108 protein-coding genes and 7 pseudogenes (1 of these 115 only partly in view) are annotated in these 110,413 nt (G+C 69.9%); 61 read left to right on the top strand and 54 right to left on the bottom strand.

Annotated features, from left to right (window positions below; all coding sequences use genetic code 11):
• Positions 1 to 189: the start of a Zn-dependent alcohol dehydrogenase gene (locus OG892_RS10625; RefSeq protein WP_328867266.1), read on the bottom strand. It extends 888 nt beyond the left edge of the window; 189 of the gene's 1,077 nt are visible here — the first part of the coding sequence; the start codon lies at positions 187 to 189; the stop codon falls past the left edge of the window.
• A 116-nt stretch (positions 190 to 305) separates the two neighbouring features.
• Complete coding sequence (locus OG892_RS10630) at positions 306 to 1,178, bottom strand: MaoC/PaaZ C-terminal domain-containing protein (protein ID WP_371628982.1); 873 nt, start codon at positions 1,176 to 1,178, stop codon at positions 306 to 308.
• A 352-nt stretch (positions 1,179 to 1,530) separates the two neighbouring features.
• On the opposite strand from OG892_RS10630, the gene OG892_RS10635 reads away from it, so the two are divergent.
• From OG892_RS10635 to OG892_RS10645, 3 genes are read left to right on the top strand one after another with little or no spacing between them, the layout of a single operon-like run.
• Positions 1,531 to 2,496, top strand: coding sequence for an ABC transporter ATP-binding protein (locus OG892_RS10635; protein ID WP_371631613.1), 966 nt, complete (start codon positions 1,531 to 1,533; stop codon positions 2,494 to 2,496).
• Positions 2,496 to 3,218, top strand: a complete 723-nt coding sequence (locus tag OG892_RS10640; protein ID WP_363222146.1) for an ABC transporter permease — start codon at positions 2,496 to 2,498, stop codon at positions 3,216 to 3,218. Before OG892_RS10635 ends, OG892_RS10640 begins: the two co-directional genes overlap by 1 nt.
• Positions 3,219 to 3,229: 11 nt before the next feature.
• Positions 3,230 to 4,465: a sensor histidine kinase gene (locus OG892_RS10645; RefSeq protein WP_371628983.1), complete on the top strand. Its 1,236-nt coding sequence runs from the start codon at positions 3,230 to 3,232 to the stop codon at positions 4,463 to 4,465.
• Positions 4,466 to 4,532: 67 nt separating this feature from the next.
• On the opposite strand, the gene OG892_RS10650 is transcribed toward OG892_RS10645, so the two are convergent.
• Together OG892_RS10650 and OG892_RS10655 are read right to left on the bottom strand one after the other, a co-directional pair.
• Positions 4,533 to 5,189, bottom strand: a complete 657-nt coding sequence (locus OG892_RS10650) for a hypothetical protein (protein WP_371628984.1) — start codon at positions 5,187 to 5,189, stop codon at positions 4,533 to 4,535.
• Between the two features lie 161 nt (positions 5,190 to 5,350).
• A complete protein-coding gene (locus OG892_RS10655; protein WP_328867262.1) occupies positions 5,351 to 5,704 on the bottom strand; it encodes a helix-turn-helix transcriptional regulator in 354 nt (117 codons plus the stop codon).
• A 427-nt stretch (positions 5,705 to 6,131) separates the two neighbouring features.
• Between OG892_RS10655 and OG892_RS10660 the strand changes: the two genes are divergently transcribed.
• Positions 6,132 to 7,712, top strand: a complete 1,581-nt coding sequence (locus OG892_RS10660) for a glycosyltransferase family 39 protein (RefSeq protein ID WP_079193416.1) — start codon at positions 6,132 to 6,134, stop codon at positions 7,710 to 7,712.
• On the opposite strand, the gene OG892_RS10665 is transcribed toward OG892_RS10660, so the two are convergent.
• The 3 genes from OG892_RS10665 to OG892_RS10675 form a co-directional block, all read right to left on the bottom strand.
• Positions 7,641 to 7,850: a DUF397 domain-containing protein gene (locus tag OG892_RS10665; protein WP_073735777.1), complete on the bottom strand. Its 210-nt coding sequence runs from the start codon at positions 7,848 to 7,850 to the stop codon at positions 7,641 to 7,643. The genes OG892_RS10660 and OG892_RS10665 overlap by 72 nt on opposite strands.
• Positions 7,851 to 7,911: 61 nt before the next feature.
• On the bottom strand, positions 7,912 to 8,127 hold the full coding sequence (locus OG892_RS10670; protein WP_073735778.1) for a DUF397 domain-containing protein: 216 nt from the start codon (positions 8,125 to 8,127) through the stop codon (positions 7,912 to 7,914).
• The gene (locus OG892_RS10675) at positions 8,124 to 8,963 is read right to left on the bottom strand and encodes a helix-turn-helix transcriptional regulator (protein WP_073735779.1); all 840 of its coding nucleotides are present in this window, start codon (positions 8,961 to 8,963) and stop codon (positions 8,124 to 8,126) included. Before OG892_RS10675 ends, OG892_RS10670 begins: the two co-directional genes overlap by 4 nt.
• 155 nt (positions 8,964 to 9,118) lie before the next feature.
• Between OG892_RS10675 and OG892_RS10680 the strand changes: the two genes are divergently transcribed.
• From OG892_RS10680 to OG892_RS10690, 3 genes are all read left to right on the top strand, one after another.
• Positions 9,119 to 9,313 carry a hypothetical protein gene (locus OG892_RS10680; protein WP_242436692.1) on the top strand — a complete coding sequence of 65 codons (195 nt, stop codon included), beginning with the start codon at positions 9,119 to 9,121 and terminating at the stop codon, positions 9,311 to 9,313.
• Positions 9,310 to 9,513: a hypothetical protein gene (locus OG892_RS10685; protein WP_073735781.1), complete on the top strand. Its 204-nt coding sequence runs from the start codon at positions 9,310 to 9,312 to the stop codon at positions 9,511 to 9,513. Before OG892_RS10680 ends, OG892_RS10685 begins: the two co-directional genes overlap by 4 nt.
• A gap of 444 nt (positions 9,514 to 9,957) precedes the next feature.
• Positions 9,958 to 10,287, top strand: coding sequence for a hypothetical protein (locus OG892_RS10690; RefSeq protein ID WP_199884408.1), 330 nt, complete (start codon positions 9,958 to 9,960; stop codon positions 10,285 to 10,287).
• A 377-nt stretch (positions 10,288 to 10,664) separates the two neighbouring features.
• Here the strand turns inward: OG892_RS10690 and OG892_RS10695 are convergent, their stop codons facing one another.
• The 3 genes and pseudogenes from OG892_RS10695 to OG892_RS10705 all read right to left on the bottom strand — a co-directional run bounded on the left by OG892_RS10695 (position 10,665) and on the right by OG892_RS10705 (position 14,123).
• Positions 10,665 to 11,996 carry a hydrogenase expression protein HypA gene (locus tag OG892_RS10695; RefSeq protein ID WP_371628985.1) on the bottom strand — a complete coding sequence of 444 codons (1,332 nt, stop codon included), beginning with the start codon at positions 11,994 to 11,996 and terminating at the stop codon, positions 10,665 to 10,667.
• 492 nt (positions 11,997 to 12,488) lie between these two features.
• A pseudogene (locus OG892_RS10700) lies at positions 12,489 to 12,613 on the bottom strand (IS5/IS1182 family transposase); the annotation flags it as partial.
• Positions 12,614 to 12,872: 259 nt separating this feature from the next.
• Entirely contained in the window at positions 12,873 to 14,123 is a 1,251-nt protein-coding gene (locus OG892_RS10705; RefSeq protein WP_328867252.1) for a condensation protein, read from the bottom strand.
• Positions 14,124 to 14,222: 99 nt separating this feature from the next.
• Here OG892_RS10705 and OG892_RS10710 point away from each other — a divergent pair, with 99 nt between their 5' ends.
• Positions 14,223 to 14,417: a hypothetical protein gene (locus OG892_RS10710; RefSeq protein WP_371628986.1), complete on the top strand. Its 195-nt coding sequence runs from the start codon at positions 14,223 to 14,225 to the stop codon at positions 14,415 to 14,417.
• A 1-nt stretch (position 14,418) separates the two neighbouring features.
• Here OG892_RS10710 and OG892_RS10715 read toward each other — a convergent pair whose 3' ends face one another.
• Positions 14,419 to 14,712 carry a DUF1330 domain-containing protein gene (locus OG892_RS10715; RefSeq protein WP_073735785.1) on the bottom strand — a complete coding sequence of 98 codons (294 nt, stop codon included), beginning with the start codon at positions 14,710 to 14,712 and terminating at the stop codon, positions 14,419 to 14,421.
• Positions 14,713 to 14,779: 67 nt separating this feature from the next.
• Entirely contained in the window at positions 14,780 to 15,340 is a 561-nt protein-coding gene (locus OG892_RS10720; protein WP_371628987.1) for a carboxymuconolactone decarboxylase family protein, read from the bottom strand.
• 68 nt (positions 15,341 to 15,408) lie between these two features.
• Between OG892_RS10720 and OG892_RS10725 the strand changes: the two genes are divergently transcribed.
• From OG892_RS10725 to OG892_RS10740, 4 genes and pseudogenes are all read left to right on the top strand, one after another.
• Positions 15,409 to 15,765, top strand: a complete 357-nt coding sequence (locus tag OG892_RS10725; protein ID WP_073735787.1) for a helix-turn-helix domain-containing protein — start codon at positions 15,409 to 15,411, stop codon at positions 15,763 to 15,765.
• A 30-nt stretch (positions 15,766 to 15,795) separates the two neighbouring features.
• Positions 15,796 to 15,927 (top strand): annotated as a pseudogene (locus OG892_RS10730) (IS5/IS1182 family transposase); the annotation flags it as partial.
• Positions 15,928 to 15,976: 49 nt separating this feature from the next.
• Positions 15,977 to 16,837, top strand: coding sequence for a hypothetical protein (locus OG892_RS10735; protein WP_371628988.1), 861 nt, complete (start codon positions 15,977 to 15,979; stop codon positions 16,835 to 16,837).
• 72 nt (positions 16,838 to 16,909) lie between these two features.
• Positions 16,910 to 17,311, top strand: coding sequence for a hypothetical protein (locus tag OG892_RS10740; RefSeq protein WP_371628989.1), 402 nt, complete (start codon positions 16,910 to 16,912; stop codon positions 17,309 to 17,311).
• A 147-nt stretch (positions 17,312 to 17,458) separates the two neighbouring features.
• Here the strand turns inward: OG892_RS10740 and OG892_RS10745 are convergent, their stop codons facing one another.
• The 3 genes from OG892_RS10745 to OG892_RS10755 form a co-directional block, all read right to left on the bottom strand.
• Entirely contained in the window at positions 17,459 to 17,788 is a 330-nt protein-coding gene (locus OG892_RS10745; protein ID WP_371628990.1) for a hypothetical protein, read from the bottom strand.
• Between the two features lie 115 nt (positions 17,789 to 17,903).
• The gene (locus tag OG892_RS10750; RefSeq protein WP_371628991.1) at positions 17,904 to 18,662 is read right to left on the bottom strand and encodes a sporulation protein; all 759 of its coding nucleotides are present in this window, start codon (positions 18,660 to 18,662) and stop codon (positions 17,904 to 17,906) included.
• A 127-nt stretch (positions 18,663 to 18,789) separates the two neighbouring features.
• Positions 18,790 to 19,578 carry a calcium-binding protein gene (locus OG892_RS10755; RefSeq protein WP_371628992.1) on the bottom strand — a complete coding sequence of 263 codons (789 nt, stop codon included), beginning with the start codon at positions 19,576 to 19,578 and terminating at the stop codon, positions 18,790 to 18,792.
• 229 nt (positions 19,579 to 19,807) lie between these two features.
• Between OG892_RS10755 and OG892_RS10760 the strand changes: the two genes are divergently transcribed.
• Together OG892_RS10760 and OG892_RS10765 are read left to right on the top strand one after the other, a co-directional pair.
• Positions 19,808 to 20,962, top strand: a complete 1,155-nt coding sequence (locus OG892_RS10760) for a N(5)-(carboxyethyl)ornithine synthase (RefSeq protein WP_371628993.1) — start codon at positions 19,808 to 19,810, stop codon at positions 20,960 to 20,962.
• A 124-nt stretch (positions 20,963 to 21,086) separates the two neighbouring features.
• Positions 21,087 to 21,719, top strand: coding sequence for a response regulator transcription factor (locus OG892_RS10765; RefSeq protein WP_073735792.1), 633 nt, complete (start codon positions 21,087 to 21,089; stop codon positions 21,717 to 21,719).
• A 309-nt stretch (positions 21,720 to 22,028) separates the two neighbouring features.
• Here the strand turns inward: OG892_RS10765 and OG892_RS10770 are convergent, their stop codons facing one another.
• The 4 genes from OG892_RS10770 to OG892_RS10785 all read right to left on the bottom strand — a co-directional run bounded on the left by OG892_RS10770 (position 22,029) and on the right by OG892_RS10785 (position 27,636).
• Entirely contained in the window at positions 22,029 to 22,292 is a 264-nt protein-coding gene (locus OG892_RS10770; protein ID WP_328867247.1) for a DUF5133 domain-containing protein, read from the bottom strand.
• 405 nt (positions 22,293 to 22,697) lie between these two features.
• Positions 22,698 to 24,122, bottom strand: a complete 1,425-nt coding sequence (locus tag OG892_RS10775) for an MFS transporter (protein WP_073736000.1) — start codon at positions 24,120 to 24,122, stop codon at positions 22,698 to 22,700.
• A gap of 115 nt (positions 24,123 to 24,237) precedes the next feature.
• Positions 24,238 to 25,434: a lipid-transfer protein gene (locus OG892_RS10780; protein WP_371628994.1), complete on the bottom strand. Its 1,197-nt coding sequence runs from the start codon at positions 25,432 to 25,434 to the stop codon at positions 24,238 to 24,240.
• A 12-nt stretch (positions 25,435 to 25,446) separates the two neighbouring features.
• The gene (locus tag OG892_RS10785; protein WP_371628995.1) at positions 25,447 to 27,636 is read right to left on the bottom strand and encodes an acyl-CoA dehydrogenase; all 2,190 of its coding nucleotides are present in this window, start codon (positions 27,634 to 27,636) and stop codon (positions 25,447 to 25,449) included.
• Positions 27,637 to 27,907: 271 nt separating this feature from the next.
• On the opposite strand from OG892_RS10785, the gene OG892_RS10790 reads away from it, so the two are divergent.
• Entirely contained in the window at positions 27,908 to 29,701 is a 1,794-nt protein-coding gene (locus OG892_RS10790; RefSeq protein WP_073735795.1) for an MFS transporter, read from the top strand.
• Here OG892_RS10790 and pepE read toward each other — a convergent pair.
• Entirely contained in the window at positions 29,664 to 30,392 is a 729-nt protein-coding gene (pepE, locus tag OG892_RS10795) for a dipeptidase PepE (RefSeq protein ID WP_328867244.1), read from the bottom strand. The genes OG892_RS10790 and pepE overlap by 38 nt on opposite strands.
• Before the next feature lie 94 nt (positions 30,393 to 30,486).
• Positions 30,487 to 31,308: an IclR family transcriptional regulator gene (locus OG892_RS10800; protein WP_073735797.1), complete on the bottom strand. Its 822-nt coding sequence runs from the start codon at positions 31,306 to 31,308 to the stop codon at positions 30,487 to 30,489.
• 152 nt (positions 31,309 to 31,460) lie between these two features.
• Between OG892_RS10800 and OG892_RS10805 the strand changes: the two genes are divergently transcribed.
• The 8 genes from OG892_RS10805 to OG892_RS10840 all read left to right on the top strand — a co-directional run bounded on the left by OG892_RS10805 (position 31,461) and on the right by OG892_RS10840 (position 40,986).
• A complete protein-coding gene (locus OG892_RS10805; protein WP_073735798.1) occupies positions 31,461 to 32,414 on the top strand; it encodes a DUF1177 domain-containing protein in 954 nt (317 codons plus the stop codon).
• Positions 32,414 to 33,811 carry a cytosine permease gene (locus tag OG892_RS10810; RefSeq protein WP_073735799.1) on the top strand — a complete coding sequence of 466 codons (1,398 nt, stop codon included), beginning with the start codon at positions 32,414 to 32,416 and terminating at the stop codon, positions 33,809 to 33,811. Before OG892_RS10805 ends, OG892_RS10810 begins: the two co-directional genes overlap by 1 nt.
• A complete protein-coding gene (locus OG892_RS10815; protein ID WP_327336643.1) occupies positions 33,808 to 35,136 on the top strand; it encodes a M20/M25/M40 family metallo-hydrolase in 1,329 nt (442 codons plus the stop codon). The genes OG892_RS10810 and OG892_RS10815 overlap by 4 nt, the downstream gene beginning before the upstream one ends.
• A gap of 241 nt (positions 35,137 to 35,377) precedes the next feature.
• Positions 35,378 to 36,994 (top strand): chitobiase/beta-hexosaminidase C-terminal domain-containing protein, encoded by a 1,617-nt coding sequence (locus OG892_RS10820; protein WP_371628996.1) that lies wholly within the window; start codon positions 35,378 to 35,380, stop codon positions 36,992 to 36,994.
• A 136-nt stretch (positions 36,995 to 37,130) separates the two neighbouring features.
• Positions 37,131 to 37,775 (top strand): class I SAM-dependent methyltransferase, encoded by a 645-nt coding sequence (locus tag OG892_RS10825; RefSeq protein WP_328867241.1) that lies wholly within the window; start codon positions 37,131 to 37,133, stop codon positions 37,773 to 37,775.
• Positions 37,776 to 37,877: 102 nt separating this feature from the next.
• Entirely contained in the window at positions 37,878 to 38,816 is a 939-nt protein-coding gene (locus OG892_RS10830) for an N-acetylmuramoyl-L-alanine amidase (protein ID WP_328867240.1), read from the top strand.
• Positions 38,817 to 39,037: 221 nt separating this feature from the next.
• Complete coding sequence (locus OG892_RS10835) at positions 39,038 to 39,853, top strand: hypothetical protein (RefSeq protein WP_371628997.1); 816 nt, start codon at positions 39,038 to 39,040, stop codon at positions 39,851 to 39,853.
• A gap of 122 nt (positions 39,854 to 39,975) precedes the next feature.
• Complete coding sequence (locus OG892_RS10840) at positions 39,976 to 40,986, top strand: LLM class F420-dependent oxidoreductase (RefSeq protein WP_073735805.1); 1,011 nt, start codon at positions 39,976 to 39,978, stop codon at positions 40,984 to 40,986.
• Positions 40,987 to 40,992: 6 nt separating this feature from the next.
• On the opposite strand, the gene OG892_RS10845 is transcribed toward OG892_RS10840, so the two are convergent.
• From OG892_RS10845 to OG892_RS10860, 4 genes are all read right to left on the bottom strand, one after another.
• Positions 40,993 to 41,793: an SAM-dependent methyltransferase gene (locus tag OG892_RS10845; protein WP_073735806.1), complete on the bottom strand. Its 801-nt coding sequence runs from the start codon at positions 41,791 to 41,793 to the stop codon at positions 40,993 to 40,995.
• A 175-nt stretch (positions 41,794 to 41,968) separates the two neighbouring features.
• Entirely contained in the window at positions 41,969 to 43,015 is a 1,047-nt protein-coding gene (locus OG892_RS10850; RefSeq protein WP_371628998.1) for a PHP domain-containing protein, read from the bottom strand.
• Between the two features lie 94 nt (positions 43,016 to 43,109).
• Positions 43,110 to 43,889, bottom strand: a complete 780-nt coding sequence (locus tag OG892_RS10855) for a maleylpyruvate isomerase family mycothiol-dependent enzyme (RefSeq protein WP_371628999.1) — start codon at positions 43,887 to 43,889, stop codon at positions 43,110 to 43,112.
• A gap of 40 nt (positions 43,890 to 43,929) precedes the next feature.
• Positions 43,930 to 44,484 (bottom strand): hypothetical protein, encoded by a 555-nt coding sequence (locus tag OG892_RS10860; protein WP_371629000.1) that lies wholly within the window; start codon positions 44,482 to 44,484, stop codon positions 43,930 to 43,932.
• Between the two features lie 142 nt (positions 44,485 to 44,626).
• Between OG892_RS10860 and OG892_RS10865 the strand changes: the two genes are divergently transcribed.
• Positions 44,627 to 44,917: a hypothetical protein gene (locus OG892_RS10865; protein ID WP_073735810.1), complete on the top strand. Its 291-nt coding sequence runs from the start codon at positions 44,627 to 44,629 to the stop codon at positions 44,915 to 44,917.
• Positions 44,918 to 44,954: 37 nt separating this feature from the next.
• Here the strand turns inward: OG892_RS10865 and OG892_RS10870 are convergent, their stop codons facing one another.
• The 3 genes from OG892_RS10870 to OG892_RS10880 all read right to left on the bottom strand — a co-directional run bounded on the left by OG892_RS10870 (position 44,955) and on the right by OG892_RS10880 (position 48,188).
• Positions 44,955 to 46,028 (bottom strand): prenyltransferase, encoded by a 1,074-nt coding sequence (locus OG892_RS10870; protein WP_371629001.1) that lies wholly within the window; start codon positions 46,026 to 46,028, stop codon positions 44,955 to 44,957.
• On the bottom strand, positions 46,025 to 46,780 hold the full coding sequence (locus tag OG892_RS10875) for a class I SAM-dependent methyltransferase (RefSeq protein ID WP_073735812.1): 756 nt from the start codon (positions 46,778 to 46,780) through the stop codon (positions 46,025 to 46,027). Before OG892_RS10875 ends, OG892_RS10870 begins: the two co-directional genes overlap by 4 nt.
• A gap of 67 nt (positions 46,781 to 46,847) precedes the next feature.
• A complete protein-coding gene (locus OG892_RS10880; RefSeq protein WP_073735813.1) occupies positions 46,848 to 48,188 on the bottom strand; it encodes a glycosyltransferase family 4 protein in 1,341 nt (446 codons plus the stop codon).
• 230 nt (positions 48,189 to 48,418) lie between these two features.
• On the opposite strand from OG892_RS10880, the gene OG892_RS10885 reads away from it, so the two are divergent.
• The 3 genes from OG892_RS10885 to OG892_RS10895 all read left to right on the top strand — a co-directional run bounded on the left by OG892_RS10885 (position 48,419) and on the right by OG892_RS10895 (position 51,136).
• Positions 48,419 to 49,030 (top strand): TetR family transcriptional regulator, encoded by a 612-nt coding sequence (locus OG892_RS10885; protein ID WP_073735814.1) that lies wholly within the window; start codon positions 48,419 to 48,421, stop codon positions 49,028 to 49,030.
• 70 nt (positions 49,031 to 49,100) lie between these two features.
• Positions 49,101 to 50,438: a sensor domain-containing protein gene (locus tag OG892_RS10890; protein ID WP_328867233.1), complete on the top strand. Its 1,338-nt coding sequence runs from the start codon at positions 49,101 to 49,103 to the stop codon at positions 50,436 to 50,438.
• A gap of 53 nt (positions 50,439 to 50,491) precedes the next feature.
• Entirely contained in the window at positions 50,492 to 51,136 is a 645-nt protein-coding gene (locus OG892_RS10895) for a response regulator transcription factor (protein WP_328868486.1), read from the top strand.
• 52 nt (positions 51,137 to 51,188) lie between these two features.
• On the opposite strand, the gene OG892_RS10900 is transcribed toward OG892_RS10895, so the two are convergent.
• From OG892_RS10900 to OG892_RS10910, 3 genes are all read right to left on the bottom strand, one after another.
• Positions 51,189 to 52,067, bottom strand: coding sequence for a hypothetical protein (locus OG892_RS10900; protein ID WP_371629002.1), 879 nt, complete (start codon positions 52,065 to 52,067; stop codon positions 51,189 to 51,191).
• Between the two features lie 95 nt (positions 52,068 to 52,162).
• Complete coding sequence (locus tag OG892_RS10905) at positions 52,163 to 52,396, bottom strand: ferredoxin (RefSeq protein WP_371629003.1); 234 nt, start codon at positions 52,394 to 52,396, stop codon at positions 52,163 to 52,165.
• Entirely contained in the window at positions 52,396 to 53,859 is a 1,464-nt protein-coding gene (locus OG892_RS10910; protein ID WP_073735818.1) for an aldehyde dehydrogenase, read from the bottom strand. Before OG892_RS10910 ends, OG892_RS10905 begins: the two co-directional genes overlap by 1 nt.
• Before the next feature lie 159 nt (positions 53,860 to 54,018).
• On the opposite strand from OG892_RS10910, the gene OG892_RS10915 reads away from it, so the two are divergent.
• From OG892_RS10915 to OG892_RS10950, 8 genes are all read left to right on the top strand, one after another.
• Positions 54,019 to 54,390 (top strand): VOC family protein, encoded by a 372-nt coding sequence (locus OG892_RS10915; protein WP_371629004.1) that lies wholly within the window; start codon positions 54,019 to 54,021, stop codon positions 54,388 to 54,390.
• Positions 54,391 to 54,508: 118 nt separating this feature from the next.
• Positions 54,509 to 55,549, top strand: coding sequence for an MBL fold metallo-hydrolase (locus OG892_RS10920; protein WP_073735820.1), 1,041 nt, complete (start codon positions 54,509 to 54,511; stop codon positions 55,547 to 55,549).
• Positions 55,550 to 55,939: 390 nt separating this feature from the next.
• Entirely contained in the window at positions 55,940 to 57,205 is a 1,266-nt protein-coding gene (locus OG892_RS10925; protein WP_073735821.1) for a prenyltransferase/squalene oxidase repeat-containing protein, read from the top strand.
• Positions 57,202 to 57,891 carry an SCO2322 family protein gene (locus OG892_RS10930; protein ID WP_371629005.1) on the top strand — a complete coding sequence of 230 codons (690 nt, stop codon included), beginning with the start codon at positions 57,202 to 57,204 and terminating at the stop codon, positions 57,889 to 57,891. Before OG892_RS10925 ends, OG892_RS10930 begins: the two co-directional genes overlap by 4 nt.
• Positions 57,888 to 59,054: an energy-coupling factor transporter transmembrane component T gene (locus OG892_RS10935; protein WP_371629006.1), complete on the top strand. Its 1,167-nt coding sequence runs from the start codon at positions 57,888 to 57,890 to the stop codon at positions 59,052 to 59,054. Before OG892_RS10930 ends, OG892_RS10935 begins: the two co-directional genes overlap by 4 nt.
• Positions 59,051 to 60,778, top strand: coding sequence for an ABC transporter ATP-binding protein (locus OG892_RS10940; protein ID WP_371629007.1), 1,728 nt, complete (start codon positions 59,051 to 59,053; stop codon positions 60,776 to 60,778). Before OG892_RS10935 ends, OG892_RS10940 begins: the two co-directional genes overlap by 4 nt.
• Positions 60,775 to 61,602: an ECF transporter S component gene (locus OG892_RS10945; RefSeq protein ID WP_073735825.1), complete on the top strand. Its 828-nt coding sequence runs from the start codon at positions 60,775 to 60,777 to the stop codon at positions 61,600 to 61,602. Before OG892_RS10940 ends, OG892_RS10945 begins: the two co-directional genes overlap by 4 nt.
• 303 nt (positions 61,603 to 61,905) lie before the next feature.
• The gene (locus OG892_RS10950; protein ID WP_073735826.1) at positions 61,906 to 62,346 is read left to right on the top strand and encodes a transglycosylase SLT domain-containing protein; all 441 of its coding nucleotides are present in this window, start codon (positions 61,906 to 61,908) and stop codon (positions 62,344 to 62,346) included.
• A gap of 79 nt (positions 62,347 to 62,425) precedes the next feature.
• Here the strand turns inward: OG892_RS10950 and OG892_RS10955 are convergent, their stop codons facing one another.
• A complete protein-coding gene (locus OG892_RS10955; protein ID WP_371629008.1) occupies positions 62,426 to 63,709 on the bottom strand; it encodes an alpha/beta hydrolase in 1,284 nt (427 codons plus the stop codon).
• A 101-nt stretch (positions 63,710 to 63,810) separates the two neighbouring features.
• A complete protein-coding gene (locus OG892_RS10960) occupies positions 63,811 to 64,989 on the bottom strand; it encodes a steroid 3-ketoacyl-CoA thiolase (protein ID WP_073735828.1) in 1,179 nt (392 codons plus the stop codon).
• 315 nt (positions 64,990 to 65,304) lie between these two features.
• Between OG892_RS10960 and OG892_RS10965 the strand changes: the two genes are divergently transcribed.
• Positions 65,305 to 66,555, top strand: coding sequence for a cytochrome P450 (locus OG892_RS10965; protein ID WP_073735829.1), 1,251 nt, complete (start codon positions 65,305 to 65,307; stop codon positions 66,553 to 66,555).
• 96 nt (positions 66,556 to 66,651) lie between these two features.
• Positions 66,652 to 67,683, top strand: coding sequence for an AEC family transporter (locus tag OG892_RS10970; protein WP_371629009.1), 1,032 nt, complete (start codon positions 66,652 to 66,654; stop codon positions 67,681 to 67,683).
• Positions 67,684 to 67,742: 59 nt separating this feature from the next.
• On the opposite strand, the gene OG892_RS10975 is transcribed toward OG892_RS10970, so the two are convergent.
• Positions 67,743 to 69,857, bottom strand: a complete 2,115-nt coding sequence (locus OG892_RS10975) for a bifunctional glycosyltransferase 87/phosphatase PAP2 family protein (protein WP_371629010.1) — start codon at positions 69,855 to 69,857, stop codon at positions 67,743 to 67,745.
• A 275-nt stretch (positions 69,858 to 70,132) separates the two neighbouring features.
• On the opposite strand from OG892_RS10975, the gene OG892_RS10980 reads away from it, so the two are divergent.
• On the top strand, positions 70,133 to 71,224 hold the full coding sequence (locus tag OG892_RS10980) for a DUF2330 domain-containing protein (protein WP_371631614.1): 1,092 nt from the start codon (positions 70,133 to 70,135) through the stop codon (positions 71,222 to 71,224).
• Between the two features lie 9 nt (positions 71,225 to 71,233).
• On the opposite strand, the gene OG892_RS10985 is transcribed toward OG892_RS10980, so the two are convergent.
• Positions 71,234 to 72,331, bottom strand: coding sequence for a serpin family protein (locus OG892_RS10985; RefSeq protein WP_073735830.1), 1,098 nt, complete (start codon positions 72,329 to 72,331; stop codon positions 71,234 to 71,236).
• Positions 72,332 to 72,393: 62 nt separating this feature from the next.
• Between OG892_RS10985 and OG892_RS10990 the strand changes: the two genes are divergently transcribed.
• The gene (locus OG892_RS10990) at positions 72,394 to 72,906 is read left to right on the top strand and encodes a GNAT family N-acetyltransferase (RefSeq protein WP_371629011.1); all 513 of its coding nucleotides are present in this window, start codon (positions 72,394 to 72,396) and stop codon (positions 72,904 to 72,906) included.
• 13 nt (positions 72,907 to 72,919) lie between these two features.
• Here the strand turns inward: OG892_RS10990 and OG892_RS10995 are convergent, their stop codons facing one another.
• Positions 72,920 to 74,962, bottom strand: a complete 2,043-nt coding sequence (locus OG892_RS10995; protein ID WP_371629012.1) for a DHA2 family efflux MFS transporter permease subunit — start codon at positions 74,960 to 74,962, stop codon at positions 72,920 to 72,922.
• A 135-nt stretch (positions 74,963 to 75,097) separates the two neighbouring features.
• Here OG892_RS10995 and OG892_RS11000 point away from each other — a divergent pair, with 135 nt between their 5' ends.
• Positions 75,098 to 76,228 carry a peptidoglycan-binding protein gene (locus tag OG892_RS11000; RefSeq protein ID WP_371629013.1) on the top strand — a complete coding sequence of 377 codons (1,131 nt, stop codon included), beginning with the start codon at positions 75,098 to 75,100 and terminating at the stop codon, positions 76,226 to 76,228.
• 185 nt (positions 76,229 to 76,413) lie between these two features.
• Entirely contained in the window at positions 76,414 to 77,079 is a 666-nt protein-coding gene (locus OG892_RS11005) for an HAD-IA family hydrolase (protein ID WP_371629014.1), read from the top strand.
• 148 nt (positions 77,080 to 77,227) lie between these two features.
• On the opposite strand, the pseudogene OG892_RS11010 reads toward OG892_RS11005, so the two are convergent.
• Positions 77,228 to 77,542, bottom strand: a pseudogene (locus OG892_RS11010) (ABC transporter permease); the annotation flags it as partial.
• Positions 77,543 to 77,851: 309 nt separating this feature from the next.
• Between OG892_RS11010 and OG892_RS11015 the strand changes: the two are divergent.
• From OG892_RS11015 to OG892_RS11030, 4 genes are all read left to right on the top strand, one after another.
• Complete coding sequence (locus OG892_RS11015) at positions 77,852 to 78,496, top strand: HNH endonuclease family protein (RefSeq protein ID WP_328867222.1); 645 nt, start codon at positions 77,852 to 77,854, stop codon at positions 78,494 to 78,496.
• A 140-nt stretch (positions 78,497 to 78,636) separates the two neighbouring features.
• Positions 78,637 to 80,418, top strand: a complete 1,782-nt coding sequence (locus tag OG892_RS11020) for an alkaline phosphatase D family protein (RefSeq protein ID WP_371629015.1) — start codon at positions 78,637 to 78,639, stop codon at positions 80,416 to 80,418.
• Positions 80,419 to 80,501: 83 nt separating this feature from the next.
• Positions 80,502 to 80,960 (top strand): DoxX family protein, encoded by a 459-nt coding sequence (locus OG892_RS11025; RefSeq protein ID WP_073735837.1) that lies wholly within the window; start codon positions 80,502 to 80,504, stop codon positions 80,958 to 80,960.
• Between the two features lie 322 nt (positions 80,961 to 81,282).
• A complete protein-coding gene (locus OG892_RS11030; protein WP_371629016.1) occupies positions 81,283 to 81,963 on the top strand; it encodes a DedA family protein in 681 nt (226 codons plus the stop codon).
• Here OG892_RS11030 and OG892_RS11035 read toward each other — a convergent pair.
• From OG892_RS11035 to OG892_RS11045, 3 genes are all read right to left on the bottom strand, one after another.
• Positions 81,950 to 82,174: a DUF2277 domain-containing protein gene (locus OG892_RS11035; RefSeq protein WP_073735839.1), complete on the bottom strand. Its 225-nt coding sequence runs from the start codon at positions 82,172 to 82,174 to the stop codon at positions 81,950 to 81,952. The genes OG892_RS11030 and OG892_RS11035 overlap by 14 nt on opposite strands.
• Before the next feature lie 124 nt (positions 82,175 to 82,298).
• A complete protein-coding gene (locus OG892_RS11040; protein WP_371629017.1) occupies positions 82,299 to 82,745 on the bottom strand; it encodes a TIGR03618 family F420-dependent PPOX class oxidoreductase in 447 nt (148 codons plus the stop codon).
• A 32-nt stretch (positions 82,746 to 82,777) separates the two neighbouring features.
• Positions 82,778 to 83,218, bottom strand: a complete 441-nt coding sequence (locus OG892_RS11045) for a hypothetical protein (RefSeq protein WP_073735841.1) — start codon at positions 83,216 to 83,218, stop codon at positions 82,778 to 82,780.
• A gap of 180 nt (positions 83,219 to 83,398) precedes the next feature.
• Here OG892_RS11045 and OG892_RS11050 point away from each other — a divergent pair, with 180 nt between their 5' ends.
• Positions 83,399 to 83,899 carry a GNAT family N-acetyltransferase gene (locus OG892_RS11050; protein WP_371629018.1) on the top strand — a complete coding sequence of 167 codons (501 nt, stop codon included), beginning with the start codon at positions 83,399 to 83,401 and terminating at the stop codon, positions 83,897 to 83,899.
• A gap of 24 nt (positions 83,900 to 83,923) precedes the next feature.
• Here the strand turns inward: OG892_RS11050 and OG892_RS11055 are convergent, their stop codons facing one another.
• The gene (locus OG892_RS11055) at positions 83,924 to 84,499 is read right to left on the bottom strand and encodes a helix-turn-helix domain-containing protein (RefSeq protein ID WP_073735843.1); all 576 of its coding nucleotides are present in this window, start codon (positions 84,497 to 84,499) and stop codon (positions 83,924 to 83,926) included.
• A 159-nt stretch (positions 84,500 to 84,658) separates the two neighbouring features.
• Here OG892_RS11055 and OG892_RS11060 point away from each other — a divergent pair, with 159 nt between their 5' ends.
• Positions 84,659 to 85,306 (top strand): dihydrofolate reductase family protein, encoded by a 648-nt coding sequence (locus OG892_RS11060; protein WP_371629019.1) that lies wholly within the window; start codon positions 84,659 to 84,661, stop codon positions 85,304 to 85,306.
• 16 nt (positions 85,307 to 85,322) lie between these two features.
• Here the strand turns inward: OG892_RS11060 and OG892_RS11065 are convergent, their stop codons facing one another.
• The 3 genes from OG892_RS11065 to OG892_RS11075 form a co-directional block, all read right to left on the bottom strand.
• The gene (locus tag OG892_RS11065) at positions 85,323 to 86,504 is read right to left on the bottom strand and encodes an MFS transporter (protein WP_371631615.1); all 1,182 of its coding nucleotides are present in this window, start codon (positions 86,502 to 86,504) and stop codon (positions 85,323 to 85,325) included.
• A 92-nt stretch (positions 86,505 to 86,596) separates the two neighbouring features.
• Positions 86,597 to 86,842, bottom strand: coding sequence for a hypothetical protein (locus tag OG892_RS11070; protein ID WP_371629020.1), 246 nt, complete (start codon positions 86,840 to 86,842; stop codon positions 86,597 to 86,599).
• Positions 86,843 to 86,945: 103 nt separating this feature from the next.
• Positions 86,946 to 87,314, bottom strand: coding sequence for a signal peptidase I (locus tag OG892_RS11075; RefSeq protein ID WP_371629021.1), 369 nt, complete (start codon positions 87,312 to 87,314; stop codon positions 86,946 to 86,948).
• Between the two features lie 196 nt (positions 87,315 to 87,510).
• On the opposite strand from OG892_RS11075, the gene wecB reads away from it, so the two are divergent.
• The 5 genes from wecB to OG892_RS11100 all read left to right on the top strand — a co-directional run bounded on the left by wecB (position 87,511) and on the right by OG892_RS11100 (position 93,966).
• The gene (gene wecB, locus OG892_RS11080) at positions 87,511 to 88,731 is read left to right on the top strand and encodes a non-hydrolyzing UDP-N-acetylglucosamine 2-epimerase (protein WP_371629022.1); all 1,221 of its coding nucleotides are present in this window, start codon (positions 87,511 to 87,513) and stop codon (positions 88,729 to 88,731) included.
• Between the two features lie 41 nt (positions 88,732 to 88,772).
• Positions 88,773 to 90,110 carry a glycosyltransferase family 2 protein gene (locus tag OG892_RS11085; protein WP_371631616.1) on the top strand — a complete coding sequence of 446 codons (1,338 nt, stop codon included), beginning with the start codon at positions 88,773 to 88,775 and terminating at the stop codon, positions 90,108 to 90,110.
• A gap of 66 nt (positions 90,111 to 90,176) precedes the next feature.
• Positions 90,177 to 91,379 carry a PP2C family protein-serine/threonine phosphatase gene (locus OG892_RS11090; protein WP_371629023.1) on the top strand — a complete coding sequence of 401 codons (1,203 nt, stop codon included), beginning with the start codon at positions 90,177 to 90,179 and terminating at the stop codon, positions 91,377 to 91,379.
• Between the two features lie 501 nt (positions 91,380 to 91,880).
• Positions 91,881 to 92,900: a cytochrome P450 gene (locus tag OG892_RS11095; protein WP_371629024.1), complete on the top strand. Its 1,020-nt coding sequence runs from the start codon at positions 91,881 to 91,883 to the stop codon at positions 92,898 to 92,900.
• A 55-nt stretch (positions 92,901 to 92,955) separates the two neighbouring features.
• Positions 92,956 to 93,966 carry a JmjC domain-containing protein gene (locus tag OG892_RS11100; protein ID WP_073735850.1) on the top strand — a complete coding sequence of 337 codons (1,011 nt, stop codon included), beginning with the start codon at positions 92,956 to 92,958 and terminating at the stop codon, positions 93,964 to 93,966.
• Between the two features lie 63 nt (positions 93,967 to 94,029).
• On the opposite strand, the pseudogene OG892_RS11105 reads toward OG892_RS11100, so the two are convergent.
• A pseudogene (locus tag OG892_RS11105) lies at positions 94,030 to 94,167 on the bottom strand (4a-hydroxytetrahydrobiopterin dehydratase); the annotation flags it as partial.
• Between the two features lie 14 nt (positions 94,168 to 94,181).
• Between OG892_RS11105 and OG892_RS11110 the strand changes: the two are divergent.
• Positions 94,182 to 94,358, top strand: a pseudogene (locus OG892_RS11110) (transposase); the annotation flags it as partial.
• Here the strand turns inward: OG892_RS11110 and OG892_RS11115 are convergent.
• Positions 94,330 to 95,031, bottom strand: a complete 702-nt coding sequence (locus OG892_RS11115) for an alpha/beta hydrolase family protein (protein WP_371629025.1) — start codon at positions 95,029 to 95,031, stop codon at positions 94,330 to 94,332. The pseudogene OG892_RS11110 and the gene OG892_RS11115 sit on opposite strands and share 29 nt — an antisense overlap.
• Before the next feature lie 16 nt (positions 95,032 to 95,047).
• Positions 95,048 to 95,287, bottom strand: coding sequence for a hypothetical protein (locus OG892_RS11120; RefSeq protein WP_371629026.1), 240 nt, complete (start codon positions 95,285 to 95,287; stop codon positions 95,048 to 95,050).
• Positions 95,288 to 95,560: 273 nt separating this feature from the next.
• On the opposite strand from OG892_RS11120, the pseudogene OG892_RS11125 reads away from it, so the two are divergent.
• Positions 95,561 to 95,794: pseudogene (locus OG892_RS11125) on the top strand (transposase); the annotation flags it as partial.
• A gap of 178 nt (positions 95,795 to 95,972) precedes the next feature.
• Here OG892_RS11125 and OG892_RS11130 read toward each other — a convergent pair.
• Positions 95,973 to 96,191 carry a hypothetical protein gene (locus OG892_RS11130; protein ID WP_328698308.1) on the bottom strand — a complete coding sequence of 73 codons (219 nt, stop codon included), beginning with the start codon at positions 96,189 to 96,191 and terminating at the stop codon, positions 95,973 to 95,975.
• Between the two features lie 1,030 nt (positions 96,192 to 97,221).
• On the opposite strand from OG892_RS11130, the gene OG892_RS11135 reads away from it, so the two are divergent.
• Positions 97,222 to 97,389: a hypothetical protein gene (locus OG892_RS11135; protein WP_371631764.1), complete on the top strand. Its 168-nt coding sequence runs from the start codon at positions 97,222 to 97,224 to the stop codon at positions 97,387 to 97,389.
• A 252-nt stretch (positions 97,390 to 97,641) separates the two neighbouring features.
• Here the strand turns inward: OG892_RS11135 and OG892_RS11140 are convergent, their stop codons facing one another.
• Positions 97,642 to 97,986, bottom strand: a complete 345-nt coding sequence (locus tag OG892_RS11140) for a hypothetical protein (protein ID WP_371629027.1) — start codon at positions 97,984 to 97,986, stop codon at positions 97,642 to 97,644.
• A gap of 195 nt (positions 97,987 to 98,181) precedes the next feature.
• Between OG892_RS11140 and OG892_RS11145 the strand changes: the two genes are divergently transcribed.
• Complete coding sequence (locus OG892_RS11145) at positions 98,182 to 98,772, top strand: hypothetical protein (protein ID WP_371629028.1); 591 nt, start codon at positions 98,182 to 98,184, stop codon at positions 98,770 to 98,772.
• Positions 98,773 to 98,980: 208 nt separating this feature from the next.
• On the opposite strand, the gene OG892_RS11150 is transcribed toward OG892_RS11145, so the two are convergent.
• Together OG892_RS11150 and OG892_RS11155 are read right to left on the bottom strand one after the other, a co-directional pair.
• Positions 98,981 to 99,505, bottom strand: coding sequence for a hypothetical protein (locus tag OG892_RS11150; protein WP_371629029.1), 525 nt, complete (start codon positions 99,503 to 99,505; stop codon positions 98,981 to 98,983).
• 117 nt (positions 99,506 to 99,622) lie between these two features.
• Entirely contained in the window at positions 99,623 to 100,381 is a 759-nt protein-coding gene (locus OG892_RS11155) for a GntR family transcriptional regulator (protein WP_371629030.1), read from the bottom strand.
• Positions 100,382 to 100,458: 77 nt separating this feature from the next.
• Between OG892_RS11155 and OG892_RS11160 the strand changes: the two genes are divergently transcribed.
• From OG892_RS11160 to OG892_RS11175, 4 genes are all read left to right on the top strand, one after another.
• Positions 100,459 to 100,737 (top strand): hypothetical protein, encoded by a 279-nt coding sequence (locus tag OG892_RS11160; protein ID WP_371629031.1) that lies wholly within the window; start codon positions 100,459 to 100,461, stop codon positions 100,735 to 100,737.
• A 484-nt stretch (positions 100,738 to 101,221) separates the two neighbouring features.
• Positions 101,222 to 101,446, top strand: coding sequence for a hypothetical protein (locus OG892_RS11165; protein WP_123526251.1), 225 nt, complete (start codon positions 101,222 to 101,224; stop codon positions 101,444 to 101,446).
• Positions 101,446 to 102,126: a GntR family transcriptional regulator gene (locus OG892_RS11170; RefSeq protein WP_371629032.1), complete on the top strand. Its 681-nt coding sequence runs from the start codon at positions 101,446 to 101,448 to the stop codon at positions 102,124 to 102,126. Before OG892_RS11165 ends, OG892_RS11170 begins: the two co-directional genes overlap by 1 nt.
• Complete coding sequence (locus OG892_RS11175) at positions 102,123 to 102,464, top strand: hypothetical protein (protein WP_371629033.1); 342 nt, start codon at positions 102,123 to 102,125, stop codon at positions 102,462 to 102,464. Before OG892_RS11170 ends, OG892_RS11175 begins: the two co-directional genes overlap by 4 nt.
• Positions 102,465 to 102,564: 100 nt before the next feature.
• Here OG892_RS11175 and OG892_RS11180 read toward each other — a convergent pair.
• Positions 102,565 to 102,836, bottom strand: a pseudogene (locus OG892_RS11180) (transposase family protein); the annotation flags it as partial.
• A 332-nt stretch (positions 102,837 to 103,168) separates the two neighbouring features.
• Here OG892_RS11180 and OG892_RS11185 point away from each other — a divergent pair.
• Positions 103,169 to 105,784: an NB-ARC domain-containing protein gene (locus OG892_RS11185; RefSeq protein WP_371629034.1), complete on the top strand. Its 2,616-nt coding sequence runs from the start codon at positions 103,169 to 103,171 to the stop codon at positions 105,782 to 105,784.
• A 437-nt stretch (positions 105,785 to 106,221) separates the two neighbouring features.
• Here the strand turns inward: OG892_RS11185 and OG892_RS11190 are convergent, their stop codons facing one another.
• The gene (locus tag OG892_RS11190; RefSeq protein WP_371629035.1) at positions 106,222 to 108,039 is read right to left on the bottom strand and encodes a UvrD-helicase domain-containing protein; all 1,818 of its coding nucleotides are present in this window, start codon (positions 108,037 to 108,039) and stop codon (positions 106,222 to 106,224) included.
• Positions 108,036 to 110,156, bottom strand: a complete 2,121-nt coding sequence (locus tag OG892_RS11195; RefSeq protein WP_371629036.1) for an ATP-dependent endonuclease — start codon at positions 110,154 to 110,156, stop codon at positions 108,036 to 108,038. The genes OG892_RS11190 and OG892_RS11195 overlap by 4 nt, the downstream gene beginning before the upstream one ends.
• Positions 110,157 to 110,413: the final 257 nt, after the last annotated feature.

Below are 110,413 nucleotides of genomic sequence, written 5' to 3' on the forward strand. Positions count from 1 at the left end.
GCCCTCGTGGCCGGGTACGAAGGGGGCGGGCTGCGGCAGCACGCCGTTCATCGCGGACAGGTCGGAGTGACACAGCCCGGTGGCCCGGATGCGGAGCCTGACCTTGCCGGGGCCGAAGCCCACCGCCTCGACGTCGTCGAGGACTTCGAGTTTGTCCTGGCCGGTCTCGTGCAGTACGGCTGCGCGCATGGTGCGGCTCCCCTCGGGGTCGGTACGTGCGGTTGGTGCGGTGCCTGCGGGTCGGTGCGGTGCCTGCCGTTGGTGCGGTACGTGCGGGTACGTGCGGGTACGTGCGGGTACGTGCTTCAGGAGTGTTCGACGAGCGTGTCCACGAGGACGGGTGCGTCGTCGCGTTCGGCGGCGGTCACCTGTACCTGGACCCGGCCGTCATCGGCCCACATCCGGATGCGGAGGGTCTCGCCCGGGAAGACGATCCCGGCGAACCGGGTGCTGTACGAGCGGATGCGGGACACCTCGCCGTCCAGCAGGGTGTCGGCCACCGCCTTGAGCGTCATCCCGTAGGTGCAGAGCCCGTGCAGGATCGGCCGCTCGAAGCCGGCCAGCTTGGCGAACTCCGGGTCGGCGTGCAGCGGGTTCCAGTCCCCGGAGAGCCGGTAGAGCAGCGCCTGGTCGGCCCGGACCGGCCGCTCCACCACCCGGTCCGGCTCGCGCTCCGGGGCGGCGAGCCGCTGCGAGGGGCCGCGCTCGCCGCCGAATCCGCCCTCGCCGCGCACGAAGATCTGCGCCTCGTTGGTCCACAGCGGGCCGTCGTCGTCGGTGGCCTCGGTACGCAGGACGAGGACGGCCGCCTTGCCCTTGTCGTACACGGCGGCGACCTTCGAGGTCTGAACGGCGTTGCCCCGCACCGGAATCGGCCGGTGCACGCGTACGGACTGGCCGCCGTGCAGCACGGCGGCGAGGTCGACGTCGATCCCGGGCGCCGCGAGGCCGCCGGCCATCGCGAGACCGGCGCCCGCGACGGTGGCGAAGCTCGGCAGGACGTGCAGCCGGGACTCCAGCGTGTAGCGCAGCTCGTCCGGATCGGTGGCGTCGTCCGGCCTGCCGGGGGCCGTGCCCGCCCCGAGGCCCAGGTGGTAGAGCTGGACGTCCTTGTGGTCCCAGCTGATCGTGGTCGAGCGGGGTTCGGCGGCAACCGCCTCTGCGGCATCAATGGGCATGGGAGAGCTGCTCCTTGATGGTGGGAAGACCTCGGCGCGGCCTTCCGCACCGTCGGCCGCACCGAGGTCGTGCGGGACCGGAGGCCGCGTCCGTTCTAGAACGCGTTCTAGCCGGTGGCCCTATGTATAACGCAGCACCCAGCAGTTGTGAAGACTCCTGACGCTACGTCAGATCCCTTTGTCCCGGGGCGATCCGGCCGGCCGGATGCCCACCGTCCCGTTCCCGTCCGTCCGGCGCCGACCGGTCGATGACATTTGTCATCACTGAGTCCGTACATGCGCCTCTGCCGGGGCCGTACCCAGGCTCCGTAACGTCATGTCCATGAAATCAACAACGGGGAACGGGACCGCGGTGGTCTTCACCGGGGCAGTCAAGACCTTCGGCCGGGGCGACGAGCGCGTACGGGCCGTGGACGGCATCGGGCTGACCGTCGAGCGGGGCGAGACGGTCGCACTGCTCGGCCGCAACGGCGCAGGGAAGTCCACCGCCATCAGCCTGCTGCTCGGCCTGGACGAGCCGGACTCCGGCAGCGTGCAGGTGCTGGGCCGCACCCCGGACCAGGCGGTCCGGGCCGGTCTGATCGGCGCGATGCTCCAGGAGGGGCAGCCCATCCCCCGGGTGACCGTCCGCGAGCTGATCACCTTCGTCGCCTCCACCTACCCGCGCCCGATGCCGATCGCTGAGGCGCTGGACCTGGCGGGCGTCGCGGAGTACGCGAACCGGCGCATCGACAAGCTCTCCGGCGGCCAGCTCCAGCGCGTCCGGTTCGCCGTCGCACTGGCCGGCAACCCGGAACTCATCGTCCTGGACGAACCGACGGCGGCCCTGGACGTGGAGGCCCGGCGCGGCTTCTGGGACTCCATGAGGGCCTACGCCAGGCGCGGCAACACGGTGATCTTCTCCACCCACTACCTGGAGGAGGCCGACGAGAACGCCGACCGGATCGTCGTCATCGACCGGGGCCGGATCGTCGCGGACGGCAGCGCCGATTCCATCAAGGAGGCGGCCGGCCTGCACCTGGTCTCGTTCGACCTGGCGGGCGGGCCCACCGAGGGCCTCGATCTGCTGCCCGGTGTGGCCACCGTCGAGGTGACCGGGGACCGGGCGCTGCTGCGCACGGCCGATTCGGACGCCACCGTCGTGGAGCTGGCCCGGCTGGGCCTGATCCGGAGCCTCCAGGTCTCCCCCGCCACGCTGGAGACCGCCTTCCTCTCCCTCACCGCACCGGCGGCCGCGGCCGTTCCGCAGGACAACAACCAGAACCGCAACCGGAACCAGAGCCAGCACCAAGGCCAGCACCAGAAGGAGACCGTCTGATGTTCCAGTACATTCTGCTCGAAATCCGCCGGACCCTGCGCGACGGCTTCTTCCTGCTCTTCGGTTCCGGAATGCCGGTGATGATGTACCTGCTCTTCACCAACATCGGTGGAGGAGGGGATGCAGGCGACTGGAAGACCGGCTCGATGGTCGGCATGGCCGCGTACGGGGCGCTCGGCTCCGCGATGGCGATCGGTACGGGGGTCGCGTCCGACAAGTCGCTCGGCTGGCTCCAGCAGTTGCGGGTCACTCCGCTCTCCCCGTCGCAGGCGGTCGTGGGCCGCGCGATCAGCGGATCGGTGACGGTACTCCCGACGATCCTGACGGTGCTGCTGGCGGGCGGGCTGGTCAACGGGGTCGAGCTGGCGGCCTGGCAGTGGGCCGCACTGGTCCTGCTGCTGTGGATCGGCGCGCTGCCCTTCACCCTGCTCGGCATCGGCAACGGCTACCGGCTGACCCCGCAGGGCACCGGCGTGGTCAACGTCGCCTGTTTGATGGGCTTCGCGATCGTCGGCGGGCTGTGGTTCCCGCTGGAGCTGCTCCCCGGCTGGCTGAGCTCCATCGGCGGATTCACCCCCGCCAACCGGTTCGCCGAACTGGGCTGGGCCGCCACAGAGGGCCACGCGCCCGGCGCGACGACCATCGGCGTACTCGCCGGTTGGCTGCTGCTGTTCGGTGGGTACGCCGTGGTCTCGTACCGTCGGTCCGCGAGGACCGTGTGACAGGAGTGAACATGTTCGGGAACGGATCGGAAGCGCGCGAGGCACGGCGCAAGCGGCGTGCGGAGCGACGGGAGTGGCGCAGGGAGCACCGGCGTCCGGGGCCTCCCGGACCGTACGTCCTGCTGCCCTGGCTGCTGCTCGGCCTCGGCGCCTTCTCCAATCTGTTCCAGGGCGAGAGCCCCAACCCCTGGATCGGCGGCATCGGCCTCTTCGCCTTCAACTCCCTCTACATCTCGGTGGTGTTCCGGGGCTTCGACAAGAAGGCACGCGAGAGCCGCGTGACGTACGCGATGCTGGCCGCGCTGACGGCCATCACGCTGGGGCTCGCGATCGGGTACGGCGGAAGCTGGCTGCTGTTCTTCCCGCTGCTCTCCCTGGCCTGCGGAACCATCCTGCGCAAGCAGTGGCTGGCGGTCGGTCTGCTCGTGCTCGCCGTGACGGCGTGCGTGGTCTCGATCTGGGGCAAGGACAGCACCGGGACCCCGTGGACACTGGCGTACGGCACCTTCATCTCCGGTGCGGTGACGGCCGCCCTCCTCACTCTGTCGGAGACGGTGATGGAGCTGCGCTCCACCCGGCAGGAACTGGCCCGCAGCGCTGTGGAGAGGGAGCGGCTGCGCTTCTCCCGCGATCTGCACGATCTGCTGGGCCACACGATCTCGGTGATCGTCGTCAAGTCGGAGGCCGCGCGCAGGCTCGCACCGCGCGACATGGACCAGGCGCTCCAGCAGGTCGCCGACATCGAGTCGGTGGGCAGGCAGGCGCTCACCGAGATCCGTGAAGCGGTCACCGGCTACCGCGAGGGCAGCCTGGCCACCGAGCTGGACCGGGCCAGGTCCGCGCTGATCGCCGCCGGCATCGAACCCACCGTCCGCCGCTCCGGCCCCCCGCTCCCGCCCCAGGCCGAGGCGCTGCTGGGCTGGGTGACACGGGAGGCCGTCACCAACGTCCTGCGCCACTCCACCGCCACCACCTGCGCCTTCGTGATCGACGGCACCCCGGACCGGGTCCGCCTGACGGTCACCGACGACGGCCGCACCACGGCCGCGGCACCCACCCCGGGCATCGGCGGCACCGGCCTGAAGGGCCTCACCGAACGCCTGGCGGCAGCGGGCGGCTCCCTGGAGGCGGGACGGGGGCCGGGCGGCGGCTTCGTGGTGACGGCGGAGCTTCCGACGGACGAGCCGGGCGGGGAGGACGGGAACGGCGGCACGGCCACCGCCCCGGCCCCGGCCCCGGGCGCGTAGACGGGGTCAGTGGCGGGGCCTGTCTTCATCCGGTCGGCCCGATGATGCGCGGGACACCCTTCCGCTTCTAGGTGGTGACTTGGAGTCGCCTACGGGACAGCCGGCCGACTCCCCAGGCGATGGCGAGGGCTGTGATGACAATGGCGGCACCGATCGGTGAGCCTGCAGCTGTCGTGGCCCAGGGTGCGCAGGCCACCAGGATCGCGAGGATGTGCCGGGGACGGACTCCCGGGACCGCGGTGCGGATGGCGATCAGCAGCATGACGGGACCGAGTTGCTGAATCATCCCGAGGAAGAAGTCGCCCTCGCCCGAGAGGGCCGCGTAAAGGGAAGGCAGCCAGGTGATGACGGCGTACGCCGAGGCCAGTCGGCGGTCGACTCTTCCTGGTACGACCGCTGCGGGCATCACCACCACCAGAGCCAGTAGCGGAATCAGCCAGGCGGAACCCTCGGCCCCTGCGAGCAGCGCCGCGAGGGACAGCGCCCCCAGCACCCGGGACATCGACCAGCGTCCCAGACAGGCCATGGCCCCGGCCGCCAGCACGGCCACGTACACCGCCGCGCCGAGGAGATCCACACCGGCCGTGCTCCCGCCACGCACGGCGTCCGCCACGGCGGTGGTCAGCCCGGCGGCGGCGATCGACCCGGCAGCCGCCAGGGCGTACGGGGCCGCGGCCACCAGGAAGCGGCCTGCCCGATGACTGGAGCCGGTGTGTGTCCTCACGCGCAACGCATGGGCCGCTATGTCCAGTTGCTCCAGACGGCCGGCAGCCGCCGAGGCTCCCTCGCCGGCATCCCGGTACATCTGCAGGATCTCGGCACCGTGGCTTGCCCGATATCGGCGCGGGTAGAGAGACAGGACACGGGAGGAGTGCCGGGCGTCGGTCATGCGGGGGCTCCGGTCGGCTCGATGGTGGCTTGCTTGAGGCGTCGGGTGGCCTCGCGAGCGGTGGTGGTGATGCGCCGGACTTCCGCGGCGAGGGTGTCCCGTCCGGTGCGGGTGAGGGTGTACGTGCGCCGGAGCCGCCCCTCGACCCGCTCCTCCGAGAAGACCTCGATCAGGCCTTCCTGCTGAAGGCGTTCGAGAGACCCGTAGAGCGTCCCGGTACGTAGCCGCACGCGGCCCTGAGAAATCGTCAGCACCTCCTGAGCCAGTCCGTAGCCGTGTCGGGGCCTGTCGGCCAGAGCCGTGAGGATGAGCAGGGTCGGTTCCTGCATGGATCTACTGCGATCAGCCATGCGAGCGACCATAGTACGTTCACCGGACTATTGAACAGCGGTTGACGAGCACAGATTCATCAGGAAGCGGGTGGCGGACGGTCCCGTGAGGCCGAGAAGACCACGGCCGCCGCCGCCTGGCCGCAGCTACATCACAGGTACCCCCGAGAGCCCGCACGGCGATCCGAACGAAACCGCCTGGGCATGAACCGGAACCGGGCGTTCGGCGCCGGGGAGTAGGTCGCACGGCCGATGCCGGTCCCGGTGTAGCACCTGCGACGGACCCGGCCCGCACCTCATGTAGCCCCTGCGACGGCCGCCTGGCTCGTCAGCGCAGGTGACGACCCGGATCACCGCCGCCGCTTAGCGTGCTGAGGGTATTCGGAGCCCCCCGGCGGCTTTCAGGGGCTCCGCTCGCCTCCCCTACGCGCCGAGCCGGAGCTTCGCCATGCCTAGAACGACACTCGCGGCCGGTCCGGCGGCCTTCAGCCTCTTACTCGGGCTGTGGGGGATCACCCGCGAGGACAGCATGTGGCGTGACGAGGCGGCGACGTGGCAGGTGGCTCACCGGAGCATCCCGGAGATGTGGCACCTGCTGGACACGGCCGAGGTCGTCCACGGCCTCTACTACCTGTTCGCGCACGGCATCTTCGCCGTCTTCGGGGACAGCCTCCTCGCCCTCCGGCTGCCCTCCGTCCTGGCCATGGCGGGGGCCGCCGCCGTGATCACCCTCCTGGGCTCCCGGCTGGCCGACCCCTGCACGGGACTGGCCGCGGGCCTGGCCTTCTCCTTGATCCCCGGAGTGCAGCAGTACGCGCAGGAGGGACGTTCGTACGCCCTGGTCACAGCCTGTGCGGCGCTGGCCTGCCTGCTGCTGGTCGAGGCGACCGACGCGACCGGCAGGCGTGGTACGGCCCTCTGGGCGGCGTACGGCACGACCGTGCTGCTGGCCGCGCTGCTCAACTGGTTCTCGCTCCTGCTGCTGCCCGCACACGCCGTGACGCTGGCCCTGACCCGCCCGCCCCGCGCGACCGCCCTGCGCTGGGGAGCCGCCTCCTCCGCCGCCGCGCTCGGCACGCTCCCCCTCATCCTGGCGAGCAAGTCCCAGACGGGTCAGGTCGCCTGGATACCCCCGGTGCGCCGGGGCACCCTGCTCGGCCTCCTGCTGACCCTCCTCGCGGGCGCCCTCTGCGCCTGGCTCGCCCGGCCGGGGAAGGCCCTCGGCGCACCCCGCCGCGACCGCGCCGCGCTCACGGCGGTGGCCGCACCCCTGCTCGCCGTACCCCAACTCCTGCTGCTGGCCGCCTCGCTGGCTCAACCGGTCTACCTCACCCGCTACGTCCTCTTCAGCTACGTCGGGCTCGCCCTGCTCATCGGCGCGGCATGCCGGGGCCTCGCACTCCGTCTGCGCACACCCCCGCGTCGGCTGATCGTCGCGGCCATGACCCTCGCCTTCCTCGGACTGCTCCCCGTCCAGCTGTCACTGCGCGCCCCGGCCGGCCGGATCGACGACGTACTCGTCACGGCCGAGACCGTCGCCTCGGTTCGCGAGGCGGGTGACGGGGTGTTGTACATCCCCGCAGCACGCCGTGACACCGCCCTCGTCTCGCCCACGGCGTTCACCGGGCTCAGGGATCTGGCACTGGTCCGGGACCCGCTGGAATCCGGCACCATGAACGGTGTGGAGGGCACCCCGGCGCAGATAGCGGCGGCGATGTCGGCGGCACGCCGCATCCTGGTCGTCAGCGACGACAGTGCGCCGTCCGTCCACACGGATCGCGACCGCACCAAATGGCGCGTCCTCAAGGAACGCTTCGTCCGCTGCTCCGAGGTCAGCGAACACGGCCGCCGGGTCACGGTGTACCGGCCCCGGGCGAAGCGGGGCCGCTGGCAGCCCGGCTGGTCACAGCGCCGCCCCGCCGTGCGGGACACGATGGGGCGGCGCCGGATGGCTTGCTCAGATGCTGCCGAAGTCTCCGGCCTTGACGCCCACCACGAAGGCGGTGAACGCGTAGGCGGGGATGCCTAGGACCGGGCCGCGCAGGTCCTTGGAGTCACGGACGGGGACGATGCCGCGCGAGACGGCAAGGTTGGCTGCGATCTCGACGCACTGGCCGCCATTGCTGCTGTAGGAGGACTTGAACCAGCGGAGGGATTCGGTCGTCACGGGGTGCCCTTTCACCGTTGCAACGTGGACGCCAAAGAGGCGGTGTGCGCCTGCCGAGTGGTCAGATAGCTTCGAAATCTCCGGCCTTGACGCCCGCCACGAACGAGGCGAACGAGGCGACCGGGAAGGACAGCGTGGGGCCGCTCAGATCCTTCGAGTCGCGGACCGGGACTGCGCCGGTAGCGGCTGCATGATTCGGAGCCCACTCGACACAGGAACCCCCGTTGTTGCTGTAGGAGGACTTGAGCCAGAGAGCGGGGGGAGAGTCAGTCGTCACGGGGTGCCCTTTCGTACCTCGTTGATCATGGCCACGGACGCCGTCTGGGAGAGCGATTCGGCCTGTAGCTGATGGTAGGCCCTCACCAGCGGCAACACTGAGTTGAGTTCGCGGTCCAGGTGCCCCTGGGTCTGCGACTCAACGTAGGAGATTACGGACCGGTCTTGGAGGGTCAGCAGATTCACCAAGCGATCGAAGGTCCGACGCTCCCCAAGGTCGAAGGGGGCGAGTTGAAGCATGGTGTTCGGCTGCTCGGCAAAGTCGATCAGACGCTGCAACTGCGCGTCCATAACCGCTGGACCACCGACCGGCCGAAGGATGCAACTCTCGTCCAGCACCGCGATCACCAACGGCGGCACCGGGCGAACTAACGCCGCCTGCCGCTCCATGAGGAACGAGACTCGCTCCTCTGCCTGTTCACGCGTGATGACTCCCCGCCTGACAGAGCTTCCAGCAAGGGCCTGCGCGTACTCTCGCGTCTGCAGTGGACCGGGAATCACGCCGCACTCAAACAGCCTGATCTCTGCTGCTCGTCCCTCGTACCCCACATACTCCGGGAACCCCTCCAGGAGACTTCCGTTCCGTAGCCCTCCCCACGCGCGTTCGAACGATTCGGCGGTCCCGGCGAGTCCGAGGGCAACATCGACGCTGCGTGAAAACTTGCGGCTCGGCGGTTTGTTGTCAGTTTCGACGCCTGAGATGTGCCGTCCCGAGTAGCCCATCAGTGCGCCAAGCTCATCCTGCTTCAGGCCACGTGCCTCCCGTGCCTTGCGCAGGCGTGCACCGAACGCTGCCCGGGGGCTTCGGCTCGGGTTCAACTCCTTGATGTTTACCAACGTTCCCTCCGTTTTCAGAACATTGAATACGGCCTGACCGTAGGCCACGCTGGGCCGCCTTGGTAGTGGGATGACTACGGAGAGGCACGATCGTGTGCGCAGAAGCCGACCCCCTGAGCGGACACGCTCACCCCGCACCCACCCCCGGCACGCTCATGGTGGACATAGGCCGAGGCAACCAAGTAGGCGAGTTCCGGGGCCTCGCCGGCCCGTACTGGTCGCTGCGACCGGTCTGCGGCGGACAGGAATGGGAGGCCGAGCCCGAGCACGTACGCCTCGCGGACCCCATAGAGCGGCTGCGCGCCCAGAACGCGCGGTGCAACGCACGGAGCCGGGGTGAGGTGCTGTGACAGCTCCGACGGACGACCTGCGCTCCGAGTTGGACCGCATCGCATCGGACCCCGAAACCCGCGCGCTGTTCCGCACCGAGCTGGACCGTGCGATTGCCGAACACGTGGCGAAAGCAGCCGAGTTGACAGCCTTCACAGAAGCAGCGGCCGAAGCGCTGCACGCGTTGGTCCGGCTCCCGGCCGGGGAGCAGGCCGCGTGAGCGGCGTCCCCTACGCGGCGGAGATCACCGCGACGACCGGCGGGAGGCCCGTCTCTCTCGGCCGGGCCATCCTGCCGAACCGTCGGCTCGCACTCCGGTGGCTGCGACGGCAGGCGCACCGTCTCGCGGACGGGCTCGGCGCCCCCGAGCCCGAACCGTCGATCAGCTTTCGCAGCCCCGCCGTTCCGGACGGGCTACGGGCGTGGGCAGAGGCCCCTGACCAGCAGGAGCACGCGATGGCGCGGCTGGCGGCCGGGGGCCCCGATGTGCTCACCGTGCTCGACCCGGCGGCGGGGCTGCTGGTGACGCTCGCCGGTTGGCCCGTCCGACAACGCCGCGCCGCAGCCGGGTACGGCGCTCCCGAGCCCCCTCCCCACCCGTACCCGCGCGCTGCCGCGCATCGCGCGGGCCGGGCCCCACGTTCCCTCGACCGGAGGCCGTACGGTGATCCACTGCAATTCCCGCGTCTGTCCGCCCTGGTTCGAGACCGCGCAGGCTCATCAGCAGGCGGGTAGTCCAGTACTCCCCCACTCCCTGGTCTGCGAACTGGCCCAGGGGCATTCCGACGAGCACGCCGGTCATCTGGAGGACATGGGGCGCGGCACCTTCGACGTTTGGGTGCGCTGGAACGGCGACGAATTCACCTACGTCTGTGCCGCGCCGTGCGAGATGGTCGACCCAACTCTCTCTCCCCACCGGCAACAGGCCTGCATGCTGTTCGTCGACCACGCGCCGGGCCACTCCTGGGAGTTCGAGGATCTCCTGCACGACTGAAGCCCGCCACCCCGGGTGCCCTGACATTCATGGACGCCCGGGCAACCGACTCGGTGCAGGAGTACCCATTGCCTCTGACAGTTCCCGGGGTCTGACCCAATACTCCCGACGACGGGTCCCCCATGGCTCGGAAGTCGGATCGGTGCGTGGCCACTCGACCGACGTTCCGGTTCACGCAAGCGTGATTTGCTCCCGGCCAACGTGCTCCAGTTCATCCCCCGCCCGAACGGTGAGGCCAACGGTGGCAACAGCGGCACGTGAAGCACTCGCGAAGAGTCGATCACCGATCCCTACAGAGATGCTCCCGGATTGAAGCCGCAGGGCCCCCGGTGCGGTTCAGGGGTTTCGTTCGTGGGTCGGAGTGTCAGCCCGGTGGGTTAGACCGTGAGCCTCACGGCCTCGAACCAGTGGTCGTTTGCGGTGGTGCCGACGAACATGTACTCGGGGCGCTTGTTCTTGCAGATCTGTGGGCCCCAGCCACCACCGCCCATCTTGGCCGTGTGGCAGACGGAGCCGTCACCGATGTTCATGGCGAAGCCCGTCAGGAATGGGGCGCCCTTCTTCGAGCTGCCGATGTAGTTGTTCTTGCCGTCCGCGACGACGGCCGTCCAGTTCGGGGCCCATTTGGAATTGCCGCCCGTCGAACCCGGGTCGTGCAGCAAGGCGTTGGCGGAGGAGCCTTCGACGTTCCACACCGCGATGTTGAGGGCCGTGATCTTCTTGCCCTGGTCCGTCGTGCCGGTGATGGTCCCGTCGCACACCGGCTGCTGCCAGCCGTGTCCTGCCACGAAGGCCCGGTAGCAGATGTGTCGCCCGTGGGGGTCGTTCTTCGCGAGGCTGTTCATAACGCTGGCGGCCGTCCCCGGCGGTGCTTTCGCCGTCACAGTGGCCGTGGGCCGGGTCGCGGGCGCCTTCGGCGGCGGTGGCGGGGCGATCGCCGCCTTGAGGGTCGGTGTGGTGGACGGCCTCACCGTCTCTTTCTTCTTCTCCTTCTCCTTCTTCTTCTCACTCGGTGTCACGGAGGGCTTCGGTGACTCGCTGGTGTAGGTCTCCGGGGGCACAGGGCGTTCGCTGTTCAGAACCGTGCCCGCCGCGTTCTGTGTCTGCTCCTTCTCGGGCTTGCGGTCGTTCTGGCCCGCCACGAGGAACGGCACCGAGATCAGTACCGCACCGGCGATCGCCGCCGCGGCCAGCATCGGCTTCTTCAGACGGCCGTTGGGCGGTACGTCGTCCGCGTGCGTACCCGCGCCGCCGCCGCCGTCTCCCGCCGCTGCCGCAGCGGCGGCGGCGGGCGGGGTCCCCCCGACGGTGCGGGTGGTGGCGGGCGCTACGGCCGGGTCAGGGTCCGGGTCCGGGTCCGGGGACGCGGACGATGCCGACGTCGCCGAAGTGGCCCCGGCCTCCGCGGAGGTGGTCGACGTGGCTTCGGAGGGCTCCTCCGCCGCCGGCTCCGGAGTGCCGCCGGCCCGCGCGGCACCGACGGCCGAAGAGGCACCGGCGGCGCCCTCGCCACCCGCCTGTTCCTCGGTCTCCTTCTGGCTGCCCGCGGCCTCGGGAGCCTCGTGGCCGGAGCCCTCGCTCTCCTCGCTCTCGCTCGAAGGGCTGCGCGCGCCCGCGTCCGGGCCGGCCGCAGGGAAGGAGGTGTCCTTGCCGTTGCGTGATCCGCCCGGCATCAGGGCGTCGCCGGGGTCTCCGGCCGTTCCTCGCATCGGAACCGCCCGGCGGACAGACACCGGTGAACTCGCGGACGGGTCGACTGCCCCGGAGGCGCCTGCGGATGCGTCCGGCCGCGACGGTATGTGGCTGGAAGGATCATGCTCGCGTGCCATGCGGTTCCTTACTCAAGTCTCGGTTGGGGCTCATGTCACGACCCGGTGCCCACGGCGCCCGCCCATGACTGGAATTCATCCGATCCAGCCGTTCCGGGGGAGCGAAGGGCCGGGCGGGGCAGACGACTTCGCAGGAGGCAAAACCCATCGACAGGCGATCGGCAGGCCAGTGCACCGGGCACGCGCCGGCGTGCGGTGGCGCGAGGCAAGCCCGAACGGCCCGGTTCCGGAACGACCGTACAGGAACTGCGTAGACCATGGTCGGCCGATCGGGCTCAAGGGCGTCAACGTCGTCGGTGTCGCCACAGCTTCACGCCTGCAGCGGAAGACAGTTCCGATCCCGGACCAATCCGGTATTCCCAACTCGCTTCTGGATTCGTCGGTTGCTCGTTTCGAGAGGTTCGAGAGGTTCGAGATCATCGCGATGCGGATCATGCTTTCGGAGTGTGCGGGTTGGTCTCGTAGTCGCGGGCGAGGCGGCGGTGCATCATGATCCAGGCGGTTGGGTCGGCCGCGCGGTGAGGTGCTCGCCGTGGACGAGTCCGGTTCCGCGCGGCCTCCCGCCGAACCGGACATGACGGTTTCCCTGTCATCCGGCTCTCCAGTGACTACGGCGTGAGTGTTCTGACCGGCTGTTCCGAGTGGATGCGGTCGTGGCAGACGTCGCAGGCCACGACCGTTTTGCGGCGTCGTTGGAGCATGACGCGTGCCGAGTACTGCGGCACCGTCGCACCGTGGTGGGCACAGGTCCACGGTTCAGTAACGGAGGAGTGCACCGTCCGCAGTGGTGAGGTGGTCGAAGGCGGCGGACGCGTGGTCGCTCAGTTGCCTGATCTGAGCGTCGGTGTACCAGGCCCTGCTGTAGGTGAGATCGACGGCCAGCCGTGCCTGGTAGCGGCTGACGACGGCGAAGATCATCGGTACGTGGCCGAGCGGAGCCAGGCGCACATCGCTGACCCGCAGGCCCTCGGGGAGGGCGGGTTCGGTGATGGTGCCCACGTTGGTGATGACGAGGCTGGGCGGGTGCTGGTCGAGCATGTAGGGGAAGGCCGCCAGTTCCATCGCCGCGGCCCCGCTGTCCAGGTCTGCCTTCAGCCGGGCGGCCAGGTCCTGCCCGACCGCGACGGGGTCGGCCTCCCCGCTGACCTCCAGGCGGATGGACGTGGTGGTCGCGGCGGACTGCAGTACCTCGGCCGGCAGGGGCGGGGTGAGCCTGCGGCGCATGTCGACCGCGGTGGTGCACAGCAGCCGGGCCGGGCCGTCCTGATTCGGCAGCAGGGAGCGCAGGCTGGTCAACAGGACTCCCGAGACCAGGGAGTTGACCGACAGCGAGGCCTCCCTCGCGCGCCGCACCAGCCCCTCGCACCGGTCGCCGTCGAGATCGATCCCGATGACGCGGAGGCTCATGTCCTCCCCGGGGCCACCGTCGTGGGAGGCGAGGGCGGGCACGAGTGCGGGCGGCCTCTCGGCATCCAGCCGCGCGCGTTCGGCCACGAAGTCCCGCAACTGCGCGGAGGTGAAGCGGGGAGCGAGCAGGTCGTCCAGGGCCGGTCCCAGGACCGGCTGGATCAGGCCTGCGGAGACGGGGCGGCCGGTGGCCAGCGAGGTGTAGGTGTCCCACAGGCGCTGGTGGAGGGAGAGGTAGCTCATCCCGTCCGAGAACGCCCTCGGCAGGCTCAACACCACCCGGGTACGTCCCGGCTCCCGCACCACGGTTGCCCGCAGCAGCGGACCCTGATCCCAGGCGAGAGGGGCGTTGATCTCCTCGTCGAAATCGGCGCCGTGCCCGAGAACCGGCCCCGCGTCCGCGTCCGGGATGACGACCAGCGGCTGGTTCCCCGGCCCCTGGGTGATCTTTCCAGTGAGCAGCGGCGTACTGGCTTGCAGGTGGGCCAGGGCCTGCGCGAGGACCGCGTCGTCCAGATCACCCGCCACGTCACAGGACAGGACAAGCCGCACACCGGCCGCGGTGATGGCCGCCTCGTGCGGCGCGAGCGAACGCTCCACGGTGAACCCCTCTCGTAGGACCGCTGCACCATCGCGCAACAGGGCACCGCTTCGGGGCCGAAGAGCCGGATGTCCCCTCGGACGGATGAACGCTCCGACATGCGGTCGCGGCGCCTTCGACGTACGGGTGCGCTGCGCCGGAACGGCGACTGCTTCACCTACGTCTGTGCCGCACAGTGCGAGATGGTGGACCCGGCCCTCGCTCCCCACCGGCAACAGGACTGCCTGCTGTTCGTCGACCACACGCCGGGACACTCCGGGGAGTTCGAGGACCTTCTGCACGACTGGGAGTAGGTCAGTCGATGCCTTCGACGATACGGAAGTCGCGCTCGACGCCGTCGGAAAGTGCGACCAGCGCCTCCTGGTAGGCCGCGCTCTCGTACGCCGCGACGGCCTGCTCGAAGCTGTCGAACTCGATCAGGACGGTGCGCTCGGGGATTCCGGCGCCATGCGCCACGACCCGACCGCCACGGGCGAAGATCCGACCGCCCCCGGCCTTGACGGCCGTGGGGGCAAGCTTGTTGTAGGCGGCCAGCTTCTCGGGGTCCGAGATGGTGCGGTAGGCGCTGACCCAGTAGCCCTTGGGCATGGAACCTCCAGTGTGGGGACGAGTACGTCCGACTTACGGGTTGGTGGTCGGTAGGAGCGGAACGTAGTCACCGCGCGGGGAACGGGGTACCCCAGGGTTCCTCTTCCAGCAGGAGGCCGTTGGCCAGGTAGCTGATGGTTCGGTACCAGCCGACCAGTACGAGCAGTTCAAGTAACTGGGCCTCTTCGTAGGACCTGCGCAGGGCATCCCAGGTGGACTGGGTGAGCCGGTTCGTGTCGTTCAGTTCGTCCACGGCGTGGAGCAGTGCCGTGTGGCGTGGCGACCATGGAGCGCCGACTGCTGCGTCGGGGTAGGTAGTTGCCCGGAGTTGTTGCGGGTCGAGTCCGGCCTGCGGGGCCAGGGTCGCGGCGTGGACGCCCCATTCGTAAGCGCAGGCGGATCGCGCGGTCACGCGGGCGATGACGATCTCCCGGTCGATGGCGGGGAGGAGCCCATGGCCAAGCAGACCGGCACCGAGGGCGAACATGCGTGAGGCCAGCTCCGGGTTACGGTGCAGTACGCGGAACAGCGCGAGGGGCTCGTGCGGCACACCCGGCGGCATCCATCGGCGGAGCGCCCGGTCGACGTCGGCGGGGTAGGGCGGGGTGAGCGGTTCTATGCGTGACATCGCGACACCTCCTGCTTCGATTTTCGAATCACTATGATGCTTCGATAACCGAAGCGCAAGGAGTGAGTATGGAAGCCAGCGCGCCACGTCCGGGTGTGCCAGTGCGAGGGTCCGAATCGGGTCGTCCGGTGATGGCCGCGCTCGACCTGCTCGGACGGCGTTGGACGATGCGGATCCTGTGGGAACTAAGTCAAGCTCCGGCCGGCTTCCGTGAGTTGCAGCGCCGATGCGAGCGCATGTCCTCCAGCGTGCTCAGTACCCGGATCGAGGAACTGTCCGGCGCCCGCCTGCTCGCCCCGGACGGCGACGGCTACCGCCTCACCCGGCTCGGCCAGGACCTTGTCGAGGCGCTGAGCCCGCTGGACGCCTGGAGCCGACGTTGGGCCGAGGAAACGGGACCCGCGACGGCAGGAGGACTGGAATGATCATCGCGTGGCCGGCCCGACACGGCAGCGGTGCCGTCCTGGACAGCCCCGTTCACCGGGCCGAACTCGCGTTCTTCAGGGATGGCGGTAACGGTTCCGCGACGCGCGGGTGCGGACGCCGTCGGCAAGGAGCGGGCGTGGAGCCTGTCTCCGGAGGACCGGACACGGTCAGAGATCATTTACGTGACAGCCCCAAGGGAGGCTTCTTCCAATGACCGCACAGCCCACGCGCCTTGAGCGCATCGGTCCCGAGACCGATGCGCTCAAGGACGTCTCTCCGTTCAAGCCTTCTCTCGTCAGAACGGTTTTCAGGGACGTGACCCCGATGCACGTCTCCCGGTCGGCCACGTGGGCCGCCGCGTCGGTGACGCGGACCGTGCTGACGGAGATCATCGACGCCGCGAGGGGAGCTGCGGCGGAGGAGGCCCGCAAGAAGCTGATACCCAGGGACCTCCTCTCGGCGATCGACCGGAACGTCGAGCTGGAGGTGGGCGGCAAGTGGTACGACCACAGCCCGACGTTCAAGGGCCTGAACGGTGTCATGTACGACGCCGAAGGTGTCATCGTGCCCCCTCGTAAGCGCAGCAGGTCGCGCAGACCGAGTGGTGTGGCCGGCGCCCACCGGTTCGAGGCCGGGGTCAAGCAGCTGCTGCGGAACCAGGGGGTGACGGCCGTCCCGGCGATGGTCCGCGACCTGGACGGAATCGCGAGCGTGTTCCTGACGGACCTCGCCCGGGATGCGGCCATGGTCGTCCGCGAGGGCGGGGTCAAACGCTTCGGCACGGTCACCCTCGTGACATCGGACGAACCGCCCCCGTCCACGTCCCCGTCTCTCCAGGATTCCCTCGGGGCCCTGTCCACCCGCCGAGGGGACGCGCGGACCATCGGCAGGGACGACGTCCTGGCCGCCACCACGATTCAGTTGTTCGGCGGCCGCATCCGGCAGCGAGCCCTCGTCGAGGCACACGCGGCGACACAGTCGTACAGCCTCACGCGCCTGGTCGCAGGACCGGCCGCGGCGGGAGAAATCGCAGACCCTCCGCCAGTACGGGAAATCGACCGGCAGGGCTGATCAGGCAACGGGCTTCCGGTCGCACCCGCACCTCCGCTCAACCGGCGGCTCCATGGGAAGAGATGACTCCGTATGGAACGGGTTGGGGCTTCACGAGACCTCGTACTCGGTTACGTCCACGCTCTGCACGCGATCGACGAGGCCATGAGGGTGGCGATGCCCTCGCTCGATCGACTGGCAGATGTCCTCGGCCAGGCCCGGTCGCGCCGGATCGGGCGGAGTGATCACATCGGCGCCTGCTCCTACACGGTTCATGGGGCAGGCTGCCGCTTCGTCAGCGACAACGGTATTGAGGTCGATGTGGACTTCGCGGCCGACGGGAGTGCAGTCTTCGACCTCTGGCGACTGCGCCGGTACGGGCTGAGCCTGCCGGATCCTGTTGACGTCACGGATGAGGACCTGCGGTCCGCAGTGCTGTCGCTGCAACCGCTTCTGACCGAGGTGCGGCCGGGGTGGTTCAGCGTCTCCGGCTGAACTCTCAGTACCAGCGGGCGGACCCGTGGAGGGCTTCAGGCACCCGTTTCCTGTAGCGCGGCAACGGCACGCGCGGCAACGGTGCCGATGGCGCGGCTGATCGCCGCGTCGTCCGAGCGGGGCCGGCACCGACCTGACGTCCGGCGCTCAGATCTCGTTGCCGGCCTCGCCGGCCTCAGTCCATTCGAGCAGCCGATCAATGAACGGAACGATGTCCTGCGGACACGAGATCACAAAATGCCGCGGAATGGCCTGTCCACTGTCCAGGTCAGCGACATCCAACTCCACTTCGCCTCCGCGCCACAGTGCGAGTCGCCCTCCCCGCACACCATTGAAGAGGTCCAGCCACATGACGGGATCACTGCCCGCACTTTCTGGGTTCTCTCCCGACTCGCACTCGATCCCTTGAGCCCCGAGTACAGCTTGGTGCGCGGCGATCCACCCTCGGAACATTGGCGTGAAGTCGGTATCTGTCACTTGGCCAGCAACCCTTCGATGTTCGGAGCGGACGATACCGAGCCGCCGCTCGCCTGTCGGGCGGATGCGGCCGGGTCGACCGGGTTCGCCACGGGAGTGCAGCCGTGCGGGAGGCTCACACCGCCCCCACCCGGCGCAGCCAGTCACCCACCAGCCGGTTCCAGTCGGAGCGGTCGAGATCGTGGTGTGCCGCTACGAACCGGGCGGCCGGAGGCTTCTCGTCCCAGGACTGGATGCCGTGACCGGAGCGTCGCAGCAGGACCTCGCAGCCGACCGCATTGGTGAGGAGGACGAGTTCGAGGCCCGTGCCGATCCCGTCCGTCGTGCGGTCCCGCAGTTCGAGCAACTGGTAGAAGTCGGAGGCCTGGTCGAGGTCCGGGATCCACTCCTCGACCAACCGCCCCGCCTCGCAGGCGTATCCGTGCCCGGCAAAGGCGTCGACGACGGCCGCGTGCAGGGGCAACGGCGAGACGTGCAGCAGGTCCTCGTCCGAACCGGGCCTGAGCGCGCTGTCGTCCACGCGCGTCCGCAGTTCCAGGACGATCACCGGCGCACGCCCCGCCACCTCGGTAAAGGGCGTCGCCCAGGGCAGCCGGACCGTGAAGGGCACGACGACCTCCTCCCCCCTCGAGACCGGGAAGGGGCCGTACGCATAGCCGCGGTTGATCTCGTCGTCACCGGCACGGGCACCGGGGGCGGCGGGCCAGGTCGCCAGCACCTCGAAGGAGAAGCCCTGGATCTCCGTGCCGAGCAGGCCGCCCCGGACCACCACCCGACCGGGGACCGTGTCTCCAGGACGCACGACGCCGGCGAGCACCTGCGCGTCGACGTCCACCGGGCCTCCGCCCGCCCGTGCAAGCATTCGAGTGAACATTCCCGCAGCATACGATCACCGGCGGCAGACGCGACGGGCACACGGCCGGCTGCCTGCCACGCGGCCAAGCGGCCAAGCGGCCTTGCCCGTGCGGACGGTGGCCGGCTGTCGACCGTCGCGGAAGGGGTTACTTCACGTCCACGTAGTCCACCGCGGAGGTGACCGCCGGGGTCGTGGGCGTGCCGGCGAAGGAGTAGCGGAAGTAGCCGTCCGACGTGGCCTTCGTCGTCGTCCTGAGGTTGCCCTTGCTGTCCGTCTTCACGGTCTTGAGGGTCTTGTAGGTGCTCGTTCCCTTCTTTTTGAACTGGAGCTTCACCGACTGCTTGGTGTAGCCCGCGTACTTGTAGGTCACCCAGTTGGCGCGGGTCAGGGCGCCCGTGACGGTGATCGTCTTGTTCTTCTTCACCGGCTCCGGCGAGGCGTTGACCGTCAGCCTGGAGTTGCGCAGGACCTTAGCCTTGGCGGCCGAATCCTTGCCGATGTAGTCACCGTCGTTGGCCATCGCGTAGGCGCTCACGGTCCAGGTCCCGGCCGTGGTGTTGTCCTGGGGTTCGATGCGCGGGTTGATCGTCATCGCGTAGGTGCAGGTGGTCGTGGTGAAGCTCTGACGCACGCACTTGCCCAGGATGTTGTCAGGGGTCACGAGACCGTAGGCGTCGCCGTTCGGCAGGGCTGTGTGCCACATGACCGGGAAGGTCTTCCCGACTTCGATGCCCGAGTCGTCCGTGGCGGTCACCGCGATGGTGAACCTCTTCACGTCCGTGGTCCCCAGGACGATGTTCTTCCCGCCGTTGACGACCACCTTCGTGATCTTGACATCGCCCGAGACCTCGTCCGCCTGGGCGGCCCCCGGAATCGCGAGCGCGGACAGGGCGAGTGCCCCGGCGAAGGCTGCCAGGGTGGTGCGGTGACGCATGAAAGCGGTCCCCTATGTTCCGGCGCCGCAGGAACCCCTGGGCGCAGCTGACCGAGCCCACCCGGTACGCGGATGGCAGGGGTATGACCACCGGTCCACGCGAATGGTTGTCCTCCGGGAGCCCGCGGTGAGCGCCGCGCTCACGCCGCGCTCTGGCCCGAAGGAACGCCGTCGACCGAGTCCGCACCCCTTCGGAGTGTGTTACACAGGGGATAATCAGAGGGGTATTTTGCAGCAGCTCAAGCTCGGAATCGTGTCGCAGGCCCGTAAAGAGAACGAACACCGTCTGCCGATCCACCCGGCGCACTTCGAACGCATCGACGCCGACCTCCGCCCCAGCATCTTTCTGCAGACCGGATACGGAGAGCACTTCGGTGTCCCGGACTCCCAGCTCGCACCGCACGTGGCCGGTTTCCGCTCACGCGAGGAGCTGATCGCCGAGAGCGACGTCATCCTGCTGGCCAAACCGCTGCACGAGGACGTGGCGGAGCTGCGGGACGGGCAGGTGCTGTGGGGGTGGCCGCACTGCGTGCAGGACGAGAAGGTCACGCAGGCCGCCATCGACCGCAGGCTCACCCTGATCGCCTTCGAGGCGATGCACCACTGGACCTCGAAGGGCGGGTTCAACCTGCACGTCTTCCACAAGAACAACGAGTTGGCCGGCTACTCGTCGGTGCTGCACGCCATGCAGCTGACCGGGGCGACCGGTGACTACGGGCGTCGGCGGCGTGCGGCGGTGATCGGCTTCGGCGCCACCGCTCGCGGCGCGGTGACCGCTCTCAGCGCGCTGGGCGTGCACGACGTGGACGTGCTCACCGCCCGCGGCACCACCGCCGTCAGCTCACCGATCCACTCGGCACGGATCGTGCGCTTCGACCACGACGTGGCCGACGACACCCTCGACCCGCGGCGCAGCATCGCGCTCACCGAGGACGGTCCGGAGCCGCTGGCCGAGTTCCTGGCCGGGCACGACATCATCGTCAACTGCGTGCTCCAGGACACCGCCGCGCCGCTGATGTTCCTGATACAGGAGGACCTGCCGAAGCTCGCGCCCGGCACCCTCGTCATCGATGTCTCCTGCGACGAGGGCATGGGTTTCGCCTGGGCCCGGCCCACGACCTTCAGCGAGCCGATGTTCACCGTCGGAGAAAACGTCCACTACTACGCCGTGGACCACAGCCCCTCCTACCTGTGGGACGCGGCCACCTGGGAGAACAGCGAGGCGCTGATCCCGTTCCTGCGGACGGTCCTCGAAGGGCCGGACGGCTGGGACGGTGACCGCACCATCAGCCGGGCGATCGAGATCCGCGGCGGCACCGTGCAGAACCCCGCGGTCCTGGCCTTCCAGAACCGCGCCGAGCAGTACCCGCACGCGCGGCTCTGAACCGACGCGGCCCGGTCGGCGGCAGACCCACTCCGGGTACGCCCCCGACCGGCCGCCCCGGCGACCCCGGCCGGTCGGGGCGCCCCAACGCCCCACCCCCCATACCCTGTTCCCCGTGAACGAGATGCCGCAGGATCACCGGCCGGTCAAGTCCGTACGAGTGCTGCTCGCAGAGGACCAGGGGATGATGCGGGGCGCGCTCGCCCTGTTGCTCGGGCTCGAACCGGACATCGAGGTGGTGGCCCAGGTCGGGGCCGGGGACGAGATCGTGGCGGCGGCCGTCACCTCGCGGCCCGATGTGGCGTTGCTGGACATCGAGTTGCCAGGGCGCAGCGGCCTGGACGCGGCCGCCGATCTCCGGGAGGAGGTGCCGGACTGCCGGGTGCTGATCCTCACCACGTTCGGGCGGCCCGGGTATCTGCGGCGGGCGATGGAGGCGGGGGCGGCGGGGTTCCTGGTGAAGGACGGGCCGGTCGAGGACCTGGCGGAGGCGATCCGGCGGGTGCTGGCCGGGGAGACCGTCATCGACCCGGCGCTGGCCGCCGCCGCGCTGAGCGCGGGCCCCAGTCCGCTGACCGCCCGGGAGCGCGATGCGCTGATGGCCTCGGTGGACGGGGCGACGGTCGCGGACATCGCGGCGAAGCTGCACCTGTCGGAGTCGACGGTGCGCAACTACCTCTCGTCCGCGATCGGCAAGACCGCCACCCGTAACCGGATGGAGGCGGTCCGGGCCGCGCGGCAGCAGGGCTGGCTCTGAGGGCCGGTCCGGGAAGGCCGTGCAGCGCCGTACGGACGACCGGTGGCGCGGCATCCGGAGAATCATCAGCCGCACGCCGCCCAGCAGGAACGGACCCGACGTCCGGAAGGCCAAGGCGTAGCCGCGGGTGGCACCAGGCCGGTGCCGGTGACGTCGAAGCCCATGGCCGTTGCCCACCCGCGGGGGCGGGCGGTCGCCCGACTGCTCGACCGGTCGTCCGCTCCAGGCCCCCCGCGGCGAGCCGGTCACCGGGTGTGACTCGGCACGGAGGGGGCCCGGCACCCGACTGGTGGATCCACGACGGGCCGTTCAGGCGGCCTGCAGTCCCTTACCTTGTTCGGAGGCCGTCCTCGGGGAGCCGACGGGGAAGATCGTGGTGTGCTCCCCGAGCAGCGCGTCGGCGATGCACAGGGCCTGCGGCACGTCACGGGTGCCGGTCATGACGCACAGGGTGTAGGCGGCGTCCTCGACCGCTCCCGCCGTGGAGTCTGTGGGGAAGCGGTCGTCGTGGATGCGGGCGTCGGCATAGCGGGCCAGGGCTACACGCAGGTCCTGCGGGCTGGGGTTCAGCACGGTGAAGTACTCCTCATAGTCCGGTGTCGGGGCAGTGCCCCGGGCGGAGAGACCGCCTGTCATGGGATACCCGCTGCTGTCCGGCTGTGTGGATGCTCAGCGGCGCACGCGCCATTGCGAGACCCATCGGTCGCATGCCCCTGAACGCACCTGCCAATCAAGCGACTTGGAATTTCTTCGCACGTGTGGCCCGGCACACATGCCCGCCTGCCGCCTGACGCCCATGTAGTTCATGTGAGGGAGATCAGGGCGACGATGCTCTTGCCGCCCGGGTGGACGGTGACGGACACCTGCCTGGCGAGCCGACGCACCAGGGCCCAGCCGTAGCTCCCGGTGCGGCCGACCCCTGAGGTCTCGTTGCCGGCGTCGCAGCTGACCGGCAGGTCCGGGCCGGCGTCCGAGGGTTCAGCGCTGTACCGACGACCGGTGGCGCGGGAGCCAGAAGATCATCAGCAGCAGGCCGCCCAGCAGGACGGAGCCCGACGTCCGGAAGGCCAGGGCGTAGCCGGCCGTGAGGTCTGCCGGGCCCGTTCCGCCGTCCGTGCGGGCGGCGGCGACGGTGGAGAGCACGGCCAGGCCGAGCGCGCCGCCCATCGTGCGCGAGGTGTTGACGAGCCCGGAGACGAGTCCGGCCTCGCCGGGGGCCGCGCCCGAGATGGCCAGCGAGGCGAGCGGGGTGGCCGCGAGGCCGGTGCCGGCCATCATCAGGACGCCGGGCAGGCAGATCGAGGTGAGGTAGTCGCCGCCGGCGGTCATCGTGGACTGCCAGCCGAAGCCCGCGGCGGCGACCACCGTGCCGACGAGCGCCAGGTTCTTCGCTCCGACCCGGGCCATCAACCGAGGGGCGCACTTGGAGCCGATGACGATGGCCACCGAGGTCGGCATCAGGGCGAGTCCGGCCTCCATCGCGGAGTAGCCGAGCACGTTCTGCGCGTACACGGTCATGAAGTACCACATGGAGAACGTGGCCGAGCCGATCAGGAACATCGCCACGTTGGCCGAGGCCACCGCCCGTGCGCCGAGCACCCGCAGCGGCATCAGCGGTTTCGCCGTACGGGATTCCACCAGGACGAACAGGGCGAGCAGCGCCACTCCGCCGAGCAGCGGCAGCAGGGTCGCGGACGCGGTCCAGCCCGACTTCTCCGTCTGCACGATGCCGTACGCGACGGAGGCCAGGCCCGCCGTGACGAGCAGCGCGCCCGGGAAGTCGATCCGGCTCCGCTCGCCGGTCCGGCCCTCGGCCAGGTAGACCGCGGCGCCGGCGAGTACGAGCACACCGACCGGCACGTTGATCAGCAGCACCCACCGCCAGGAGAGCGCGTCGGTGAGCACTCCGCCGATCAGTCCGCCGGCCGCGCCGCCGCCCGCCCCGACCGCCATCCAGGTGCCGATGGCCCTGGCCCGTGCGGGTCCTTCGGGGACGGCCGCGGTGAGCAGGGTGAGGGTCGCGGGGGCGAGCACGGCGGCGCCGAGGCCTTGTGCGGCGCGGGCGGCGAGCAGCTGCCAGCCCTCCTGGGCGAGTCCGCCTGCCAGGGAGGCGGCGGTGAAGAGGCCGAGGCCGACGAGGAACATCAGCTTGCGGCCGTACAGGTCGGCGGCCCGCCCGCCGAGGAGCATGAACCCGGCGAACGCGATCGAGTAGGCGTTGAGCACCCATTGGAGCCCGGCGGTGCTCAGCCCCAGGTCCGTGCGCATGGAGGGGAGTGCGACGTTGACGACGGACACGTCGAGGACGACGAGGAACTGGCCGACGCAGGCGGCGAGCACCACCGCCCAGGTGCGGGTTCGGGTACGGCCGGTACGGCGTGTGGGCGTCGAGACGTCAACCATGGCGTCATACTCGCAGCCGCCCCGCACCCCGTACATCGGTTTCCGGACCGTACCGGCCTCGGTCCGGCGGCGTAGGTCTCCGGGGCTCCGGTGGCCCTGTGGACCCACCCGGATCTCAGCGGCGCAGGAGTGTCACCACGGCGGCGCCGCCGAGCCCGATGTTGTGGGCGAGTGCGGTGCGGGCGTCGGGCACCTGGCGGGGGCCGGCCTCGCCCCTGAGCTGCCAGGTGAGTTCGGCGGCCTGGGCGATTCCGGTGGCGCCGAGCGGGTGTCCCTTGGAGATCAGTCCGCCCGAGGGGTTGACCACCCAGCGGCCGCCGTGGGTGGTGGCGCCGGACTCGACGAGCGGGCCGGACTCGCCCTCGCCGCACAGTCCGAGCGCCTCGTAGGTGAGGAGTTCGTTGATGGAGAAGCAGTCGTGGAGTTCGATGACGTCGAGGTCTTCGGCGCCGATGCCCGCGCTCTCGTACACCTGGCGGGCCGCCTCCCGTGACATGGGCAGGCCGACCGCGTCGATGCAGGTGCCGGAGGCGAAGGAGGCCTCGGTGTCGGTCGTCATGGCCTGGGCGGCGATCTCTACGGCCCGGTCACCGAGGCCGTGCTCCTCGACGAAGCGTTCGGAGACGACGACGGCGGCTGCTGCCCCGTCGGAGGTCGGTGAGCACTGGAGCCGGGTCAGGGGGTGGTGGATCGGTTTGGCGGCGAGGACTTCGTCGACCGTGTACGGGTCCTGGAACTGGGCGTACGGATTTCCCGTCGAGTGGCGGTGGTTCTTCGCGGCGACGGCGGCGAGCTGTGCCTCTGTCGTGCCGTACTTCTTCATGTGCTCGCGGGCCGCGTTGCCGAAGATCTGGGCGGTGGGCGGGGTCGTCTCGAAGCCGTGGGCGGCGGCCATGATCCCGTAGTGCCGGGCGACCGGGGACGTCTTGAAATCACCCGCGCCGCCGTCGGAGCCGCCGCCGCCGAGCGATCCGCGCGCCATCTTCTCGAAGCCGAGCGCGAGGACGCAGTCGCTGCCGCCGCCCTCGACGAACTGCCGGGCCATCATCAGCGCGGTGGAGCCGGTGGCGCAGTTGTTGTTGATGTTGTAGACGGGTATCCCGGTCAGCCCGAGTTCGTACACGGCCCGCTGTCCGGCGGTGGAGGCCTGGAAGCAGTAGCCGACGGCGGCCTGCTGGATGTCCTCGTACCCGATACCGGCATCGGTGAGCGCCGCCGTGCCGGCCTCCTTCACCATGTCCCAGTACTGCCAGTCGCGGCTCTCGGGCTTCTCGAACTTCGTCATGCCGACGCCGACGATGTATGACCTCATGTTGGATTCCCTTCAGTCCCTGGGCAGGCCGAGGATGCGCTCGGCGACGACGTTGAGCTGAACCTGTGTGGTGCCGCCCGCGATGGTCAGGCAGCGGGACATCAAGAATCCGTGCACGGCCCGTTCCCCGGCTCCTTCGGCCACCGCGCCTGCGGGGCCGAGGAGTTCGAGGGTGAGTTCGGCGACCTTCTGCTGGTGGGCGGTCTGGATGAGTTTGCGTACGGAGGCGCCCGCGCCCGGCTCCAGTCCTGAGACCTGTTGCAGTGTGGTGCGCAGCCCGATGCAGGCCAGTGCGTGGGCCTCGGCGGCGAGTGCGCCGATCCGGGCCCGGCAGGCGCCGTCGAGTCCGGCGGAGCGGTCGATCAGGGCTTCGAGTCCGGTGTCGAAGGACATCTGGTCGGCCATGTGGACGCGTTCGTTGCCCAGGGTGTTGCGGGCGACCCGCCAGCCGCCGTCGGCCTCGCCCACCAGGGCGTCGGGGGGCAGGATCACGTCGTCGAAGTAGACCTCGTTGAAGAGGGAGTCGCCGGTGATCTCCTTCAGCGGGCGGATGTCGATGCCCGCGGTGTTCTTCATGTCGACCAGAAAGTAGCCGAGACCCCGGTGCTTGGGCGCGTCCGGGTCCGTCCTGGCGAGCAGGATGCCGTGGTCGGCCCACTGGGCGGCGCTCGTCCACACCTTCTGGCCGTTGATCCGCCAGCCCTCGGGGACGCGTTCGGCGCGGGTGCGCAGCGAGGCGAGGTCGGAGCCGGCGCCGGGTTCGGAGAACAGCTGGCACCACTGGAGTTCGCCGCGCAGGGTGGGCAGGAGGTAGCGGTCCTGCTGCTCGGCCGTGCCGTGGGCGATGAGTGAGGGCACCACCCAGGTGGCGATGGAGAGGTCGCTGAGCTTCACCCCCTGTTCGCGCAACTCCTGTTGTACGGCGAGCTGTTGTACGGGTCCGGCGTCCAGTCCGTAGGGCGCGGGCAGGTGCGGGGCGGCGTAGCCGGTGGGCGCGAGGGCGCTGCGGGCGGCCCTGGGGTCCAGGCCACGGGCGGCGGCGACGGCCTCGCGGGCCGCCGCTCGGTGCGCCTCGGCCTCCGGCGGCAGCTCCAGGGTGAGGCTGCGGCGGGCCCCGGCGGCGGCGAGCCGGACGGCGCGCTGGCGGTGGGCGTCGCCGGAGCCCAGCAGTTGCCGTGCGACCAGGGCGCGGCGCAGGTAGAGGTGGGCGTCGTGCTCCCAGGTGAAGCCGATGCCGCCGAGGATCTGGATGGCGTCCTTGGCGCAGGTGTAGGCGGCGTCCAGGGCGGCCGACGCTGCGAGGGCCGCGGTCATGGACCGGGTCTCCGGGGTCTCGGTGGCCGCGCGGGCGGCGTCCCAGGCCAGCGCGCGGGCCTGCTCGACCCGTACGAGCATGTCCGCGCAGAGGTGTTTGACGCCCTGGAACTGTCCGATGGGGCGGCCGAACTGCTCGCGGACCTTGGCGTGTTCTGTGGCGGTGTCCAGCGACCGGGCCGCGGTGCCGCACGCCTCCGCGGCCAGGAGTACGGCGGCGAGGTCGCGGACGAGTGCGGAGTCGGTGGGCAGCAGCCGCCCGGCGGGGACCAGGACGCCTTCGGCCCGGACCTCCGCTGTGGGCCGGGTCGGGTCGGCGCTGCGGTGCGGGCGGGCGGTCAGCCCCCGGGCCGAGGTGTCGACGGCGAACCAGCGGGTGCCGGTGACCGAGGCGGCGGGGAGCAGCAGCAGGTCGGCCGCGTCGGCGGAGAGGACCGGGGGGAGTTCCCCGTCGAGCAGGTGGCCGTCCTCCTGCTCGACGGCGGTGAGGCTGCCGGGGCCGAGGGCGACGGCGCCGATGCGGCGGCCCGATGCGAGGTCCCGTACCAGTTCGTCCGTGCCGGGGGTGCGCGGGTTCGACGCGTGCAGCACGGCCGAGGCGAGGGTGCTCGCCAGGCAGGGGCCGGGGAGCGCGGCGCGGCCCGCCTCTTCGAGGACGACGGCGAGTTCGGGCAGTCCGCCGCCCTCTCCCCCGTACTCCTCGGGCAGGTGGATGCCGAGGAGGCCCTGTTCCGCCAGGCCGTCCCAGTATTCGGGGCGTGCGCCGGTGGCAGCGGGGGCGTCCGCGTCAAGAATCTTGCGGATTTCCCCGGGTGGTACGGCGCGGGCGAGCCATCCTCGTACGGCCCGCGCGAGCTCCCTGTGTTCTTCGGTGATTCCGATGCCCATGCGGATCCTCGCCGGTCGCAGCCACTGGAACGGCGCAAGAGTAGAACACGTTTCAATCTGACGGAAGGTCAGATCAGTATCTGTTTCGGGCCGGACGGCCGGCGCCGGCCGCGACTGTGTCCTGTTCGCACCCCGTTCACCGGAATACCTCGGACATGCGGAAGGTTTCACCGTGCACACACTTGGCGGGCAGCGCTGCCCGCAGCACGGCCCGCACGGCCCGCACGCCTTTCCCCGTCCCTCCCTCTTCCGCTGCCCGGAGGCCGCACGTATGCCACAGACGACGCACGAACAGCAGTCCGCGGAGCTTCCTGATCCGGGGACGTCGAAGACCGGCAAGGGGATCGTCCCCGTGCTCGCCTTCGCGGGTATCACCGTCGCGGTGATGCAGACCCTGCTCGTCCCCGTCATCAAGGACCTGCCCGCCCTTCTCGACACCGACCCGTCCAACGCCACCTGGGTGATGACGGCCACGCTGCTCGCCGGAGCCGTCTCCACGCCGATCATGGGGCGGCTCGGGGACCTCAACGGCAAGCGGAAGATGCTGCTGGCGAGCCTCGCCGTGATGGTGATCGGCTCCCTGATATGCGCCTTCACCGACGACCTCGTGATCATGATCGTGGGCCGCGCGCTCCAGGGCTTCGCCATGGGCGCCATCCCGCTGGGCATCGGCATCATGCGCGACGAGCTGCCGCGCGAGAAGCTCGGCTCCGCGATGGCCCTGATGAGTTCCTCGATCGGGGTCGGGGGCGGACTGGCGCTGCCCGCCGCCGCCCTGGTCGCCCAGCACACCGACTGGCACACCCTCTTCTTCGGCTCGGCCGGTCTCGGCGTGCTCGCCATGGGGCTGACCGTGCTCGCGGTGCCGGAGCCCGTGCTGCGGGCCCCCGGCCGGTTCGACATCACCGGCGCGCTCGGCCTCTCGGCCGGACTGGTCCTCCTGCTGCTGCCCATCACCAAGGGCAGCGACTGGGGCTGGACCTCCCCCACCACCCTCGGGCTGGTCGCCGCCGGACTGGTGGTGCTGCTGCTGTGGGGCGTGTTCGAGCTGCGCAGCGACGCGCCCCTGGTCGATCTGCGGACCACCGCACGCCGCGAGGTACTGCTCACCAACCTCGCCTCGATCATGGTCGGGGTCGCCTTCTACGCCGTCTCACTGGTCCTGCCGCAGCTCCTCCAGCTGCCGCTGTCCACCGGCTACGGCCTCGGCCAGTCGATGGTGGTCGCCGGGCTGTGCGTGGCGCCGCTGGGCCTGACGATGATGCTCGTCGCCCCGCTGTACGCCCGGCTGTCCGCCCGGTACGGCCCCAAGGTGTCGCTGATGCTCGGCATGGCGGTCATCGCCATCGGATACGGGGCCGGGCTCGGGCTGATGAGCGCCGCCTGGCAGACCGTCGTGATCGCGGTGGTCCTCGGCGCCGGCATCGGGCTCGCCTACTCCTCGCTGCCCGCACTGATCATCGGGGCCGTCGACGCCTCGGAGACGGGCGCGGCGACCGGGCTCAACACCCTGATGCGCTCCATCGGCACCTCGGTGTCCAGCGCGGTGATCGGCATGGTGCTGGCGCACACCTCGACGCAGATGGGCTCTGTCGCGGTGCCCAGCATGCAGGGGTTCCGCACCTCGTTCATGATCGCGACGGGCGCGGTGCTGGCCGGACTGGTGCTGGCCGCGTTCCTGCCCTCGCAGCGGGCGGCCGCCGCGCCGGTCCTGCTGGCGAGCAGCGCGGGCGACGAGACGGCCCGGCTGTCCGGCCTCCCGCTCCCGCTGCCCGGCTCCGGCTTCCGCGGCCGGGTCACCGACGCGGACGGGACCCCGGTGGCCGGGGCCAACGTCACCCTGATCGACCGGCAGGGCCGGCAGGCCGGGCTCACCACGACGGACGCGGAGGGCCGGTACGCGCTGGCCGCCCCGGCCGGTGGCAGCTTCGTGCTGGCCGGATCGGCCGCCGGATACGCGCCGCGCGCCTACCCGGCGGCGCATCCGGCGAGCGGACGGCCCGCCGAGTCCGATCTCGTGCTGACGCTCAGCGCACCGGCGCGTCGAACCTCGGTGCCGTCGTGAGCAGATGAGAGACGTCCGTCCCCGCCGGGAGCTCCTGCGGCTGCGCGCCGCGGGCGAACAGCCGCGCGGGGCGGGCGCCCTGGACCCGGGCCTGACGCCCGTTGACCCGCAGCCATGAGCCCTCGCGCAGTCCGAGCACCGGGACGTCGTTCTCCTCCAGGAACTCGGTGAGCCGTTCCTCGCGGGTCTCGCCCTTGTGGGTGCTGTCCGGGTCCGGGTCCTGGTAGTGCGGGTTGATCTGGAACGGGACGAGGCCGAGCGTCTCGAAGGACGGCGGCTGCACGATGGGCATGTCGTTGGTGGTGCGCAGGGTGGGCGAGGCCATGTTCGTCCCCGCGCTGGCCCCCATGTACGGCAGCCCCTCGCGCACCGCCCCGGTCACGGCGTCGCGCAGCCCGGTCCGGTAGAGCGCGCTGAGCAGCCGGAAGGAGTTGCCGCCGCCGATGAACACGGCGTCGGACGCGGCGAGTTCGGCGACCGGGTCGGCGTTCTCGTGGACGCCGCGGACGCTGATGCCGGCCGGTTCCAGGGCGTCGCGGACCCGGGTGGTGTACGCCGCGTAGTCGGCGAGCGCGTACGGCACGAAGGCGAGCCGGGCCTCCGCGGGCAGGAACGTCCGCACCGTGTCGAGGGCGTGTTCCAGGTAACCGCAGCCGTACTGCGTGGAGTTGGAGAGCAGGAGCAGATTCACGGGGTTCCTCTTGGTTCTCTTGGGTCAGGTCGTGCGTCGTGCGGGTGGAGCGGGGTCCGGCCGCCGGTCAGGTGGAGCGTGGCCCGACTGCCGGTCAGGTGGTCCGGCGGGAGCGGGGTTTGGGGCGCTGCGGTGGATGGGTGAGGCGCCTCTCCAGCATGTCGGCCGCCTTGCGCAGCGCGTCGAGCCGGTTCTCCGGCGCCCCCTCGAACCGTTCCTTCGCGCCGCCCAGGCTGAGGCTTCCGTACGGTTCGCGTCCGAGGAAGACCGGTACGGCAACGGTCGCGATGCCGGCGTCGTACTCACCGACCGTCCAGGCGTAGCCCTGGGCGCGCACCTTCAGCAGCTCCGCCTCCAGCAGATCCGGATCGGTCACCGTCCGGTCCGTGAACCGGGCCATCGGGCGCCCCCGGAAGAGCCGGTGGCGCTGCTCGTCCGGCAGGTAGGCGTAGTACGACTTGCTGGTCGCCCCGGCGTGCGCCGGATACAGCTCACCGACCAGCGGGTAGTAGCGCAGCGGCCCCGTCTCGCCCTCCTCCGCGGCTACGCACCGCATGTGGAAGCTGTCCGGCAGGCAGAACAGCACGGTGTCGCCGGTCACCCGGCGCAGCTCCTCCAGGACGGGTCCGGCGAGCAGCTCCAGCGATCCTGAGCGCTCCCAGAGCCTGCCCAGGCGCAGCACGGCGGGGCCGATGCGGTAGCGGCGGGTGGCCGGGTCGGAGACCAGGAAGCCCCGGCCCGCGAGGGTGGCGAGCAGCCGCTGGGCCACCGAGGTGTCCCAGCCGAACTCCTCGGCGACCTCGGTGACGCCCCAGTCGGGTCTGGTCCGCTCGAACGCGAGCAGCACCAGGAGCGCCCGGTCGACGGTTTGCAGGGCCCCGGCCGGGGTCCGCCGGTCCAGATCGTAGTCCGCCATGTGATCTCACCATTCAGACCTGAGTTGCAGATAACGGGAAATGGTTGCGCTCAACGCTATCCGATCCCGAATCTGCTCTCAGCACCCCGTCCGGCGTCCCACTCCCTGCCGGGCGCCGGACGGGTGTGATGGATGCGCGAGAAAGGCCCCCCATGTTGAAGTACGTACTGGACATCGTCGACCTCCTCGACGACCCGCAGGCCAATGGGAAGACGGTCGTCGAGTACCTCGACTCCGTGGCTGGGGCCGAGGGCTCGTCCGCCGAGGTCACCACGGTCGCCGGCGAGCGCGGCTCGACGGACTTCGTGATGGTCCGCATCCCCGGCTCCCGGGGACGCACCGCCGGCGGCACCGCCCGCACCCTCGGTGTGGTCGGCCGGCTCGGCGGCATCGGCGCCCGGCCCGAGATGATCGGACTGGTCTCCGACGCCGACGGAGCCGTCTCCGCCGTCGCCACCGCCGCGAAGCTGCTCGACATGCGCCGCCGCGGCGATGTGCTGCCCGGCGATGTGATCGTCGCCACCCACATCTGCCCGGACGCGCCGACCGAGCCGCACGACCCGGTGCCGTTCATGGGCTCGCCCGTGGACATCGCCACCATGAACCGCCACGAGGTGACCGACGCCATGGAGGCCGTGCTCTCCATCGACACCACCAAGGGCAACCGCATCATCAACCACAAGGGCCTCGCCCTGTCGCCCACCGTCAAGGAGGGCTGGGTGCTCCGCGTCAGCGAGCAGCTCGGTGAGCTGCTGGCCGTGGTGACCGGTGAGCCCTTGGTCACATACCCCGTGACGACTCAGGACATTACGCCGTACGGTAACGGTGCACATCACATCAATTCGATCCTCCAGCCCGCCACCGCCACGGCCGCTCCCGTGGTCGGTCTCGCGGTCACCTCGGCCGCCGCGGTGCCGGGCTGCCAGACGGGTGCGAGTCACGAGAGCGACATCGCCTCCGCCGCCCGCTACGCCGTGGAGGTCGCCAAGGCCTACGGCGCGGGCCACCTGGACTTCCACGACGCGGTGGAGTTCGACAACCTCGTCAACCGCTACGGGTCGCTGTCCCACCTGCAGACCCTCGGCCGCACACCCCAGGAGTCCTGATGGCTGCTGTCCCTCCGGCCGACGCCGCGGTCAACGAGACCAAGAGCATCGGCAGCGACGACTACTCGCTCTCGCGCGTCCCGCGTGACAAGCGGTTCGGTTTCTGGTCGATGCTGCTCCAGTGGCTGGCCCAGTCCGGCTCGATCTCGCAGTTCACGCTGGGCGCCACCATCGGCGTCGGCATGACCTTCGGCAACGCCTTCCTCGCCTTCACGCTCGGCGCGGTGATCCTGGAGATCGTGATCTTCGCGATCGGCCTGGCCGGTATGCGCGAGGGCCTCGCGACCCCGATGCTGACCCGCTGGGTGGGCTTCGGCCGCAACGGCTCCGCGCTGGTCAGCTTCGTCATCGCGGTCAGCCTGGTCGGCTGGTTCGGCGTCCAGAACACGATCTTCGGCGACAGCGTCTCCGCGCTGGTCGGCGGACCGTCCTGGATGTGGTGCGTGCTGGCGGGCATCGCCATCACCGCCCTGGTGATCTTCGGCTTCAAGTACATGGCCAACTTCGCGAAGATCGTCACGCCGCTGTTCTTCGCGATGGTCGCCTTCTCCGTCATCCGGACCCTGAACGACCACTCGTTCAGCGACCTGATCCACTCGCCGCCGCCCGGCGACACGATCCCCCTCGCCGTCGCCGCCACCGCCATCGCGGGCGGCTACATGACCGGCGCGATCGTCTCCCCCGAGATGACCCGCTACAACCGCAAGGGCTCGCACGTCTTCCTGCAGAGCGCCTCCTCGATGATCCTCTCCGAGTACATCGTCGGACTGACCGGTGTGCTGCTGGGCCACCTGGTGAAGAGCAACGAGGTCTCGCACATCGTGCTCTCCACCTCCGGCGCCTTCGGTGTGGTCGTGGTCCTGATGTCCACCGCCAAGATCAACGACTGGAACCTGTACGGCTCCTCGCTCGGCGTCGTCAACTTCTTCCAGGTCGTCTTCGGCAAGCGCGTCCACCGCGGCGCGGTCACGATCGCCCTCGGCATCGCCGGCACGCTCCTGTCCGCGGTCGGGATCATGACCCACTTCACCGAGTTCCTCACGATCCTCGGCGTCGCGATCCCGCCGATCGGCGGCATCATCGTGGCCGAGTACTGGGTCGTGAAGAAGATGCGCAAGCCGCTGGACGACACCCGGGAATCCCAGACCCTGCCGAAGACCTCGCCGACCTGGGTGCCGATGTCCATCGTCATCTGGATCGCGGCCTTCTGCGTCGGCAAGTTCTACGACGGCGGCATACCGGCCCTGAACTCGCTGGCCACCGCCTTCGTCCTGTACTGCGTGCTCGGCCTGCTGGGCTGGGTGAAGCCGTACGGCACCTCCACCCTGGACGACGAGGGCGGCTCGGACGACACCGCCCCCGACGCCCGCACCAGCACCCCCGTGGGAGCAGCATGAGCACCACCGAACCCACCGCACCCCTGATCCCCGCCTCGGACGAGGCCCAGGCCGAGGTCGTCGACCTCTGCGCCGAGCTGATCAGGTTCGACACCTCCAACCCCACCAGCAACGAGCGCGCGAGCGCGGACTGGGTGGTGGGCCGCCTCGCGGAGGTGGGCATCGACTCGGAGCTCATCGAGTCCGCGCCGGGCCGGGCCAGCGTCATCGCCCGGATCGCCGGCCGCGACCCGGAGCGCGGCGCGCTGATGGTCCACGGTCACCTGGACGTGGTCCCCGCCGACGCCTCCGAGTGGCAGGTGCCGCCGTTCTCCGGCGAGATCCGGGACGGCTACCTGTGGGGCCGGGGCGCGATCGACATGAAGGACACGGTGGCCGTCATGCTGGCCACCGCCCGGCACTTCGCCCGTACCGGCACCAAGCCCGCCCGCGATCTGGTCCTGGCCTTCCTCGCGGACGAGGAGGCGGGCGGCAAGTTCGGCGCCCACTGGCTGGTCGAGCACCGCCCGGAGCTGTTCGCCGGGGTCACGGAGGCGATCGGCGAGGGCGGCGGGTTCTCCTTCGCCATCGACGACACCCGGCGCCTCTACCCGATCGAGAACGCCCAGCGCGGCATGGCCTGGATGGAGCTCACCGCCACCGGCCGGGCCGGCCACGGCTCCTCGCCCAACGACGAGAACGCGGTCACCGACCTCGCGGAGTCGCTGACCCGGATCGGCCGCGAGACCTTCCCGATCCGGCTGATCGAACCCGTCCGCGCGCTGCTCGAAGAGGCCGCCCGGCTCTACGGTGTCGAGTTCGACGAGAACGACATCGAGGGCAGCCTCGCGAAGCTCGGCCCGGTCTCCGACTTCATGCAGGTGGTGCTCCGCAACTCCGCGAACCCCACCATGTTCAACGCCGGTTACCAGACCAACGTGATCCCCGGAAAGGCCACCGCCCGCGTCGACGGCCGCTTCCTTCCCGGCCACGAGCAGGAGCTGATCGACACCATCGACAGGCTGCTGCTCCCCTCGGTGAGCCGCGAGTGGGTCAACCACGACATCGCGATGGAGACCACCTTCGACGGCCCGCTCGTCGACGCCATGTGCGACGCGGTGCGCGCCGAGGACCCGGACGGCCACCCGGTGCCGTACTGCAACCCCGGCGGCACGGACGCCAAGGCCTTCACCCACCTGGGCATCCGCTGCTTCGGCTTCAAGGGCCTGAAGCTCCCGCACGACCTGGACTACGGCCGCCTCTTCCACGGCGTGGACGAGCGCGTCCCGCTGGAGGGACTGCGCTTCGGCGTCCGCGTCATGACCCGACTCTGGCAGAGCTGCTGACCGCTGCGTCACGGCTCCGCCAGGGGCCCGCCCCGACCCGGGCTCACCCCACCCGTACGCCCCCGCAGAGCTCTTCTGCGGGGGCGTACGGCGTCCCACGGGGGCGCACCACGGACATTCACGGGCACTTCACCAAAAGGCCAGCCGGCTCTCCCCCCGGGCTGGTTCACGCTGCCTAACGTCGACGGTACAGACCGGTTACCGGTCCGTTATCACGACATCGCGCAGAGAAGGAACCCCCGTGAGACTCACCCCGCTCGTGATCGCCGCCTCCTGCCTGGCGCTCGCCGCCCCGGCCGCCGCGCAGGCCCGGCCGCAGCCCGCCGGCCCGCCCGCCGCACCCGGTGTCAGCGTCCCCGGTGGACGGTACGACCACACGGTGTCGCTGAACTTCCGCGCCGGGCACGGCGACACCGTCCGCTACACGCTGGACGGTTCGACCCCGACCCGGGAGAGCCGCGCCTACTCCCCCGGCCGGCCGCTGCGGATCACCGAGGACACCAACGTCACGGCCGTCGCCTTCCGGGGCGGGCGGGCCAGTGTGCCCGTCGCGTACGGCTATCTGATCAAGACGAGGGAGAAGCCGCTCGCCCGCTTCGTCGTCATGTCGGACGTCCATGTCGGGGACCACAAGAACAACGACAAGAAGTACGAGAGCTTCTTCGACACCATCGGCTCGGTCTTCCCGCACCCGGACGCGATCCTGTCGAACGGCGACATGATCAACGACAACGGCGACGGCAAGGGCCCCGACCACCGCATCGTCTCCGACATCTTCCAGGCGAACCTGAAGCGCAAGGGCATGACCGGCACCCAGGTGCTCATGTCCAACGGCAACCACGACGACAGCCTCGCCGCGATCCGGGCCGGCTACCCGAAGGCCTGGTTCCCCGACTCCGGCGGCGGCTACTACGAGTCGGACGTCAAGGGCGTCCACCTGCTCACGGTCAACACCGAGACGTACGACCGCGACAGCGCGCAGCGCGCCTGGCTGAAGAGCCGGCTTGCCGCGCTCACCACCGCCCCGGGAGCCTCCCGCAAGCCGGTCCTGGTCCAGGGCCACCGGCCGACGACGGGCACCACGATGGACGGCCAGCAGGCCACCAACCCGGGGCTGGCGGCGGACCTCGGCGCCTTCCCGCAGGCGATCCTCTTCTCCGGCCACTCGCACCTGAACAACAACGACGACCGGTCCATGTACCAGGGCGACTTCACCTCCGTCAACGACGGTTCGATGTCGTACGTGGAGGTCGACCACGGCTATCAGATGGTCACGGAGAACGGTCTCGCGGACCGCTTCGAGGCGCCCACCGCGCAGGCGCTGTTCGTCGAGGTCTACAAGGACCGCACCGAGATCGACCGGATCAACATGGCCGCCGACAAGCACGACATCTACACCGGCGGCCAGTGGTCGGCGAGCTGGCAGCCGCCGTACGCGAGCGCCGGCACGCTGAGCGGTCCCGGCTGGACGGTACGGCTGAAGGGCAACACGAACCAGCAGATCAAGGACAACTTCCGCTACACCTCGGACCGGCGCAACACGGTGGCCCCGAAGTTCACCCCCCGTAAGCCGCTGACGGCGGTGCGCGGCGCCGGGGGCGGTACGGCGCTGCGGGTCGCGCAGGCCGGGGACGACCAGATGGTCCACCACTACACGGTCGACATCACGGACACGACGACCGGCACGAAGGCCGTCTCGTCCAAGGTGCTGTCCGACTTCTACTTCATGCCGCGCCCCAACGCCCTGGACATCCCGGTCACGGGCGCGGTGGCCGGCCACCGCTACCGCGCGGAGGTCGTCGCCGTCGACGCGTACGGGAACGCCTCCCGGCCCGTCTCACTGGCCTTCAAGGGCTGAGCCGACGGCCGCGGGGGCGCCGCACGCCCCCGCGGCCGGACGGACCCCCGCGCGCACCCGGGGCGCGGGCGTACGGCACGATGGGGCGCCGTTGACATGCCCCGTCCCCGTATCCCGCCCCAACTGGAGGAACCCCGTGGCCGCCGAGCCCAAGCCGGAGATTCTCGCCGCGTTCCAGGCCGCCAAGGGCTTCATGCCGGTGGTGGAGGGGCTGGCCCTGTACGCGGCCGCCGCGGAGGCCGCCGCGCTCGGGCTGCCGCTGCTGGAGGTGGGCACGTACTGCGGGCGCTCCACCATCCTGCTCGCGGACGCCGCCCGCGCCGCGGGGTCCACGGCCCTCACCGTCGACCACCACCGGGGCAGCGAGGAGCAGCAGCCCGGCTGGGAGTACCACGATCCGACCGTGGTGGACCCGGAGGTCGGCCGGATGGACACGCTGCCCACCTTCCGCCGGACGCTGCACGCGGCAGGTCTGGAGGAGCACGTGGTGGCGCTGGTGGGCCGCTCCCCGCAGGTCGCGGCCGTCTGGGGCGGCCCGCTCGGCCTGGTCTTCATCGACGGCGGCCACACCGACGAGCACGCGAACGGCGACTACGAGGGCTGGGCCCCGCATGTGGCCGAGGGCGGGCTGCTGGTGATCCACGACGTGTTCCCGGACCCGGCGCACGGCGGGCAGGCCCCGTACCGGATCTATCTGCGGGCGCTGGCCTCCGGGGCGTTCACCGAGATCTCGGTCACCGACTCGCTGCGGGTCCTGCGGCGCACCGGGCCCGGGATCTGACGACCGGCCCCGGCGCCTGCCCTGGGGCCGGTCCTGGGGCCGGTCCTGAGGCCGGTCCCGAGGCCTCCGGACGCCTCACCGGCCGCCGGATAGCATCGCCGGGTGCGTGACGACAAGAGCGTTCCCCCCACCCCGCGCCGCCCGGCCCTGTTCGCCGCCGCGACGCTGACCGCGCTGTGTCTGGGCGCCACCGGCTGCGGCGGCGGTGACATCGCGCAGGCCAGGCCCGGCCCGGCGGCCTCGTCGCCGTCCTCCGGCACGGCCTCCTCACCGGCCCCGGCCTCCCCCTCGCCGGTGCGCAGCAGCCCGAAGGCCCCCGCCGAGCGCAAGCCCGCCCCCTCCGCGTCCGCGCCGGACGCCCCGACCGGGCCGCTGTCGGGGAAGACGGTCGTGATCGACCCCGGGCACAACCCGCGCAACCACCTGCACACCGCCGAGATCGGCCGTCAGGTGGACATCGGCACCACGCACAAGGAGTGCGACACCACCGGCACCTCCACCAACGCCGGTTACGCGGAAGCCGAGTTCACCCTCGACGTGGCGCACCGGATGCGCACCCTGCTGAAGGCGCAGGGCGCGAAGGTGGTGCTGACGTACGACAACGACCGGCCCTTCGGCCCGTGCGTGGACGAACGGGCGCGGATCGGCAACAAGGCCGGGGCCGACGCGGTCGTCTCGGTCCACGCGGACGGATCGGCGGCCGGCAACCGGGGGTTCCATGTGATCCTTCCCGCGTCGGTGCGCGGCGGCGGCGCGGATACCTCGAAGATCGTCGGTCCGTCGCGCGATCTCGGTACGCGTATCGCCGGACTCTTCGTCCGGGCTACCGGAAGTGCGCCTTCCAATTACATCGGCGGCAATACCGGACTGGACACCCGCAAGGACCTGGGCGGGCTCAATTTGTCTACCGTGCCCAAAGTCTTCATCGAATGCGGCAATATGCGTGATGCGAAGGACGCGGCCCTGCTCACCAGTGCGAGTTGGCGCCAGAAGGCGGCCCAGGGCATCTCCGACGGCATCAGCAGCTACCTCAACGGGTAGTAAGAGGTGGTTCTGCGATGAATTCGGGACGTTGCCCGCCCAACGTCCGGACGGGGGGCACAACCCGACCGGGCAGACGATAGATTCATCCGTACGATGGGGAGCCGCCCCCGAGCTTCGCGCCGTGTCCGCCGCACCGGTGGCAGCGACGACCGCCCCGAAAAAGACGACCGACTAAGGACCTTCACGTGAATATCCGCTCCCTCACTCGAGGCGATGGCGTGGTGATCGGAGCAGCGGTCGTGCTGTTCATCGCCTCTTTCCTCGACTACTACTCCTATGGGGACTCCAGCATCGACGCGCCGAATGCCTGGGATTCGCTGGGCATCGCGATCGGTGTCTACCTGGTCGGGGTGGTCGGCGCGGCGCTGATCGTGCTCTCCCGCTCGCAGCCCCAGCCGCGCAAGGTTCTCGGACTGGACCTGGCCGCGTTCGGCGTGGCCGCCACGGTCATCACCGCGTGGCACCTCCTGTGGACGATCCTCGACCTCGGCTCGATCGAAGCCGGCGCCGGTCTGATCCTCGGCATGATCGCCTCTCTGGTGCTGGCGGGTGCCGCGGTCGCGTCCCCGATGGTTCCGGCGCTCAAGGCCCCGCTCGCGGGCGCCCCGAAGCCGCAGGCCGTGCACCCGCCGTACGGCGGTCACCCGCAGCCCGGCCAGGGTTACGGCTACCCGGGCGCGCAGCAGCAGCCGTCCTTCGGCGGTCAGCAGCCGGGCCAGCCGCAGCCGTACGGCGCCCCGCAGCCCGGCCAGCCCGGTCAGCCCGGTCAGCCCGAGCCGCAGCAGGCGGCCGCGCCGGCCCAGCAGGCCCCGGCGGCCGACGCCGCACCGGCCGGTGACTTCACCCCGTTCTGGTTCGCGGTTCCGGTGGCCCGTCCGCTGTACGGCGAGGACGGTTCGCCGGCCCCGATCGCCGAACTGGCTCCGGGCACCTGGTACCTCGCGGTCGATCAGCGCGGTCCCGCCCTCATCGCACAGACCCAGGACGGCCGTCGCGGCGTGCTCCAGGACACCACGGGCATCCAGCGCGGCTGACACCCGGCGCACGGCACCACCGACAGCGGCCCCCCGCCCCTTCCGGGCAGGGGGCCGCTGTCGTACCCTCCGGCTACATCTGATGCATCGTCAGAATGCCAGGGACACTGGGAGGCAGCGAAATGCGGCTCGGACTCGCTCTCGGATACTGGGGCCGCGGCCCGGACCCGGCCCATCTGGACCTCGCCCGCGAGGCCGAGGATCTCGGTTACACCTCGGTGTGGACGTCGGAGGCCTGGGGCTCCGACGCCTTCACCCCGCTGACCTGGATCGCCGCCCACACCTCCCGCATCCGGCTGGGCACCGCCATCGCGCAGATGGCGGCCCGCACCCCGACCGCGACCGCCATGCACGCGCTGACCCTCGACCACCTCTCCGGCGGCCGGATGATGCTCGGCCTCGGGCTCTCCGGACCGCAGGTCGTCGAGGGCTGGTACGGCCGGCCGTTCCCCCGCAGCCCGCTGACCGCGACCCGCGAGTACGTCGACGTGGTGCGCCAGGTGCTCGCCAGGGAGGCGCCGGTCGAACTGGACGGCCGGTTCCACTCCCACCCGTACAACGGACCGGACGCCACCGGGCTCGGCAAACCGCTGAAGCCGATCACCCATCCGCTGCGGGCGGACCTTCCGGTGCTGCTCGGCGCGGAGGGGCCGAAGAACATCGCGCAGACCACCAGGATCGCGGACGGCTGGCTGCCGTTGTACTGGTCGCCGCTGCGCCCCGATGTGTACGAGACCTCGCTGACCGGCCTGCGCGACGGGTTCATGATCGCGCCGCTGGCCCGTGCGCACGTCTGTGACGACGTCGCGGAGGGGCTGCTGCCGGTGAAGGCGATGCTCGGCTTCTACATCGGCGGCATGGGCGCCGCCGCCCGCAACTTCCACGCGGACCTGATGGCGCGGATGGGCTACGCCGAAGAGGCCCGGCGGATTCAGCGGCTCTTCCTGGAGGGCCGCAAACAGGAGGCCGTGCTGGCCGTCCCGGACGCGTTCGCGGACGAGATCTCGCTGGTCGGCCCGCGCGAACGGATCGCGGAACGGCTGGAGTTGTGGCGCAAGGGGCCGGTCACCGACCTACTGGTGACCGCGCCGGACCCGCACACCCTGCGGGTTCTGGCGGAGCTCAACCAGTGAGCGCCGCTACCGCTTCACGGCCACGAATCCCCACTGGTCGACCGGCTCACCGACAAGGGGCTCCTCCGGGCGCCACAGGCTGATCGAGCCGAAGCCGGGCTCCACCAGATCGAGTCCGTCCGCGAAGGTCGCCATGATCTCCTTGGGGCGCGAGATGTACGGCATGGCGCCGCCAGTGGCGTACTCCTCGGATGCGGCCTCGGTCTCCGGAGTTCCGATGGTGTCGCACAGCATCAGACAGCTGCCGGCGGGCAGCTCGTCCAGGTAGCTGCGGAGCAGCGCCGCCGCCTCGCCCGAGTCCGCGACGTGCCCCAGCGTCGAGAGCAGCATCACGGCCACCGGCTTGTCGAGGTCGAGTGTCCGGGCGGCCTCGCGCAGCACCGTCTTCGCGTCGGTCAGGTCCGCGTGCACATAGTCCGTCGCCCCTTCGGGCCGGCTGGTCAGCAGGGCACGGGCGTGCGCCAGGACGATCGGGTCGTTGTCCACGTACACGATGCGTGCCGTCGGCTCGGCGTCCTGGGCGATCTCGTGCGTCGCGTTCGCCGTCGGCAGACCGGTGCCGAGATCGAGGAACTGCCGTATCCCCGCCTCCCCCGCCAGATAGCGCACCGCACGCGCCTGGAACGCCCGGGAGGCGCGCGCTATGTCGATGATCTGCGGGTACAGCTCCTCCATCGTCGCGCCGAGCCGGCGGTCCGCATCGTAGTTGTCCTTGCCGCCCAGCCAGTAGTTCCACACCCGCGCCGAATGCGGCGTGCCCGTGTCGATTCCGTCCACCGGCGTCCGGATGCCCTGCTCGTCAGTCATCGGCCCTCTTCACATCACACATCGGCTGCGCGGACGGTCCCCGTACCGCGCATGCCCATGCTTCCTCACCGGCAACGTCCGCACCAGCCCGGTAAGGAAGCAACTCCCGTACGTGGCACCGGAGTCCGAGGACCGTCCATGGCGGGGCGGAGCCCCGCCCCCTCCGGTCGCGGCCTCAGGAATCCGCCCGCGCACCGGCCGGGGCCCGGCCCTCGCGGGTCCAGTCGAGGAGTTCGTCCGCCGTCCACGTCGTGACGACGCGCTCCGCCGGGACGCCGCACTCCTCCGCGCGGGCGCAGCCGTAGGCCTGCCAGTCCAGCTGTCCGGGTGCGTGCGCGTCGGTGTCGATGGCGAACAGGGTCCCCGCGTCCACGGCTTGGCGCAGCAGCCGCCGGGGCGGGTCGAGCCGCTCGGGTCTGCAGTTGATCTCCACCGCCGTGCCCGCCTCCGCGCAGGCGGCGAAGACCTCGTCCGCGTCGAACCGCGACTCCGGGCGGCCCCGGCCGGTGACCAGGCGCCCGGTGCAGTGGCCGAGGACGTTGGCCCGGGGATGGCGGACGGCGGCGAGCAGCCGCCGGGTCATCGGTCCGGGGTCCATCCGCAGTTTGGAGTGGACGGAGACGACCACCAGGTCCAGCCGGTCCAGCAGCTCGTCCTCCTGGTCGAGGGTGCCGTCGAGGTTGATATCGCACTCGATGCCGGTGAGCAGCCGGAACGGCGCCCAGCGCTCGTTGAGTTCGTCCACCACGTCGAGCTGTTCCCGCAGCCGTTCCGGCGAGAGCCCGTTGGCGACCGTCAGCCGGGGCGAGTGGTCGGTGAGCACCGCCCAGTCGTGGCCGAGCTCCGCCGCCCTACGGCCCATCTCCTCGATCGGGCTGCCGCCGTCCGACCAGTCGGAGTGCAGATGGCAGTCGCCGCGCAGCAGCGCGAGCAGCCGCTCGCCGCCCTCCGCGAGCGGTCCGTGCTCCTGGGCCTCGGTCTCCAGCCCCTCCAGGTAGCCGGGCAGCTCTCCGGCCACCGCCTCCCGGATGACCTGCGCGGTCCTGGGGCCGATGCCCTTGACCCGCTCCAGCGAGCCGTTCGTCACCCGCTGGACGGCCTCCCCCTCGGCCATGGCGGCGACGGTGCGGGCGGCCGTGCGGAAGGCCTGTACGCGGTAGGTGCCGGCCCCGCCGCGTTCCAGCAGGAAGGCGATCCGCTCCAGAGCCCTGACCGGGTCCATCGAAACCTCCTCGCCGGACGGGGACGGGCTGCCGTTCCAGCTTGGCGCAGCGGCGCCCGGCCCGCACACCGGCCGGGCCGGGTGCGTGAGCCCGTCAGCCGAAGGACGACCGCGCCAGCCAGAAGTCCAGCAGCTCCGCGTCGCCCAGGACCTCGACCCGGTCGCTGTCCGGGGCCAGCCGGCGGTTGAAGACCAGCATCACGTCGGTGAGCGGCCCCCGCAGGGCCACGGTCGCCTTCTCGTGCGCGCGGCGCCAGGTGAAGCCGTCCTCGCCGAACTCGATGAGCCATTCGGCACCGGGGGCGTCGGTGGCGTGCAGATGGATGGAGCGCCCGCCACCGCGCAGCTCCGCCGCCTGCGGGTCGTATCCGGAGCTCGCGGCGAAGGCGACGATGTCCAGCCACTCGTCGATGGTGTCCGCCGCCAGGTCCGGGGCCATCGCGTAGGGCACCTTCGCGGTCAGGGCCGCGTCCGCCTGGTGGACGACGGTCTCGATCGCCATGCGCCGGGCCCAGAATCCGGCGCTGTGCTCCCAGGACCAGGACCAGACCGGCAGCTCCGGCCCCGCCTCCCGCAGTACTCCGGCGGTCCGCGCCGCCCCCTCGGCCAGCCAGGCGTCCAGCACCGCGGGGTCGTCGCCGTCCGGCGTGAAGTGCGGCACCCGCTCCTCCGGGACCTCCTCCGTGGCCCGGGTGCGCACGATCTCACCGGCCCAGCGCTGGGCGCCGCCGACGTGGACGGCGAGATCGCGCAGCGTCCATTCGGGACAGGTCGGTACCCTCGCGTCGAGGTCGCCGTCGGCCACCGCGTACCTCAACGCGTCGGTTCTCAGAACGATTTCGTCGCAGTAGCGCTCATGCGTGAGAGGGGTCATGCCCGCAGCCTAAGGGCTGCCGCGGCACCGGACCCAGCAGTTATCCGCCGAGCTGCGAGGTGGACGGGACCTTGTCCTTCACCTCGGCGCCCGCGCTCTTCCCGGCGTCCTTGACGGAGCTGATGACGCTCTCGAAGGCGCCGATGTCGCCCGCTCCCGCCTCGCCCTTGCGGAGCTTGGTGGCCAGGCCCTTGAGCGAGGCGATCCCCGCGGTCAGCGGTGCGACGGCCTTCGAGAGGAGCGGGTCGCCCTTGGCGTTCTCGGTGGCGGCCTTGAGCCGGTTGTAGGCGAAGCCGCCCGCGAGCCCGGCCTTGACGAGCGCGAAGGTCCGCCCGTCGGTGCCCTTCTTGAACTTGCCGGCCCGGTACGGCTTGACGACCCACTGGTAGGTGGCGCCCGCGGCCAGCCCGGCGTTGGTGACGAACCGGGTCTTGGCGAACTTCTGCGCCTCGGCCGACGAGGTACCGGTGGGCGACGCCGAACTGCTGCTCGCCCCGCTGTCGTCGTCGCCGCCGCACGCGGTGGTTCCCGCCAGCACGGCGCAGGACAGCAGCAGCGCCAGGAACAGACGGCGGAGCGGTACGGTACGGGGCACGGCGGGCCTCCCTGGCCGGGCACATCACAGCAGGGTGCCGGGACCCGGCACCCTCCCCGCAAGGCTGGCTCCGGCCGGCGCGCCCCGCCACCGGGGAGCGCCGTCCGGGTTTCACTCCGCGGAAAGCGGCAATCCGCAGTCCATGTCGTACTCAAGAGGCAACGGAAGCAGCACCGCAGCACGTGTCATAGCCGTAGTGGCCGACATCATGGCGTTCATCATCATCCTGTGGATCCTGATGTACCTGCTCGACGCCAACCCGGACAACGGCCTGGTCGAGTTCGTTCGGCACACCGCCCGCTGGCTCGCCGGCTGGTCGTACGACCTGTTCACCTTCGACGAGGCCTGGGCCAGGGTCGTCGCCGGTTACGGCCTCGCAGCCGTCGTGTACCTGTTCATCGGGCACGCGGTCGCCGGCCGCATCCGCCGCTGACACCGGCGGTCCCCACAGACTTCCGGGCTGCGGCTGATCAGCCGCAGCAGTCCGGCTCCAGCCCCTTCGGCAGCCGCTCCCCGCTGAAGACCGCGGTGGTCGCCTCGTCCCCACCGAGCGCGGCCACCGCCAACAGCAGCGAACCGGCGGTCCAGGCCGTGCGCTCCTCCGGCCAGAAGGCCCGGTTGCCCTCGAAGACGTACCCCGTCCAGTACATCCCGTCCCCGGCCCGCAGGTGCTGGATGGACTGGAGGATCTCCAGAGCCCGGTCGGACTCGCCCATCACCCAGAGCGCCAGGGCCAGTTCGCAGCTCTCGCCTCCCGTCACCCAGGGGTTGGGCAGCACACAGCGCACGCCGAGGCCCGGGACGACGAAGCGGTCCCAGCCCTCCGCGATCCGCTTGGTGGCCGCCGGTCCTTCGAGCGCGCCGCCGAGGACCGGGTAGTACCAGTCCATCGAGTAGTGGCTCTTGTCCAGGAAGCGTTCCGGGTGGCTGCGGATCGCGTGGCCGAGTGCGCCGGTGGCCAGCTCCCAGTCGGGCTGCGGCTCCTCGCGGCGTTCCGCGATGGCGAGCGCGCAGCGCAGCGCCTGGTGGATGGAGGAGCAGCCGGTCAGCAGCGCGTCCGTCACCGGGGTGCCGTCGGCCTCCTGCTTCCAGCCGATCTGGCCGCCGGGCTGCTGGAGCTTCAGCACGAACTCGACGGCGGCGAAGACGGTCGGCCACATCCGGTCGACGAACGCGTCGTCGCCGGTGGCCAGGTAGTGGTGCCAGACGCCGACGGCCACGTACGCGCAGAAGTTGGTCTCCAGGCCGCGGTCGGTCGGCCGCTCCGGGTCGCCGTCGTGGTAGGCGGCGTACCAGGAGCCGTCGCTGTTCTGGTGGCGGGCCAGCCACTCGTACGCGCGTTCCGCGGCCTCGTGCTCGCCCGCGGCGTCCAGCGCCATGGCGGCCTCCGTGTGGTCCCAAGGGTCGAGGTGGTGCCCGCGGAACCAGGGCAGCGCGCCGTCCTCGCGCTGCACCGTGAGCAGCGCGGCGACGGTCTCGGTGGCCTGCCCGGCGGTGAGCACTCCGGGCAGCACGAGGTGTTCGGTCCGCTCGGGAAGTGTCACGCCTGTGCCCTGACGGCGTCGGTGGCCGCGGCGGCGGGCAGGTGCGGCTTGGTCGCGTAGGCGACGAAGCTCTTGCCGACGACCGGGTTGAGCAGCTGCTCGGCGACCCGGGTCGCCATCGGCTTCTTCATGATGTCCCAGACGAGCAGCTTGTGGTACGCCCGTACGGGCAGCGCCTTCTCGTTGTCGACGCCGAAGGCGCACTTCAGCCACCAGTAGGGCGAGTGCAGCGCGTGCGCGTGGTGGGTGCCGTACGGCTTGAGGCCGGCGCCGCGCATCCGGGCGAGGAGCTCCTCCGCCTTGTAGATGCGGATGTGGCCGCCCTCGACCTCGTGGTAGGCGTCGGAGAGCGTCCAGCAGATCTTCTCGGGGCCGTAGCGCGGCACCGTGACCGCGATCCGGCCGCCGGGCCTGAGCACCCGGACCATCTCGGCGAGCACGCCCTTGTCGTCGGGGATGTGCTCCATCACCTCGGAGATGATCACGACGTCGAAGGACTCGTCGGGGAACGGCAGGTTGAGCGCGTCGCCCTCCATCGCGGTGGCGGTGGCGCCGTCGGGGGCCTCACCGGCCTCCTTCATCGCGGCGAACCACTTCGCGACCTCGCGGATCTCCTCGCCGTTCTGGTCGAGAGCCACCACCTGGGCGCCGCGCCGGTAGCACTCGAAGGCGTGGCGTCCGGCGCCGCAGCCCAGGTCGAGCACTCGGTCACCTGCGGCGAGCGGGAAGCGGGTGAAATCCACGGTCAGCACGAATGCCTGCTTTCGCGGTCGGGGTTCGAAGGGGGCGGGACGCCGGGGCGTCCGGGGCGGTGCGGAGTCAGCGGCGGCCGTCGGGCCGGGTGGCGGCGCGGGCGGCGATGGCCTCCCGGTAGAGGGCGGCGGTACCGATCGCCGCCTGCTTCCAGGTGAACCGGGCGAGGACCCGGGCGCGGCCCGCCGCCCCGAGCCGCTCGCGCAGCGCGGGGTCCCGGAGCAGCCGGCCCAGCGCGTCGGCCAGCGCCCCGGCGTCGGCGGGCGGCACGGCCAGGCAGGTCTCGCCGTCCGGGCCCGCGACCTCGGGGATGGCTCCGCCGGTGGTCGCGACGAGCGGGGTGCCGGTGGCCATGGCCTCGGCGGCGGGCAGTGAGAAGCCCTCGTACAGCGAGGGGACGCAGGCGATCTGGGCGCCGCGCACCAGGTCGACGAGTTCGGCGTCGCTGATGCCCTTGACGAACTCGACGGCGTCCCCGAGCCCGTGTCGCTCGATGGCCCGCGCGACGGGCCCGTCCTCGGCCCGCCGTCCGACGACCACGAGGTGCGCCGCGGGGTTCTCGGTGCGGAGCTTGGCGAGCGCCTCGACCAGGTGGACGAGGCCCTTGAGCGGTACGTCGGCGCTGGAGGTGGTGACGATCCGGCCCTCGACCTCTTCGACGGCGGGGTCGGGTGACCACAGCTCCGTGTCGGCGCCGATGTGCACGACGTGGACGCGGCCGGGGTCCACCCCGAGGTGCTCGACGATCTCCTGCTTGGAGGAGCCGGAGACGGTGAGTACGGACGGCAGTCGGCGCGCGACCCGCTTCTGCATCCGGGTGAAGGCGTACCAGCGGCGTACGGAGGCGCGGCGGCGGCGGTTCGGCGCGGCGGCCAGGTCGAGCTGCCGGTCGACGGTGATGGGGTGGTGGATGGTGGTGACGAGGGGGGCGCCGAGCTCCGCGAGGAGCCCGTAGCCGAGCGTCTGGTTGTCGTGAATGACGTCGAACTCGCCGCGCCTGGCGGCGAGATGGCGTCTGACGCGCAGGCTGAAGGTGAGCGGCTCGGGGAATCCGCCGGTCCACATGGTGGCGACCTCCGCGGCGTCGATCCAGTCCCGGTACTCGCCGAGCTTCGGGGTGCGGAAGGGGTCCGGCTGCCGGTAGAGGTCCAGGCTCGGCAGCTCGGTGAGCGGGACGCCCTCGTCGAGCACCGGGTAGGGCTGGGCGCCGATGACCTCGACGCTGTGGCCGAGCCGGGCGAGTTCGCGGGCGAGGTGGCGTACGTAGACGCCCTGGCCGCCGCAGAAGGGGTTGCCCTTGTAGGTGAGGAGTGCGATGCGCAGCGGCCGGTCGCCTTCGGGGCCTGCTTCCGTGTCCGACGTACCGACGCCCGTACGGGGGCCCGACTCTATGGCCTCAGCGGTCACACTCGGCCCCCTTCTCACTGCGTGTTCGCCGGAGCGTAACCGCTCACGCTAATCTAGAACAAGTTATAGACCGGATCGTTCAACGAGCTACGAATCTACCGGCAGGTAGCGACGGTGCAACGGCCGGATCAGGTGATTCGCGCCACGGCAGACACCCTGGCATGCTGTGCGCCGCCGGACCGGCCCTCGCGTCCTCGCGGTCGCGGACAGAAGCCACGGGGATGGGACACATGACAGCGGAAGCCAGACCGGCATCGCCGCCCCTGACGGAACGCCAGGAGGCCCGCCGCCGCCGCATCCTGCACGCCAGTGCGCAGCTCGCCAGCAGGGGCGGTTTCGAGGCGGTCCAGATGCGCGAGGTGGCGGAGGCGGCCGGGGTCGCGCTCGGTACCCTGTACCGCTACTTCCCGTCCAAGGTCCACCTGCTGGTCGCCACCATGCAGGACCAGCTCCAGCACATGCACGGCACGCTGCGCAAACGCCCGCCGGCCGGGGCCGACGCGGCGGACCGGGTCGCCGACACCCTGATGCGGGCGTTCCGCGCACTCCAGCGGGAACCCCATCTGGCGGACGCCATGGTGCGCGCGCTGACCTTCGCGGACCGCAGCGTGAGCCCCGAGGTGGACACCGTCTCGCGCCTCACCACCGCGATCATCCTGGACTCGATGGGGCTTGAGCACCCGACGCCCGAGCAGCTCTCGGCCGTCCGGGTGATCGAGCACACCTGGCACTCGGCGCTGATCACCTGGCTGTCCGGCCGGGCGTCGATCGCGCAGGTGAAGATAGACATCGAGACGGTGTGCCGGCTGATCGACGTGACCTCACCGGACCCGCCCCGCTGAGCGGCCCGGCCTGTTCCATGCCGGGCCGTCGGGCCTGAGTACCGCCGGCCCGCGCGATTATGCTGAGGACATGGCTGAGTCGCTGCCCTCCGTGGCCGCCGGCCGGTGGCGGCCTGGTGTCGGTCCCGCTGTCCGCGCCGGGCGCCGCACGCTCGTGGAATCCCTGTACCTGCTCACCGCGCCGCTGAGCGCGGGCGCCGGTCTGCTGCTGGTGGCCGGCGGCCTGTGTGCCGGAACGGCCGGTTCGCTGGTGCCGAGCGGTTCGCCCGTCGCGGCCCGCGCCCTGGCGCTGGCCCGGTGGCCCGGTGATCTGGAGTGGTGGCGGATCGGCGCGGTGCGCGCCCGGACCGGCGGGGCGGGCGGCGCGGGCCGGCGGCCGAGGTCGAAGGGGACGGACGGCGCGGCAGACCCGGAGCTGTGGCTCGACGTGGCGCACGCGGTGCTGGTGCTCCCCGTCGTCCTGGTCACCTCGGTGGTGACGGCGCTGTGGTGGTTCGTGGGGCTCGCGACCGTCACGTACCCCCTGCGCAACGAGGTCGCGCCCGGCTCGCTGCGGCCGATGACCCTGTACGCGGGCAGCGACCGGTCCCATGTCGCGCTGAGCCTGGGCCTGACGTCACCGTCCGGGCGGATCGCGTTCGCCCTCTCTGTCGGCGTGCTGATGCTGTCGGCGCTGCCGCTGGTGACCCGGGTGTGCGTCGCCGTCCAGGCCGGGCTCGGGCAGGCGCTCCTGTCGAACATGTCGGCGCTGCACCGCAGGATCAGCGGACTGGAGCAGGAGCGCGACACCGCCCGCGCGCAGGCCGTCGCGGCGGTGACGGCGGAGACCGCCGCGCTGCGGCGGCTGGAGCGGGACATCCACGACGGGCCCCAGCAGCAGCTGGTCCGGCTGGCGATGGAACTGGGCCGCGCCCAGCACCACTTCGACCGCAGACCGGAACTGGTCAGGGCCGCACTCGCGGACGCGGTCCTGCGGACCCAGGAGGCCCTGGACGAACTGCGGGCGCTGTCACGGGGCATCGCCCCGCCGGTCCTCACCGACCGGGGGCTCAGGGAGGCGCTGCGCGCCCTGGCCGCGCGCAGCGTCGTGCCCGCCGAGCTGGACGCCGCTCCGCTGACCGGCCGGCTGGAGCCCGGTATCGAGACGGCCGCGTACTTCGTGGTCGCAGAGGCCCTGACGAACGTGGCCAAGCACAGCCGGGCCCGCCGGTGCACGGTCGGGCTGCGCCGCACCGGGGGCGTCCTGCGGGTCCGGGTGACGGACGACGGGGTGGGCGGCGCCGCGCCGGCCGAGGGACACGGGCTGCTGGGTCTGGCCGACCGGGCGCGGGCGGTCGGCGGCCGGCTGACGGTGGACAGTCCGGAGGGCGGCCCGACGACGGTCACGGCGGAGCTCCCGTGTCACTGATGTGGGACGGCGCGGCGCCGGGAGAACCGGTGGTCCCCGCGCCGCGGGAGCCGCTGCGGATCGTCGTCGCCGATGACGCGGTGCTCCTGCGCGAGGGGCTGGTGCGGCTGCTCTCGGAGGACGGTCACGAGGTGGTGGCGGCGGTCGGCGACGGGCCCGCCCTGGTCGAGGCGGTGCTCACGCACCGCCCGGACGTGTCGGTCGTCGATGTGCGGATGCCGCCGACGCATACGGACGAGGGGCTGCGGGCGGCGGCCACCGCCCGCAGCCGGCTGCCCGGCGCCCCCGTGCTGGTGCTCAGCCAGTACGTGGAGGTGTCCTACGCCGCCGATCTGCTCGCGGACGGGGCCGGCGCGGTCGGCTACCTGCTGAAGGACCGGGTCGCCAGGGTCGAGGAGTTCCTGGACGCCCTGGTCCGTGTCGCCGGTGGCGCGACGGTGCTCGACCCGCAGGTCGTCGCCCAGCTGCTGGCCCGGCAGCGACGGGACGACCCGCTGGAGAAGCTGACCGCGCGGGAACGGCAGTTGCTGGCGCTGATGGCCGAGGGCCATTCCAATACGGCCATCGCCCGGCGCCTGGCGCTCTCCGGCAGCGCGGTGGAGAAGCACATCGGCAATGTCTTCGCGAAGCTCGGCCTGCCGCCCGACGACACCCGGCACCGCCGGGTGCTCGCCGTCCTGGCCCACCTCAACGCCTGAGAGCTCCTGGCCCACCTCAACGCCTGAGGGCTCAACGCCGGAGGGCCTCCCCTCACCAGCCGCCTTCGAAGAAGGCCAGGAGCGCCGGGGCGGGGTCTGCGGTGGTGGCCGTGTTCGCCACGGCGATCACGGCGACGGCCGCCGCCATCAGGGCCCAGAGCAGCCCGGACGACCGGAGCACGCGCCTGGTCCGCCGGTCGGACGCCGCCGCCGCGGCGAACCTCCGCCACGACACCGCGCTGATCGCGGCGGCACAGAGCGCCACCGCCGTCGCGGCCACCGCGAGCACGGCGTGGTACCGCCCGAAGTCGCTGACCATCACCTCGACGGGAGGCGGGGTCCGCCCGCCGTCCGGGTAGGCGGCCAGTTGCCGCCTGATCTCCTCCAGCGTGCCGGCCGGCACCCCGTGGGGTGCGTGGAGCGGCAGCATCGACAGCAGCGAGGAGAAGGGCGCCACCGTCCCCTGGACGTTCGCCATCACCATCGCCAGCGAGAACAGCGCGAGCGCCGTGACGGCCGCCCCGGCGGACGCGAGAGCGGCCCGCCTCCCCACGGTGAGCCCTCCGGCCCGCAGGTAGGCCTTCCGGAGCAGCAGGCCGAGCGCGACGAGCACGGCCAGCAGGAGCGCGGCGACCACGGCCTTGACCAGGTGGTAGCGGGACCAGTAGTCGACGACGCCCCGCAGACCGGGCGGAAAGCCCCGCTCACCGGCCGCCCAGTAGTCGACGAACGAGGCGGAGAGTCGGTCTTCGAGCTCGCGCCGGCCGCCGTAGCCACCGCCCGACAGGCTCCCGGCCACCGGTCCGGGGGCGAGGACGAAGGCGGGGACGAGAGCCGCGGCGAGAGCGGCGAGCACGGTGACCGCGCGGACGGGGACGTCCGCGGTGCGGGACGGACCGGGCGCAGTGGTGGTTGGTGTCGTTGTGGACATGCTGATGACTCTGTCGCGGTGCCCCCGCCCGGTCACTGCGGTCCGCCATCCACTCGGGGTGTGGCCTGCCACACCCCGAGGGCTCACCGAACGGCTCATTCCTCCGGCGGGAACACCACTTCCCCGGTCTCGGCCAGGGCGACCGTGATCGCCTCGACCGGGCATCCCTCGGCCGCGGCGAGCACCCGCTCGTTGGCGTCGGTCTCCGGGTCCACGGGATGCGACTGGCGGGCGGAGTCCAGCCGGAAGCCGTCCGGCGCGTGGTTGACGCACATCCCGGAGCCGATGCAGACGCCGCGGTCGACCTCGACGCTCCACCGGTCCCCCATCAGGACGCTCCCCCGTACCCGGCGGGCAGATGGATCATCTTGTGCTCGAAGTACTCCCCGTACCCCTCGGGCCCGAACTCCCTTCCCACGCCGGAGTTCTTGTAGCCGCCGAACGGTCCGAGCATGTCGAGGCTGAAGGTGTTCACGCTGTACGTGCCGGTCCTGACCCGCCGGGCGATGTCGATGCCGCGCTCGGTGTCGGCGGTCCAGACGCTGCCGCTGAGCCCGTACTCGGAGTCGTTGGCGATCTTCACCGCCTCGTCCTCTTCGCCGTACGGCAGCAGGCAGATGACCGGGCCGAAGATCTCCTCGCGGGCGATGCGCATGGAGTTGTCGACGTCCCCGAAGAGCGTCGGCTCGACGTACCAGCCGCGCTCCTGCGAGGCCGGACGCCCGCCGCCGGTGAGGATCTTGGCGCCTTCCTCCTGTCCGATCCGGATGTAGTCGAGGGAGCGCTGCTGCTGGCGACGGGCGACGAGGGGGCCGAGTTCGGTGGCCGGGTCGAGCGGGTCGCCGACCTTCAGCGCACCGGCGGCGGCGGCGAACGCCTCGGCCGTCTCCTCGTACCGGGAGCGCGGGACCAGGATCCGGGTCTGGGCCACGCAGGCCTGCCCGTTGATCATCCAGGCGAAGGGCACGATGCCCGCGACGGCGGTGTCGAGATCGGCGTCGGGGAGGATCACGGCGGCGGACTTCCCGCCCAGCTCCAGGGTGACGCGGGTGAGGTTGCGCGAGGCGACCTCCATGACGCGCCGTCCGGCGGCGACGGACCCGGTGAACGAGACCTTGTCGACGCCGGGGTGCCCGACCAGGTACTCGCTGACCTCGCGGTCGGCAGGCAGGATCGACAGCACGCCCTCGGGCAGCCCGGCCTCCGCGACGATCTCCGCCAGGATGTAGGCGTCCAGCGGCGATTCGGGCGACACCTTCAGGACGGCCGAGCACCCGGCCAGCAGCGCGGGCGCGAGTTTGGCGGCGGCGGTGAACTGCGGCACGTTCCACGGCACGACGGCCGCGACCACCCCGACCGGCTCGCGGCGCACCAGCAGCGGCCCGAGCGCCCCGTCCCGGCGCTCCTCGTACGGGAAGGTGCGGGCGACGGTGATCGCCGCGTCCCACACCATCATCGCGGCGAGGGCCTGCACCATGACGCTGGAGCTGTACGGGGTGCCGTTCTCCGAGCTGATGACCCGGGCGATCTCCTCGTACCGGACGGCGAACGCGTCCTTGATCCGGGTGACGACGGCGATCCGCTCGTCCAGTGTCATCCGGGGCCAGGGCCCCTCGTCGAACGCCCGGCGGGCGGCGGCGACGGCCCGGTCCACATCCCCCTCGGCGGCATGCGGCACCCGGCCGATGACCTGCTCGGTGTGCGGGGAGATGACCTCGATGACCTCCCGCCCGAGCGGATCGACCAACTCCCCGCCGATGAACAGTTTTCCGTGTTCGACAAGCTCGCTCATGGCTGCTGCCTCCCGCGACGCGGCATGTGACCCGACTCGTTGACCTGCTGGACCGGTCCTGCATCTGACTCTGTGTCAGAACTGATACCAGTTCCAGTTCCAGGAGTCCACGGCTGGGACAACTCCCGCAGCACGGGACGACGACGCAGACTGGCTCCCATGACCGCATCCCTCCACCACATCGTCATCGACGCACACGATCTGCCCGCCCTGGCCCGCTTCTGGGCCGCCGTCCTCAAATGGCGCGTCCTCTCCGAGCGGGAGCGGGAGGTGGTGATCGGACCGGACGTGAACGCCCCGGTGGGCATCTGCTTCATGCCCGCACCCGAGACGAAGACCGTGAAGAACCGCCTGCACCTGGACCTGACCACGGGCCCTGACGAGGGGGAGGCGGAGATCGGGCGAATCCTCGCGCTCGGCGCGCGCCGCGCGGACGTCGGGCAGACCGGCGAGGAGTCCTGGACCGTGCTCGCGGACCCCGAGGGCAACGAATTCTGCGTCGTGCGGCCGAAGTCCACCCTGACCGGGTAACCGGTGCGGACAGGTAGTCGACCGGGGCTACCACTGGAACAAGTTCTCGTTACAGTGGACGCGGCGCGCCGTGGCCGGGACCAGCACGCCGCCGAGACCGCGAAGAGATGGGGAGTCCATGACGCAGGTGATGAACCACGGTGGTGGCGTCCACAGCATCAAAGTCCCCATCCCCGACAACCCGTTGGGCCACACCCTGGTCCATGTCCTGGACACGGACCGGGGCCCGGTCCTGATCGACACCGGCTGGGACGACCCCGAGGCCTGGGACACCCTGACGGCCGGGCTCACGGCGGTGGGCGTGGACATCACCGACATCCACGGCGTGGTCATCACCCACCACCACCCCGACCACCACGGACTGTCCGGCCAGGTGCGCGAGGCGTCCGGGGCCTGGATCGCGATGCACGCCGCCGACACGGCGATCGTCCGCCGCACCCGGGAGTCGGAGCCGGGCACCTGGCTGTCGTACCTCGCGGCGAAGCTGGCGACGGTCGGCGCCCCGGAGGACCACATCGCGCCGCTGCTGGCCGCCCGCGAGAAGGGCGGCCGGATGCGCACCCTGCCCGGTCTGCGGGCCGCGCTGCCGGACCGCGAGATCGTGCCCGGCGAGCTCCTGGACCTGGCGGGCCGCGAGTTGCGCGCGATCTGGACCCCGGGCCACACGCCGGGCCATGTCTGCCTGCACCTGGAGGAGGACCACCCGGCCAATCTGCCCGGCCGCGGCCGCCTCTTCTCCGGCGACCACCTGCTCCCCGGCATCAGCCCGCACGTCGGCCTCTACGAGGACCCGGACAGCGCGACGGAGACCGACCCGCTCGGGGACTACCTCGCTTCCCTGGAACGGATCGGCCGCCTCGGAGTGGCCGAGGTGCTGCCCGCCCACCAGCACGCCTTCGCGGACGCGGCGGGCCGTGTCCGCGAACTCCTCGACCACCACGAGGAACGCCTCACCGGCCTCCTCGGACTCCTGGCGGAACCGCTCACGCCGTGGCAGCTGGCGGAGCGGATGGAGTGGAACCGCCCCTGGGAGCAGATCCCGTACGGATCGCGGAACATCGCCGTCTCGGAGGCCGAGGCACACGTGCGCCGACTGGTGAAGCTGGGGCGCGCGGAGGCGGTCGCGGGGAGCGGCCCGGTGACGTTCGTCGCGGTGTGACGGTGCGGAACGGGCTGATGAGGAAGAGCGCCTCCGGGCTACCCGGAGAGGACCGGCGCGGCCCCCTCCACGGGCCGCCCCGGCGGCGGCGCCCGGTCCAGGCTCCCGCAGTACCCGCCCGGTAGAGTGTGCGAGTCGTCATCACGCCCGTTCAGGGGGAAGCCGGTGCGAATCCGGCACTGACCCTTCCCCGAGCTCTCGACTTCGCTCGAGCAGGGGAGACCCCATCCCGTGACCGCCCCGTCGGCGGGGATCGGAATGCCCTGTCCGTGTCGTGACCGGCTCGTGCCATCGGGACCCCGGTGGCCGGCACCGTCGAGGTATACGGAGCCGGAGCCCGGTGCCTGTGTGCGCCCGGGACCGGTTCCCGCAGGAGAGGCCCCGCCCGCCATGACCGTACGCCGCAGCGCAGCCGCGCTCGCCGCCACCGCTGCCGTGCTCTGCGCGGCCGCAGCCGCAGCCCCGGCCGCGATCGCCGCGCCGTCCCCCTCTCCGTCCCCGTCCACGGCGCTGCCCTCGGGGCTGTACGGCACGGCGGACCCGACGTACGACGGGGTGTGGCGGCAGTCGCTGGCCTTCGTCTCGCAGCGGGCCGTGGGCGTCATGCCCGCCGCGAAGGCCGTGGACTGGCTGGTCGGGCAGCAGTGCGACAGCGGGGCGTTCGCCGCGTACCGCTCCGACCCCTCCGTGCCGTGCGACGCCAAGACCACCATCGACACCAACGCGACGGCGGCCGCAGTACAGGCGCTGCACGAGGTCGGCAAGCACGAGGAGCTCGTCGCCAACGGGCTCGACTGGCTGAAGTCCGTCCAGAACGAGGACGGCGGCTGGGGGTACACCGCCGGCAGCCCGAGCGACGCGAACTCCACCTCGATCGTGATCGGCGCCCTCGCCCGCGCCGGGGAGCGGCTCGGCGACATCACGACGCACGGCGGCAAGACCCCCTACGACGCCCTGCTCACCTTCGCCATCCCCTGCGGCGGCAAGGACGGCGGCGCCTTCGCCTACCAGCCCGACAAGGCCGGCAAGCTCGCCGCCAACGGCGACGCCACCGCCGCGGGCGTGCTCGGCTCGCTCGGCAAGGGGCTCGTCGTCGGGGACACCGCCGCGGCCAAGGCCCCCACCTGCAGGACCAGCAACCCGCTCAGGCCGGAGCGGGCCGCCCAGAACGGCGCCCACTACCTCGCCGGGGCCCTCGCGAAGACCGGGCACCTCGACCAGCCGCCGATGCCGGGGGCCGAGGACAGCGCCCCGCAGCCCGACTTCGGCAACACCGCCGACGCGGTCGTCGCCCTCTCCGCCTCCGGGCACAAGGACAAGGCCGCCGCCTCGGTGAACTGGCTGGCGAAGAACTCCGCCGGCTGGGCCGCGCAGAGCGGCCCCGCCGCCTACGCCCAGCTGGTCATGGCCGCCCACGCGACCGGCGCCGACGTGCACGACTTCGGCGGCGCCGACCTCGTCACCCAGCTGAACGCGACCGGGCCCGCGCCCGCCTCCGTGTCGAAGCCGAAGCCGGTCGCCACCGAGGAGGAGAAGAAGGACAGCGGCGACGGGGACGGGATCGGCGGTCTCTGGTGGTTCGTCGGGATCGGGCTCGCCGTCGGCGCCGGCGCCGGATTCCTGATCAGCGGCCGCCGCAAGAACCGGCAGCTGTGAGCGGGCGCGGACGGGCCACCGTACTGCTGGTGGTCCTGGGCGCCCTCCTGTCCGTGCTCGGCGCGGGGACGGCCCAGGCGGCCGGTTACCGCTACTGGTCCTTCTGGGAGGGCTCCGGCAGCGGGTGGGCGTACGCCACCCAGGGGCCGTCCCTGGTCCGGCCGGACGACGGCTCCGTGCAGGGCTTCCGGTTCGCCGTGAGCGCCGACTCCCAGGACGCGGCGAAACCGCGCCGCTCCCCCGACTTCGCGAAGATCTGCGCGGACACCCCCGCCGAGGACGGCAGCAAGCGGGTCGCGCTCGTCATCGACCCCGGCAACGCCGCCGACGCGCCGCAGGGCGAGACCCCGCCCCCGCCGCGTACCGCGTGCGCACGGGTCCCGAAGGACGCGAGCAGCGCGGAGGCGCTCGCCTCCGTGGCCAAGCCGCTGCGGTACGGGAGTGACGCGCTGCTCTGCGCGATCTCCGGCTACCCGGTCGCCGGGTGCGGTGAGCAGGTCTCGGGAACCACCGGTACCGAGAGCGGCCGGGCCACGGCGTCCGCGCCCACGTCTGCTTCCGCTTCCCCTTCCGGCAGCGGTGGCTCCGGCGGCGGCGGTCCGTCCGCCGGGGTGCTCTTCGGGGTCGGCGCCGTCCTTCTGCTCGGCATCGCCGCAGTCGCACAGGCCCGCCGCCGCCGCGGATGAACGGCTCGACGGACGGCCCCGGGAACGCTCCGGTGGCCGTCGCCCCGGTCCCGGTCTGGCGCGCCCCCGCCGCGACCCGGAGCAACGCGCTGCCCGCCGGGGCGTGGTGGCTGTGGGCGCTGGGGCTCGCCACCGCCGCGTCCCGGACGACCAACCCGCTGCTGCTCGGCCTGCTGGTGGGCGTGGCGGGGTACGTGGTGGCCGCGCGCCGCACGGACGCGCCGTGGGCCCGCTCGTACGGGGCGTTCATCAAGATCGGGCTGTTCGTCATCGGGGTGCGGCTGCTCTTCTCCGTCTTCCTCGGCTCCCCGATCCCGGGTACGCACGTGGTCTTCACGCTGCCGGAGGTGCCGCTGCCGGACTGGGCGAAGGGGGTGCGGATCGGTGGCCGGGTCACGGCCGAGCAGCTGCTGTTCGCGCTGTACGACGGGGCGAAGCTGGCCACCCTGCTGATCTGCGTCGGCGCGGCGAACTCGCTCGCCAACCCGGCCCGGCTGCTGAAGTCGCTGCCCGGTGCGCTGTACGAGGCCGGAGTGGCCGTCGTCGTCGCGATGACGTTCGCCCCGAACCTGGTCGCCGACGTGGTGCGGCTGCGCACCGCCCGGCGGCTGCGCGGCCGGCCGACCGGTGGCGTCGGGGCGGTGCTCCAGATCGGGCTGCCGGTCCTGGAGGGCGCGCTGGAGCGTTCGGTCGCGGTGGCGGCCTCGATGGACGCGCGCGGCTACGGGCGCACCGCCGAGGTACCGGCCGCCGTCCGGCACACCACGAACGCCCTCACCCTGGGCGGGCTGCTCGGGGTCTGCGCCGGTACCTACGGGCTGCTGGCCGCGCAGGGCGCGGTGTACGGGCTGCCGCTGCTGATCGCCGGGCTGGTCGCGGCGATGGCCGGGCTGCGCCTGGGCGGGAGGCGTTCGGTGCGGACCCGCTACCGGCCCGACCGGTGGGGGGTGCGGGCCTGGCTGGTCGCGGGCTCCGGTGCGGCGGTCGCGGTGGCGATGATCTGGGCGGGCGGCGCCGATCCCGAGGCGCTGCACCCCGGAGTCGTACCGCTGACCGCGCCGGTGCTGCCGCTGTGGCCCGCCGCCGCGGTGCTGATCGGTCTGCTGCCCGCGCTGGTCGCGCCCGTCCCGCCTTCCCCCACGGGCTTCGAGGAGCAGCTGTGATCCGGTTCGACGATGTTTCCGTGCGGTACGAGGGGGCCGGGCGCCCCGCCCTGTCGGGGGTCGATCTGACCGTTCCCGAGGGTGAGCTGGTGCTGCTCATCGGCCCCTCGGGGGTCGGCAAGTCGACTTTGCTGGGTGCCGTGTCGGGTCTGGTGCCGCACTTCACCGGGGGGCGGCTGACCGGGCGGGTCACCGTCGGCGGGCGCGACACCCGCACGCACAAGCCGCGCGAGCTGGCGGATCTCGTCGGCACGGTGGGCCAGGACCCGCTCTCCCACTTCGTGACCGACACAGTCGAGGACGAGCTGGCGTACGGCATGGAGTCGCTGGGCCTGGCCCCTGACGTGATGCGGCGGCGGGTCGAGGAGACCCTCGACCTGCTGGGCCTGGCCGGGCTGCGGGACCGGCCGATCGCCACGCTCTCCGGCGGCCAGCAGCAGCGGGTCGCGATCGGCTCCGTCCTCACCCCGCACCCCCGGGTCCTGGTGCTGGACGAGCCGACGTCCGCGCTGGACCCGGCGGCGGCGGAGGAGGTCCTCGCGGTCCTCCAGCGGCTCGTCCACGACCTGGGCACCACGGTCCTGATGGCCGAGCACCGGCTGGAGCGCGTCGTGCAGTACGCCGACCAGGTCGTCCTGCTGCCCTCGCCGGGCGCCGCCCCGGTGATGGGCACCCCCGCCGATGTCATGGCCCTCTCCCCGGTGCATCCGCCGGTCGTGGCGCTCGGGCGGCTGGCGGGCTGGGACCCGCTGCCGCTCTCGGTACGGGACGCCCGGCGGCGGGCCCCCGGGATGCGGGAGCGGCTGGCGGGTATGGAGCCGGTCCCGGTCGGTGGTGCGGCCGGGCCGTCGCTGCCGTCCGGGGTGACGGCCGCCGCCCCCCGCCCCGCCGCGCACCGGTCAGGGCTGGGCAGACTGCTCGGCCTGGTCCCCCGGGAGGCCGCCGCGCCCGAGCCCGTCACCGACGCCACCGCCCGGATCGAGCGCCTCGGGGTGCGGCGCGGCCGGATCGAGGCGCTGCGCCGGGTCACGCTCACCGTCGCGCCCGGCGAGACCGTCGCGCTCATGGGACGTAACGGAGCGGGCAAGTCCACCCTGCTCGCCGCCCTCGTCGGCATGGTCGAGCCCACCTCCGGCAGCGTCCTGGTCGGCGGCCGGACCCCGCACCGCACGCCGCCGCGCGAGATGGTGCGCCGGGTCGGGCTCGTACCGCAGGAACCGCGCGACCTGCTGTACGCGGACACGGTCGCCGCCGAGTGCGCGGCGGCGGACGCCGACGCGGGCGCCGCACCGGGCAGCTGCCGGGCCCTGGTCTCCGAGCTGCTGCCGGACGTACCCGACACCACCCACCCCCGCGATCTCTCCGAGGGCCAGCGCCTCGCCCTGGCCCTCGCCCTCGTGCTCACCGCCCGGCCCCCGCTGCTGCTCCTGGACGAGCCGACCCGTGGCCTGGACTACGCGGCGAAGGCCAGGCTCGTCGGGGTGCTGCGCGCGCTGGCGGCGCAGGGCCACGCGATCGTGCTGGCCACGCACGATGTGGAGCTGGCCGCCGAGCTGGCGCACCGGGTGGTGATCCTGGCCGACGGGGAGGTGGTGGCGGACGGGCCGACCCCACAGGTCGTGGTCTCCTCCCCGGCGTTCGCCCCGCAGATCGCGAAGATCCTGGCCCCTCAGGAGTGGCTCACCGTGACCCAGGTGCGCGCGGCGCTGGGGGGTGGCGCGTGAGCGGCACGACGGGCCGGAGCGCCCGGCCGGTGCGGCTCGGGCCGCGGGCCGTCGCCGCGCTGGTGCTGATCAGCGCGATCGGGGTGGTCGCCTTCGGCTGGCCGCTGCTGGCCGGGGCCGATTCGGGTCTCGCGCACGCGCAGGACGCGCCGTGGTTGTTCGCCGCGCTGCTGCCGCTGCTGGTCGGGGTGGTGGTCGCGATGATCGCGGACGCCGGGCTGGACGCGAAGGCGGTGGCGATGCTGGGGGTGCTGGCCGCCGTCGGCGCGGCGCTGCGGCCGCTGGGGGCGGGCACGGCGGGGCTGGAGCCGATGTTCTTCCTGATGGTGCTGAGCGGTCGGGTGCTGGGGCCAGGGTTCGGATTCGTGCTGGGCTCGGTGACGATGTTCGCGTCCGCGCTGCTGACCGGCGGGGTGGGCCCGTGGATGCCGTTCCAGATGCTGTCGATGGGCTGGTTCACGATGGGCGCGGGCCTGCTGCCCGCACCGGACCGGCTGCGCGGGCGCGCCGAGCTGCTGATGCTGGCGGCGTACGGGGCGGTCGCGGCGTTCGCGTACGGGACGATCATGAATCTGTACGGCTGGACCATCGTGCCGGGCCTCGGCTCGGGGATCTCCTTCCATCCCGGTGACCCGCTCGGCGACAACCTGGTGCGCTTCCTCGCCTACTGCACGGCCACCTCGGTCGGCTGGGACCTGGGCCGGGCCGTGCTCACCGTCGTACTGACGCTGACGGTCGGGGCGGCGCTGCTGAAGGCGCTGCGCAGGGCCACCCGGCGTGCCGCCTTCGAGGCCCAGGTCACATTCGACGTCCCGGCTGAGTGAGGGCACCCACAGGACCTTGGTCCTGTACGAAGCGGAATAGGAGCCGCCGGGATCGCACGTAACCCCCCGTTCCACCCCCTCCGAGCTGCTATGAAGCGTTATGGGGTGGTTCGGGACCTTCGGTCCTGGGTGCGAAGCGGGGTCGTACCGGGGGTCATTGCGGTCGTTGAACGGCGCCGCTAACACTGGTTGACGTCGCCGAGCACCGCAGCGTCCACCGATACGGACAGCGGTCAACGAGCACCGGGCCAGGCAGGATCAGGACCGGCGGGCGACTCAACCGTTCCCGACGTTAGGTTCCCTGTGTCGTTCGCCAGCACCCTTATCGCCAAGCCCCGCAACGCCCGTCGCAAGACCGTCATGGCCGGCGCAGCCGTCCTCCTGAGCGTCGGCGGTGTGGCCGTGGGCGCGACCTCCGCCATGGCGGCCCCGTCCGCCGCGCCGACGTCCGCCGGCGGCAGTGCCCAGGACACGGCCAGGCAGATGATCGGTGACGAGGCGCAGTTCCAGTGCTTCAGCAACATCGTCAGCCACGAGAGTGGCTGGAACCCGAGCGCGACCAATGCCTCCTCCGGCGCCTACGGCCTGGTCCAGGCCCTGCCCGGTTCGAAGATGGCGTCCGCCGGTTCCGACTGGCAGACCAACGCCTCCACCCAGATCAAGTGGGGCATGGACTACATGAACTCCCGCTACGGCAGCCCGTGCGGCGCCTGGTCGTTCTGGCAGGCCAACAGCTGGTACTGAGCCGGCCCGGACTCCGTCCGCGTATGACCGACAACCCCGACCGCGACGCGGCCGGGGTTGTCGGCGTGCGGGCCCGGGATCAGTGCCGGGCCGATTCGGCGTCGAACCAGCGCACGATCTGCGGACCCGACTTCAGGTAGGTCTCGTTGTGGGTGGTCGATCCCTGGTCGATCACCGGCGCCCGCACACCCCGCCACGCCAGGTCGGCCGCGCAGCTGCGGGCGTTGGCGATGGGTACGTCGGTGTCGCCGGAGGAGGAGTAGAGCCGCACCGGTACGTCGGGCTTCCAGGCGCAGTTGCCGTCCTGGGCGCGGATGGCCGCGAGCAGGGCGCCGGTCGGGTGCTGGATCTTCTCGTAGTAGTCCTCCGTGAGCAGTTCCTTCAGCGTCGCGGGGAGGGCCGGGATGATCTCCTCCTCGTAGTGGTTGGTGTCGAAGAGGCCGTCGACGATGCCGGCGTACGGCTCCCGGAACGCCTCCGAGGGGTCCTTCCAGAGCGGGTGGAGGCGGTTCTGCGCGGTGAGGAAGTAGGTCATGTAGAAGAGGGCGCTGGTGCTGTTGACCCTGCCGTCGAAGATGGCGGGCGTCTCCGCGTGCTCCAGGTCGTACGGTCCGGAGACGGGGGCCAGGGCCCGCAGGGTGAACCGCCGGTCCGCGCCGCCCTCCAGGGCCTTGCCGAGTGCCATGGCGACCTGGCCGCCCTGCGAGAAGCCGCTCGCGTACACGTCGCCGGTGAGCGGGCGGCCCAGCCGCTGGGCGGCGGTGCGCGAGGCGCGGAGCATGTCGAGCGACGCGGTGACGGCGGACCCGGTGTCCATGTACGGGTGGAAGCCGGGGCCCTTGCCCAGGCCCAGGTAGTCGGGGGCGGCGACCGCCCGGCCGGCCGAGGCCTGGAGGTAGGCGGCGTAGCGCCCGGAGTCCTCCGTGGCCGAGGGCGCGTAGTCGCGGTGGGCCATCGTGCCGTGGGTGTCGGAGACCAGGTCCAGCCGGTGGGCGCCGCCCTCGGGGAGCACGAGGAGGCCGGTGGCGGTGGTGGGCGCGCCCTGCGGGGTGACGGTGCGGTAGGTGAGCCGGTAGGCCCGGACGCCGTGTCTGACGGTGCCCGTATCCATGCCGGCCGTGGCGAGGAAGTCCGCGACGCCGTCCCGGTCGTGGCGGGCGACGGGGGTGAGCGCGAGGAGTTCGCCTCTGGCGTCGTGCCGCTGGGCGGCGGGTGCGGACCCGGTCCTGCCGGGCGTCTGGTGCCCGGCCGCCGTGGCGGGAACCGTGCCCAGTGCGGCGAGGACCACCACGGTGGCGGCGGCCAGGAGGCGTCGAGTGGCTTTCGTCCGGGCGGAGTTGCTCGCGTTGTTTTCCATGCCCATGACGCTAGGCAACGGTGGCGGGGGCCGACATCCGCGTACGCCCCCGCCCGGAGGTGTATCTGACAGCACCATCGGGCTGGGGCATCCCCCCGCAGGGGCCGTTACAGCCGCTGGATGATCGTTCCGGTGGCCAGCGCGCCGCCCGCGCACATGGTGATCAGAGCGAACTCCTTGTCCCTGCGCTCCAGTTCGTGCAGGGCCGTGGTGATCAGCCTGGCCCCGGTGGCGCCGACCGGGTGGCCGAGCGCGATCGCGCCGCCGTTCACGTTGACCTTCGCGAGCCCGTCGAGGTCCCGTTCGAAGACCTGGGCCCAGCTCAGCACGACCGAGGCGAAGGCCTCGTTGATCTCCACGATGTCGATGTCCTTGAGCGACATCCCGGCCTTGCCGAGCACCGCGCGGGTGGCGTCCACGGGGCCGTCGAGGTGGAAGTGCGGGTCGGAGCCGACGAGTGCCTGGGCCACGATCCGGGCCCTCGGCTTGAGCTTGAGGGCCCGCGCCATGCGCTTGGACGCCCACATGATCGCGCAGGCGCCGTCGGATATCTGCGAGGAGTTGCCCGCGGTGTGGATGGCGGTGGGCATCACGGGCTTGAGCCCGCCGAGCCCCTCCATCGTGGTGTCGCGCAGCCCCTCGTCGCGGTCGACCAGCCGCCACATGCCCTGTCCGGCAGCCTGTTCCGCCTCGGTGGTGGGCACCTGGACCGCGTAGGTCTCGCGTTTGAAGCGCTCCTCCGCCCAGGCGGCGGCGGCTCGCTCCTGGGAGAGGAGGCCGAGCGAGTCCACGTTGTCGCGGGTGAGGCCGCGCTTGCGGGCGATGCGCTCCGCGGCCTCGAACTGGTTGGGCAGGTCGACGTTCCACTCGTCGGGCCACGGCTTGCCCGGCCCGTGCTTGGAGCCGCTGCCGAGCGGCACCCGTGACATCGCCTCGACCCCGCAGCTGATGCCGACGTCGATCACCCCGGCCGCGATCATGTTGGCGACCATGTGGGAGGCCTGCTGCGAGGAACCGCACTGGCAGTCCACGGTCGTCGCGGCGGTCTCGTACGGGAGCCCCACGGTGAGCCAGGCGTTGCGCGCGGGGTTCATGGACTGCTCGCCGGCGTGGGTGACGGTGCCGCCGACGATCTGTTCGACGCAGTCGGCCTGGATGCCGGTCCGGCCGAGAAGTTCACGGTAGGTCTCACCCAGCAGATAGGCGGGGTGCAGATTGGCGAGCGCACCTGAGCGCCTGCCGATGGGAGTGCGTACGGCTTCGACGATGACGGGTTCCGCGGCCATGAGCTCGTCCTCTCCTCGCACTTCCGCAGAGGCGTCCCGGCGCCCACGGAAGGAACTAGTACGCGTTCTAGTTCTTGGTGCAGTCTTATGAGGATTACCCGCGGTACGCAAGGGGCTTGCACGGACCTTGCCCATGCTTCACCGTCGGCACCCACCACAAACCGGCCTGGTTCACGGATGCTTCACGCAACAGATCAGGCCATGCCTCTTGTCAGTTGTAGAACTCGTTACTACCTTTCGGGCAACTTCTGATGGGTCGTCAGACAACTCGGACGGCTCTCGGACCGACCTGGCGTTCTTGACCTGGAGCTGCCGATGCCCTGCCCCCATCTGCCCGAAGGGTTCGACTTCACCGATCCCGACCTGCTCCAATCACGCGTTCCGCACCCGGAGTTCGCCCTGATGCGGGAGACCTCGCCGGTCTGGTGGTGCACCCAGCCCGCCGGCATCTCCGGCTTCGACGACGAGGGTTACTGGGTCGTCAGCCGGCACGCGGACGTCAAGTACGTATCGACACACCCCGAGCTGTTCTCGTCGAACACCAACACCGCGGTGATCCGGTTCAACGAGACGATCAGCCGCGACCAGATCGACGTCCAGAAGCTGATCATGCTGAACATGGACCCGCCCGAACACACCCGGGTCCGCCAGATCGTCCAGCGCGGTTTCACCCCGCGTGCCGTCCGCTCTCTCGAAAAGGCGCTGCGCAGCCGGGCCCGCTCGATCGTCGAGACGGCGCAGGCCGGGGCGGACGACGACGGCTCGTTCGACTTCGTCAACAACATCGCCGTCGAACTGCCGCTCCAGGCCATCGCCGAGCTGATCGGCGTACCGCAGGAGGACCGGAGCAGGATCTTCGACTGGTCCAACAAGATGGCCTCGTACGACGATCCGGAGTACGCGATCACCGAGGAGATCGGTGCCGAGGCGGCCATGGAGCTGGTCTCGTACTCCATGAACCTCGCGGCGGCGCGCAAGGAGTGCCCGGCCAAGGACATCGTCTCCCAGCTGGTCGCCGCGGAGGGCGAGGGCAACCTGCTGTCCGACGAGTTCGGCTTCTTCGTCATCCTGCTCGCCGTGGCCGGAAACGAGACCACCCGCAACGCCATCAGCCACGGCATGCACGCCTTCCTCACCCACCCCGAGCAGTGGGAGCTGTACAAGCGCGAGCGGCCGCAGACGACCGCGGAGGAGATCGTCCGCTGGGCGACCCCCGTGGTCTCCTTCCAGCGGACCGCCACCCAGGACCTCGAACTGGGCGGACAGCAGATCAAGAAGGGCGACCGGGTCGGGATGTTCTACTCCTCGGCCAATAACGACCCCGAGGTCTTCGAGAGCCCGGAGAAGTTCGACATCACCCGCGACCCGAATCCGCACCTCGGCTTCGGCGGCGGCGGTCCGCACTTCTGCCTGGGCAAGTCCCTCGCCGTCATGGAGATCGACCTGATCTTCAACGCCATCGCGGACGTGCTGCCGGACCTGCGGCTGGTGAGCGACCCGCGGCGGCTGCGCTCCGCCTGGCTCAACGGCATCAAGCAGCTCCAGGTGACCACCTCGGACGCCTGAGCACCGCGAACGCCGCGTACCGCTCGGACCGTCCCGTACATCCGCCCGAACGTCCGTCCGCACCCCGCACGGGTGGCGGACGGACGTGACGGGATCATGGCGGATATGCATGCCCTGCTCTCCGCCTTCGCGCCCATCTGGCTGCTGACCGCCGCCGGTTACGCGGTAGCCCGCAGCGGACTGCTCGGGGTGCACGCCGAGGAGGTGCTCGGCCGGTTCGTCTTCCATGTGGCCATGCCCGCCGCCCTGTTCGGCATGGTGTCGGGGTCCCGGCCCGCCGACTTCGCCCATCTCTCGTTGGTGGCGTTCGCGACGGCCACGGCGCTGGTGTCGGCCGCGGGGTACGGGGTCGCCCGGCGGTTCTTCGGCCGCGGGCGGGCCGGCGCGGCGGTCAGCGGCATGGCTTCCGGCTACGTCAACTCCGCCAACCTGGGCATCCCGGTGGCGGTGCGGGTGCTCGGCGACGCCTCGTTCGTCGCGCAGGTCATCCTGTTCCAGGTGCTGCTGGTCTCACCGGTGATCCTGACCCTGCTGGACTCGGGGACCCGGGCGGGAGGCGGACCGGACGGGAGGCGTACCGGCGGCGGCCTGCGGCGGATGCTCACGATGCCGGTCCGCAATCCGGTCATCATGGCGTCGCTGCTCGGGGTCGCCGTCTCCGCCGCCGGGCTGCGGCTGCCGGACGCCCTCACCCGCTCCTGCGACCTGCTCGGCGCAGCAGCGGTGCCGACGGCCCTGATCACGCTGGGCCTGTCGCTGCACGGCGGCCCGGCCGGAGAGGCGGTACGCGCGGCGGGCGACGGCAGCCCGGCGGGCGGGACGGGACGGGCGGCGGGCGACGGCGGACGGGGCGCGGGCCCGGCGGAGGTCGGGGCCTCGGTCGCGCTGAAGACGCTGGCGCAGCCGCTGACCGCCTTCCTCGTCGCCGGTCCGCTCCTGGGTCTGCCGGACCACCAGGTGCTGGCCGTGGTGGTCTGCTCGGCGCTCCCGACGGCTCAGAACGCCTTCATCTACGCCCGTGAGTACGGCCAGGACACCACGCTCGCCCGCAACGCCGTGGTGGCCTCCACGGTGGTGTCGATGTTCACGCTGTCCTTCGCGGCCTGGGCGCTGGGGCCGGCCCGCTGAGCCGGCCCCGGCGCCGCCGGGCCGCTACGGCTCAGCGGCTACCGCTTCACCGTGGGCGGTTACGGCTTTCCGGCCACCGCTCCGCCGTCCACCTTCGGCGGCGGTTCCGGCCGCGCGGCCTTCCCCGCCTTTCCGGCCCCCGGCACCTTCAGGGGCTCCCCGGTTCCGGCCGCCGGCTGCTGGAGCCGGCGCGGTCCGGACAGTGCGTAGGTCAGCCCGAAGCCGAGCGCGACCACCGCCGCCCCGCCCACCGCGTCGAGCACCCAGTGGTTGCCCGTCGCGATGATCGCGGAGACCGTGAACAGCGGGTGCAGCACCCCGAGGAGCTTCATCCAGACCTTCGGGGCGAGCATCACGATCACCACACCGCACCACAGCGACCAGCCGAAGTGCAGCGAGGGCATCGCGGCGTACTGGTTGGTGACGCCCGTCAGCGTGCCGTAGTCGGGCTTCGCGAAGTCCTGGACGCCGTGGACGGTGTCGATGAAGCCGAGCCCCGGCATCAGCCGCGGCGGGGCCAGCGGGTAGAGCCAGAACCCGACCAGGGCCAGGACCGTGGCGAACCCGATGGAGCTGCGGACCCAGCGGTAGTCCGCGGGGCGGCGCACGTACAGCACCGCGAGGATCGCCAGCGGCACGATGAAGTGGAACGTCGAGTAGTAGTAGTCGAAGAAGTCCCGCAGCCAGCCGACCTTGACCACCGCGTGGTTGGCCCAGTGCTCTATGTCGATGTGCAGCCACTGCTCGGCGGAGTGGATCTGCCGGCCGTGGTGCTCGGCGGTGGCGCGGCCGGCCGTCGCGGCCAGCCTGACGTGCTGGTAGGCGGAGTAGACGACCCTGATCAGCAGGAGTTCCAGCAGCAGGTTGGGCCGGCTGAGCACCCGCCGCCAGAACGGCATCAGCGGCACCCGGCTCCAGCGGGCCGGTACGGGGGCCGCGTAGTCGGTGGGGACCGGCTGCTGCCAGTAGGGCGAGGTGCGCGGCAGGAACGGGGCGACGCACGCGGCCCCGAGCGCGGCGATCAGCAGCACGTTGTCGCGTACCGGGAACATCGACTCGATGTTCGGCAGCAGCATCTTGCCGGGCAGCGTGATCACCAGGACCACGACGGCCGGCCACACCATCCGGTCGGAGGCCCGGGTGCCGACCCGGCCGACCACCGCGAGCAGCACCCACAGCAGCTGGTGCTGCCAGGCGGTCGGTGAGACGGCGACGACGACACAGCCGGTGACGGCCACCGCGAGCAGCAGCTGGCCGTCGCGCGCGTACCGTGCGGCGCGGCGCAGACCGAGGAAGCAGACCGCCGCCGCGAGCACCACGAAGAGCGCGATCTCCAGCGGGCCCGCCAGTCCGAACCGGAGCAGCGCGCCGTGCAGGGACTGGTTGGCGAGGCTGTCGGCCTGGTCGCCGAGGCCGGCCCCGGCGACGTGGTGCACCCAGTACGTCCACGAGTCGTGCGGCATCGCCGCCCAGGCCAGTGCCGTGCAGGCGGCGAACGCGGAGACACCGGTCAGCGCCGCCCGGCGCCTCCCGGTCAGCCAGAGCAGCGCGGCGAACAGCAGGACGGTCGGCTGGAGCGCGGCCGCGATGCCGATCAGGACGCCGGAGGCGCGCTCGCCCCGGACCACGAAGCAGCCGACGAGCACCAGGAGGACCGGCAGGATGCTGGTCTGGCCCAGGTAGAGGGCGTTGCGGACCGGCAGCGAGAGCATCAGCAGGGTGATCGCGACGGGGGCGGCGAACAGCGCGGTGCGTCTCTTGACCGGGCCGGGCAGGGCGCGCGCCGCGATGACGCCGAGGGCGGCGACGAGCAGCAGCGAGCCGAAGGTCCAGGCGACCCCGAGGCTCTGTTCCGCGGTCCGGGTGAGAGGTTTCAGCACCAGACCGGCGAAGGGGGTGCCGGTGAACCGGTCGGTGTCGTACAGCGAGCCCGTCACATGAAGCACACCGTTCTCACCGGTCCAGGTCTCCAGATCGGTGAGCCGTTCGCCAGGCTGCTGCCGCAGCACCACCGCCATCTGCCGTACGGCCAACGCGGCCACAACCAGCCAGAGAACAGCTCGGGCCGCCCCGGTCCTCGTCCCTGCCGTCGCCTCTCCGCGCACACTGTGCTCCGCATTCGCCACGCTGCGCCGACCCTCCTGCCATCTTGTGCCGACCCTCGATTCGGGCATGCTGTGAAACCTTCGCATTGCGCTATGAGGTAGACACAATCAACCCCCTCTTCGCCTGACTGTCATCCGGCTTTTGTCCGAAAGAATGTCCGGCGGTCCGGCCGGTCCGGGGCCGAATGGCCGGAACCGGCGGGAGCGCCCCTACGTCTGAGCCCGTGACCAGGGCCCAGGGCGGCCCTCAAGGGGGAGGAGCCGGGATGCGGTGGACGGGGACGGATCAAGGGGTACGGGCCGGATCGCGGGCATGGGCGGTCCGCGCGCTGTCACTCGTCATGATGCTGGTGTCGCTGCAGATCGGCTCGTTGATCGCACCGGCGTACGCCTGTGGCTGCGGGGCGATGGTGGTGGACCGGAACAGCCAGGTCTCGGTGGACCGGGAGACCTCCGTGGTCAGCTGGTCGGGCGGCGCCGAGCAGATAGTGATGCAGCTCACCGTCCGCGGGACCGCGCCGGAGGCGGCGTGGATCATGCCGGTGCCGCACCGTGCCACGGTGGAGCTGGGTGACGCCTCGCTCTTCTCGGAGCTCGAAACCCTCACCGCGCCGGTCCGCGAGACCAGGCACTACTTCTGGCCACACGCCGACGACTGGCCGTTCGGCGGTTCGGGCAGCACCTCGGGGGACTCCGCCGCCCCCTCGGCCGCCGCACCGGTCGGAGTGGTGGGCCGGGAGCGGCTCGGGCCGTTCGACGTGGCCCGGCTGACCGCGACCGATCCCACCGCCCTGGAGGGCTGGCTGACGGAGAACGGCTTCGAGCTCCCGGACCGGCTGTCGACGGCGCTTCGGCCCTATGTCGAGCAGAAGTGGGAGTACGTGGCGATCCGCCTCGCCCCGCAGGAGAAGGGCGGTCCGCTGCTCGGCCGGCTCGACCCGCTGCGGCTGCGTTTCGCCAGCGACGAGCCGGTCTACCCGATGCGGCTGTCCCGGCTCGCCACGACACCGCAGTCGTTGGGGCTGTACGTGCTGGCGGCGCACCGCATGGAGCCGCGCGGCCGGATCGGCGGGCCGGCGCCGGAGGTGACCTACGCGGAGCGGGTCGACACCGGGCGGGACGGCGGCGCGTACCCGGCGCTGGGCGAGCTGACCGGCGGGAAGCCGGTGTTCCTCACGGCGATCAGCCAGTCGTTCCCGCGGCCGGAGCGGATCGACGGCGACCACGAGCTGCGGGCCACGGCCGCCGACACCCCGTACCGGACCACGTACTACCGGGACGAGCTGCTGACCGTGGGGCCCGTTCCGGCCTGGGTGCTGACGCTGATCGGCGGCGTGGCGGTGGCGGTCGCGGCGGTGCTGCTGTTGGCGCGCTCGCGGCGGCGGCGACCGGTGGCACCGCCGCCGCCGGTCATGGCGCCGCCACCGCTGCGGTGAGCGCGGGGCTCAGCCCTCCACCGGGGTGTCCGCCTGCCAGCCCGTGAAGAGCGGCACCTCACCACTGCCGTCGAGGACCACGATCCCGAACGGGCGGTCGAAGGCGATGCGCAGGAAGCGCTGCGGCACGGGCGCCGCGCCCCCCGGTGCGGCGATGACGGTCACCGCCGCCGCCTCCACTCCCTCCTCTGCGACCTTCACCACGGCCTCCTGCACCACGTGGGAGATCTTGAGCGGCTCGGGCGACAGCCAGCCGAAGTCGGCGGTTCCCCCCGTCGCGACCCGGATCCCGAGCGCCGCCAGCTGCTCAGTCACCTGAACGTTCGTACGCAGGGTGAATCGCGGGACCGCGATACTCAGGACGTCCGTGTCCAGCGGGGTGCGCAGGGACTGCGGCGCCCAGGCCGCGGGCAGTACGTCGGCCGCCCCCGCACCCGGCTCCCCCAGCACCAGCCGGACCCGGGCCGGGGCGCCGCCGGGGCGCTCGGTGCGGCAGCGCAGCTCGACGACCTGGGTGCCGCGCACCGTCCAGCCGTCCCACGGATCGCGCCCCGCGCACATGGTCGGCACCGCGCGGATCGCCCCGGCCGCGTCGGTGAACGGCAGCTCCCGGGTGTCGGCGGGATCGAACGGTTCGTCCCACCGTGCCTTCAGCGCCAGTACGTTGACGAGCACCAGCAGCATCTCGTCGCTGATGTCCAGCGGCAGCTGCTCGATCAGGCCGCCGGTGGCCTCCCGTACCCAGGCGTCGACCCCGGTGGCGTCCATCGGCCCGAACTCGATGTCCGCCAGCGCCTCCCGGTACTCCCGGTAGACCGGCACCCGGGTCCACACCCGGGTCGCCACCCCCAGCGCGTCGGTGGCCGCCAGCTCGCGCACCCCGGCCGCCACGGCGTCGGCCGCCTGCCGTTCCGCCACCCCGAGCACCGTCCGCAGCTCGTCGGCGGTCTCCCCGCGCGCGCCCGCCGCGACCACGGCCAGGGCCAGCCAGAGCCCGGCCGGCGAGCACACGAAGCTCCCGCCGCCGGGCGCCGCCAGCTCCCGTATCCACCGCTCGCCGAGCCGCTGGACCGCCCCGGCCCCCGTCGTCGATCCCGTCTCCCGCATCACTGATGCCCCCTGCACTCAAATCGCTTTCCGCACAGCTGCGCGAAAGACAGAATGGCCCAATGACGTGGACCGTGACGCCCGAACGCTTCGACTCCCCCGATGGCGCGCTGCTGCGCCGGGACTACTACGACGAGGTCGCGAGCCGCTACTGGGGGCGGCCTGCGACCGCGGAGGAGATCGACGAGGGGCTCACCGACGACGGTGCCGCGCTGCTGACCCCGCCGACCGGCGAGTTCGTCGTCGGCCGGTTCGACGGGCGGGCGGCGGCCTGTGCCGGGCTGATCGTGAAAGGGACGGCGGACGGGACGTCCGGGCCGGGCGAGGTCGCGGAGCTCACCCGGGTGTTCGTACGCCCGGAGGTGCGCGGCACGGGCGGCGGCGGGCTGCTGCTCGCGGCGATCGAGGAACGGGCGCGGGCCATGGGCGTCCGGCTGATCCGGCTCGACACCCGTGACGACCTGGTCGAGGCGCGCGGGCTGTACGCGAAGCACGGCTACCGGGCGGTCCCGGCGTTCCACCGCCGCATGTACGCCGACCACTGGTTCGCCAAGGAGCTGCGCGCCACCGTGTGACGGGCCCCCGCGCTCAGGCCTGGTGGTCGCGCCTCGGCTCCGGGCTGTGCGGCCGCTCCTTGCTCGATCCGCTCGTCTCGGCCGTCAGCTCGGACACCAGGGCGACCAGGTCGGTCGGGCGGTCGGGCCCCCACCAGTCGCCCAGCAGCTCCGCCAGGGACTCCTCCCGGGCGTGCGAGAGCTTCACCACGGCCTCCGCGCCGGGTTCGGTGAGCACCAGCTGCACGCCCACCCGGCGGGCCAGCCCGCGTTCCTCCAGCTGCCGGCCCGCCTCGCTGATCACCCGCAGCGGCACCGGAGCGATCTCGGCGAGCCGGGCGGGCTCCACGGTGCCGTGCCGTTTGATGCGCAGCAGCATCCAGCTCGCGGCGGGCAGCAGATCGAGTCCGGCCTTCTCGGTGATCTTCACGTAGACCTCGCGGCGCCCCTCCCTGGTGGCCAGGACCGAGAGGGCGCGGGCGCATTCGTCGTACGAGGACCGCTCGACCGGGTTCGACGCCAGGGTCTCGCTGGGGTCGGGGGCGGTCACAGAGCCCCGCAGCTTGTCCTCCTTGAGCAGCCAGGCGAAGACGAAGGCGATCAGGACGACGGGGGCCGCGTACAGGAACACGTCGGTGATCGACGTCGAGTACGCGTGGATCACCGGTCCTCGGAGCGAGGGCGGCAGCTGGCCGAGCGCGCGCGGGTCGGCGGACAGGCTGTCCGTGCTGACCCCGGGCGGCAGGGGCCGCCCGTCGAGCGCCGCACCGAGCTTGTCGGTGAGCCGGTTGGTGAAGATGGTGCCGAAGATGGCGACACCGAACGAGGCGCCGATGGAACGGAAGAAGGTCGCCCCCGAGGTGGCGACGCCGAGGTCCTGGTAGCTCACGGCGTTCTGCACGATCAGCACGAGGACCTGCATCACCAGGCCGAGTCCCGCACCGAAGACGAAGAAGTAGAGGCTCATCTCCAGGGTGCTGCTGCTCTCCGTGAGCCGGTGCAGGAGCAGCAGGCCGATCGCCGTGATGCCGGTGCCGAGGATCGGGAAGATCTTCCAGCGGCCCGTACGGCTGACGATCTGGCCGGAGCCGGTCGAGGTGAGGAGCAGGCCGAACACCATCGGGAGCATGTGGACGCCGGACATCGTCGGCGTGATGTCGTGCACCACCTGGAGGAAGGTCGGCAGGTAGGTCATCGCGCCGAACATCGCGAAGCCGATGACGAAGCTGATCACGGCGACGAGGCTGAAGGTCCTGATCCGGAACAGCTTCAGCGGCAGTACGGGTTCGGCCGCGCGCCGTTCCACGTACACGAAGGCGACCAGCAGCAGCACGCTGAGCACGGCGAGGCCGATGATCTGCGCCGAGCCCCAGGCCCAGGTGGTGCCGCCGAGCGAGGCGACCAGGACCAGGCAGGTGGCGACCGAGGCGATGAGGAAGGTGCCCAGGTAGTCGATGGTGTGCTTCGTCCGGCGGACCGGGATGTGCAGCACGGCGGCGATGACGGCGAGGGCGATGACGCCGATGGGGAGGTTGATGTAGAAGACCCAGCGCCAGCTGAGCTGCTCGGTGAAGAAGCCGCCGAGCAGCGGCCCGAGCACGCTCGTCATGCCGAACACCGCTCCGAAGAGACCCTGGTACTTGCCTCGTTCGCGCGGCGGGACGATGTCTCCGACGATCGCCATCGACAGCACGATCAGACCGCCACCGCCGAGCCCCTGGAGGGCGCGGAAGCCGATCAGCTGGGGCATGTTCTGGGCGATGCCGCAGAGCGCGGAGCCGATCAGGAAGATGACGATGGCGATCTGGAAGAGCCGTTTGCGCCCGTACTGGTCACCGAGCTTGCCCCAGAGCGGGGTCGCGGCGGTCGACGCCAGCAGATAGGCCGTGACCACCCACGACAGGTGCTCCAGGCCGCCGAGGTCGCTGACGATGGTCGGCAGCGCGGTGGAGACGATCGTCTGGTCGAGTGCGGCGAGCAGCATGCCGAGGAGCAGGGCGCCGATCGCCACCAGGACCGACCGGGTGGAGCGGTTTTCGCCCGGGGCCGGGGCCGGGGGGCTCAACTGCTGGGCCATGTGACATCTCCTCGGATCCGCTGGACACCCATCCTGTCCGCTTTGTGCCGTTATGGCCTGCCGAGGGGCCGCACGATTGGGCTTCCCGGCGGCGGGCTGCATAATCGCAGGCAGTTCAAGGGGAGGGGACCCACAATGACCGGACATATCTGCCCGGAGTGCGGTACGGACAGCAGACCGGGCACCGGACCGGGCTGCGGCTGCGCGCCCCGGGGCGGCGCCGGACAGCCGTGGGACGGCGGCCGACCGCACATCACGCAGGAGCAGCGGGCGGCCGAGCAGCACCGTGTCGTCCAGGAGCACCACGCCGGGCGCTCGGCCGAGTTCGCGGCGACGGAGGACTTCGACCCGCTGCGCATCCGGCCGTACGTGACGCTGGGGGGCGAGGAGACGGCGGGGGCCGAGGAGACCGCGACCGGCCGGGGCGGCTCGACGGGGTACCCGGCGGGAGGCGCTACGGGACACCCGGCGGAGGGCCATGCGGGGGACGCGGCCACCACGATGCCCCTGTTCCTGGACCCGGCGGGCCCCGGCCCGCTGCCGGGGGATACCGGGCCCCGCACACCGGACAGCCACCCGGGCGCCCCGGCCCCGGACCCGGTGCGGCCGCGCCGCCGCAGCCCCTTCGCCGCGCTGGCCGTGGGGGCGGCCGTCGCCGCGGTGGTGGGCACGGCGGCGTTCGTCGGCGGGCTGTTCAACGGGGACGGCAACGGGGACGCCGATCTGGACCCGGTCCTCCCCTCCACGGTGACCAGCCTCCCCGAGGAGAGCGCCGCGCCGTCGGCCTCGACGACGGCGTCCGCCTCCGCGTCGCCGTCCCGGTCCGCCTCGGCGTCACCGTCCGCCTCCACCGGCGCGTCCGCGTCCGCCTCCGCGTCCGGGTCCGGGTCACCGTCGGCGAACGCCTCGGCGTCCGCATCGGCGTCCACCGGCGCGTCGGCCCCGGCCGCCGCCTCCTCCCCGGCGTCCACGGGGGACGCGGCGGACAACGACGGCTCCGAGTCGGCGGCCCCGCCCGCCCTGTCGGCGGAGGGCGGCACGCTGCGGCGCGGCGACCACGGCCCGGAGGTGGCCGAGCTGCAACGCCGGCTCCAGGAGATCGGGCTGTTCATGAGCACCGCCGACGCGGACTACACGGACCGCGTCGAGGACGCCGTGCACCGCTACCAGCGGTACATGTACATCCAGGGCGACGACGACGGGGTCTACGGGCCGAACACCCGGCGGGCCCTGGAGGCGATCACGACGGGCCACGGACGCTACTGACCCGGCTCCCGCACCCCATCCCACCCCTGCCCCGCCAGGGATTCGCTTTCCCCGGCAGGTTTTTGTATCGTGGTGGAACAAAGTGGCCCCCAAACGCACTCCCTGACCGGCGGGCGGGGGCCACTTGTTCTCTTTCCCGGGGGCCTCATGCGCCCCCGCACCGCCACCCCGCCTGGAGCCCGCCCATGCCGGCCACCGTTCTGACCGCCCGCGCCCTCCTGCTCGACATGGACGGCACCCTGGTGAACTCCGACGCCGTCGTGGAGCGCTGCTGGCGGCGCTGGGCGCTGCGGCACGGACTGGACCCGGAGGCCGCACTCAAGGTGGTCCACGGCCGGCAGGGCTACGCCACCATGGCGGTGCTCCTCCCGGACCGCCCGATGGAGCAGAACCACGCGGACAACCGGGTGATGCTCGCCGAGGAGACCGCCGACACCGACGGCGTCGTCCCGGTCGGCGGCGCCGGCGTCTTCATGGACGCGATCGCCGCACTCCCGCACGCCCTGGTCACCTCGGCCGACCAGGCGCTGGCGCAGGCCCGGATGACCGCGGCCGGACTGCGGATGCCCGAGCTGAAGGTGACCGCCGAGAGCGTGGGCGCCAGCAAGCCGGACCCGGAGGGCTTCCTCAAGGGCGCTGCCGGGCTGGGCTTCGGTCCGGCGGACTGCATCGTCTTCGAGGACTCGGAGGCGGGCATCGCGGCAGGCCGGGCGGCGGGCATGCGAGTCGTGGGCGTGGGCCCGCGCGCGGCGGCACTCTCCCCGGACGCGCACGTCGAGGACCTGACGCAGATCCGGGTGGAGGCGGCGGCCGACGGCTCGATCCTGCTGCACATCAGCAGCGCCCGGTAGCCGGCGGACCGGTCATGCCGCACATCAGCGGCGCCCGGTAGCCCGACAGATCCATCTGTCGCACATCAGCGGCGCCCGGTAGCCGACGGATCGGTCCTGCCGCACCTCAGCAGCGCCCGGCAGCCCGAAAGACCGGTCCTGCCGCACCTCAGCGCCCGGCAGCCGGCGCCCCTGTCCCGTCACGGTGCAGCCGCCCCCGCGCCACCAGTTCCAGCACGGTCGCGACGGCCGCCGCCTGTACGGCCATCAGCGCCACCAGCACGAACAGTTGCACGGCGCCCGCCTGTACGGGTGAGGCGCCGCCCAGCAGCATGCCGACGAACGCCCCGGGCAGCGTGACGAGCCCGACCGTCCGGGTCTGGTCGAGCCCCGGCAGCAGCGCGTCCGACGCGGCGGGCCCGGCGATCTCCAGCTGCGCGTCGCGGTCCGGGAAGCCGAGCGCCATCGCCGCCTCCACCTCCCGGAGCGTGATGTCGACCGGTAGCAGCACGCGGCCACCTTAACGACCCGGTGCACGACGACGAGCGTGCTCCGGACGCCCCGCGCTGCCCCGACTCCGGCGCGGACCTGCCGTCCCATCAGTTCCGTACGCCCGCGCACTCACTCGCGTACGCCCCCGCACCCCGGTCCTCTTCGTCAGAACCCTTGATGTGACGTGCCCATGTCGCCACTCTGTTACCTGGCGCCCACCCCACGGAAACCTGGCGCCGCCACGATGGCCGGGCCGTTTCGCACGACCGGGCCAAGGTCCCCCCACATCAAGGGAGTTCGCATGTCAGGTGTCTACGCGCGTCGCATAGCCGTCCTCGCCGCATCCGCCGGCCTCGCCGCAACCACCGGGCTGCTCACCGCTCCCAGCGCCCAGGCCGCCATGCCCACACCGGTGGCCGCGTCCACCGCCCGCACCTATCTGAGCGAGCTGACCGTGCAGGCGGAGGGCTCCTCCGACGGATACAGCAGGGACAAGTTCCCGCACTGGATCACCCAGTCCGGCGCCTGCGACACCCGCGAGGTGGTCCTGAAGCGGGACGGCACGAACGTCACCCAGAACTCCAGCTGCAGCGCCGTGAGCGGCAGTTGGTACTCGGAGTACGACGGGGCCACCTGGACCGCCGCCTCCGATCTGGACATCGACCACATGGTCCCGCTGGCCGAGGCCTGGCGGTCCGGCGCCTCCGGCTGGACCACCGCCCAACGACAGTCGTACGCAAATGACCTGACCCGCCCTCAGCTCATCGCCGTCACCGACAACGTCAACCAGTCCAAGGGCGACAAGGACCCGGCGAAGTGGCTCCCCTCGCGCGCCGCCTACAAGTGCACCTACGCACGCGCCTGGGTGCACGTGAAGCACTACTACGACCTGACCGTCGACCAGGCCGAGAAGACCGCACTGCAGTCCGTGCTCAACGGCTGCTGAACGATCACTGAACGGCGGCCGGCCCGCTGACCCGCGGCACCGGAACCGCCCCGCACTCCCCCGTCGTTCCGTACGGTACGAACCGCCGTACGAACACCCCGTACGGAACCGTCCGTACGGAACGACGCGAGGAGCACCACATGACAGCCGGGCTGCGCCTGGGACCGCTACTGCGGTACGTCGACTGGGAGACCGCTTCCACCGCCACCGTCTGGGTCGAGGCGGACCGGCCGTGCACGGCCGTGATCCGGTGCGCGGACGGGGCCTCCGGCTCGTCCCCGACCTTCGCGGTCTCCGGCCACCACTACGCCCTGGTGGTGGTGACCGGTCTGACCCCCGGCTCCACCACGGCGTACGAGGTACTGCTCGACGACCGCCGGGTGTGGCCGCCCGAGAACCACCGCTTCCCGGCGAGCACGATCACCACCCCGCAGATAACCACCGGCGGCGACCGAGCCGGTGGGGACGGTGAGGCGGACGAGTCCGGTGAGGGCGCCGGGCCGCCGACGGCCCGGATCGCGTTCGGCTCCTGCCGCTGGGCGGCTCCCCCCGCCGGCGGACACGCGTCGGTCCGGTCCGACCCCGTCGGGCCGGACGCCCTGGACACCCTCGCCGCCCGGCTCGCCGCAGACCCCGACGCCGTACGCCCCGACGTCCTGCTGCTCCTGGGTGACCAGGTGTACGCGGACGAGACCTCGCGGGAGACCCGGCAGCGGCTCGCGGCGCGGCGCGATCTGGACGAGCCGCCGGGAGCGGAGGTCGCGGACTACGACGAGTACACCTGCCTGTACGACGAGTCGTGGCGCGACCCCGAGGTCCGCTGGCTGCTCTCGACGGTCCCCAGCTGCATGATCTTCGACGACCACGATGTCATCGACGACTGGAACACCAGCGCCGCCTGGCTCACCGAGATCCGCTCCACCCCCTGGTGGCACGAGCGGATCGTCAGCGGACTGATGTCGTACTGGGTCTATCAGCACCTGGGCAACCTCTCGCCCGCCGAGCTGGCGGCGGACCCGCTCTACGCGGCGGTGCACGCCACCCCGGACGGCACCGAAGAGGTCCGCCGGTTCGCGGCCGGGGCCGACGCGGACCCCACCCGTACCCGCTGGAGCTACCGACGCATTTTCGGCCGAGTACGGCTGCTCATGGTGGACAGCCGAGCGGCCCGGGTGCTCGACGAAACGCAGCGGGCGATGATCCACCCCGAGGAGATGCGGTGGCTGCGCGAGGAGATGCTCGCCGGGCCCGGATCCTTCGACCATGTACTGATCGGCACATCGCTCCCGTGGCTGCTGCCTCCATTGGTACACGACGCGGAGCAGTGGAGCTCGGCGCTGGTCCGGGGTGAGCGGGGCGGCCCCGACGGCCGTTGGGCGCGGGTCGGCGAGTACCTGCGGCAGCGCGCCGACCTGGAGCATTGGGCCGCCTTTTCCGATTCGTTCGGGCAGCTGACGGAGCTGATCCGGGAGGTGGGCAGCGGCCCGGACGCCCCGGCGACGGTATGTGTGCTCTCGGGCGATGTGCACCATGCGTACATCGCGGAACCCGCCTGGCCCGCCGGGACCCCTGACGGTGGGCCGTCGGCCCGCGTCCTGCAACTGACCTGCTCTCCCGTGCACAACTCGATCCCGGGCCCGCTCAAGGGCGCCTTCCGTTTCGGCTGGAGCCGGGCGGGGCGGCGGTTCGGACGGCTGCTGGCCCGGCACGGGCGCACTGGTACAGCTCCGGTCCAGTGGCACAAGACGGATGGGCCATGGTTCGGCAATCAGCTGATGACACTTACGTTGCATGGCCGGAAAGCTGCGCTGTCATTGGTTCAGGCCAAGTCGAAGAAGACAGGGGCCCAGCTCCAGACGGTATTTGATCGCTCGCTGACCAATGACGGTCCATCGACTTTCAGCCAGTCAACTAAACGTTGAACTTGCAAGTACTGATGAGGTCTACCTAACCTGTGGTGCTCAATCGGTTCACGTCCCCACTAGACCGAAGGAGCCTCCCCCCCATGTACTCACGCCTCAATCAGGCCCAGCCCTACGCCCTCGCGCTCTTCCGAATCGTCGTAGGTCTGCTCTTCGCCTGCCACGGTGCCGCCTCGATCTTCGGCGTGCTGGGCGGCGCCATGGGCGGCGGATCCATACCCGCCGGCACCTGGCCGGGGTGGTACGCGGCGGTCATCCAGCTCGTCGGCGGCGGGCTCGTGGCACTGGGCCTGGGCACCCGCATCGCCGCTCTGGTCTCGTCCGGCTCCATGGCGTACGCGTACTTCAGCGTCCACCAGTCAGGGGCGCTCTTCCCGCTGCAGAACGGCGGCGAGCCCTCCGCCGTCTACAGCTGGGTGTTCCTGCTGCTCGTCTTCACGGGTCCCGGCGCCCTGGCCCTGGACCGGCTGTTCACCGCCCGCTCCGCTCCCCTGCCCGTCGAGGAACGCGCACCCGAACCGGCCGCCCCGGTCGCCGTCTGACCCGGACGTCCCGCCGGACAGCCTCGGGCACGCCGGGAATGCCGCTTCCAGGCGTACCCGGGCTGTCCGGCGGGACGCGTGCGGGCCGCAGGCCCGGTCACTCCTCACGCGTACCTCACGCGCGCCTCGCGCGCGCCTCAATCGCGCGTCGAGGCACCGACGAGTGACGGTCGAGACTTATGTGACATACACATGAGGTGCCCAACATCACGCCCATATCTGGATCTCCAGGTGAACGGCAGGCGTACGCTGTACAGCTGGCCCTGCCGCTCCTGCCGCTCCCCTGCGACGTCGCGGCGTTGTCACGAATCGGGGAGTAGAAGTGCTGGAGAGTGTGGGTGCGCTGACCGGCAGCCCATGGATCTACGTTGTGGTCGCCCTCTCGGTGCTTCTGGACGTCTTCCTTCCTGTGCTGCCCAGCGGTGTCCTCGTGATCACCGCCGCCACGGCCGCCGCCGCGGGTACCAGCACGGTGGCCGCCGACGCCGCGGGCGCCGCCCGCCACGTCACCGAGGTCCCCTCGCTCCTGGCCCTGATCCTCTGCGCGGCCAGCGCCTCTGTGCTGGGTGACCTCGCCGCGTACCGGCTCGCCTGGCGCGGTGGCGCACGCCTGGACGCCGCCATCGCCCGCTCCCGGCGCCTCACCTCCGCGCAGGAACGCCTCGGCGCCGCGCTCAACCGGGGCGGCGGCGTCCTCGTCGTCATCGCGCGCTTCGCCCCGGCCGGACGCTCGGTCGTCTCCCTGGGCGCGGGCGCCTCGCACCGCAAGGCGAAGGAATTCCTGCCGTGGTCCGCGGTGGCGGGCGTTGCCTGGGCGGGTTACAGCGTGGGCCTCGGCTACTTCGGCGCGCAGTGGCTCGGCGCGAGCTGGCTGGGCACGGCGATCTCGGTCCTCGCGCTGTTCGTCGCGGGCGCGTTCGCCGCGCTGCTGATGCGGCGCCCCGCGGCGGCCGCCGCGGCCGCTGCCGCCACCGCCCCGGCCTCGGTCCCTATGGCGTCCTGACACCTCCCCGCACTTCCAGACCGTCCAGCAGTCTGGCGGTCGACGCGGCGATCTCGTCGACGGCACGGTCGAAGACTTCCCTGTTGTGCGCGGCCGGGGCACGGAAGCCGGAGACCTTGCGCACGAACTGCAGGGCGGCGGCGCGGATGTCCTCCTCCGTGGCCTCTTCGGGGAGGGACGGCGGGCGAAGGGTCTTGATACTGCGGCACATACATCAAGTGTGGACCGCCCCACTGACAACGTCCCGGGATCACGTGACAACGTCCCAGGATCAGGTAGCGACGTCCCAGGATCACGGGCCTCGGTCGGTCAGGGAGATCACGGGCCCCGGTCGGTCAGGAAGCGGGCACCGGACCGCCGGGCCTGAACCGCTCCACCCCCACGATGTGCCGCACCTTGACCGGGCGCACGATCACCGCGATCCGCCGCTCCCCCGGCATGGTCCACTCGAACCGCTCGCTGCCCAGGTACTTGCGGGCGAGCCGGTCCATCCGGTCGTGCGCCTCCTGGCCCTCCACGAAGCGGACCACCTCACCGCTGATCTGCACCCGGTCGAAGGGGTCGGCGTGATCCGCGTGGGAGAGGTAGACCCGGGGGTCGCGGCGCAGGTTCTCCTCCTTCACCCGGCCCGCCGAGGTGTTGAAGGTCAGCTCCCCGTCCCCCTCCAGGTCCACCCACATCGGGCTGACCTGCGGCGCTCCGTCGGCGAACACGGTGCCGACGTACCAGATGTTGGCGGCTCGCAGCCGGGCGCGGACGGCTTCATCCAAGATCAATGTCATCGGTGGAGGCTACCAACCGCGCCCGGCGACTGTCAGATGACCGACTTCGAGCGGTCCGTGCACAGGGCCCAGATCACGAAGGTGTCGATGGCCAGGGAGACCACGGCCCAGATCGGCTGGTAGGGCAGCCACATGAAGTTGGCGATCATGTTGAGCGCCGCGAGTCCCACACCGACTCCGCGCGCCCAGCCGAAGCCCCGGAGGATGCCCCAGCCGACCAGGAAGAGGAGGATACCGAGAGCCAGGTGGATCCATCCCCAGCCCGTCACGTTGAACTTGAAGACGTAGTTGTTGACCCGCGTGTAGACGTCGTCGGTCGCGATTCCGGCTATGCCCTTGATCGCCTCCAGCACACCGTCGACTATGAGCAGGACTCCGGCGAACATGGTCCCGCCGGCCGCCCAGGGGCTGCCGCCCCCCGGCTCTGTGGCATGCGAACGGGACGTACCCGGTGTGGGCGCTGACTGTGCCATGAGAACTCCTTGGCCGGTGGAACTGCACGTCAGACCGACCCTGGTCGGCACCCGAGGGGACGGCCACCCGGCCGCAGCCGAACGGGTGAAGCCGCCGCCCCGCCCGCCGGGCGTCCGGACACACCCCGCCCCGCCTCGACCGACTGCCCCCGGACAGCGTCAGGAACTACGCTCGCAGGCATGATCGAGACGGAGCGACTCATCCTGCGCCCCCTTGCGACGTCGGACGCCGACGCCTTCGTCGATCTCCACGCCGACCCCGAGGTCAACCGGTTCGTCGGGGCCTACTCCCGCCGGCAGGCGCTGGAACGGCTCGCCGGGATCGAGCGGCAGTGGGCAGAGCGGGGTCATGGGCTGTGCGCGGTGCAGCTCCGGTCCAGCGGCGAGTTCATCGGCCGGAGCGGTCTGCAGTACTGGCAGCAGTTCGACGAGGTCGAGCTGGGCTGGACCTTCCGGGCGGAGCACTGGGGGCACGGATACGCGACAGAGGCGGCTCGGGCCTGCCTGGACTGGGGCTTCGCCACACTGGACGCCGACTACTTCACCGCCCTCGTCCGACCGGGCAACGCGCCATCGGTGAAGGTGGCCGAGCGCCTCGGCTTCGCGCCGCGCCGGCAGGAGGAGCTGAACGGCAACCCCGTCACGGTCTACGCACTGGACCGCCCCGCCGCCAGCCGCTGACACCTGCCGGCCGCCCGGGCTCTCTCAGCCTTCGGAGACGGGGCTGTCAGGGGCAGCGGGGACGGCACCGTCAGAGACAGCACGCTCGGCTACGGCCCTCTCGTAGGCCAGGGTGAGCTCGGCCAGTACGCCGTCGGTGCGCTGCGGACGGCCTTCGAGGTGCGTGGCGCGGAGCTCGTCCATGAACCTCTCCCCCATATCGGGGCCGCCGCGAGCGAGGAGCTGGGCACGGATCGACAGCTCGGGCACGGTCGGGAGCCAGCGGGAGCCCCAGTCGCCCAGCTGTGTCATGAGCGGAACGAGCTGGATCGACGCCTCGGTGAGCCGGTACTCGATCTTCTGCCGGTGGCTCGGATCGTCGTGCCGGGTGAGCAGACCGGCACCCACGAGCTTCGACAGCCGGGCGGAGAGGATGTTCGACGCGATGCCCTCGACCGAGTGGGCGAGGAGCTCCCGGAAGTGCCGATGGCCGCCGAACATGACATCCCGCAGCACGACCAGGCTCCACCGGTCGCCCAGCAGCTCGACGGTCAGGTTGATCGGGCAACCCGATTTCCCCGGCGGCACGGGCAGGCGGCCCGTCTCAACTGGTTGCGGCATGCTGACAGCGTAGTACTGTACAACCGGTTGCTCATCACATCCGGTTGCAGTTTGCCGCCAGTCGGCGGACGCGCCGCCTGTTGTCTGTCGGCGCCCGACTCTCGACTCTCGACGCCCGGATCGTCGACGCCCGGATCGTCGACACCCGGAGGAGAACTCATGTCACAACAGCTGTTGAGGATGCACTGCATCACCGTGTCGCGGGACGGATTCGGTGCCGGTGAGGGCCAGAGCCTGGAGCGGCCCTTCGGTCACGCGGACCCCACCACCCTGCTCTCCTGGGTGGGACCCACCGCCAGCTGGGTAAACCGCACAGAGCCCGGCGGCACGCGCGGCCTGGACGACTACTTCACCCGTGAACAGACCCGCAACGTGGGCGCGGAGATCATGGGACGCAATAAGTTCGGCCCCCAGCGCGGCCCGTGGGAGAACCACGACTGGAAGGGCTGGTGGGGTGACAACCCGCCCTTCCGCACACCGGTCTTCGTGCTCACCCATCACGAGCGCCCCTCCTTCACCCTGGCCGACACCACCTTCCACTTCCTCGACGCGAAACCGGAGGAGGCGCTGGCACGCGCGAAGGAGGCCGCCGACGGCCGGGACGTACGCCTCGGCGGCGGGATCGCCACCATCCGCGAATTCCTCGATGCCGACCTCGTCGACACGATGCACATCGCCGTGGCGCCCGTCGACCTGGGGCGTGGCGAACGGCTCTGGGAGAGCCACACCGAGCTGCTCGACCGGTACCACCTCGATACGGTGCCGAGCCCCAGCGGAGTCACCCACCTGCTGTTCTGGCGGCGATGACCACGGTGGCCGAGAATCACGCCCGGTTGATCCGGTACACATCGCGCACGCACGCGTTGGCCAGGGTCGCGGCGAGGATGACTCCCGCACACACCAGCAGGATGTGCTGACTGGTCCAGTGCTTCGAGGCAACCGCCACCAGCAGGTACGCGATCGGAATGGCGGCGCGTTCACCCAACGCGTTGAACGCGCCGAGCCGCCCCAACTCGTCGTCGCGCACTTGCTGTTGCATGACCGTGGACCAGGCGACGATCGCTACGTCCAGCCCGATTCCGGCGACGACGGCGGCCATGAGCACGCAGACGAGGGGCAGTTCCAGCCCCAGAGCGGCCAGGGGCAGCATGATGCCCGCACTGGTCACCACACAGACCAGCATCAGCCGCCGCGGCTTCCAGGCCAGGCAGAGGAACGTACCCGCGAGGAGTCCGGCGGCGAAGGCGCCCTGCACCAGCCCCCATGAACGGGCGCCCGCGTAGCTGTCGGCCGCCACGAGCGGCCCGAGCAGCTGGAATCCGGCCAGCCAGGCCGCCACGACCGCGGTTCCGGCCACGGTGTAGCTCCACAGCCAGCTCCGCGAACGGAACCCGGCCCAGCCCGCCCGCAGATCGCTCACCACGCCGCCCCCGGAAGGGACCGACCCTGCGAGCCGGAGCCCGAGCAGGAGAAGGGCCGCGACGACGAACGTGCTCGCGTCCCACCCGAGCGCCCAGGCGGGGCCCGACAGCGCCACGACGAATCCACCGACGACCGGACCGACGATCCTGACGGCGTTCCCGGGCACCCGGACCAGCGCGTTGGCCTGCTGGAGCTGCTCCTTCGCAACGAGCCGGGTCGCGATCCCCTGGGCGGCGGGCGCGATGAACGCGGCCGAGGCCCCGGAGAGGCAGGCGCAGACACTGATCGCGAGCGTCGTCGCCGTACCGGTCGCCACCAGCACGCAGACCGCCGCCTGGGCCAGTGCGGCCCCGAGATTCCCGAGGAAGAGGATGCGGCTGCGGGACATCCGGTCCGCGAGGACGCCCCCCAGGAGGAGCAGGACCAGGGTCGGCAGGGTGTTCGCGGTGAGCACGATCCCGAGCGACTGCGCGCCGCCGCCATGCCCGATCACGGCGAACGCGAGCGCCACGGGCGCCATGGCCGAACCCGTCGCGGACACGAGATGGGCCAGCAGGAAACGCCGGAAGGCCGGTATCCGCAGGGGCGACGCGACATCCGGCCCGTGCTCCTGGCCGGCGGAGGTAGAGGCAGAAGCAGAAGCAGCGTGCGCCAGTGCTTCGCGCCCGCGCGCCTTCACCGCGGCTCCGGCGACCGCGCCCAGGGCGCGAAGCGCAACACCGGATCGTGGAAGCCCGTCGGGCAGCCGACGAAGGCCGGGCGGTCGAACACCAGCTCCAGGCCATGGCGGTAGGCCAGGTCATGACCGGCGGCGGGCCGGAGCTGCCCGGCGTTCCACGAGGCGACGCCCCGGTCCCACCAGGACCCTTCGGGAAGCCGGATCGCGGCATGCCGCCCTTCACCGCCCACTCTGCCCCTCATCTCCCCTTGCCGCCCCTCATCATCGCCACTCGTCACGCAGATCACTACTGACGACCGCTGACGACCGCGAACAGGCCGCCAGGCTACCCCGCGCGGCCCTGGCCTACTCCGGCGTCACGGCGTAGCCGGGGACGGACGGCCACCGCACCGTCAGCACCACCGACTCCTCTTCCGCGAACCAGGAGTGGTCGACTCCCTGCCCCCAGACGACATAGTCGCCCTGCTGCTCCAAAACCACACTGCGGCCCGGGAGTTGCACATGGAAGCGACCGCTGATGAGCACCAGCAGAGCCGTTCGCTCCTCGCCCCGCACCCACTGCTTCCGCTCGTCACCACGCGGGTGAACGCCCCACTTGATCTCCACGGCCTCGCTGTGGCGTGGATCGGCGTCGTCCTTGAAGTGCCCGAGCAGCCACCCTCGGTCCAGTGCCGCATCCTTGCCCGCGTTGCCCACGTACACGCTGTCGTTCATGATCCCGGACGCTAACAGCCGCGGGGTCCGCAGCCCGTCGCACTCCCCCGTTCCGCAGCCCGCAGGACCAAAGACCCGTGCCCGAGTGCGGAAAGGGACCGAAAGCCCCTGGCAGGGGGTCACCAAAGTGCGCAGAACACCCGACGGTGCATCATCTCTCTCGGATCTGGAATTCATGCTCACTACCGTGGGTTACATGAAGAATTCCACCGCCACCCTGCCCCGTCGAGCCGTCGCCGTCGTCCTGGGCACCCGCCCCGAGCTGGTCAAGCTCGCGGAGCTGATCCGCCTCCTCGGCCCGGCGGCACGGGTCATCCACACCGGGCAGCACTACGAAGCCGAGCTGTCCCGCGACTTCGCGGACGAGCTGGGGATACCCGAACCGGAACGCCTGCCCGGCGTCGGCGGCCTGCCACGCGCCGCCCAGATCGCCGACGCGCTCAACGGCCTGGACGGGCTCTTCGCCGACGACCCCCCGCGCGCGGTCGTCGTCCAGGGCGACACCAACGCGGCACTGGCCGGCGCACTCGCCGCCAACACCCGCGGCCTGCCACTGGTCCACGTCGAGGCCGGGCTGCGCAGCAACGACCGCGCGATGCCGGAGGAGCACAACCGGGTCCTCATCGACCACCTGGCCGACGTGCTCTGCGCCGCCACCCCCGACAACCGGGCCTCGCTGCTCTCCGAGGGCATCGCCGCCGAGCGGGTGCACGTCACCGGCAACACCGTCGTGGAATCCGTCCGCGACAACCTGCCCGACGCGGAGGACCGCCGCACCGCCCTCTCCGGCCTGGGGCTGGCTCCGGACGGGTTCCTGCTCGCGACCGTGCACCGGCCGGAGAACACCGACGACCCCGCCACCCTCGCCGTCGTCCTCGCGGAACTCGCGGGCCTGGCACGCGAACTCCCCGTCGTGCTCCCGCTCCACCCCCGCACCGGCGCCCGGATCGACGCCTGCGGCCTTCAGCCGCTGCTCGACGACATCCTCACGCTGCCTCCCGTCGGATACGCCACCTTCCTGACCCTCGCCCGGCATGCGGCGGTCCTCGTCTCCGACTCCGGAGGTGTGCAGGAGGAGACCACCGTCCTGGGCCGCCCGCTCGTGGTGGTCCGGCGCTCCACGGAACGGCCGGAGGCAATGGCCGACTTCGCGGAACTCGTCCCGCCGGGACTGGAGATCAGCGATGCCGCCCGGCGCCGACTGGCCGAGGGACGGCCGGGGCTGCGTCGACTGGCCGCCCTGCCGAGCCCGTTCGGTGACGGCCACGCCGGCGAACGCATCGCCGGTCTCATCGGCCGGACCGCCCGCCCCGCCCCCGCCCGGCACCGAGCCCGAGCCGAAGCCCAAGAGGGACAAGGCCAGGGACAAGGCCGGGGCCAGGGCCAGGATCGTGTGCTCGCACCGGCCGGTGTGTGACCGGCCACCACCCATTCGCCGCCCACCTCTTGTGAGGCGTGATGTTTCTCGACTTCGTCCTGTACGTTTTCCCGTTCCTCCTCCTCGCCTGCTTCCTCGTGTACTGGGCCGGCGCCCGGCACGCGTACGCACGCCGCCGCCCCTCCGCGGCCGGCGATCCCAGCGCGTACGACTGGCACTTCTTCGTTCCCTGCCGTGACGAGGAAGCCGTCGTCGCCACCACCGTGAACCGGCTGCGCGCCGACTTCCCCCGGAGCCACGTCTGGGCGATCGACGACGCCGGCGACGACCTCACCGCCCCGATCGTGACCTCGCTCGCGGACCGGGACCCGCACATCCACCTGGTCTCCCGCCGCCTTCCCGACGCCCGGGTCGGCAAGGGCGCCGCGCTCAACGCCGCGTACACCGCGCTCGACGAGCACCTCGCCCCCGCGACGGACCGCTCCCGGGTGATCGTCTGCGTCGTCGACGCCGACGGCCAGGTGTCGCCCGGCGCCCTCACCCGCGTCAGCGGCCCCGACGCCTTCGCCGACCCGGACATCGGCGGGGTCCAGATCGGTGTCCGGATGCGGAACGTCGACGACGAACGCCCGCTGGCGCACCGCGGCCGCCTCGCCAATGCCTACGCCCGGCTCCTCATCCGGATGCAGGACGCCGAGTTCGCCACCTCCAACACCGGCATGCAACTGCTCCGCGTCCGGACCGGCTCCGCCGGCCTCGGCGGCAACGGCCAGTTCACCCGCCTCACCGCCCTGGACAGGATCGCCGCCGCCGAACGCCACCCGTGGCAGCAGGGCGCGCTGCTCGAAGACTACGAACTCGGCCTGCACATGCGGCTCGCCGGTTACGACGTCACCCACCTCAGCGACGCCTGGGTCACCCAGGAGGCGCTGCCCCACACCCGCCGCTTCCTCACCCAGCGCACCCGCTGGGCCCAGGGCAACATGACCTGCGTCCGCTACGCCGGCCGGATCGTGTCCTCCCGCCACTACCGGTCCCGCGGCGTCATGGAGTCGCTCTACACCTTCGTCCAGCCGTTCGCACACCTCGCGACACTGCTGCTCACGGTGCTGATGACCGCCGCGCTGATCGTCGGACACGGCATCCTGTTCGCCGCCTGGCCCCTGGCGCTCGCACTGGCCCTCGTATCGATCGTGCCGTTCGTGCTCTGGGGCCCGGTCTACCGCCGGGAGTTCGCCGCGGACCGCTCCCGGTTCAAGGGCCTCCTGTGGGGCATCGCGCTCTGGCTTTACGCGTACCACCTCTTCGTCGTCTCCGCCCGCGGCTTCGTCCGGCTGCTGCGCGGCCGGACCGGCTGGGCCAAGACCCGGCGCAACGCGGAGGCGCCCGGCCACGGCCCCGTGGCACGCGAAGCCTGACCCCTCCCGCTCTCCCCCTGCCCCTGCCCCTGCCCCTGCCCCGCACGCTCCCTGCCGAGGACCACCATGTACCACCACCCCGCATCGCGAATCCATCCGCAGATCGCGGACTGCCGAGGCGTCTGCGCCGTCCTGGGCGTGGCCCTGCTCGACGCCGCCCTCGGCGAGGACGTCAGGCTCCTGGCCCTCTACTCGGTCGGGCCGGCCCTGTCCGCGGTCCGCGCCGCGCCACGGGCCGTCATCGGCACCGGAGCGTTCGCCGGGCTGGTGGCCGTACTGCTGACCCTGCATGACGGCATTCTCGGCACCCACCGGGCCGTCTCCGGGTTCATCGCCATCGCGCTGGTGACCGCTGTCTCCACCGTGGCGGCGCGGCGCAGGACCCGGCAGGAGTCACGACTCGCCGCCGCCCGTCGTGTGGCGGACGCCACCCAGCTGGCCATCGCACCGTCCATGCCCGCGACCGAAGGCCCGGTGCGGCTGGCCGCCTCCTACGAATCCGCCGACGCCGGCGCCCACGTAGGCGGCGACTTCTGCGAAGTCGTCCCGGTCAGAAACGGGGTACGCGTCCTCATGGGCGACGTCCAGGGCAAAGGGCTCGGGGCCGTATCGCTCAGCAACACCCTTCTGGGCTCCTTCCGCGACAACGCCCCGGCCGAGGCGCACCTGGAGGACGTCGGGCTGCGGATGTCGTGCAGCATGCTCCGCCGACCGGACGAGGAACGCTTCGCCACCATGACCCTCGCCCAGCTGACCGACAGCGGAGAACTGACGGTCCTCAACTACGGTCACCCCAGCCCGCTCATCACCCTCGCGGACGGAACCGGCCGCTGGGCGCACCCGCGACAGCCCGGCCTGCCCCTGGGACTGGCAGCCCTCGCCCACTGCGAACCGGGCTCCTACCGGTGCACCCTGCACGCCGGCGACCGCGTCCTGTTCCACACCGACGGTCTGACCGAATCCCGCGACGAGCAGAACCGCTTCTACCCGCTCGAAGCCCGCGCCGGTCTCCTGCGCGACGCCGATCCGGCCGCCTGCCTGGACCGCCTGCGGGCCGACGTCCACGCACACGCCGCAGGCTCGGAGGGCGTCGACGACTCCGCGCTCCTCCTGGTCGAGTACCAGGGGCAGCCCGGCGCGGCGGACCGGCCGGCCATCTCGACGGAGCCGGGGCGCCGCCACCTGCCCCTCAGGCACACGCCCGAGGTACTGGGCTGCCACGTGTGCGCCGTTGCGGACTGCCCGCTGCGCGATGCGCTGGATTCCTGAGAGCTGTTCCGCATCCGTCATCCGGCGATCGTCGGCGAACGTTAGTGAAACGTTAGGAGAACGTGAGCGCCAACTGAAACGGTGGCACTCCCCCAGTGGGGGAAGACAGCCCCTTTCGATTATGGCACGGGCGCACTTTCGGGAGCGTCCGCAATCCAGGAAATGGAGTAGTCATGAAGAAGATCAAGGCGCTTGTGCGGAAGTTCAAGAAGGACGAGGACCTCGCCAACCACGCGTGGGTCCTGCACGTCATCTAGTGCAGCTCTAGTACACCTTCGTCGGCGGGGGAAGCGGCCATGTCGCTCCCCCCGCCCACGCCCGAGTATCTCTCCGGCTTATCTCCGGCTCTCTCCAGCTTATCTCCGGCCCGTTCATGGTCTGGATTATCCGCCTGCTGCGGGGAATCCGTCTGTTGCGGGGAATCCGTCTGACTGCCATTTTCATGGAGGTGCGATTCTCGTGGAAGAAACGGCAGCGGCATCGGATCGCGGCCATTCCATCGTGTACGCCCCACGAATTCAGGAACTGCTGGCCAGGGAGGAGAAGGTCTTCCGGATCGACGCGACCACGGTCGGCGTCTCCCGCTCCGACCTGATCAGCGAAGTCGTCGCGGCGCGACCCGTCCTGTCGACGGAGCGCTCGGTCTACAAGCCGGCGGCCGGAGCCGAGATCCCCCACGACAGCGCGACCCGAACGATCCGCGCTCTGGGGAAGGACGTCATGGAGGGCATCCGCACCCCGCCGCCTCCGGCGCGCGGGCTGAACGGAGCCTGGCCCTACGCCGCCACCTCCTACCTGCGCCAGTGGCTCTTCGCGTCCGACCCGCTGCCGGTCTCCCTGTTGTCGAAACGCGGCATCACGCGCTCGCCCGCACTCTCCCGGATCGTCGACCGCGCCGTCACCGTATGGCCGGAGCCCGGTGGCGGCGGGCGCGGACGTACCGCGCTGGCCGAGCAGATCAGCAGCGCCTCCGACGCCCAGGAACGCGGGCAGGCCATCGCCATGTACCGTCGCGCGACCGCCACCCTCTGCGACGGGGTGGCCGCGCTGACCGGCAACACCCTGTGGCTCATGGGGCCGGACGGACGGGCACGGGGTGCGGCCCGCGCAGACCTCACCGCGGTTCTGTGGGAGACGCTGCGGCTGCTGCCGCCCGCGTGGATGCTGTACCGGACGGGCGGGGACGCGTACGCCGGACTGCACCCCGAGATCCGCCGCGAGGACAACGTCGCCCTGTTCCCGCTGCTGATGCACCGTCACCCGGATTACTGGCCGGAGCCGATGGTCTTCCGGCCCGAGCGGTGGGCCGGGGTGCCGGATCCCGAGAAGACGCCGGCGTACATGCCGTTCGGGTTCGACGGTGCCCGCTGCTGGGCCAAGCACCTCGTCGTCCCCCTGGCCGAACGTCTGCTGACCGTCGCTCTCGACAACCGGCTCACCGTTCGCGGCCCGAAGCAGGAGACCCACGTTCCGCTTCGCTCCCTGCTGTCAGTGCGGTTCGACGCCGAATCCGGAGCGTGACGTCACCTCACCCCGCCACCCTGCCACCCGACCGCCCCGACACCACGGGAACGCCATGGAATCGCCCACGCTGGCCAACTGGGTCGGTGACGTCGAGAGTTTCAGCAGCCATCAGTGGCAGCACCAGCCCGCGGTCTTCACGCCGGAGACGCTCGCCTCGCCTTTCGACCTCGACGAGCTGGACGTCGCCTTCGACTCAGGGCTGCTGCGGACCCCCTACCTGGAGATGGTCCGCTCCAACAAGGTCACCGTCCCGACCGACGCGTACACCACGTCACGCGTGGTCAACGGAACGACGCACCACGGCTTCGCCGACCGCGCGAAGGTCGTCGGCCTCATGCGCGCCGGGGCGACGCTGCTCCTGCGCCACGTCGACCAGTGGCACCGCCCCACCGCGGACCTGGTGGCCCGGCTGTCCGGCGAACTGGACCGGCGCGTGGAGGCGTTCTTCTTCGTCACCCCCGCCGACGGCCAAGGTCTCGCTACCCACCGCGACGACGCCGACGTGTTCGCCCTCCAGGTGGCCGGACGCAAGACCTGGTACGTACACAGCGCGCCGAAGACCGCGGACTGGCCGCTGGGCGAGCTCCCGGACGACGAGGACTCGCCCCAACTCCTGCGCGGCGTCCTCGAACCCGGCAACGTGCTCTACATACCCCGCGGCTTCGCCCACCGCGCGGTGGGCGAAGCCGGACTCTCGGCCCACCTCTCCCTGACGATCCGCGACATCTCCCTGCCGGACCTCGCGGCAGCCCTGCAACAGTGCCTGACCGAGAACCTGGACATCCCCGCGCGCCCACTGGGGGAAGCCGCGATCAAGGACGCCTGCGCCACCCTGCTCGGCCATGCCCGTGCACAGCTCGCCACGATCACCCCGGACGACCTGCGCCTCGCCGCACGGGCGGCGCAGACGCGGCAACCGGGCGGCGAGCCACCCCGGTCGGAGACGTTCACCGCAACGGCCGAGGACTGGGACTCCGACACACCCGGCACCAAGCGCCCCGCCCTGGCCTCCGTCGCACGCACCTGGCACCGCCTGCGCGACGCGGCACGCGGCACACCCTGACGCGAAGCGGCGACGTCCGGCCCGGAGACCGTGCACCGGGGGGGCAGCCCCGGCGCACGGCCTTCACACGTTGGGTTCGGCCCCATGCGCTGCCGCGATCCGGTCGATGCGGGCGGCCAGGTCGAAGTCCGCATCGGTCAGCTTGTGGCCGGCGTCGTGCGTGGTGATCCCGAACCTCACCCGGCTGCCGACTCGTCGCCACCCCGAAGGAGCTTTGCCCGCAAGGGAGTCGAGGCCGGCTGGGCCGCCACCGCTGGACCGTAGAACGCACCATGGCCCGGCTCGCCGGCTGTCGCCGCCTTCACCGTCGCTACGAACGCAAGCCAGACCACTTCCTCGCGTTCACCAGCATCGCGTGCACCCTCATCTGCTGCCGCCGGTTGACGGCATGACAAGGTTTGCGAGCCATTGGCTCACCTTGTCGAGGTATCCGGGAACGAGGGCCGCCGAGCCCTCTGCCTGCAGACGATGGTCACCGCCCGGGAGCACCTCCACCGTCAGGGTGGCGCGGTGGAGTCGGGCGGAGTGGCAGGCGGCTGCGGTGAAGATACGGATGCTGTCGGCGACCGGCACCGTTGTGTCCGCACCACCGAATAGCGCCAGATGCGGGCAGCACAGCTGGAGCAGGTCCGGAGTCGGGTCGTGGTCCTGTTTTCGCTTCAGGAACAACCAGAGGCGTTCGTCCACGTCGCCCCAGTAGTAGGCGAGTCCCGGCGGCGCTCCCGCGTTGTCGACGAGCTTTTGCGCCGTGGAGAAGTCGGCGTCGCGTCGGCCTGCTTCTGCCAGCCGGTCGTACAGATTTAGGGTGCTGCGGACCTCAGGGTGCCCATCACCATGTAGACCCTTCAGGTGGTTGCTGAGGGCGTAGCGTTCCTGCTCGACAGGGCTCACCCCCGGGCAACTGTTGGTGACCACCCACGGCACGTCACCCCGCCCCGCAGAAGCGCGCAGAGCAACCCAGCCGCCCTCGCTGTGCCCGAAAAGGCCCACCGCTTGAGGTCGAACCTCGGGCTGAGCACGGAGAAAGTTCAGCGCGGCGACTGCGTCAGCCGCCAGTTCATCCATGGTTGCTGCGCGCCAATCACCGGATGACTGGCCAACACCACGTTTGTACATACGAGAGCACGGCAAATCCAGCCTCTACAAGGTGCCGCTGGATCGGCAGGAAGTAGGTGCCGTTGTCCCTGTCGGTCGGCCCGGACCCCCCGACCAGCACCACGCCGGCAACGGCCGGTTCGGCGTCGACCGGAACTCGCAGTGAACCGGCCAGCTCTACCTCCCCGTTGACGAACGTGACGTCTTGCACTCTCACGCTTTTCATGAACTCAGTCTCATGGTTCTGGACGGACCTCGTTCAGTTGATCCGGAAGCTTGCCCGTCCAGGACGGAACCTCCCGTGAGCTTCCCGCCAGTGCCCTACAAGATCGAGAGATCGCCGAACGAACAAATGAGACGGGTTCTCATTCCCCAACCCACCACTCACCCCATTTCCCGCTCCCCGCCGGTTTCGCGGTGGAACGGACAAGTGAGGTTCCCTTGAGATGCGGAAGGTGGTGACAGAGCATCAGATGGTTCTATGAGAGGAACATCGACCATGGCTGCCCCCAGGAAGTACTCGCTGGAGTTGCGTGAGCGTGCAGTGCGGATGTATCACACCTCGGATCCGAAGCCCCAGATCAAGAAGCTGGCCGTCGACCTCGGCGCCTACCCCGAGGCCCTGCGGGGCTGGATCCGGCAGGCCGAGGCCGATGCCGGCGAGCGTGATGACCGGCTGACCACCGACGAACACGCCGAGCTGGTGGCCCTGCGGAAGGAGAACGCCCAGCTCAAGAGGGCGAACGACGTACTGCGGACGGCCTCGGCGTTTTTCGCGGCGCAACTCGACCCGACCCGGCCCAGGCGACCACGCTCCTCGACGAGCATCCCCACCTGGGAGTCGAGTGCGTACTTGGGGAGCTTTCCATCGCCTCCTCCACCTACTACCGCTGGCGCCGGGCCCCTCTGTGTCAGCCGCCTCCTGGCACGGCGGCTACCACTTGGTCAGCTCGCTCCAGGTGTGAGAAGTCCGGGTAGCCCCTCACCGGCCGGCGAGTCCCTTGCTTCGGATCGACGACGAGGGCAACGCCTGTCGCCGCATCCCAGGCGTCTACGTCCACGGTCCGACCGACCATTGTCTCGGTGCCGTTGAAGATCGCGAGCCGGCCAGTCCCGTTGAAGTAGCGCATGCCGCCATCGTTCCTGACGGCGGCTCGATCGCCCACTGCTTTCGGTGAGACACGAACAGCAGCGGGCTACCCACTGAGTGCTTCCACGACGTAGAGGAAGAACTTCAGGCCGAAGACGGCGACGACTCCAAGTGCGATGACTCCCAGCGAGCAGCCCAATGCGATCACGGTCATGAACCGAGCCCATCCTTGAGCCCTGGTGTAGTCGGTTTCGTCGTCCCACCGCTGATCAGACACGATGCCCCCTTGCCGGTCACTGTACTCAGCGAGGGATCAGGGGGCAGCTCTCCTGGTCGGCCTGTGGCCTCATCCTTATCAGGTCGATCATTGGAGCCTGTCAACCTCGACCAACCGCGCCTGCGCCTCGGGCGATCGTCCATTGAGGTCCGACGCCGACCGCTGCTGTTCGTCCCGTTTGGTGTCAGCCGGTGATGTCAGGCATCGCACGTCGCCTGACACTCAATCGCCGGCCTGCTGATCTTCTTGACTTCGAGGGAGGGTCGATCGAATGGCCCACACGCCAGCGAGCATGCCGAACCCGGAAGGCACGCCGTCCCATGGCTGCGGCAACGTGGTTTGGAGCCACCTGGTCCCCACGACGATCAGCACCATGACCAGGATAAGCAAGGGGCGCCGGATGATGTGCCTGACCATCCCAATGTACGACGCGCCGAACTGCCTCAGTTTCCCCGGCTTCATGTTCGGGACTGTAGCGCCGATTCCCCCCATCTTCACCACGTACGTCAACCCACCGCCTACCCCAGCTCCCATCCCGTCCGCCTTCGACCCACACACCGTGGAGCGGGCTTGGTTCAGGGCGTCAAGGTGGAGCGCGCCACTGTACGAACGACCTTGACGGCCTGGGCCGTGACTGCTCGGCTTTGCCTGGGTCGAAGGTGGTCGGGATGGGAGCCCCACGACGCTCGCCCCGCTCCGGCCGGCACCCGCGAACCGGCGCCCCTCCCATCCCGGAGTCTGAGCGCCCCCGCCGGAGGCATCGTCTTGAAGCCGCGGGCTTGGTTCTCGACTCATGCCCCACGGGCCTACACAGCGGGCGCGCGTCGTGATGGAGATCCTCGGGCACAGTCAGATCGCGGTCACGATGAACATCTACGCCCACGTCGTCCAGGCCACGCAGCGCGAGGCCGTGAGTCACCTGGACCGGATGCTGAAGCGGCAGCGTCCCGACCGTGGGTGACTGCACCCGTTGATGTCAGCAGTAGATGGCAAAGGCCCCCAACCATGATCGGTTGGAGGCCTTTGCACTGGTGGGCGCGGGCAGTTTCGAACTGCCGACATCTGCTTTGTAAGCCTGGCATCGGCATCTGATGCATCACCGCAGCTCAGTCGGTCTGTGCGCTGCAATGGCTGTCACCAGCTGCTGACGCCGGGACGTTCCCCAAATGACCGTGACTGACCGCTCGATCTGGCACGCATCTGGCACGCATGCCTAGAGCTCAACGCGCTCGCTCACAACGTCGTCACCGGGCTCGCCATAGCGCAGCACGACATGGGCCGGCCGAAACGGAAGCATGCGCAACCCGGACTCCATAACCCGGAACAAGGCTTCGGCATCAGGACCATAGGCGTAGATCACAACCTCTCCCCCGCCGAACTCATTGCCGTCGACCTCACCAACACCAGCGGCTGCGACCGCGGCACCGATGGACCGCTCGGCTTCAAAGACCAGCGACCTCTGGTCAGGTTCACCGAACTCGTCGCCGCCCAACTGGAAGCGAGCGATCACGGCGTGTTCCGGAGCCTCGTCCGGCAGGTCAAAGAGCACGTTCTGCATGACGGCACCCTCCCACTGGGGTCTGACAGCCAGTCTCCTGCTGGGCATCTGCTCACTTGCTGTCGCCAATCTCTGCGGAGAGCCGTGCGCCCCTCTATGCGCCGGATGCCCTCTTGCGGTGCCCTCTCCTTCACAGCACGGTTTCGCTGAACGTCGCTCGGCGCTGAGTGCTACAAGGGGGAGGAGCGAGAGGTCATGCGGACAGTGACACCGTGGGCGCGGAAGACCTTCGGAGACACGGCCGGCCAGTTGGCTGACCTGATCCCAGCCAGCTTGGTCCGGGCACACGCCAGGGCCCGCAGTGGTCACGAGGGTGTGCACACCCAGACCTTGGAGGCCTATGGACACGGGCTCTACGCTGCCCAGTACGAGGAACTGGCTGTCAGCCTGGCCTCACTCTCTGATGCCGCGCCGGTGCGCCTACAGAGCCGGACGCTGATGATCATTCGTGACCACCTGATCTATCCGTATTGCTACGCGAAGAAGGATGTCCCCGTCACGGCCGCGCGCCTACGCCGCGCTACCGGCTTCCGCGCAGATCTGATTCGCCGACACGGCCCAGAACCGATGCAGCAGGCCTTCGACTTGGACTTCGATGAGTCCGATGAAGCGGAGGCGCACCCTGACCTCAGCCTCCTACCAGAGGACGTGCGCCTAGTCCTGGTCGCCTATGCGTGCTCCATGAGCCAAGGCGTGATGCGCATCGAATGGGGCTCGGCCGAGCTGCGCCGAGAGGACCGCTACCTCATCTGGCACCGCCACGAGCCCCTGCCTCCTGGTGCCTAGCCAGCAAGAAACACCCCATCTTGCCTGACTGCTACCTCTTGACGGAAACCCGTATCGGTGGGTGGGCCTGACCTGGGGCTTCCGGCCGAGGCCCGGTAGCTGGACTGTCACTGTCGGTCGCTGATTGTCGGCCTCGGGCGGCGTCGCACGGCCCACAGACGGCCCAGGGCTGCCGGAGTCGCCACAGCGGGATCACGCACGCTTCGCCTTACGAGGGCTCGTTCCATACGTGCACGACCGGGACGCCTTCCAGCGGGAGACGGTCGCGGTAGTACTCCGAGTCGAGCCACTCCTCGATCACGAAGAGCGGCCGCGACAAAAGCACATCGCCGACCTGCTGAGCCCGCAGAAGCAACCCGAGATCGGTCAAGGCAAGGGAGTCATCGGGCGTGTAGAGCAGGCAGTTTCCGTGCTCAGAGGCGTGATCCAGGAGGAATTGGTGCGCCTGCTCGGGATCGCGGCCGGCCAGCGCCCCACCTGCGAGGAAGGCCTGAGGCCCCACAAACGCATCCAAGGACACGCACGCCAGCCCGCCCCCGTCGTCGTCGTCGTCGTAAAAGACCTTCACCCTGTCGGCGAAGTTCTCCTGTGAGTACGGTCCGCCAACCTGTTCGTGCGGGGCGAGTACCTGGAGCGCGACAGCGACATCGGCCGGACTCATCCCGAACCGCAAGGGCCCCACACTGACCCCAGGCATCCACTCCCAGCGCTCCCGCTCACTGTTCGCAGTCACGGTCCCCACCCTCCCTCGGACAGCTCGCAACCATCCCCCGTTCCGCTCGGGCCTTGAAGCCCGCTCGGCGTTCGACGCCAACTGAGACACACGGCCAAGTTGGCACCCGTCCGAAACCTAGTGACGACTGACCGGGATCTCGTACACGATCTCGCACAGGGCGGCGGGCACGACGATGTCAGCCGTCTCTACAGGCCGCCCCTGGTCGCTGTAGTACGTCCGCCTGATGTGGGTGACAAGAGCGCCCTTCTGGATGCCGAGGAGAGACGCCTCCTCCGAAGTCGCCTGCCGCGGCTCCGGCTGCTCGACGGCATGGCTGACCGTGATGCCGATCGCAGCCATGCGGTTCACGACGCCTGCCCCGGCGTGCGGCCCTCCCTCGGGAAGGACGACGAGCGTGCCGGCGGTGAGGTCGTACGGCTCCCAGCTCGTCGACAGTTGCAACGGCTTGCGGTCGGCCAGGAACTCGTAAACGGTCCGGACGCACAGATCGCCTTCGGCGACACCGAGCCGCGCCGCGATCTCCGCCGGCGCCGGGACCTTGGCCTCGGTCCGGCTCTCCCAGTCCCCAAGCCTGCCTACAGCCTGCATGTCCGCGCGGAACGGGGAATCGTCCCGGTGCTCGCGTGCCGAGGAACGCACCACCCGGACGCGCCGACGGGGCTCGGCGATATAGGTGCCGGACCCCGCACGGCCTTCCAGGACTCCCTGCGAGATCAGCAGCTCCTGCGCCCGACGGACGACGTTCTCGCCGACGCCGCACTCCTGGCCGATCTGGGCACGTGAGGGCAGCCGGTCTCCTGGCGTCCACTCGCGCTCCGCGATCCGTCGTCGGAGAACGTCCGCGATGCGGAGATAAGGCGGCTGCTCAGGCATATGGAAAATCTAGTCCACTAGCTCTAATCTAGTTAACTAGCTTCACGTAACGTGATCACTCCGCGACGGAGATACCTGTGCCCGCTTCCGAACTGAGCGCCGAGGACATCGCCGCCCGGTTGTCCGCCGCCGGACTGACCACGCGCGTGATGCAGCACGCGCACCGCACATCGATCAGAGCGGAGGTGCCGGACGACTTCCCCGCCGACTCATGGCGGGAGGTCCTGGACGCAGTGGCGACAGCCGATCGATTCGGCCTCGTCGCAAGCAACGTGGACGGCCTCGTCTTATGGGCCGCAGTACGCAAAGAGGTCCCCGCGACGGGCACTGTCCGGGGACCTGGCCATCAGCGTTAGGAGCTGATCAGCGTGTTCAACCGTATCCGTCGCGCCCCCGCGCGTACCAGAGAGCGGTACGCCCAACAGCCCTGCCACCGCGACGCGTTAAAGCCCACCCGCCCGACATGCATCGACCCCAACCCGTCCGAGGCGCTAATGCTGCTCCTTCGACAGCGCCAAGACCGCACGGACGTCCTTCCTGGCGAGGAAACGGTCCTCGCCCGCCCGTACACCCTGGCCAGCGAGCAGCGCACACGGCAGTGCTCGAAGCCCGTCCCGCACCACCTCCTCGCCCACACGTGCTTCACGCCGGCGGAGGCCCACGGATGACGCGCGTCCGTGCAGAGGCGGCCACGCCCTACCAGTCCAGCGCATGTCGGATCGGCACCCACCACGAGTGCGCGCACTCGTGCCCGACGACGGCACCGATCGACATCCCTGTCATCTACGAGGCGTGCGTCTGCCCCTGCCACTCCCCGGCCACGTCATCGGAGGCCGCCTCATGAACGGCTTCCCCTCCGGTGGTGCACTCGCCTCCCCGGTTGAGATCACCTCGGCCACCGTGCAGCGCGGCGACGTCGTCCAGATCGGCGGCCAACCGTGCCGAGTAGCAGACCTCCGCCAACTCCCCGGCGGCGCCAAGCGCCTCCTTTTCGAGTCGGGCGAGTTCCTGACGATGCACACCCGTACGCGCCTGATCGCCGTACGCGTGCTCAAAAGGTGGTGATGGACTCCGTGCTGCCCCTCCGGCACACCATCGCCGACGGCCTCCGAACGCAGATCACCACCGGCCGCCTCAAGGCCGGCGAACGCCTCCCCTCGGAACCGAGTCTCGCCGCCCAGTACAAGGTCAGCACAACGACCCTGCGCAACGCCCTTGCACTCCTCCAGGCCGAGGGCCTGATCGAGAAGGTCCATGGCAAGGGCAACTTTGTCCGTCACCCCCTCCGCAGACTCACGTACACAAGAGGCCGCCTCACCTCGGACGCAGACCTCCGCGTCACGATCCGCACCACCAACCTCCTAGCTCGCGGAGACATGATCTCCCTGCTCGGAGTCCCCTCGCGCACCCCGCTGACGGAGTTCCTCTGCCTCACCCACCAGGGGGAGAGGCCGCACAGCCTGGCTCGCATCTACGTCCCTCGCGACCTGGCATCGGCCCAGCTACCTTGGCGTAGATCCGGCGTAGAGGAATCCCGAGATCAGATCCGGGCGCGCCCCCCAACCCCGGAGGAAGCGTCATCCCTTCGAATCAGCTCAACACTGGCCGTCCTCTCGATCACGCGCGTGTCGATCGACAACACCGGGCGCGTGGTCGAGGCTGCCCTCCTGGTCCTCCCCGGCGACCGCGCCGAAGCGCTCTTTATCACGCACCACACAGCCAACGCGAAAGGACAGGAAGGATGACACCCCAGAACGAGCTCCGCCTCCTGCCTTGGACGGACCCCAACGGCAAGCCCTGCTACCTGAGCGCCGACAGTGAAGGCAGCCACCTGTCCCGTCTGGCAGACAACATCGAAACGGTCCAACTCGGCATGGCAACCGAGCTCCTGGAGGAGGCAGCCGAAGCACTCGGAGACAAAGACGCCGAGCCGGAGGAACTGCGCCACCTGGCAACGACTCTGACTGAAGCCCTCCACGAGGTGCTCCGCGTGGCAACAAGCCGCGGCCACCGCCTACTGACGCCGGTTCCGCCCCATGAAGGAGACGAGCGCCTACGGCTCCCGGCAGCAGCCTTCGGCTAAGACCTGTCCCGTAAATGATCTCTGAGTCGTGTGGACGTGGTCGGTAGCGAGTGCGACCGCTTGCCCACCTGGCGAGGTTGAGATTGTGAAGGCGGGCGAGTCAAAGCATGGCGTGGTGGACGCCGTCGCCCTTGAGGCGGCATTCGCGGAGGATTCTCCAGGTCTTCACGCGGGCGAAGACGTGCTCGACGCGGGCGCGGACCCGTTTTGGGACTTGTTGTGGGCCTGCTTCCAGTCGGACAGCTCCTCGCCTCTGCGGCGGCGAAGCATCACGAGCCCGGTGCCCGAATAGCCGCCGTCGGCGATCGTCATGGTCTTGCCGACGGCGGCCTTAGCGCCGGACTCTTCCCACGCCCTACAGTCGTTGCGGTTGACTACTTCGACAGCAGACTTCCCATAGCGCAGCACGAAGCGTGCTAGCCGAAGCGGTAGCGAACTCAACCCAGGCTTCATCGGTTGGAACAGAGCTTCGGCATCGGGGTCATAGACGAAGATCACAACCTCTCGATCGCCTCAACAGCGATCGGCAGAGCTGGCGTTCGTTCGCGGAACCAAGCGACACTCGTAACGGCACGCCAATGTCCACCACTTAGCACGGCGCCTCTGGACGCATAGGATGAGGGTCCAGCAGGCGTCCGGGGGGGGACACGGTGGGTGCGCTGAGCCTCCTACCGGGTCGTGGACGCGGTGAAGCAGGGGGACCTATGGGTAAAACAACGTTTCTTCCCGTCAACCGCATGCTCGAGCGGGCAAATCTGGCGCGGGAGGAATCGGATACAGCATACTTCTTCGATCTCCTGTACCTCGGCGAGTTGCTTATCAAGGTGCTGGCCGTGGAGCTACTTGCCGCACTTCAGGTAGACCGAGAGCGCCACCGCTACGCAGCCGTCTCAGAACTAGTCAGGGCCGACAGCATCGGAAAATGGGCCGAGCTGCTAGATCAACTGGCATCCGGTCCAGCCAGTCAACACTTCGTTCCCGCCGGCCGGGATTCACAGCGAGCAATCACCATCCCCTTTGGTCCGGACAGCGAAAGTTGGCAACGCAAGGCAGTCGACGCTCTTAACGCCGTGTGCATCTGCCTGGACGCGAATTACGAGGATACGTCCGGAAAAAAGGTGAGCTTCCGCAGGTGGGCCCACGACTTCAGCTGGCTGCGAAACCGAACTCGCGGTCATGGCGCGCCCCGCGGGGCTGCGCTCTCCACCATTTGCCCTCAACTGGCGCAATCGCTCAATGAGATAATCGCCAATGCACCGGCCTTCGGCCGCTCATGGGTGCACCTACGGCGCAACCTGTCCGGCAGATATCGCATCAGTCCCTTCGGGAACGGCCAGGAGAACTTCGCGCACTTGGCGCGCGAAAGCGAGCACAGCCTTCCCGACGGCACTTACGTCGATCTTGGCGGCCCACGAGCCTGCGAGCTGCTTTTCACGGACCCTGATCTCACAGACTTCTTCTTGCCTAACGGAAACTTCCGGAATGGGAAGTACGAAACTCTCTCTTACATCAGCGACGAGAGACGTCCCGGGGACGGAAGTCCCTACCTCCTACCGGTAGAAGCGCAGCCGCGTAGCGAGACTGCAGCCCAACCCGACATGGCATATGTGGGAAATCTATTTAGCAATATGCCACCCCTTCCCGAGCACTACGTGCAACGCGCTGAACTTGAGCATCAGCTCACTGAACGCCTCTGCGACGATCGCTACCCAGTCATCACCCTCCAGGGCCGGGGCGGCGTAGGCAAAACATCACTCGCCCTCGAGGTACTACACAAAATAGCCCATATGGACGAGTTCTTCGGTATCGTCTGGTTCAGCGCCAGGGACATTGACCTACTACCTGAAGGGCCCAAAGTAGTACGTCCCGACGTTCTTTCTACAGACGACATAGCGATGGACTTCTCCCAACTGATGGCTAATTCATCAGCGCGAAAACCAAAGGAATCCCGGACCTATTTTGCCGATTGCCTTTCCGGGAGCGCAAACGAGGGGCCTTTCATATTCGTGTTCGACAACTTCGAGACCGTGCGAGAACAAGCCGAGCTGTATCAATTTGTCAGTAATTCAGTAAGGCTCCCAAATAAGGTCCTAATCACTACTCGAACGCGCGATTTTAAGGCCGACTATCCGATTGAAGTCGGCGGAATGCGACGCAGTGAATATTCCCAGCTAGTCGCAACCATCGCTGGCAGACTGGGCATCTCTCCCCTTATCGACGATGATTACGAGGAGTCGCTTTTCCGAGAGTCGGACGGGCACCCCTACATCACAAAAGTGTTGCTGGGTGAGATAGCAGAAGAGGGGCGCAGGGTTGCTGTCAAAAGAGTCATCGCAGCCAAGGACGCCATGCTCGACGCACTCTTCGAGCGCTCCTTTGCGTCACTTTCCTCAGCAGCTCAGAGAGTGTTCCTCACACTATGCGGTTGGCGCTCATTGGTTCCTCGCCTAGGACTTGAGGCCGTGCTGCTGCGACCAGAAAACGATCGTCTCGACGTAGAGGGAGCCATAAGCGAGCTGGAAAAGCGGTCTCTAGTCGAGGTGGTGTCATCGCAGGGAACGGGAGATGAGGAGTTTCTCTCCGTGCCGCTCGCGGCTTCGCTATTCGGCAAGAAAAAGCTTGTGACGAGCCCAGCAAGGATTGCCGTCAACTCCGACCTCAAGCTAATTCAGGGTTTTGGTCCGACAACTGATGCCGCTCATGGACTTGCCTCACGAATCGACCGATTGGCCAGGTCGGCCGCGAAGCAGATGGAGGCCGGAAAAGACATCGGCCAAGAACTATCTGTCATCGAATACATGGCAACGGGTTACCCAAAAGCGTGGCTGACGCTAGCAGAATTCCAACGCAATCAGATGTCTGACAATCTTACTGCAATTCGATCCGTCAACCGCTACTTGGAAAATTGTCCCGATGACCAGTACGGATGGAGCCTGCTTATCACACTTTACCGCGCAACGGATGATCATTTGGCAGAAATGAATGCCCGGCTACGGCTAGCGGAACTCACCGAACCACCGTTCCACGACCTAAGTTCCGCTGCTTCCCGGCTCAACGGACTACTGAGTCGCAGAGAGCTCGTGCTGGATGCAGACGAGCGACGTCACATAGTGCGGAGACTGCGCGAGCTCCTCGAAGATCGGCACACCGAAGGCGATGCGACCGACCTATCCCGCCTTGCTTGGCTGTGCATGCACGATGACCAGGACACCGATGCCGCTGACCGCTGGGTGACTGAAGGGCTCCAAAGAGAGTCCACTAACGAGCACTGCTTGCGGTTGAAGCGTCGCCTCGCGGGCAACGGCGCGGAGACCGCGTGAAGAGGATCTCGTGAGTTGCTCCCCTTAGAGCTACGCACTCTTGCGGCAGAACCCTGGGGCCTTGCGTGACACGCTGCGCGTAGCGGAGAGCCACGGTCACCACCTGACCTAGGCTCAGGAAACTCGTGCCGGCGCATTGAAAGGCCCCGAGGCCGCAGCCCTTGGCTGATGAGGGATGCGGCCCCCCTAGCGGCGGCGAGAAGCCCCAGACTCACTCTGGGGCTTCTCTAAATAGGGTCCTGCGGCACGGCGTTTCGGTCAGCTTCAGGGCTGCTTCGCTGCCGCCGGCCTGTCCACTCCTACCCTCTCCACGTCAAAGCGCGGAACGCCTGCACCTGAATCCTGAACGAGATCACTACGCACCGCGACTTGCGCCAGTAGGTACTTTGTCCGCAAGCACACACGGATATTAAGAGAATGTGCCGAAACTTTTGACTTTATGTGCTTGCCGCATCAGGGGAAAGTCCTCGCCGAGAGCTAAGGGGGGCTCCTTCTGGAGAATATTGAATATCTCTAATGTTGGCGTCGCCTACCCACGCCTTGAGTGTCTCCAGAGCATCGTTGGACAACTCAGTCGTGAACAATAGGACTAGGTCCTCTTTAGCTCGTGAGCATGCTACGTAAAATAGGTTGCGCGACTTTTCAAACCGCTTCCTGCTCCCCAGACTCAGGGAGTCTCGTTGGGTGAAATTTGCCAGCATCTCTGGAAAATTGTACTGAGTCCAACCGCCGCCAAATACGGCTAGGACATGAGGGTATTCAGCCCCCTTGACACCGTGCTGAGTTGAAAAGGGAGTGTTCTCTTCAACGTACTCGCGCAGTGCCAGGACCTCGCGATAGCTGACGCTCCTAAACTTTTCGTAGTTCGCCAGACTTCGCGGTTCGACAATCCCCTCGCCGTCCTCCAAATCCTTGCAAGCAAGCTCCCACTTGCGATGTCTATTAGTAACCGCTTGTGGGAGAGCGAAGCAATTCTGTTCCAAGAGGATGTCCATGACATCTCCGACAGTTCCCGTGCTCCGGGCTGAATTGATCGTGCCAAATAGGCCCGTCCATGCAGTCTTGTCGCTGCGTCTCGTCATGCGTGGTCGCGACCGCTTCAGCAGGTCGAACATTGGGCCGTATTGCTTGTTATCGAAGTAGTCGCAGCAGGGCTCAATGACATCCAGCAGAAAGGCCACGACGTCATCGTTCTTTCGCACGAAGTCCTCGTTGCGGCGGAATGAGCGGTTGATATTGGCAAATCCCAACTCAGAAGCAATAGAGGAGTGAGTTAGCATAAGCACTTTTGAATCACGCTCCGCACCATCTCTTTGCTGCCGGCGTTGCGCATCTTCAACGGTCCAGCGAAGGGTTGCCTTCAGGACGTCGTCCGGAATCTGCCCCTTCTTTGAGTGGGTGCCCCGAGTCCCCGCCCAGCTGTTTGTATGGTAGACGGTTACAGCTCCGATGTGGGCGTTGCTTACAGCAGCTTGAGGCAATTCTGGGCGCATGCCATTAAGGAGGTGGACGACAGCCTGACTCGATCTCCAGTTTGCGCGTTTCTGGATCAGTTTCACCGGTAGATGATCGATAGAGCCGCAAGTCTTGTCATAGATCTGCTGCCAATGGTCACCGAAAAAACCGTAAGCCGATCCAGACCGCGAGTTTGAAGCGTCTCCAATCATCGCTTCAGCCAAGCCCGAGGGAGTATCCTGATATTCGTCAACGAGAATGATTGGAAACCTGTCGGCTATGAGTCTCCGAAACTTCAGGTTAGGGAAAAGCTTGATAGCCAGCGCGGGAATGTCATCGTGATGAAGTCGAATGCCGTTTTCGTGGATTCCGCGAAAGCCGAGATCGTAGGATACGCTGAAGTCCTCCAAGGAATCCTGGTCTTCCAAGAGTGAACCCCAACCAGGCAGCTTGGGCACTTCGCGCAGCAGAGACTTTCTGAATGGAGAGAGGGCTTCCCAAAGAAATCCATGAATGGTCTCGGCGAAGATGTGAGGACTATCGTCGGTGCGACGTATGATCTCGTTTCGAGCAACGTTCGTGTACGTGATACAGGCGACGCGCTGCCCTTCGCGCGGAAGGTATCTAGCCCGAACTCGCAGAATATGCTGAAGGGTGTCAATTAGAGAGTGTGTTTTTCCCGCTCCCGCGCCGGCCTCCATTTTGAAATTTTGCCCGTCACTCAGCGCAGCAAGGATTTTACCCAGCGTATCTCGGCTTTCCTCCTCGGCGGTTCCGACCCGGGCACCCGTTTGGCTCATCGCACAACCACCTGGCCGCTCGAAGGGTTCTGGCTATCGGGTAGCGTCCCCTCACCACCCTCTACAGGCGGCGTTTGGTCGAGAAGCCAATCGAGTCCTCGCGCGATGTAACGCGGAATCCTCCATTCCTGCTGCTCGATGGCGAAGGTTAGAGCGAAATCACTCTTCTTGTACTTCTTTGCCTCCTCTCTAGCATCAAGCTCTCGCTGACCAGTTGCTCTATTTCCGCTGTCACTTAGGTCGAACAATTCTGGGTTGGCAAGGATAAATGCGTCCTCAAATGTACGCCCACACGGGTCAGAGATGTTGCTCTCCGGAATTTGATAGGCGAGACCTCGCCTGCCGGATACTGGAATGCCGTGTTGGGCATCCTTTAGCAGATCGGCTGGTGACAGTTCTTTGTCTCCGAACCATTTCTTGATGGCTTGGTTGGTCGTCGCTGTTCCATCATGAACACAGCAAGCTTCTAGACGCTTCGACTTAGACCCCATTTTCGCCGGGTCCAAGTCAGTAATGACTAGAGTCTGCAATCCAAGAAAGTCAAGAAACGGGTAGAAGATGTGTGCGTGCGCACCACCCACTTCCATGACGCTCACGTATTGACTCGAAAGACCAGCTCCGCCCTCTCTCTGCCTACTCTCGTCGAATGCGGCAATCGCCGCAGGAATGAAGATACGCTCCGTGGTGCCTTCAATGAGGATGGCCTTGTCCGCGAAAAATAGGTCAGCGCGAGTAAGTGTTAGATATTTATGCAAGAACTCCTTGTCAACTCCTGGGGCCTCGGCAAGGTTCAGGACCGTTGAGCTAATGGCCTCGTGTTGGGCGGCGCCTTCGGCCAACCGGAAATATCGAATTGCGGAAAAGCCAGCTCGGTTGGCAATGTGCGCAGAATGGGTCGTCACCAGGAACTGTGCGTTCCAGATTTCCCCTTGACCGTCGGTGCCCGGGAACTTCTCCTTGAACACTCCCAGTTGGTGAATGAATATTTCTTGCATTTGGGGGTGAAGGTGCGCTTCGGGTTCCTCGATGAAGACCAAATGAACGGACGGCCTATTTCCCTGAGCCGAGTATTCACGATAGTAGCTGAAAAGGGTCAGGAGAATCAGCAGGAGGTTCCGTGAGCCAAGACCACTGTAGGACTCGGGAAGCTCCACACCAGCCGACCCCGGGTAGTTGATGCTGGTGAAGTTCGACAGTAGGCGTTTCGAATCCAGCGTGGTTCGTGTCGAGAAATCTCTATTCCCTAGCCCTGGATACCCGAATTCAGAGACGGTCGGAGCCATTTTGCTGTACATCTCCTGCAAATGCGCATTTAGCCTCTCGACAATTTCCTCCAAGGCCTTTTCTGTGCCGTCGGCAAATTCCTTAAGGATGGATCCATCGTCGGCTTTGGCAGCTACCATGAATAGAGACTCAAGGATTTTGCCGATCTGGTCTTTAGGGCGATCCTTTTCATCGTCCAATCCTCGCTGCGCCTTAACGAAATCCACCTTGATCGCTTTGGCGACGTCTGTCATCGAAATTTCCCGAAAATTGGAATCATCGGTCGGATCGATGGCGAGCACGATGCGTTCGTAGAGGTGCGGAATTCGAGGACCAACAAGGGATAGCAGGAGGGACTCTCCCCATTCTCCTGTCAGTGTTTCTGGCGCATCGCGAAAGAAGTCCCTCATCGATCCGGGTTTGAGCGCGTATCGCACGGTGACGATGGCCTGAGTGCAATCCGGGTCAAGGTCGACGATGAGGGGGCCTAGATTACCGTACTCCCCCAATTCGCTATCGTATTCAAGAAGAATCTTTACCGAAATCTCAGGTAGAAGTTTCCTGGCGCCGGCCTCGTCGTCAGCGGAGAATTTGCGATATGCGTCGGCAAATTCGAAGTACGACTCTGCAGAGAAATCCTCCAGCCTCAGGCTCAGATCGCCTGGGCGCAAGAATCTGCTGAGTACCTCAGCGAGGGAAGTTTTGCCTGTGTTGTTCCTGCCCACGCATACGGTTACGTCTTCATCGAAGGTGACGCTCACGTTCCGCAGAAGGCGAAAGTTTTTGACCTCCACCCTGGTTACCGTGGGCGGCTGCGCCTGTTTTTGAGGCTGTGGTGGCTGCACTACGCTCACGATCGCTCCTGACATACACCTGAGTCCGTGCGAGGTCGCACCTGGCGCAGCCGTGACCCAGAGAGGGTAGGTAGGCGGATAACTAGGGTTTCCGATGGGGCAGTTTGTCACGGAGGGCGACGACAGGTGGCCTCTTTGCGACAAGATCCCGAACCAAGTGTGCACCGCTGGTCCCAGGGATGAGGCCCCGCTACGGCCCGCCTCAATGCAAGGTCGGTGGAGCGGCTTTGGGCTGGAGCTGCTTTGGGGCGAGTGAT

Source organism: Streptomyces sp. NBC_00341 (assembly GCF_041435055.1).
Classification (GTDB): Bacteria; Actinomycetota; Actinomycetes; order Streptomycetales; family Streptomycetaceae; genus Streptomyces.

What these genes read in the sequence shown, in the direction of transcription:
- OG892_RS11130 (WP_328698308.1), bottom strand. Translation starts at nt 96,191, where the DNA reads ATGCGCTACTTCAACGGGACTGGCCGGCTCGCGATCTTCAACGGCACC.
- OG892_RS10765 (WP_073735792.1), top strand. Translation starts at nt 21,087, where the DNA reads ATGCCGCAGGATCACCGGCCGGTCAAGTCCGTACGAGTGCTGCTCGCA.
- OG892_RS10810 (WP_073735799.1), top strand. Translation starts at nt 32,414, where the DNA reads ATGGCTGCTGTCCCTCCGGCCGACGCCGCGGTCAACGAGACCAAGAGC.
- OG892_RS11050 (WP_371629018.1), top strand. Translation starts at nt 83,399, where the DNA reads ATGATCGAGACGGAGCGACTCATCCTGCGCCCCCTTGCGACGTCGGAC.
- OG892_RS11120 (WP_371629026.1), bottom strand. Translation starts at nt 95,287, where the DNA reads ATGAAAAGCGTGAGAGTGCAAGACGTCACGTTCGTCAACGGGGAGGTA.
- wecB (WP_371629022.1), top strand. Translation starts at nt 87,511, where the DNA reads ATGAAGAATTCCACCGCCACCCTGCCCCGTCGAGCCGTCGCCGTCGTC.
- OG892_RS11045 (WP_073735841.1), bottom strand. Translation starts at nt 83,218, where the DNA reads ATGGCACAGTCAGCGCCCACACCGGGTACGTCCCGTTCGCATGCCACA.
- OG892_RS10970 (WP_371629009.1), top strand. Translation starts at nt 66,652, where the DNA reads ATGGCGGATATGCATGCCCTGCTCTCCGCCTTCGCGCCCATCTGGCTG.
- OG892_RS10850 (WP_371628998.1), bottom strand. Translation starts at nt 43,015, where the DNA reads ATGGACCCGGTCAGGGCTCTGGAGCGGATCGCCTTCCTGCTGGAACGC.
- OG892_RS10910 (WP_073735818.1), bottom strand. Translation starts at nt 53,859, where the DNA reads ATGAGCGAGCTTGTCGAACACGGAAAACTGTTCATCGGCGGGGAGTTG.
- OG892_RS11100 (WP_073735850.1), top strand. Translation starts at nt 92,956, where the DNA reads ATGGAATCGCCCACGCTGGCCAACTGGGTCGGTGACGTCGAGAGTTTC.
- OG892_RS11155 (WP_371629030.1), bottom strand. Translation starts at nt 100,381, where the DNA reads ATGCCTGAGCAGCCGCCTTATCTCCGCATCGCGGACGTTCTCCGACGA.
- OG892_RS10645 (WP_371628983.1), top strand. Translation starts at nt 3,230, where the DNA reads ATGTTCGGGAACGGATCGGAAGCGCGCGAGGCACGGCGCAAGCGGCGT.
- OG892_RS10680 (WP_242436692.1), top strand. Translation starts at nt 9,119, where the DNA reads ATGGTGGACATAGGCCGAGGCAACCAAGTAGGCGAGTTCCGGGGCCTC.
- OG892_RS11165 (WP_123526251.1), top strand. Translation starts at nt 101,222, where the DNA reads ATGAACGGCTTCCCCTCCGGTGGTGCACTCGCCTCCCCGGTTGAGATC.
- OG892_RS11135 (WP_371631764.1), top strand. Translation starts at nt 97,222, where the DNA reads ATGCCCCACGGGCCTACACAGCGGGCGCGCGTCGTGATGGAGATCCTC.
- OG892_RS11000 (WP_371629013.1), top strand. Translation starts at nt 75,098, where the DNA reads ATGACCGGACATATCTGCCCGGAGTGCGGTACGGACAGCAGACCGGGC.
- OG892_RS10750 (WP_371628991.1), bottom strand. Translation starts at nt 18,662, where the DNA reads ATGTTCACTCGAATGCTTGCACGGGCGGGCGGAGGCCCGGTGGACGTC.
- OG892_RS11085 (WP_371631616.1), top strand. Translation starts at nt 88,773, where the DNA reads ATGTTTCTCGACTTCGTCCTGTACGTTTTCCCGTTCCTCCTCCTCGCC.
- OG892_RS11170 (WP_371629032.1), top strand. Translation starts at nt 101,446, where the DNA reads ATGGACTCCGTGCTGCCCCTCCGGCACACCATCGCCGACGGCCTCCGA.
- OG892_RS10755 (WP_371628992.1), bottom strand. Translation starts at nt 19,578, where the DNA reads ATGCGTCACCGCACCACCCTGGCAGCCTTCGCCGGGGCACTCGCCCTG.
- OG892_RS10865 (WP_073735810.1), top strand. Translation starts at nt 44,627, where the DNA reads ATGTCGTACTCAAGAGGCAACGGAAGCAGCACCGCAGCACGTGTCATA.
- OG892_RS10935 (WP_371629006.1), top strand. Translation starts at nt 57,888, where the DNA reads ATGAACGGCTCGACGGACGGCCCCGGGAACGCTCCGGTGGCCGTCGCC.
- OG892_RS10855 (WP_371628999.1), bottom strand. Translation starts at nt 43,889, where the DNA reads ATGACCCCTCTCACGCATGAGCGCTACTGCGACGAAATCGTTCTGAGA.
- OG892_RS10640 (WP_363222146.1), top strand. Translation starts at nt 2,496, where the DNA reads ATGTTCCAGTACATTCTGCTCGAAATCCGCCGGACCCTGCGCGACGGC.
- OG892_RS10915 (WP_371629004.1), top strand. Translation starts at nt 54,019, where the DNA reads ATGACCGCATCCCTCCACCACATCGTCATCGACGCACACGATCTGCCC.
- OG892_RS10805 (WP_073735798.1), top strand. Translation starts at nt 31,461, where the DNA reads ATGTTGAAGTACGTACTGGACATCGTCGACCTCCTCGACGACCCGCAG.
- OG892_RS10800 (WP_073735797.1), bottom strand. Translation starts at nt 31,308, where the DNA reads ATGGCGGACTACGATCTGGACCGGCGGACCCCGGCCGGGGCCCTGCAA.
- OG892_RS11020 (WP_371629015.1), top strand. Translation starts at nt 78,637, where the DNA reads ATGACAGCCGGGCTGCGCCTGGGACCGCTACTGCGGTACGTCGACTGG.
- OG892_RS11115 (WP_371629025.1), bottom strand. Translation starts at nt 95,031, where the DNA reads ATGGATGAACTGGCGGCTGACGCAGTCGCCGCGCTGAACTTTCTCCGT.
- OG892_RS10925 (WP_073735821.1), top strand. Translation starts at nt 55,940, where the DNA reads ATGACCGTACGCCGCAGCGCAGCCGCGCTCGCCGCCACCGCTGCCGTG.
- OG892_RS10900 (WP_371629002.1), bottom strand. Translation starts at nt 52,067, where the DNA reads ATGTCCACAACGACACCAACCACCACTGCGCCCGGTCCGTCCCGCACC.
- OG892_RS10695 (WP_371628985.1), bottom strand. Translation starts at nt 11,996, where the DNA reads ATGCGAGGAACGGCCGGAGACCCCGGCGACGCCCTGATGCCGGGCGGA.
- OG892_RS11040 (WP_371629017.1), bottom strand. Translation starts at nt 82,745, where the DNA reads ATGACATTGATCTTGGATGAAGCCGTCCGCGCCCGGCTGCGAGCCGCC.
- OG892_RS10955 (WP_371629008.1), bottom strand. Translation starts at nt 63,709, where the DNA reads ATGGGCATGGAAAACAACGCGAGCAACTCCGCCCGGACGAAAGCCACT.
- OG892_RS10980 (WP_371631614.1), top strand. Translation starts at nt 70,133, where the DNA reads ATGCTGGTGTCGCTGCAGATCGGCTCGTTGATCGCACCGGCGTACGCC.
- OG892_RS11035 (WP_073735839.1), bottom strand. Translation starts at nt 82,174, where the DNA reads ATGTGCCGCAGTATCAAGACCCTTCGCCCGCCGTCCCTCCCCGAAGAG.
- OG892_RS10775 (WP_073736000.1), bottom strand. Translation starts at nt 24,122, where the DNA reads ATGGTTGACGTCTCGACGCCCACACGCCGTACCGGCCGTACCCGAACC.
- OG892_RS10735 (WP_371628988.1), top strand. Translation starts at nt 15,977, where the DNA reads ATGACCGCACAGCCCACGCGCCTTGAGCGCATCGGTCCCGAGACCGAT.
- OG892_RS10885 (WP_073735814.1), top strand. Translation starts at nt 48,419, where the DNA reads ATGACAGCGGAAGCCAGACCGGCATCGCCGCCCCTGACGGAACGCCAG.
- OG892_RS11190 (WP_371629035.1), bottom strand. Translation starts at nt 108,039, where the DNA reads ATGAGCCAAACGGGTGCCCGGGTCGGAACCGCCGAGGAGGAAAGCCGA.
- OG892_RS10960 (WP_073735828.1), bottom strand. Translation starts at nt 64,989, where the DNA reads ATGGCCGCGGAACCCGTCATCGTCGAAGCCGTACGCACTCCCATCGGC.
- OG892_RS10710 (WP_371628986.1), top strand. Translation starts at nt 14,223, where the DNA reads ATGCGGTCGCGGCGCCTTCGACGTACGGGTGCGCTGCGCCGGAACGGC.
- OG892_RS10840 (WP_073735805.1), top strand. Translation starts at nt 39,976, where the DNA reads ATGCGGCTCGGACTCGCTCTCGGATACTGGGGCCGCGGCCCGGACCCG.
- OG892_RS11140 (WP_371629027.1), bottom strand. Translation starts at nt 97,986, where the DNA reads ATGCAGAACGTGCTCTTTGACCTGCCGGACGAGGCTCCGGAACACGCC.
- OG892_RS11075 (WP_371629021.1), bottom strand. Translation starts at nt 87,314, where the DNA reads ATGAACGACAGCGTGTACGTGGGCAACGCGGGCAAGGATGCGGCACTG.
- OG892_RS11005 (WP_371629014.1), top strand. Translation starts at nt 76,414, where the DNA reads ATGCCGGCCACCGTTCTGACCGCCCGCGCCCTCCTGCTCGACATGGAC.
- OG892_RS10740 (WP_371628989.1), top strand. Translation starts at nt 16,910, where the DNA reads ATGGAACGGGTTGGGGCTTCACGAGACCTCGTACTCGGTTACGTCCAC.
- OG892_RS10785 (WP_371628995.1), bottom strand. Translation starts at nt 27,636, where the DNA reads ATGGGCATCGGAATCACCGAAGAACACAGGGAGCTCGCGCGGGCCGTA.
- OG892_RS10965 (WP_073735829.1), top strand. Translation starts at nt 65,305, where the DNA reads ATGCCCTGCCCCCATCTGCCCGAAGGGTTCGACTTCACCGATCCCGAC.
- OG892_RS10660 (WP_079193416.1), top strand. Translation starts at nt 6,132, where the DNA reads ATGCCTAGAACGACACTCGCGGCCGGTCCGGCGGCCTTCAGCCTCTTA.
- OG892_RS11175 (WP_371629033.1), top strand. Translation starts at nt 102,123, where the DNA reads ATGACACCCCAGAACGAGCTCCGCCTCCTGCCTTGGACGGACCCCAAC.
- OG892_RS11055 (WP_073735843.1), bottom strand. Translation starts at nt 84,499, where the DNA reads ATGCCGCAACCAGTTGAGACGGGCCGCCTGCCCGTGCCGCCGGGGAAA.
- OG892_RS10990 (WP_371629011.1), top strand. Translation starts at nt 72,394, where the DNA reads ATGACGTGGACCGTGACGCCCGAACGCTTCGACTCCCCCGATGGCGCG.
- OG892_RS11090 (WP_371629023.1), top strand. Translation starts at nt 90,177, where the DNA reads ATGTACCACCACCCCGCATCGCGAATCCATCCGCAGATCGCGGACTGC.
- OG892_RS11145 (WP_371629028.1), top strand. Translation starts at nt 98,182, where the DNA reads ATGCGGACAGTGACACCGTGGGCGCGGAAGACCTTCGGAGACACGGCC.
- OG892_RS10920 (WP_073735820.1), top strand. Translation starts at nt 54,509, where the DNA reads ATGACGCAGGTGATGAACCACGGTGGTGGCGTCCACAGCATCAAAGTC.
- OG892_RS10845 (WP_073735806.1), bottom strand. Translation starts at nt 41,793, where the DNA reads ATGACTGACGAGCAGGGCATCCGGACGCCGGTGGACGGAATCGACACG.
- OG892_RS10655 (WP_328867262.1), bottom strand. Translation starts at nt 5,704, where the DNA reads ATGGCTGATCGCAGTAGATCCATGCAGGAACCGACCCTGCTCATCCTC.
- OG892_RS10995 (WP_371629012.1), bottom strand. Translation starts at nt 74,962, where the DNA reads ATGGCCCAGCAGTTGAGCCCCCCGGCCCCGGCCCCGGGCGAAAACCGC.
- OG892_RS10720 (WP_371628987.1), bottom strand. Translation starts at nt 15,340, where the DNA reads ATGTCACGCATAGAACCGCTCACCCCGCCCTACCCCGCCGACGTCGAC.
- OG892_RS10725 (WP_073735787.1), top strand. Translation starts at nt 15,409, where the DNA reads ATGGAAGCCAGCGCGCCACGTCCGGGTGTGCCAGTGCGAGGGTCCGAA.
- OG892_RS11185 (WP_371629034.1), top strand. Translation starts at nt 103,169, where the DNA reads ATGGGTAAAACAACGTTTCTTCCCGTCAACCGCATGCTCGAGCGGGCA.
- OG892_RS10905 (WP_371629003.1), bottom strand. Translation starts at nt 52,396, where the DNA reads ATGGGGGACCGGTGGAGCGTCGAGGTCGACCGCGGCGTCTGCATCGGC.
- OG892_RS10890 (WP_328867233.1), top strand. Translation starts at nt 49,101, where the DNA reads ATGGCTGAGTCGCTGCCCTCCGTGGCCGCCGGCCGGTGGCGGCCTGGT.
- OG892_RS11025 (WP_073735837.1), top strand. Translation starts at nt 80,502, where the DNA reads ATGTACTCACGCCTCAATCAGGCCCAGCCCTACGCCCTCGCGCTCTTC.
- OG892_RS10780 (WP_371628994.1), bottom strand. Translation starts at nt 25,434, where the DNA reads ATGAGGTCATACATCGTCGGCGTCGGCATGACGAAGTTCGAGAAGCCC.
- OG892_RS10715 (WP_073735785.1), bottom strand. Translation starts at nt 14,712, where the DNA reads ATGCCCAAGGGCTACTGGGTCAGCGCCTACCGCACCATCTCGGACCCC.
- OG892_RS10790 (WP_073735795.1), top strand. Translation starts at nt 27,908, where the DNA reads ATGCCACAGACGACGCACGAACAGCAGTCCGCGGAGCTTCCTGATCCG.
- OG892_RS11060 (WP_371629019.1), top strand. Translation starts at nt 84,659, where the DNA reads ATGTCACAACAGCTGTTGAGGATGCACTGCATCACCGTGTCGCGGGAC.
- OG892_RS11015 (WP_328867222.1), top strand. Translation starts at nt 77,852, where the DNA reads ATGTCAGGTGTCTACGCGCGTCGCATAGCCGTCCTCGCCGCATCCGCC.
- OG892_RS10815 (WP_327336643.1), top strand. Translation starts at nt 33,808, where the DNA reads ATGAGCACCACCGAACCCACCGCACCCCTGATCCCCGCCTCGGACGAG.
- OG892_RS10985 (WP_073735830.1), bottom strand. Translation starts at nt 72,331, where the DNA reads ATGCGGGAGACGGGATCGACGACGGGGGCCGGGGCGGTCCAGCGGCTC.
- OG892_RS11070 (WP_371629020.1), bottom strand. Translation starts at nt 86,842, where the DNA reads ATGAGGGGCAGAGTGGGCGGTGAAGGGCGGCATGCCGCGATCCGGCTT.
- OG892_RS10630 (WP_371628982.1), bottom strand. Translation starts at nt 1,178, where the DNA reads ATGCCCATTGATGCCGCAGAGGCGGTTGCCGCCGAACCCCGCTCGACC.
- OG892_RS10975 (WP_371629010.1), bottom strand. Translation starts at nt 69,857, where the DNA reads ATGCCCGAATCGAGGGTCGGCACAAGATGGCAGGAGGGTCGGCGCAGC.